Genomic DNA, 85,504 nt, shown 5'->3' on the forward strand with positions numbered 1-85,504 from the left:
ATGCGCTTTCGGGATCTCCACCGCCAGCACCGGAGGCGGGAAGTAGGACCCTGACGACATCCGGTTCCAGATCTTGTACAGATTGCCTTTCAGATCCTTCTCGAACTCCGCCAGCGTCTGCCCGTCCACCCCCGGCGCTCCTTTATTGGCCCTGACCTTCTCCCACGCCTCCTGCACTTCCCACTTCGAAATCTCAAACGACTTGCCCGGCAATTTCAGCTGGTCCACACAACTCCTCCCGGGCCGCGGCCCGGTTGATCGGACGAACAACAGCCACGAATGACCCGGCCCCTTCGCTCCACTCCCACCGCATCAAGCAGGAGCTTCCTCGCTACTACGAACCGGTCCGCCAGCGCGCCCCGCGACGGTACTCAACCCGAGCGGTTTCAGCCGCCCCAGGCGCTCCCTCTCGCTGCCTCAACCTGGGCAGCGGTGTCGGGGCACGCTTTCTCACGTTCCACGCAGAAGCCGCAGATCAGGCTCGCGCCGCCTTCATGCCGGACACCACCTGGCCAATAAACGGGCACCCGCCAGGCTCATCCCGGGTTATCCTCAACGCCCCGGTTCTGATGTCAACCACGATTGTTTCGACACTTCGCAGGCTATGACACAACGCCTTCCTGATCCCCACCTGACACCTCCAACGGATGCCTTTTCCCACACGCTCACCACGACAGTCTTCAGCTAACGCAGCAGTGGGCGGTTTGAAGCCACCCCCCGTAGGGCGACTCCGAAGGGCCAACAACCTTCATCTTCTACGCAGCACCGCCTCAAAGAGTTCTCCTACCTGTCAAACCCCTTTCAGCGTTCGTGACACACTGAGGAACAATCGCGAACGATGGTGGCGGATCTCGCCAGTCGATCGCGGGAGGACCCCAATGGCCGGAGACTGCACCTGGCGTAAGAGCAGCTACAGCGGCGGCAACGCGGGCCAGGAGTGCGTCGAGGTGGCGTTCACCCAGGTCGTGCGCGTCCGTGACTCCAAGAACACCACCGGCCCCGAGCTGAAGTTCAGCGTCGAGGCGTGGCAGGGGTTCATCGGAGCTCGGTAGGCAGCGGCAGGCCCAGCGCCTCCAGGAACCGCGCCGTCTTGATCTCGACGAACACGTCGACGTCCTCGACGTCCTGTTCGTCCTCCACCGAAAAGTCATCCGGGTCCTCGTCCTCGGCGAGGTACCCGAGGATCTCGGACTGCTTGGCCGTGACATCGCCCGAGTTGCTCAGCGCCCACCACGCGGCCAGCCCCGCCGCCTCGCGAAGCACGTCCGTGGGGTCGGAGGCGTTCGGGTTCTCGAAGTAGGTGCGCGGCGTCAGGCCCAGGTAGGCGACGCCCGTGCCAGGTCCGGCCGGCGCGTAGACGACCGAGGTGATGTCGCTGTCGTGGATGTCGATCCACAGGAACGGCTCCTCCAAAGGCGGCAGCTCACCCTCGGACAGCGTCTTCCACTGGCCGTTCTCAAACGCATAGGTGCCGAAGAATCCCACGGCGAACATGAAACAGGGGCCTCCCGCGACGTGCGCGGGAGGCCCCTGTCAACGAGAACTCAGTAGCGGTAGTGGTCCGCCTTGAACGGGCCCTCGACGTCCACGTCGATGTACTCGGCCTGGTCCTTGGTCAGCTTGGTGAGCTGGCCGCCGAGCGCCTCCAGGTGGATGCGGGCGACCTTCTCGTCCAGCACCTTGGGCAGGCGGTAGACCTCGTTGTCGTACTCCTCGTGCTTGGTGAACAGCTCGATCTGCGCGATCACCTGGTTCGAGAAGGAGTTCGACATCACGAACGACGGGTGGCCCGTCGCGTTGCCGAGGTTGAGCAGGCGGCCCTCGGACAGCACGATGATCGTGCGGCCGTTCGGGAAGACCCACTCGTCGACCTGCGGCTTGATGTTGTTGCGGCGGATGCCGGGGTAGCGGGCGAGGCCGGCCATGTCGATCTCGTTGTCGAAGTGGCCGATGTTGCCGACGATCGCCTGGTGCTTCATGTTCGCCATGTGCTCGACCATCACGACGTCCTTGTTGCCCGTCGTCGTGATGATGATGTCGGCGCGGTCCAGGACGTCCTCGAGGCGCTGGACGTCGTAGCCGTCCATGGCGGCCTGGAGGGCGCAGATCGGGTCGATCTCGGTGACGATCACGCGGGCGCCCTGGCCGCGCAGGGACTCCGCGGCGCCCTTGCCGACGTCGCCGTAGCCGCAGACGACCGCGACCTTGCCGCCGATCAGGACGTCGGTGCCGCGGTTGATGCCGTCGATCAGCGAGTGACGGATGCCGTAGCGGTTGTCGAACTTCGACTTCGTCACGGCGTCGTTGACGTTGATCGCCGGGAAGAGCAGCTCACCGGCGGCGGCCAGCTGGTACAGGCGCATGACGCCCGTCGTGGTCTCCTCGGTGACGCCGCGGATGCCAGCGGCGATGTTCGTCCACTTCTTGCCGTCCTGGGCCAGCGAGTTGCGGAGCGTCTCGAGGATGATCTTCCACTCTTCCGGGTCGTTGTCCTCAGCCGAAGGGACGACACCGGCAGCTTCGTACTGGACGCCCTTGTGGACCAGGAGCGTGGCGTCGCCGCCGTCGTCCAGGATCATGTTCGGGCCCTTGCCGTCCGGCCACGTGAGCATCTGCTCGGCCGTCCACCAGTACTCCTCGAGCGTCTCGCCCTTCCACGCGAAGCACGGGATGCCCTTGGGCTCCTCCTCCGTGCCGTACGGGCCGACGACGACGGCCGCGGCCGCGTGGTCCTGGGTGGAGAAGATGTTGCAGGAGGCCCAGCGGACCTCGGCGCCCAGGTCAACCAGGGTCTCGATGAGCACAGCGGTCTGGATCGTCATGTGCAGCGAGCCCGAAACACGCGCACCCTTGAGCGGGTACACCCCGGAGTACTCGCGGCGGAACGCCATCAGGCCGGGCATCTCGTGCTCCGCCAGACGGATCTCCTTGCGACCGAACTCGTGGAGCGACAGGTCGGCCACTGCGAAGTCGATGCCGTTGCGGGTCTGCAAGCGGTCCGCGGTCATTGCGAAGTCCTCCAGGGCACTTCAGTGAAGGGTGTCTTCTGACCATACCGCCCGTTGATGCACCACTATGACCCCTACTTCGGGTGAGGGAGGTCTCGGGTGTTGATCGCGGGCCCGGACACACGTGTCGTCGAGCTGAGGGTGCACGGCGTGCAAGGAACGACGCCGCAGACGCTCGTCGACGCCGTCGCGGCCGTGGACGTTGCGGGAGACGGACTCGGGCGCATCGTGCGTCCGGCGGACAGACTCCGCAGGCCCGCACCCGGTCCCGTGCTGCAGACGGAGGGGCGGCCCATCCCCCGAGTGGTGGAGGGGTATCTGTGGGGCGGTATGACGTCCGGAGGTGTGGCCAAGGCCACGTGGGCGCTGCTCTTCCCGTTCAGCATCGCGAACGTCGCGCACTGGATGCTGCCTCCGGTCCCCGAGCGCAACCTGCCCGCTCACCTGCTCGGCATCGGCCTGCGGTCGTTGCTGCGGGTGTTCGCGCTGCTGCTCACGGCGTTGCTGGTCGCGCAGATCTCGGTGGTGAGCCTCGACCTGCTGGCCGCCCAGTGTCTGCGGCCGGGTAATCCTTGCCTAACCAGCATTCCGGCCGATGTGCGTGCTCTTCCTTGGTTTCGGACTTTCCTGGGCCTGCTGCCGATCGTCGCAGTCATCTGGGTGATGCGGCGGGTGTCGCGCGTCGACTGGCGGATCGAACGCAAGGAGATCGCCGACGCGGAGGACAAGGACCAGCAGCCCGCGTCCGGCCTGCCCGGCGCGCACGTCGCGACCGACCCCGACACGCCGGCGCTGCGGTCGCTGCACGTCGTGGCGGCACTCGCGGTGGCCTCGCTGATCGCGCTCGGCGGACCGTTGAAGCAGCTCACGGCCACCGGAGGGATGGGCGTGGCGATCACGGTCGCGTGGGTCGTCGCGCTCGTGTTCATCGGTGTGTCCGTGCTCGGCGTACTGCTGCTGGACGACCCCACGGGCGGTGCGCCCCATCGCGGCGGACGGTGGCTGCGGGCCGCTCTCGGCAAGAAGCCTCGCCGTGTGTTGTTGGCGTTGGCGGTGTTGCTGATGCTCACGACGCTCGGGTTGCAGGAGCAGCTGCCGTTGCGGGTGCCGGGCGCGGACGTGACCGTGCAGGTCGTGGCGCTGCTGATGGCGTTCGTGCTGGTCCTGTTCGGACTGATGCTGCTGCCCGCCGCACTGCTGGCGCGCAAGACGTGGGCCGCGTTGCCCCGCGAGCTGCGGCCGTGGGCCGGCGGCTGGTTCGCCGCGCCGGTGCTGGCCATCGCCGGACTGCTCGGCGGCGGGTTCGGCGCCGGGGTCGCGCTGCCCGTCCGCAAGGCGTTGGGCAGCGACCTCCACCTGCCCGTCGGCTACGACTACATCACTCTGTTGTGGGGCGTGGCGGGCGCGTTGGGACTGCTGAGCACGTTCGCCGTGGCGTCGTTCACCGGCGCGGTGCGGTGGCGGGCGTTCCGCAAGGGCAAGGTGTGGGCGCGCGAGGCGTCGTTGCTGCACTCCGGCCGGATGCGCGACCTACGCACCGCGACGCGCGCGTGGTGGTGGGCGCGCTGGGAACGCAACCACGGTCACCACATGATCCTGATCATCGCGTCCGTGCTGGTGGTCGGCGCTGGGGTGGCCACGGTCCTGAGGATCCGCAACGTGCCGCCTGCCACGTGGATCGCGCCGTTCTCGGCGTTGGGCGTCGGCGTGCTGGGTCTGCTGGCGGTCTCGTTGCTGCGGGCCGTTTACCTGGCGGCGCGACAGCCGGAGTCCGGACGGCGGCTCGGCATCATCGCGGACATCGCACAGTTCTGGCCGCGCGAGGCACACCCGATCGTGCCGCCCTGCTACGCGCTGAAGGTCGTGCCGGAGCTCGTCGCCCGCGTACAGGACCACCTGCGCGACCCCGGCACACGCGTGGTCCTGTGTGGACACTCACAGGGCTCGCTGCTCGTCGCCGTCGCGGCGGCGCGTTTGCTGGAGGAACTGCCGCCGCACGACCGTGAACGGATCGGCCTGGTGACAGCGGGCTCGCAGCTGCAGTGGGCCTACCCGCGGGCGTTCCCGGCGGTCGTGCCGCACGCGTCCCTGGCCCGGTTGTCCGGCGGTCTCGACGGACGGTGGCGCGCACTGTGCCGTGGCACGGACCCGTTGGGCGGCGCGGTGATGACGTGGCGCCGACAGGTGTTCGACGGGATGCTGCTCGGCGTCGGCTACCGGGCCGACGGCTCGGAAGGCGCGCTGGCACCGGCGTTGCGCGGGCCGACGGGGGCGTTGGTGCTGGGCGGCGACCACTGGCTGCCGGACCCGCAGCGAGGCCCGTTCCCCGGACGGCGGTGGCGGTCCGGCGTGTCGGCGCACTCGGACTACACGTCGGATCCGGAGTGGGACCGGGCGGTGGCGATCGCGGCCGGGCTGCTGGAGGTCGACGCGCCGGAGTCGCCGCCGTTGCCGTTCGCGCGGTCGCCGAAGCTGCCCAGCCAGCATGATCACCGGTAGCCGACGGTGGATACGAGCATCCGCGGCAACGACCTCGGCACCGAACTCGACCGCAACGCCACGCCGATCACTTGGTCTTGCTGGAGTTCCTGAGATCCTCGAGAAGCTGGTGCACGGCACCCTTCACCTCGTCGTTCACCGGAATCTCGTAGACCTTGATCCGCACCTCCCACCGCCCGGCCACGCCGTGCACGGCAAATGCTCCACTGTCAGCCTCGCTGGCCGTGCACGACTTGTCCGGCTCGTCCAGAACTCCGCTGGGACACAGTCCTCCTGTCAGCCGCTCCGCCACTTCCTGACTGGGGTGGCCGACGAGCGAGACGAGGAGGACTTCACGGCCATCCCGTACTGAGACCTTGCAGCTGTCAGCAATCCCACCGTCGACCTGGGACACCTCAAGCCCCCGAGTGATGATCGCGACCGGCTCAGGCTTGACAAGACCAGGACAACCCGAGTTCACCTTGTCTTCAAGCCCCGCGGGCACATCGACGCCGCACCCGGCAACGGCCATGAGCGCGAGCGCCGCGACAGCACTTGCCAATGTGATTTTCATTTACCGTGACACTCCCTCAACAGCTTCGCCGCCCCTTCGCCCCTCAACATCGGCAGGATCTTGCGGAGTGCCACGACCTGAGAATCCAGAGCCTTCATCAAGGCGTGCATCGTGCCGGCCGACCAAACCACGTGCTGCGCGGGACCGAGGCCCGCGTGCACGTACAGGCACGTCAGCTCCGTGCGGGCCGCAAAACCGTCGGCCCCTCCGTCGACCAGAGTCCTCGCGTACCGACTTCTTTGATCAAGCACCATCGTGATGGCGAGGTTCGGCGCGTGGTACGCGAGGAAGCCGTTGCCATCCTCCTCTGGCCCCAGAAACCCTTCCTCGTCGACAAGGAACCGGAACCGTTGCTTGACTTCATCTCCAAACGCCCGAGCAACAGTCCCTGACCGCTTCGCGCCCACCTGGCACCACCACCACCCAATAGTCGTCCAGCGCTTCAGAAGTGAAGCCGCGCAGCCGCAGTCTGAGCAACCCGTCGTAGAACACGCGACATGACGTACTCGGCGTTGCCCTCACACCGCCTGGATCACTCGAGAAGAGCAATGGCGATGATCTTGCCCGAGTCGTCGAGTTCGATGTCGACGAGGTGTTGAGGTCTGCCGTCACAAACGGATCTTGAACACCCCTTCTCCCGTCTCCTGGCACCACAAGGACATACGCGTCTAGACCGTGACGACGATCTTCCTGCCCTCGTGGAGCCCCTTCTCGAGGTGACGGTGTGCCTCGACGACGTCGTCGAACGCGAACACCTCGTCGATGGCGGGCCGCAGTGCACCGAGGCGCACACCGGCGTTCATGAACGCCGCCATGCGCTTCACGACAACGGGATCGAGGGTGTGCTCGAAGCTGCGGTAGCTGACGATCGTGAGCGGCGTGCCTGCCGGGAACGGTGTGGGCCGAGGGTCCAGGAAGCCCGCGACGATCAGCGTTCCGCCGGGGCGGGCCGCCTGCACGAGGTCCTGCTGGCCGGGGCCCATGACGACGTCGAGGACGATGTCGGCCCCGGTTCCGCCGGTGTGGTGGCGGACGGCTTCGACGAGGTTCTCGTGGTCGGTGGCGATCACCGCGGCGGCGCCGGCGGCGAGCAGCTGGTCCTTCTTCGCGCTGTCGCGGGTGACGGCGATGGGCACGGCGCCGATCTGGTTGGCGATCTGCATCGCCGCCCTGCCGACGCCGCCGGACGCGGCGGTGACGAGGACGTGGTCGCCCGGCCGCATGCCCGCCTTCTCGACGAGTGCGCCGTAGGCGGTGGAGAACGCGACCCAGATCGCCGCCGCTTCCTCGGCCTCGAGACCGGCAGGCCGGGGCACGACCCGGCTCGCGGGGATCGTGGTGAAGTCGGCGTAGGTGCCTCTGACGCTCGCGTCCGGGACGGCCGTGATGATCACCGGATCGCCGATCGCCATCCCGGTGACCCCGTGGCCCAGCGCGTCGACGACGCCGGTTCCCTCGACGCCGATCCGGGCGTGCGGCAGGGAGATGGTCGCGGACGAGGTGCCGGACCGCATCATCCGGTCGAGCGGGTTGACCGCGAACGCCTCGATCCTGACCCGCACCTCGCCGGCGGCGGGCTCGACGGCCGGCTCCTCGACGACGCGCAGGACCTCCGGGCCGCCGAACTCGTCGAACAGAACAACTCTGGACATGGTGGCTCCTCCGCCTGGTTTTCGTTGCTGCGGAAGACGTTACGAAGCGCTGAGGTACCTCCTGGTACCTTCGGTTCACATGCAGAACGCGGCCGGACCGGCCTTCCTCGCCGACTGCCCCACGCGGCTCGCGGTCGAGATCATCTCCGACAAGTGGGCCGTGCTCGTGCTCTTCGGCCTCAGTCAGCAGCCTCGCCGGCACGGTGAGCTCGTCGACCTCATCGGCGGTGTCTCGCGCAAGGTCCTCACCGAGACGTTGCGCCGGCTCCAGCAGTACGGCCTGGTTGAACGCCGTGCCGAGGCGCCGCGGCGGGTCGAGTACCGCCTCACCGAGCTCGGCCTGACCCTCGTCGAACCCATCGAGGTCCTGACGGACTGGGCCAGGGACCACGGTGCCGCGATCGCCGATTTCCAGGAGACGACTTCCGCGGAAGATGTCTAGTCTGCGGGTCATGCTGACTGGGGACCTCGTCCGACTGCGACCGATCGAGCCCGAGGACGCCGAGGCGTTCTACCGCTGGCACAACGACGAAGAAGTCATGCGCTGGTTGCAGAGCTACTTCCACGAGTCGCTGGCTGCCTTGCGCAAGCGCTTCGCGGACCGCCAGGAGAACTCGTTCGAGAAGTCGACCTTCTGCATCGAGACGCTGGAGGAGCGCAAGCTCATCGGCGTGGTGGCGTTGCGGGACGCGGACCCGATCAACCGGCGCGCCAGCGTCGACATCTACATCGGCGAACCCGAGTTCTGGGGCGGCGGCTACGGCACGGACGCGCTGCGCCGGGTGTGCCGGTACGGGTTCGACACGCTGCGGCTGCACTCGATCGCGCTCACCGTCGTCGAGGCGAACGAGCGGGCGGTCAAGTCCTACAAGAAGATCGGCTTCCAGGTCGACGGACGGCTGCGGCAGGCGTTCTTCCGCGACGGCGAGTGGCACGACGAGCTGCTGATGTGCGTGCTGCCCGACGAGCTCACCTGAGCGCGGGTGCGAGGTGGCCGATCGCCTCGCGCAGGTGGTCCTCGACGGACGCGCTCGGGACCACGACGAGACCTGACGGGCGCACGTCCACCCACCGCTGCACGGCGATGCGGGCGGCGGCGGACACCGCTGCGGCGAGCACTGTGGCGCCGAGCTCGCCGCAGCCCAGTCGTGTCGCGATCGCCTCGGCGATCGGCGGTTCCATGGACGACGTGGAGTCCAGGTAGGCCTCGCGCAACGACGGCGTCGAGGTGATCAGCGCGAGGGCCTCCGACGGTGGTTCGCGGTACTGCTCGGCGAACGCGGCGATGATCGAGTCGACCAGCGGCTCGTCGGCGGGCCGGGAGCGCAGCGCTTCGGACACCTGGAGCGCGCGCGTGGCCGTGATGCCCGCGACGATCGCCTGCTCGCGGCTCGCGAAGTAGTTGTTGTACGTGCGCGGCGAGACGTTCGCCGCCTCCGCGATCTCGTCGACCCGCACGTTGTCGACGCCCTTCGCCAAGGCCAGTCGCAGCGCGGCCGCTGACAGCGCCGCACGGGTCTCGGTCTTCTTGCGCTCACGCAGTCCCACGCGATCACTGTAGAGACCTGTTGCAACACGATCACTACCGATTGACTTTCGATAGATCGCTGCCGATACTCGATCGCATGATTGCTGAACGTTGGGCGGTGACCGCCCTCCGGGTCTTTCTGGTGGTCCTGTTCGGGATCCTCGTCGTGTTCGAGACGCTGTCCCTGCCGGGGAAGTTCATGTACCTGGCGGAGCAGAACCCGAACGACCCCCTGATCTGGCCCGGCGCGATCATCTCGATCTTCTGGGTGATCTGCGTCCAGGTGGTGATCGTCGCGACGTGGAAGCTGCTCACGCTGGTGCGCAAAGACCTGATCTTCACCGATGCCGCGATCAAGTGGGTCAACGTGATGGTCTGGGCCGTTGCGGCAGGATGGGTCGTGTTGGTGGGCGTGTTCCTCTGGGTCGGCTTCAACGCGGACGACCCCGGCGCGCCGATGGTGCTGTTCCTGCTGACGACGGGGGCCACCGTGTTCGGGCTCGTGCTGGTCGTGATGCGGGCGTTGCTCCAGCGCGCCACGACGTTGCGTTCCGACATGGAAGCGGTGATCTGATGGCCATCGTCGTGCGCATCGACGTCGAACTGGCCAAGCGCAAGATGAGCGTCGGAGAGTTCGCGGAGAAGGTCGGGCTGACACCGGCCAACGTCGCGGTGCTGAAGAACGGCCGGGCGAAGGCCGTGCGGTTCAGCACGCTGGAGGCCATGTGCCGGGTGCTGGAGTGCCAGCCCGGCGATCTCCTCGAGTTCGTGGAGGACGACGAAGAGGCGTCCTGATCAGATGTCGTACAGCCACCACCGCTGGTTGGCGGGGGCGGACGCGACGTGCTCGCAGTGGTACCGCGTGGCGAGGTGTTCCCGGACCAGCTCGGCGCCCTCAGCCTGGCAGGTACCCAGGTTCGGGTACTTGCCCCACGGTGCCACGGCAGCCGCCGTGCCTGCGCCGCCCAGCAAGACTCCCGCGGAAACCGCGATCACCGCGGCCGATGCCATCGTTCTCTTCATGCTTTGTCCAAACGATGAGCACCGCCACGAGGTTGCACGCCTCACGCCAGCCGCTTCGCCAGCCGGTCGGCGGCTTCGAGCCGCCCCGACTCGGCGAGCAGGCCCACCGGCGCCAGCACGTAGTCGCGGTCGACCGTGATCTCCGCGGTCCGCAGCACGGGCCGCAGCACCGGATCGGCCCGCAGCGCCTCGACGATCGGAGTGATGTCGGGCGTGTGCCGGAAAACTCCGCCGGAGAGCACCAGCAACCCCGCGCCGTGCGGGCCGAGCTGGCCGTCGACCTGCCTCAGGTGCCTGCGCACGGCCAGGATCGCGGCGAACGACGCCAGTTTCAGGTCGACTGCGGGGTCGTCCGCGATCCAGCCGACGTTCTCTGCGCGGTGTTGTGCTTCGGTACTGAGGTCCTCGGTCGTCAGGCGTTCCGCGAGAGCCTCCTTGACCACGCCCGGAGCGGACCAGCGCATGCCGAGGTCGCCCTCGACCGTGCGGCGGTCCGGTGGCAGCGCGACCGTCCTTTCCAGACCTTCGCTGTCCGCTGTGGACACCGCCGAGTAGACGTCCGTCGTCGCGCCGCCGACGTCCACCACCAGCACGGCACCCTCGCGGTCCTGCGCGGCGAGCCGGGAAACCCCGGCCAGCACGGCGTCGGGTGTCACGGCCCGCACGAGCTGCCGGAACCTCGGCCCGCGCGACAGGCCCTTGCCGCCGATGACGTGCTGGAGGAACGCCTCGCGGATCGCCCTGCGGGCCGGTTCCGGGGCGAGCTGACCGACGTCCGGCAGCACGTTCGGGCACGCCACCACGGTCCGTTTCGCCAGCAGGCGCAACGCTTCCGGCTGCGCCTCGACGTTGCCGGCCAGCACGATCGGCACGGCCACGCGGGCGAGCTTCGCGGCGTTGTGCAGCAGAACGGACTGGTCGCCGCCATCCGTGCCGCCGACGAGCAGCACGAGGTCCGGTGTCGACGCCCGCAACGCCTTCACGTCGACCGGACCGGCGCTGACGTGCACGATCTTGGCGCCGGCGCTGAGCGCGACCCGGTACCCGGCCTCGGCGCTCACCACGCGTTCCTGGCCGACGACCGCGAGCCGCAGCCCGCCGCCGGCCGACGAGCACGCCAGGATCTCGCCGTCACCCACCTCGGCACGCAACGCGTCGATGCCGCGCAGCACCTCGGGAGGTGTGGTCGGGTGCTGCCCGGTGCGGACCAGCTCGCCCTCGGGGGTGACGAGAGCGGCCTTGGTCCAGGTGGAACCGACGTCGAGACAGAGGATCACAAGGCAAGCTAACAACTATGAAGCTCACGCCCAAGGTGATCCTCGAAGGCACCCGCCTGACCGGCAAGACGGACCTCGCCTACGCGCTCAACGAACACCCCCGCCTCGTCGGTCACCGCAAGTACCGCTACCACTCGCCGTTGATCTCGGGTGAGTGGAGCGGGTTCACGAACGAACCGTGGGGCCGTGGGCTGATCGACTTCGCAGCTGATGAGACCGCACACGCCATGGAGACCTACGAGACGTGGGTGCGCATGTTCGAGTTGCAGCGCTACTACTCGTGGATCGTCGATCGGTTCCACCTGTCCACCATGGCCTACCAGGCACGACAGGGGCGTGACTTCGACTTCGGCTGGCTGGAGGAACGGCTGAAGCCCCTCAACTTCGCGATCGTGTTGTGCACACGGCCAGAGGACACGTTCGAAGAAGCGCGCGAGGAACGGCTGAAGATCAGTGCGAACCCGAAGCAGTACGTCTCGCTGAAGCCGTTCATCGAGGAGCAACAACAACTGCGGGAGCTCGCGGCGAAGTCGATCCTGCCCGTGTTCGAGTTCGACGTGACGCGGCAAGGGCCTGACGACGTGGCCGACTGGCTGGAGGAACGCGACCTGTTGACGCTCTAGCCCCGGACGAAGTTCAGCAGCCGGTCGGCTTCCTGCTCCAGTGCCGCCCAGTCGGTGGGGCTGACCGGCCGGAACGGGTTGAGGCGCAGCGTCGCGCCGTCGAGCGACCACGTCCCGTGCACCCGGCCGTCCACCAGGAAGGTGGGCAGCACCCGCGCCTGGCCGGGCATCACCCGCCTGCGGTCCTCGTCGCTGATGATCCGGGTCCGGTCGGCGTGGCCGAGCAGGGCGTTGTCGAAGGCGGGCAGCAGCCGGACCGGTGCGGGTGTCTCGGGGTCGGGCAGTTCGGCGTGGGCGAGGTCGAACAGCTCCTCGCCGCCGGGGCCGGTGTGGCTGCGCAGTTCGGGGCGCATCTCCACGACGACCTCGGCCAGGCGGGTCAGTCCGGACCAGGCCTGGACGTCCTTCACCCCGGCCGGGCCGAACGCGGCCAGGTAGCGGCGGATCAGCTCCTTGGCCGACCCCGCGGTCGCCATCGGCTGCCCCAGCCAGGCCTCGGCGGGCGTGACCGAGACCGCCGACCGGTTGCCCCACGAACCCCACGCGCCGGTGGCCGCGCCGTGCACGAGAGGGAGCCTCAGTTCCACCTCACCGGCCAGGATCCGGCCGTCGCGGCCGGGGTGGCGTTCGGCCAGACGGCGAGCGAGTTCCTTGCGGGACAACGTTCCTCCCGCGAGCAGGTCGAGTCCTTCCGCCGCCAGGTCGAGTCCGGTGTTGTTCCTGGTGAAGTGCGGCGTGCCGGCCGTGCGGTCGAGCACGGGCTGCAAGACCGGCCGCAGCCGGCGGAAGTCGTCGGCCGCGACGAGGTGCTGGGTGCTGCGCAGCAGGCCGGACCGCACGACCCGCCGGTGCTCCAGCAGCGCGGTGAGCCGGGCGTGCGTGAAGTCGTGGATCCGGCTCCACAGCCCAACATGGGCCCAGTTGGGCTCCTGCGCCTGCACCGCGACCAGCCGCTCGATCACCTCTAGCGGCGTGTGATCGGTGCGCCCCAACAGGAACTGCCGGTCGAGCAGTGCCCGGTTCAGCTCTTGAAGAGACAGCGTGGTCACGACAGCCGCACCGACACGTTGCCGCGGTAGGAACCCCGCAGCAAGGAGAGGAACGCCTGCGGGACGTCCTCGATCCCGCCTTCGACCACGGTCTGCGGGAAGACGAACCGGCCCTGCGCCAGCCAGGTGCCGAAGTGCTCGCGCCAGGCCGCGACCTGCTCCGGTGTGTGGTGGCAGGAGAACGGCAGCAGCTCGACGCCCCTGGCCTCGGCCGCCGCGTGATCGGGCTGCGGGAACCGTTGTGCCGCACCACCGAGCTGGCTGGACAACGAGCCACACAGCGCGAAACGTGCTCCCGGCCGCGCCACCTCCAGCGCGCCTTCGTACTGCTCGCCGCCCACGACGTCGAAGAACACCGAGATGCCGTCGGGTGCCAGCTCCCGCAACCGGTCGGTCACCGGGCCGTCGTGGTAGTCGAAGGCGGCGTCGAAGCCGAGCTCGTCGACCAGGTAGTCGGCCTTGGCCCGGCTGCCGGCGCTGCCGATCACCCTTGCCGCGCCGAGGTTCTTGGCGATCTGCCCCGCCAGCGAGCCGACCCCGCCCGCCGCGCCGGACACGAAGACCACATCACCCTCGCCGACGGCCGCCACGTCGGCCATCCCGTAGAAGGCGGTCGGTCCCTGGCCGAGGTGGTAGCCGGGGTCGAGCTCGCGGTCGAGCTTCACGTACGAACCGGCAGGGCCGGCCGAGTGCTCGCTCCAGCCGGTCATCCCCTGGACCAGGTCACCGGCCTGGAGCTCGGGGCTGTCGGACCGGATCACGGTGCCGATCGCGGTCACGCCCACCCGTTGGCCCGGCTGCCACGGCGGAACGGGAATGGTGCAGTCGGCGCGCATCAGCTCCAGGTAGGTCGCGGCGAGCCCGATCCGTTCGGTGCGCACCAGGACCTCACCGTCCACTTCGGTCTCGGCGACGGTGAAGTGGCCGAGCGCGGGGGCGCCGGTGACGTGGGCGGTCAGCTGAATCTCGCGGGTGATCATGTTCTGTCCTCACTCCGGTGTCGGCCGTCGAGATCGACCCTATGGAGGCTTCCGGCCACTTTCTGACCGGAAGTCGCGGCAAGATGTCCTTCATGGCGAACACCAGCTCACGGACGCTGAGACTGCTTTCGCTGCTGCAGACCCACCGGCACTGGTCCGGCCTCGAACTGGCCGACCGGCTCGGGGTCTCCGAGCGGACGCTGCGCCGCGACGTCGAGCGGTTGCGCGAACTGGGCTACCCGGTCGGCGCGTCCCGCGGCACCGACGGCGGCTACCAGCTCGCGCCCGGTGCCGTGCTGCCTCCGTTGCTGCTGGACGACGACGAGGCGGTGGCGCTCGCGGTCGGCATCGGTGACGCGACGCAGAGCGGGATCGCGGGGATGGAGGAGGCGTCGTTGCGCGCCCTCACCAAGGTCGTGCGGGTCCTGCCGCCCCGGCTGCGGGCCCGAGTGGACGCCTTGCGGGCGATGACGGTCTCGGCCGGCACGTCCGGACCGGCCGTTCCGGCAGGAGTGCTCACGACGGTCGCCCAGGCGTGCCGGGACCAGGAAAGGCTGCGGTTCAGCTACACGGCAAGGGGTTCAGCCCCCACCGAGCGGGAGGTCGAGCCGCACCGCGTGGTCGCACTCGGCGGACGCTGGTACCTGGTGGCGTACGACCTCGGCCGGCACGACTGGCGCAGCTTCCGCCTCGACCGCCTGACCGGCCCGGCGGCGACCCGTGCGCACTTCCGGCCACGTGCGCTGCCCGCCGAGGACGCCGTGGCCTTCGTCCGGGAGGTGAGCGGCGCCCCGGCTCCGCTCACGGTCGAGGTCCTCGTGCACGCGCCGGCCTCGCGGGTGCACCAGGCCGTCGGCCGCTGGGGCGCGGTCGAACCCGTTGATCAGGAGAGCTGCCGGCTCACCATGACTTCGACCTCGTTCGACTGGCCGACGCAGGCGCTGGGCAACGTGGGCGCAGAGTTCGAGATCCTCGGACCGCCGGAGTTCGCCGCGCACGTCCGGGAATGGGGCGCCCGCTTCATTCGCGGTGCGTCCTAGTCGTCGGCCTTCTCGTGCACGACCTGCATGAACGAGCCGAGCTGTGCGAGCTGTTCCGGCGTGAAGAGGTCGATCAGGTACTCGCGCACGGTGGTGACGTGGCCAGGAGCCGTGGCCCGCAACAGTTCCTTGCCGGCGTCCGTGAGCACGGCGAGGATGCCGCGCTCGTCGGACTCGTGCCGCTCGCGCCGCACGAGTCCCGCCTTCTCGAGCTTGCCGATCTGGTAGGTCAGCGAACTCTTCGAGACCACGATGCGGCGCGCCAGCTCGGTCATCCGCAGGCGGTTGCCCGGCTGTTCGGACAGCACGACCAGCACGTTGTACTGCGCGTGCGAGAGGCCCGCATCGCGCTGCAACTGCTGTTCGATCTGCCTCTCGAGGAGGTGGTACGCCTGGACGAAGTGGTGCCAGGCGTTCCCCTCCTCCTCGGAGAGCCACCGCGCGTTTTCCATGGTGCGCAGGTTAGACGCTAGATGCCCGGCTCTTCCCCGTGCTTGACGACCGGTTCGGGCTCGACCTTCGCCTGACCTGTCTTGGCGAGCACCGAGTTGCGCCGGCTGTAGACGAAGTAGACGACGACACCGAGCGCCATCCAGACGAGGAACCGGACCCACGTGAGCGCGGTCAGGTTCAGCATCAGCCACAGGCAGGCGAGGATCGCGAGGATCGGCACCAGCGGCACGAGCGGCACGCGGAAGCCGCGCGACAGGTCCGGACGAGTCTTGCGCAGCACCCACACGCCCGCGGAGACGAGGATGAACGCGAACAACGTGCCGACGTTCACCATCTCTTCGAGCTTGCCCGCCGGGAAGAAGCCCGCGGCGATCGCGACCAGCACACCGATGATGATCGTGATGCGGGTCGGCGTGCCGTGGCTGCCGGTCTTCGCGAGACCGCGCGGCAGCAGGCCGTCGCGCGACATCGCGAACAGCACGCGGCTCTGGCCGAGCATCAGCACCATGACGACGGTCGTGAGACCGGCGAGCGCGCCGACCGAGATCACCGTCGCCGCCCAGTCGACCCCGTTGTCGCGGAACGCACTGGCGAGCGTGGCGCGCGTGCCGTCCGGCTGCGTCGCGAGCTTCGTGTACGGCACCATGCCGGTGATCACCAGCGTCACGGCCACGTAGAGCACGGTGACGATCGCGAGTGAGCCGAGAATGCCGCGCGGCACGGCCTTCTGCGGGTTCTTGGTCTCCTCCGCCGTGGTCGCCACGACGTCGAAACCGATGAACGCGAAGAACACGATGCTCGCCGCCGCCAGCATGCCGAGCACGCCGTAGGTGCTGCCCGAGTAGCCGGTGATCAACGAGAACAACGACTGCTCGATGCCCGTGTGCGCGGCGGGACCGCTCTCCGCGGCCGGCGGGATGAACGGGGTGTAGTTCTCGGCCTTGATGTAACCGATGCCGAGCACGATCACGAGCAGCACCACCGCGACCTTGATGGCCGTGATGACCGCGCTGACCCGCGAGCTGAGCTTCGTGCCGACGATCAGCAGCACCGTGAGCACCGCGACCAGCAGCACCGCGCCCCAGTCGAACTTGAAGCCGTCGCCCACCTCGGTCTTCACGTCGAGCCCGAGGAGCCCCAACGTGGTCTGCAGGTAGGCCGACCAGCCCTTCGCCACCGCGGCCGAACCGACGGCGAACTCCAGCACCAGGTCCCAGCCGATGATCCACGCGGCGAACTCGCCGAACGTCGCGTAGGAGAACGTGTACGCGCTACCCGCGACCGGCACCGTCGAGGCGAACTCGGCGTAGCACAACGCGGCCAGCGCACAGGCGATCGCCGCGAGCACGAAGCTCAGCGAGACCGACGGTCCCGCGATGTTGCCCGCCGTGCTCGCGGTGAGCGTGAAGATGCCCGCACCGATGACCACCGCGACACCGAAGACCGTGAGGTCCCACGCCGTCAGATCCTTGCGGAGCTTGGTGTCCGGCTCGTCCGTGTCCGCGATCGACTGCTCGATCGACTTGGTGCGCCACAACCCGTTCCCCGGCACGGTGCATCCCTCCTCAATGGAAACCCGTTCGGCCCACCCTAGAGGTATCCAGCATGTGGAACGCCTATAGCTGCGCGACGGGCCTTGCTCCAGGTGGAGCAAGGCCCGTTCGGGGAGAAAGATCAGGAACTGGTGACCGTCGACCGGTCCAGGTCCGGCTCCAAGTAGATCAACCGGGCGTGCGGAACCTTGTTGCGGACGCGCATCTCCGCGTCGTTGATCGCCTGCGCCACCTCGTCCAGCGGCAGCTGCGGCTCCAGCGCGATCTTCGCCGCGACCAGGAGCTCCTCCGGGCCGAGGTACTGGGTCTTGATGTGGATGACCCGCTGCACCTTGCCCGCGGCCAGCTCGTCGCAGATCAGGTCGAGGTCCTTGTCGGAGGCGCCCTCACCGATCAGCAGCGACTTCATCTCGATGATCAGGATGATCGCGATGATGCCGAGCAGCGCACCGATGGCGATGGTGCCGAGCGCGTCGAAGACCGGGTTGCCGGTGATCATCGAGAGGCCGACGCCGAGCAGCGCCAGCACCAGGCCGACGAGCGCGCCGAGGTCCTCCAGCAGCACGACCGGCAGCTCCGGCACGCGGGACGTGCGGATGAAGCCCCACCAGCTCACGTCGCCCTTGATCTTCTTCGACTCGCTGATCGCGGTGACGAAGCTGTAGGTCTCCAGGCCGATCGCGATCACCAGGATGATGATGGCGATGATCGGGTCGGTGAGGGGCTCCGGGTGCTGGATCTTGTGGATGCCCTCGTACAGCGCGAAGACCGAACCGAGGCTGAACAGCATCAGCGCGACCACGAACGACCAGAAGTAGCGGTCGCGGCCGTAGCCGAACGGGTGCAGCCTGGTCGCCTGGCGCTGGGCCGTCTTCTGACCGAGCAGCAGCAGGCCCTGGTTCGACGTGTCGGCGAGCGAGTGCACGGACTCGGCCAGCATCGACGACGAGCCGGTGAACAAGAATCCGACGAACTTGGCCACCGCGATACCCGCGTTCGCCGCCAACGCCGCGACGATGGCTTTGGTCCCGCCCCCTGCTGACACGCCTGTCTCCTCGCTGAACCCAGTCCGCTTTGTCCGGTCGGGAACTTTAGTCGTTTCCGGCCGTGGCGCGGAAAAGTTGGGCGGATTCAACACCATCCGGCCTGATGAGCACGGCCGGGTCCGACGCGGGCAGCCACACGGACTCGCCGCGGGCCAGCCGCAGCTCGTCCCCGCGGGCGTTCGTCAGCACGGCGGCGCCCGAGGTGCAGAGGATGATCTGCGGGCCGTCGTGGTTGATCCGCGTCTCGGCGGTCAGGTCCAACCTGGACAGTTCGAACTCCGGCGCGGGCGTGCGGTAGACGCGCACACCCTGCGAGATCTCCTCGCCGGTGAGCACCTCCATGTCCCCGCACGTGAAGTCGAGCACGCGCAACAGCTCTGGCACGTCGACGTGCTTGGGCGTGAGGCCGCAGCGCAGGACGTTGTCCGAGTTCGCGAGGATCTCGATGCCGGTGCCGCGCAGGTACGCGTGCAGGTTGCCGGCGGGCAGGTGGATGGCCTCGCCGGGCTGCAGCACGATCCGGTTCAGCAGCAGTGCCGCGAGCACGCCCGCGTCGCCGGGGTAGGACTCGCCCAGCTCCAGGATCGTGCGGCACTCCAGGTCGAACTCGCCGTGCTCCTTCACGTGCAGCACGCACGCGTCGAGGACCTGCGGCAGCAGCGAGGAGAGCGACGTCTGCGGCAACGTGATCAGCATCGTGAACAACGCCCGCAGGCCGGACGGGTCCGGCTGCGCGACCAGCATCTCGGTGTAGGGCGCGAGAGCCGGGGCGTCCAGCGTGCGCAGCAACGAGACCGTGCGCGCCGGGTCGCGGAAACCGGCGAGGGCGTGGAACTCGGTCAGCGCGCAGATGAGCTCCGGCTTGGCGGCCGGGTCCTTGTAGTTGCGCACGGCGGCGTCGAGCGGCACACCGCGGTGCTCCTCGGCCGCGAAACCCTCGGCAGCCTGAGCAGCCGACGGGTGCGCCTGCAGGCTCAGCGCCTCCTCGGCGGCGAGGACTTTGAGCAGGAACGGAAGCCTGCTGCCCCACCGCTCGGCCACGCGAGGGCCGAGCTGGCCGTCGGGGTCCGCGCTCAGCAGGTCGAGCAACGAGCGCTCGACGCCGTCCGCGCCCGTGACGCGGGACGGGTCGCCGGGGTGAGCGCCCATCCACAGCTCTGCCTCGGGATGGGGTGCGGGCACCTCCCTCCCGAGCAGCTCGGCGATGGCCGTGCGTGAGCCCCACGCGTACGGCCTGACCGCGTTGTGCAGCAGGTCCACTTCTAGTTCAGCTCCCAATCAGTACGGGTTGCCGCCGAGAGTTCCGGCGGCGAGCCCGAGGTACAGCGCGGCGAGTTCGAAGCGGAGGGCGAGGAGCGCGGCACTGACCGCGTCGCCTCCCGCCACCTCGACGGCCGGCTCCAGCACGTCTGCTCCAGGCAGGGCGTCCTCGGCGGCGTGCCGTGCGGCATCGGCCACCGGGCCCTGGCGCACGGCCAGCAGCAGCACGCGCACAAGTCCACTTCCCGGTTCGTCGTCCGGGTCCGCGAAGAGGTCCGCCCCAGAGGTCCCCTGCACCGCACGGCGATGCAGCACCGGGCGGGTCAACGCCTGCGGATACCCGGCGACGTCGCAGGCAACCCCGGCGAACGCGGCCAGCGCGCCTGCGCCGTGCACGCCGACCGACGTGGCGACCTCGTCGAGGCCCCACAGCAGCGGCGTGCGGTCGGCGACGCGCAACGCGAGCGACTTCGCCGGGTTCACGAACGACTCGTGCATCGGGTGGTCGCGCTCGGCCTCGCGGTCGAGCTCGTCCGCGACCAGCCCGACGTCCACCTTGAGCAGGTTCAACGAGTTCAGCACCACGAGCCAGGCGGCGAACGCCTGGTGGAAGCTGAAGCCCGGCGGCACCTCGATCCGAGGCGCGAGCAGCACGGCCTGACCGGCGGCGGCAGCGGCGACCGGACCGGAGTCCGGTGCGGTCACCAACGTCCGCGCGCCGCGCCGGGAAGCGCGGTCGATCGACTCGGCCAGCACCCGGTCGCCGGGGTCCTCGGTGTGCGCGAGCACCACGTCGAGGGCACCGACCCACGGCGGCACCTCGTCGGAGACCACCACGGGCACCGCGCAGCCGGGGCCGAGCAACGCCATGATCACGCCCGCGACGGCGACCGCGTGGCCGGGCCGGGTGACCAGCACGACCGCACGCGGGCGTTCGGAGAAGATCCGCTCCACGCCCGCCTCGGCCGCGGCCTCGGCGGTGGAACGGACCTGGGCGCCCGCCCGTGCGGCGGCGCGCAACCAGCCACCGGTGTCGGCGTCGGCGAGGCGGCTCGGGTCGTCGAGCAGCGTGTCGTCGAGCACCGGATCACCCAGCAGACGGCGGCTCGACCGCCTCGTCCAGCAGCAGTACCGGGATGCCGTCGCGAACCGGGAACGAACGCCCGCACGCGGTGCACGTGAGGAAGTCCGCCTCCGGGTCGGCAGGCGTGCCGATGCGCAGCGGCGCGTGCTCGGGGCACGGGCAGGCGAGGATTTCGAGCAACTGCTCTTCGAGCTTGACGGCCACGGTTCTCTCCTCAGGCCCGCACGATCGCGAGGACCTCGTCGCTCAACGCGGCGACGGCCTCGGGAGTGGCGGCTTCGACGTTCAGGCGCAGCAGCGGCTCGGTGTTCGAGGCGCGGAGGTTGAACCACGACCCGTCCGGCAGCTGCACGGTGAGACCGTCCAGCTCGTCGATCGTGACGCCGTCCTTCGAGCCGTACGCGTCCTTGATCGCGGCGATCCGGCCCGCCTGGTCGGAGACGGTGGAGTTGATCTCGCCGGAGGCGGCGTAGCGGTTGAAGGCGGCGGTCAGGTCGGACAGCGGTCCGTCCTGCTCACCCAGCGCGGCCAGCACGTGCAGCGCGGCCAGCATGCCGGTGTCCGCACGCCAGAAGTCGCGGAAGTAGTAGTGCGCCGAGTGCTCACCACCGAAGATGGCGCCGGTCTTGGCCATCTCCTCCTTGATGAACGAGTGCCCGACGCGCGTGCGCACCGGCTTGCCGCCGTGCTCCTGCACGATCTCCGGCACGGCGTGCGAGGTGATCAGGTTGTGGATGATCGTGCCGCCGGGGTCCTTCGCCAGCTCGCGCACGGCCACCAGCGCCGTGATGGCGGAGGGGCTGACCGGGTCGCCGTTCTCGTCCACGACGAAGCAGCGGTCCGCGTCGCCGTCGAACGCGACACCGGCGTCCGCTCCTTCGGCCTTGGTGCGGGCCTGGAGGTCGACGATGTTCTTGGGGTCGAGCGGGTTCGCCTCGTGGTTCGGGAAGCTGCCGTCGAGCTCGAAGTACATGGGGATGACCTCGATGGGCAGGCCCTCGAAGACCTGCGGCACGGTGTAGCCGCCCATGCCGTTGCCCGCGTCCACAACGATCTTCAGCGGACGGATCTCACGCAGGTTGACCAGCTCGTTCAGGTACTGGGCGTACTCCGCGAGCATGTTCCGCTCTTCGAACGTGCCCGGCGTCACGCCCTCGGCGTCCGGCACCTGGTTCTCGGCGTCCTGACGGATCTGCGCGAGACCGGAGTCCTGGCCGACCGGCGACGCGCCCGCACGGCAGAGCTTGATGCCGTTGTACTGCGCCGGGTTGTGGCTGGCGGTGAACATGGCACCCGGCAGGTCGAGCTTGCCGGACGCGAAGTAGAGCATGTCGGTGCTGGCCAGGCCGATGCTGATCACGTTGACGCCCTGCGCCTGCGCACCCTCGGCGAAGGCCCTGGAGAGCCCTGGCGACGAGTCGCGCATGTCGTGACCGATCACGATCGCGGGTCCACCGACCAGGCGCGCGAAGGCCGCGCCGAAGTCGCGCACTACGCCGGCGTCGAGCTGCTCACCGACCACCCCGCGGATGTCGTACGCCTTGACGATGCCGGACAGGTCACGCACGCCGCACACTCCCGAAACTCGCTCTTGACGGCCACTGCCCCGGCAGCCTACCGGCGAGAGGATCTGGGATGCGTGTGGTCAGTCAGTCCTCGTGCGGATCAGGCAATACCCGCAGGTGACCACGCCTCTGCGTGCCGATGGGCACGTCAGGCACCTTCGGGGTCACATCAGCCCGCCCAGCCTCACGAACGGCCTCGGCCAACGCCGTCAGGTCGTCCACACTCGGCTCGGGCGCCGCGAACTCACCCTGGTGCCTCACGACCTCCCAGCCGCGCGGCGCCGTGAGCCGCAGGGCGTGCTCCTCGCACAGGTCGTAGCTGTGCGGTTCGGAGTACGTGGCGAGCGGTCCGACGACTGCGGTGGAGTCCGCATAGGCGTAGGTGAGCGTGGCGACAGCCGGGTTAGCACACCCGGTTCGCGAGCACCGTCTCACGCTCCGCACGATCGGGGACGATAGCGCGTCCACGCGACCCTGTGTGTGAGGCACGCTGTGTTTGCTCCCCGGCAGCAGCAACTAGGCTGCTCGGTTGTGGTGATGGCAAGGGGTTCACGTCGACAGGACGAACCGCGTCGGCGCAACCGTGACCGACACGGCCGAGGCCTGCGCGGCCCTCTGTACCCGGCCACCCTCCCAGCCGCCCGCTCCAGGGCCGAACGCTTCGACGCCCTGGTCATCGAGGCACTGGAACCCCTGGAAGCCCGCTGGCGAACCGAGCTCACGCAACTCGACGTGGCCGTGGACGACGTCCCAGACGTGCAGGTCGAGGGCGAAGACGGCGTGGTGGAGGACGGCAGCGTCCCCTTGGCCCGCCTGCTCCCCGCCGCCACGGACAGCCGTGCCCGAATCGTGCTGTACCGCCGCCCACTGGAGGCACGGGCGAAGGACGGCGCCGATCTGGCCGACCTGGTGCACGACGTCCTGGTGGAGCAGATCGCGAACTACCTGGGCCTGGACCCTGACGTGATCGACGAGGGCTAGCTGAGACACCTCTCACACCGCAGGCTCACGCAAGGGTCCCCTCTGGCGGAGGCTCCCCCGCGACCCAACGTACCGAGCGGGTCTGACACTCAGCCGAGGCCGAGGCGAGGCCGAGGCGAGGCGGCGACAGCGCCGATGCCGCAGGCGAGGCGAACTCAAGCCCGAGGCCGAAGGCGAGGCGACGCGATGGCGCAGCCGAGCAGTCCTGGCTTGAAACGAAGGTTCCGGCGGTGTGGTCCCGTCACGAGTCGTGCCACAGCTCTTGTCGCGCCCGAGGGGAGAGGTCAAGTCGCACGCTTTTCGCGACTTGACCTCTCCCCTCGGGTGTGACTCGCTCCTGGCTCGACTTGGGACGGGACCACACCGCCCGAACCGCACCACCAACGCAACGCGCAGCCGCCGAAAGCAACAGGCGTGCCATCAACCCGCCCACGGCGCTGGCCGGTCTTTGATCAGATTGGCGGGGTAAGGGCAGAGCCCCCAGCTTGAAACAGGCACGGCCCCACCCAACAAGACCACCTACGGAACCCGCTCCCGAACGCAACCCCGCCACCCCAAAGCGACCACCTACGAAACCGCGCGAAACCCAACGAAACCCTACGAAACCCGCCGCCTCCCAGGCACAGCAGTCAAAACCGTGAACAACCCAGCCGCAGCCTGCCCCAACAACAAAAAGTCCCTCAACGTCGAAGACATAGAAACCCGAACCTCAGCATCAGCAGACGGCAACGGCACCCCCACCAAATGCCCCCAAGCCCGCACAACAGGCACCCGAACCCCATCCACAGACACCACCCACCCAGGCTCGTCCTCAGCGGCCAGCACGAGAACCCGCCCCTCCCCACCAGGCGAAACCCGAACAGCCACCTCCGGCAACGACACGTTCACCGGCGCCACTCCAGCAGCAGCCAACTCAGCCGGAGGCTCCCCACCAGTCCGAGCCCGCCGAGCCAACTCAGGCGCCAGCAACACCCCGGTGTCCGCAGCAAACCGCAACCGCAAAACCGGCCGCCCATCAGAGGCAGAAGGCGCAACAGACACCAACTCGCCGGCAGCCGAACGCACCCGTGACGAAGCCTCCTCAGAAGGCAGCACCACAAACGCGACCCCAGACGAAGCCGCCTGAGCCAACGCAACCTTCACCGCGGGCGCAGCCCCGTCCAGCAACGACGAGTTCCACCGCCTCAACCGAGCAGGCGACGACACGGTCGGCACCAGATCGTCGTCCCCAAAGGCAGGCATCCGCCCAGCAACCTGCCGAACCGGCCCACCAAGGATCAACACCGACCGCCCAGTCCGCTCCAACTCGGCAGTCAACGACGACGACAACCGAACCCCGCCATCAGCCTTCAACGGCCCGGACCGGAGATCCAGGAACCCGGCCACCCCGAGGCTGACCAACGTCACCACACCCACCACGTACACGGCCCGGCGCACCCGAACCTGTCCCGCGACGCCAGGCGGAACCCCGCGCTGACACCCCGCGAGCACCACACACACGAGCCCCCACGCCACGAGGACCAACGGCGTCCCAGGCCAAGCCTTCACAGCAGCAACCGCCGCCAACGCCCCGATGGCGAGCACGATCACCAACAGCCCGGGAAGCATCCCCGCGTTGGGACGCAGCACAGCAGCAGCGAACGCGGCGGCCACGAAGACCGAGCACACGATCAGGTTCGGCGGCGGCGACTCGAAGGCCGCGCCAAGGCCGTTGAGGACCATCTCCGGGTGTTGCAGCAGCACGGCTGGCCACGGCAGAAGCAACGCCATCGGCAGAAGCACGATCACGAACAGAGCCGCGATCCGCCGAGCGCCGCCGGACACCGCGATGAACCCGACGAGGGACCCGACGATCGTGACGGCGTGGGTCAGCGGCGAGAACGCGCCCAGCACGGCGACGCCGATGGCCGTTCCCGATGCCATGGGCAACCAGGCGTGCGTGGACGACGCGCGCAAGACCGCGTACACGCCGGCGAACACAACTGGCACCACGACGTGGACGACGACGACGTCGAGGCGTCCCTCGGACACGGCCGTTGTCGCCACGGGCAGCAAGCCGTAGAAAGCAGCGACCACCGCGCGCACGGAACGTCGTACGCGCATGCCGCGTGACGCGATGTAGGCCGACAACGCGGCGAGGGGGATGTCGCCGAGCAACAGCATCGCCACGGCGAACGACGGGCCGCCTGGGATCAGGCCCAGCACGGCCAGGGCGGCGGGAGCGGGAGCCGCGGTGCCGCCGGAGACCGGGTGCCACGACGACAGGTAGGTCGACCAGACCTCCCCCAGCGAGCCGACCGGGAGCAGGCGGCCGCCCGCGAGGTCGAGGCCCAGGCGCGACCAGTTCGCGATCACCGCCACCAGCGTGAGGCTCAGCACCAGCAGCACCGGGGGCGCGAGCAACAGCGACCGCAGCACGCGCGACTGGTCGACCTCGACGAAGACCATCTCGCCACCGGCGCGCGGGCCCGGTGACGGACGGGGGCGCGGCGAAGGGCGAAGTGCACCCGGAAGAGCAGCCTCCACCTGGACGACGACCGGCGGGCGGCGCAGACCGGCGACGCGCGGGCGGCCGCGGGACGCACCGGCGGGCAGCGCGGACGGGCCGACCGGGCGGGAGTCCACTTCGGACGGTTCGAGCCACGTCGAACTGGCATCGGTTGCGGGCAAACGACCCAGCGCGGCGTCGGCCTCGACGCGACGGCGGACCATGAACGTCGCGCCGGCCCGGACCGCGTTGCGAAATCTGGTGAGTCTGCTGGTGAAGAGGCCGCGCACGACGGCGGAACCCCGGCGCGCGCGGCGTCCTTCGCGCAGACGGCCGCGCGTCAGCAGATAACGGGCGGCGCCGACTTCGGCGTGTGCGTCGGCGAAACGCCGGAGAAAAAGGAAGCCCAGAGCGCGCAGCAGCGACAACAACAGCAGCCGCGGAAGTCCGATGAGGAACGAGATAGTTGAACAATTGACCAGAAAAGTCCGCATGCCGTGCGCGCGGTCGACACCGCGAAATGACGGACCCGGCCGAGCCATGGCCGCGTCCAAACGGCGTGCGCCTTTGGTCGCCGCGCGCGCGTGACGCATCCGCGCAACAGGAACGCACAGGACCAAATGACCGGCACGATTGGTCCGCCAGCCGAAGTCGAGATCGTCGCGCAGCAGCGGCATCGCCTCGTCGTAGCCGCCGAGGGCGTGCCAGACCTCGCGCCTGATCAGCGATCCTGCCGACGACACCGCGAGAACCTCGGTGCTCTGCTGGAACGACGCGGAGTGCTCGGCCGACGACAGACCCGTCTGCCGATGTCCCGAGGCATCCGTCGACAAACCCGCTTCGACGACCAGACGAGAATCCACCCAATCGAGGCACAGCGGGCCCAGCACGGCAGCCGACGGCGACACCTCGGCCGCGGTCAGCAAGGCGGCCAGGCAGTCGGGTTCGGGCGCGCTGTCGTCGTGCAGCAACCACAGCCACTTGCCGGGATCGCCCCACCGTTCGACGGCGTGCTCGACCGCGATGCGCACAGCGGTGGCGAAACCGGTGCCGCGCGGCACGGTCAGCACTCCGTCCAGCAGATCTTCTGCCTCCGCCAGCACCTTCGGCGTGCGGTCGTGGGATCCGGTGTCGACCGCGATCACGTGCCGAGGGCGAATTCGCTGACGCCGCAACGCGGACAGCGCCGTGCTGAGCCACTGGTCGCCGTCGTGGCAGACCAGGACGCACAGCACCGGCGCAGTCCGGAGCCTCGGGTGAGGACTTGTCACGTCCTCAAGTTAAGGCAGAAAGATCACGCTTCTGACCGATCAGACGGCTCGCTTCTTCAGTTTGCGGCGCTCCCGTTCGCTGAGACCGCCCCAGATGCCGAAGCGTTCATCGTGCTGGAGCGCGTACTCCAGGCACTCCGACCGAACCTCGCAGCCCAGGCAGATGCGCTTGGCCTCCCGCGTCGAACCACCCTTTTCGGGGAAGAACGCCTCGGGATCCGTCTGTGCGCAAAGCGCGCGCTCCTGCCAGTCCTGCTCGTCGGCAGGGTCGAACAGGTACGACAGCTCGCCCTGTACGACCGGCTGCGTGACGTGATCTTCTTCGAGCTCTTCGAATTCCTGCATTTCGTCCGCCTCCTCGCCTTCCGCTCTCCCCGGTTGGCGGACGCCAGACGCCGCTCCCACAACGACGAATGACACCGATGTGATTACACCTGCGTCACAGCGGGCGGTCAAGCGGAGTCCACACGTCGGGGGATATTCGCGCGGATGGTCGCTCAAACCTTGACTGGAGGCACGGACAGTGATTCACGCGTCGCAACCGGTCCCCGAACGGCCCACCACGCCAGCCGACACGCCACACTGGTGGGGTGAAGCGATCAGCGGTGCGCCCCAGTCCACTGTTCCTCGGCCTGCTCGCGGCGACCGTCGCCGGAGGGGCCCTCACCCTGCTCGAAGGCGACGTCGCCGTCATCTCGGGCACCATCCTCTTCGTACTCGCCGGGTGGGCGGTGACGCTGTGCCTGCACGAGTTCGGGCACGCCGCCGTGGCGTACAAGGGCGGCGATTTTTCCGTACGTGACAAGGGTTATCTGACCCTCGACATCCGCCGTTACACCGACCCCGTGCTGAGCATCGTGCTGCCGCTGGTGCTCCTCGTGATCGGCGGACTGCCGCTGCCAGGTGGAGCCGTGTGGATCAACCACTACGCGCTGCGCTCGAAGAAGGTCGAGTCGTTCGTCTCACTCGCCGGGCCACTCGCCAACCTCCTCGCCGGCATCGTGCTCATCTGGATCGTCGCGCTGACGTCCCCGCCCTTCGCGCTCGGCCCGGCGATCTCCTACCTCGCGCTGCTCCAGGTGCTGGCGTTCGTGCTGAACATCCTGCCCGTGCCGGGCCTCGACGGCTGGGGCGTCTGGGAACCGTTCATGCCGCCAAAGGCACAGCAGTTCGGCGCGAAGGTCCGGCCGTGGGCGCCGCTGGTGCTGTTCGCCGTCCTGATCAGCTTCCCTGTCGCCAGCGGAATGCTCTGGTCAGCGGCGACGTCGCTCTTCGAGCTCCTGGGCGGCGATCAGTTCTCCGCAGGCTACGGCTTGAGCAACTTCCTGTTCTGGCGCTGACGGCCGTGTGGAAGCATGGGACGGCGTGAAGGTCGTAGCACTGGTCGGCGGGGTCGGCGGCGCGAGGTTCCTCCAGGGACTCAAGACACTCGGAGCGGACGTCACCGCGGTGGTGAACACCGGCGATGACGTGTGGATGCACGGGTTGCGCATCACGCCGGACCTCGACACCTGCATGTACACGCTGGGCGGCGGGATCGACGTCGAACGCGGCTGGGGCCGTGAGAACGAGTCCTGGACCGTCAAGGAGGAGCTCGCGGCGTACGGCGCCGAGCCGACGTGGTTCGGGCTCGGCGACCGCGACATCGCCACGCACCTCGTCCGCACGCGGATGCTGCGCGCCGGCTACCCCCTGTCGGCCGTGACGGAGGCGCTGTGCGACCGGTGGAAGCCGGGCGTGAAGCTGCTGCCGATGTCGGACGACAGGGTGGAGACGCACGTCGTCGTCGAGCTGGACGGCGAACCGAAGGCGATCCACTTCCAGGAGTGGTGGGTCAAGCACCGGGCGGGCGTCCCGGCGCAGTCGTTCGCGTTCGTCGGTGCCGAGGCGGCGACCGCCGGACCGGGCGTGCTGGACGCGATCGCCGAGGCCGACGCGGTGATCCTCGCCCCGTCCAACCCGGTGGTGAGCATCGGCACGATCTTGAACGTGCCCGGTGTGCGGGACGCGCTGCGCAAGACCGAGGCCGGTGTCGTGGGCCTGTCGCCGATCATCGGCGGGAAACCGTTGCGGGGCATGGCCGACGCTTGTTTGGACGCGATCGGTGTGGAGACCACCGCCGAGGCGGTCGGGCGGCTCTACGGCTCCCGCAAGTGCTCGGAGGACGGCATCCTGGACGCGTGGCTGGTGCACACCGGCGACCGCGCCGACGTGCCCGGTGTCGCGGTCCGTGCGGTTCCGCTCCTGATGTCCGATGTGGACGCCACGGCGCAGATGGCCCGTGACGCGCTGGAACTGGCCGGAGTCGACGTTGACTGATCACGCCGCGGCGGCGCTGGAGCTGCTGCCGGTCGCGGGCCTGCCGGAGTTCCGCCCCGGCGACGACCTCGCGGGAGCGATCGCGAAGGCCGCGCCCTGGCTGCGCGACTCCGACGTGGTGATCGTCACGTCCAAGATCGTGTCCAAAGTGGAGGGACGGCTCGTCCGCGTGCCGGACGACCCGGAGGAACGCGACAGGATCCGGCGCGAGCACGTCGACGCGGAGTCGGTGCGGGTGCTCGCCCGCAAGATGCGCACGCTGATCACCGAGAACAAGCTCGGCATCGTGCAGGCCGCGTCCGGGGTGGACGCCTCGAACGTGGCGGGCGACGAGATCGCGCTGCTGCCCGTCGATCCCGATGGCTCCGCCGCCGCGCTGCGCGGCGCGCTGAAGAGCCTGCTCGGCGTCGAGGTCGCCGTGGTCGTCACGGACACGATGGGCCGCGCGTGGCGGATCGGCCAGACCGACGCCGCCATCGGCTCGTCCGGCCTCCGCGTGCTGCACGACTACGCGGGCGCGGTCGACCAGCACGGCAACGAGCTCGCCGTGACGATGGTCGCGATCGCCGACGAGATCGCCGCGGCCGCCGACCTGGTGAAGGGCAAGCTCGGCGCGGTGCCGGTGGCGGTGCTGCGCGGGTTCGAGGTGGTCGACGACGGCTCCACGGCCCGCGACCTCACCCGGCCGACCGAGGAGGACCTGTTCCGCCTCGGCACCGAGGAGGCGCTGGCCCAGGGCCGCGCCGAGGCCGTGCTGATGCGCAGGTCCGTGCGGTTCTACGCGCCCGAACCCGTTGATCTCGGCGCCGTGAAGCGTGCTGTCGGGGCGGCGTTGACCGCGCCCGCGCCGCACCACACGAAGCCGTTGCGGTTCGTGCTGGTGCGGGAGAAGCGCTCGGAGCTGCTCCAAGCGATGCGCGAGCAGTGGGAGAACGACCTGCGCGGCGACGGGTTCACCGACGAGCAGATCGCCCGCCGGGTGCGCCGCGGCGACCTGCTGGTGGAGGCGCCGGAGATCGTGGTGCCGTTCCTGGTCCGCGACGGCGCGCACACCTACCCCGACGCCCGCCGCGCCGACGCCGAGAAGACGATGTTCACCGTCGCCGGCGGCGCCGCCGTGCAGGGCCTGCTGGTGGCGCTGGCCGCCGAGGGCCTCGGCTCGTGCTGGGTGTCGTCGACGATCTTCTGCGCGGACGTGGTGCGTTCCGTGCTGGGTGTTCCCGACGACTGGGAACCGTTGGGCGCGGTAGCGGTCGGCCACCCGGTCGAGCCGCTCGTTCCGCGCGAGCCGCTGGAAGGGCTGATCGAACTGTGACGCTGCACGCCGACGCCGTCTCGACGCTGAGCCGGTTCACCGGTCAGGACGCGCTGAAGGAGGCCTACCTGGGCTTCCTGGCGGCCCGCGAGGACGCCTGCCGGCGCTCGTGCGAGCCAGGCCACCTCACGGCCTCCGCGCTCGTCCTGGACGCCACGGCGGAGCACGCGCTGCTGACGCTGCACCCGCGCGTGGGCCGGTGGCTGCAGCTCGGCGGCCACTGCGAGCCGGAGGACGTCTCCCTGGCCGCGGCCGCCCTGCGCGAGGCCACGGAGGAGTCGGGCATGCGCGGCCTGCGCATCGAGCCGACGCCGATCCACCTCGACGTGCACCCGATCACGTGCTCGCTGGGCAAGCCGACGCGGCACTTCGACGTGCGGTTCCTGGTGCGCGCACCCGTCGGCGCGCAGCCGGTGCGGTCGGCGGAGTCGGTGGACCTGCAGTGGTGGCCGCTGGACTCGTTGCCGGACAACGTCGACGACCTGCACCCGTTGATCGAGTCGGCGCTGGCCAGGCTGCGTTAGCGGCGGAGGGCCCGGTAGTACCTGAGCAGGGCGGTGATCCGCGCCGGATCGTTGGCGCCGTTCAGCTCGGCGACGAGGTCGTCGGGGCACAGCTCGTAGTGGTCGCCCCACCACCGCCGCGTCTTGCTGTTCCAGATGCGGTAGCCGCCGGGCACTCCTCTCGCCACGTACCGCCGCTTCGCCAACCGGTCCCCCTCAGAGCTTGCGGTAGTCGCGCGGCGAGAACCTCGGTGCTCGCCGCGGCCGCTGCATGCCCGCGGCCTCCAGGTACCGGACGGCGCGGTGGCGTTGAGGCTTGTAGGGCTCCAGCAGTTCCATCATGGCGTCGTCGTCGCTCGGTGTGCCCGTGAGCGCCCACGTGACGTTCTTGGCCACGTGGTAGTCGCCCACGCTCACGGCGTCCGGATCGCCCCAGGACCGTTGCGCCACCTCGGCGGAGGTCCACACGCCGATCCCGGGCACCTTCTCCAGCAGCTCGCGGCTGCGCATCTCCGCGGCCTTCTCCAGCCGGTGCGCGACCTGCGCGGCGTTGACCAACGTCCGGCGGCGCGCGCCGTCGAGGCCGCACTGGTGCCACTCCCAGTCCCGCAGGCCCAGCAACCGCTGCGGCGTCGGCGGAACCTTCAACGGCAGCGGCCCCGGCGCCGGCTCACCGAACCGCCGCCCGAGCTCGCGCCACGTCCGGAACGCCTCCTTGCCGGTGACCTTCTGCTCCAGGATCGAGGCGAACAACAGGTCCCAGACCCTGCCCGTGGCCCCGAGCCGCAGCCCGGGCCGTCGTCTGGCGGCCTCCGCGACGATCGGGTGGTGCGCGACGAACTCGTCCAGCGGGTCGTCCGCGCCGAGCAGCGCGGGCAGGCCGTCCAGCAGCCACTGCCCGCCCTCGCCCCACGCCTCGGCCTCGATCACGTCCGTCCGCCGGACGCGCAACGTGCCGGGCCCGCACGGCGTGTTCGCCGCGAACCAGATGCCGCCCTCCACCGAGAACGACGGGTCACCGGGCCCGCGGCGCAGCGGACCGAGCACCGCGCCCAGATCGAGGGGGAACGGCGGTGTCCAGCTCCTGCTAGGCATCCGTCGAGAAGCGCACGCCTGCCTCGGGCAGCACCACACCCGGCCAGACCCGCGCTCCACCGATCAGCTCACACCGCGCCCCGATCACGGCGGAGTCACCGACGACCGCGTCCCGCAGCACCGCACCGGCCTGAACCAGCGCACCCGCACCGACGATCGACCGCTCCACCACAGCACCCTCACCGACGACGGCCCCGTCGAACAGGATCGCACCGTCCAGCACGGCCCCGTCCGCGACCGTGCAGTTCGACCCGACGGTGCTGCCGCCCTTGACCGTCGCACCCTCGTGCACGGCCGACCCTTCGAGCACCAGGAAGTCGCCGGGCTGCGCGACGGCCGCGGAAGGCGCGACCCCGCGCACGAGATCCGCCGAGCCCTGCACGAACGCCTCGGGCTTGCCGAGGTCCAGCCAGTACGTGGCGTCGACGTGTCCCTGCAACCTCTTCCCGTCGGCCAGCAGCCCGGGGAACGTCTCGCGCTCCACCGACACCGGCCGCCCAGCGGGAATGGCGTCGATCACCTCGCGCTTGAACACATAACAACCAGCGTTGATCTGGTCCGTGGGCGGGTTCTCGGTCTTCTCCAGGAACGCCTGCACGCGCCCCTCGTCGTCCGTCGGCACGCACCCGAAGGCCCGAGGATCGGCAACCTTGACCAGGTGCAGCGTGACGTCCGCCTCGTGCTTGCGGTGCGTGTCCACGATCCCCGTCAGATCGACCCCCGACAGGATGTCGCCGTTGAAGACCATCACGTCGGGCTCACGCAGCTTGTCCGCCACGTTGCGAATCGCACCGGCCGTGTCCAACGGCACTTCCTCGACCACGTACTCGAGCTCCAGCCCGAGCCGCGACCCGTCCCCGAAGTACTCCTCGAACACCTCGGCCTTGTAGCTGGTACCCAGCACCACGTGAGTGATGCCGACCTCCTTGATCCGCGACAGCAGGTGCGTCAGAAACGGCACCCCCGCAGTCGGGAGCATGGGCTTGGGAGCGGACAGGGTCAGCGGGCGAAGACGGGTGCCCTTGCCCCCGACCAGCACCACAGCTTCGACGCCGTGCACCTTTTTCCTCCTCCGCGTTACAGCAAGCCGTTCGACGGAATACTCTGACACGAAGCAGATCGTCATACGGGATCTGGTCCCGGCAAGGAGCTAAATCCGACATGGACCCCCGCGACCGGGCCGACGCCATGCTCGCCCGCGCCCGCGCACGTGGGCGGAACATCGTGACGCCGGACAACATGACGTCCCCGATGGACTCCTCGGACACGCAACAGATCCCTCGCACGCTGGTCAACGCCATGGACCCGCGCCGAGACCCGGACTCGACGATGATCCTGCCCCCGGCCCAGATGGGCCACCAGCACCACCAGCCGCAGCGCCCACCGCAGCAGCACCAGCCCATGCCGCCGCAACCGATGCCGCAGTCGGCGGCGCCCGGAGAAGACGCGGAAGTCACACAGGTCGTGCAGCCGGGCATGATCCCGACGGTCTCGAACCACCAGCAGACGCGCGCGTCGCTCACACAGCGGCTCAACGGCAACATGTGAGGCCTGCCGCACCCGACAGGCCCCGCACCGTCACCGAGTGAGAATCTTCACCCGCAAAGCCAACCCGGCCTTCAGAACCGCCCGGAACGGCGCCCACAAGGCACCGGGATGCCGATCCGCCAGGTACTGGTACGCGCTCTTGTGGTGCTCACGAAGCATCCGCTCCGAGGCCCGAGCCGTGGAGTGGCCCCCGATGTGAGTCACCTCTGCCGAGGGCACGTACACGTTCTGCCACCCGGCCTTGACGACACGATCGCCGAGATCGACGTCCTCGAAGTACATGAAGTACTGCTCGTCGAAGCCCTTGACCGAGTCGAAGGCCTCCCGCCGCATCAGGAAGCAGGACCCGGACAACCACCCGGCAGTCCGCTCCACAGGCTCCTTCTCCTGCCGGTACGCCCGAGTCCAGGGGTTCGACTTCCACACCGCACCGAAGGCCGCGTGCCCGACTCCCCGCCCGATCGACGGCAGCAACCGGGCGGACGGGTAGACCTCACCGGAAGGCTCCCGGATCAGCGGCCCGAACATGCCCCCGCGAGGCCACCGCGACGCTGCCTCGATCAACGCGTCCACGCTTCCGGGCGCGAACTCGATGTCGGGGTTGGAGATCAACACCCACCCGACGTCGTCGCCCAGAGCCGCGACCCCGCGGTTCGCCCCACCGCCGTACCCGAGGTTCCCCCCGGTCGGCAGAAACGTGACGTGATCACGAGTGGCGGCCACCGCTTCGGGCACGCCGTCGGTGGACCCGTTGTCGGCGAGGATCACCTGCACCGGCCGGGTGGTCGCCTTCGCGAGGGTGTCCACGAACGGTGCCAGCGTCTCGCCCGGCGAGTACGTGACCGTCACGACACCAAGTCCGTCGCCGTAGTTCACGCGCGACACCCTAGCCGTGCGCGGACACCGGGCCTCAAGTCACCGCCGCCGGCGCACCAGCGCCGCGCGCTCGTAGGCCAGCCGGTGCCGGTCCGCGCTGACGGACCACGAGAAGTCCTTGGCCCGCCGCTGCCCGGAAGCCGCCAACGCCGCACGCCGCGCCGGGTCGTCCAGCAGGTCGGCGATGGCCGCCGCGATGTCTCCCGCACCGACCCCGCAGTACGCGACGGCTTCCCCGCCGACCTCGGGCAGCGACAGGCGCCGGGTCGTGAGCACGCACGCGCCGCACGCCATGGCCTCCAGCACCGGCAGGCCGAAGCCCTCGCCGAGTGACGGGTACGCCACGAGCTCGGCGCCGCCCAGGAAGCCCGCGAGTTGTTCGAACGGCAGGTAGCCCGCGCGGATCACCCGGATGCGGTGCGGCACCGAGTCCAGCGCGCGCTCCACCTGGCTGTCCCAGCCCGGCTGGCCCGCCAGGACGAGGGCGGGAGGGTCGGTGCGGCCGACCATCGCCTGGGCGAAGCCGCGGATCAGGGCCGGGACGTTCTTGCGCGGCTCCAGAGCGCCCAGGAACGCCACGTAAGGCATGTCCCCCAACGACAACGTCCGTCGCACCGCCAGCATCTCGTCCGGCGACGGCGGGTGGAACCGCTCCGTGTCGACACCGTGCTGCGCGATGTGCAGGACGCGGGGATCGGCTCCGGCGACGCGCACCAGCTCGTCGGCGGTCGCCTGGGACGGCACCACGCACAGTTCCGCGCGTCTCAGCGAGGCTCTGGTCCACGCGCGGAAGAAGCGCGCTTTCACCGACGAGTGCAGCACGGGGTCGGTGAAGAAGGTGGCGTCGTGCAGCGTCACGACCGACGCGGCCTTGCTGGCCAACGACAGCGTGTAGTGCGGTGAGTGGACGACGTCGATGCCCAGCGACCGCACGAGGCGCGGCAACGTCGTCTGCTCCCAGGCCAGCCGGGCCGTCCTGGTGGCGACCGCGTCGGCGGCGCGGACGACGCGGGCGTTGGGAGCGATCTTGGTGAAGAGGTCCTCGTCGCGGGGCTGACACACGACGGAAAGCCTGGCGCCGTCCGCATCCAGTGCGGCAACGAGCGAGTCAACGTATCGGCCGACGCCACCTCGGTCCGCGGGGATCGCGGTGGCGTCGATCAGGACGCTGGGTTCTGCGGTCGGCACGATCAGCTAGCGTAATGTCGTTTGCGAAAGTGTTTAACGGGAATGCACTAATCCGGTCGTCTAGCGTGCACGGCCCAGACACCGAGAGCGGTCTTTTCCCAGGTGAAGTCACTCGCGCGGGTGACACCCGCCTCTGCGGTGTGATGAGGATCCGCTATCGCGGCCCTCAGTCCTTCGGTCAGCGAGGCGAGATCACCCCTCCGCACCACGGTTCCCGCGCCGCCCGCGACCTCCACCAGAGCCGGGTCGTCCGAGTGCACGACGGCGACTCCGGCGGCCATCGCCTCCAACACCGGCAGCCCGAAGCCCTCCGCCAGGCTGGGCGCCGCGAGCACCGTGGCGCCGGCGAGCACCGACGCCAGCCGCTCATCCGAAACCTTGCCCAGCAACGTCACGTGCGGGGCGCGCAGATCGACTCCACCCCAGCCCTGAGGGCCGATCACGACCAGCGGGACGCCGAGCCGTTCGGTCGCCCGCACCAACAGGTCGAAGCCCTTGCGCGGCTCGATGGTGCCGATGGCGAGCACGTAGCGATCGGGAAGATCGGCAGGCCTGGAACCGACGAGCCTGGTCACACCGTTCGGCACGACGTGCACCGGCACCTCGACCCGGACGTGCTCCTCCAGCTGAGACGCGACAGCGCGTGTGGGCACCACCAACGCCCGTGCCTGCACAGCGGCCTTCGCGATCACCTTGCGGTGCCACGCGACTCCGCGCGGCGTCAGCGTTTCCGGGTGGGTCCACGGCACCACGTCGTGCACCGTGACGACCGCGCCCGGCAGCGGGGCGAGCGGCGTCGGGGCGTGCACGTGCGGCCCGAGCCGCGGCGGCAGTCCCCGCTCCCACAACGCCACCAGCGCCCGGCGCGGCACCCTGATCACGCGGTCGGCGTGTGCCGTCGCGGCCGTCGTGACGGACCAGCCGTCCGGGGCGGTCGCGACCAGCGCCTTGAGCAGCTCGGCGGTGTAGCGGCCGGTGCCGCCGGGGACCGGTGCGTTGAGTTGCTCGGTCAGCAGTACTAGCTCGGGCACGTCGCGTACCGTCTCACGCCGTGTCGGCCCTCAGCACCGTGGTGGTCGTGACGTGGCGCGGCCGTGACCACATCACGGCGTGCCTGGACGCGCTCGCAGTCCAGAAGAGTCCACACAGGACGATCGTCGTCGACAACGCCTCCGACGACGGCACGGCCGCGCTGATCAGCGGACACGAGGTCGTGCGGCTGCCGCGCAACCGCGGTTACGCGGGCGGGCTGGCGGCCGTGCTCGACATGGTCGACACCCCGTACGTCGCGTGGCTCAACGACGACGCGGTGCCGGACCCGTCGTGGCTGACCGAGCTCGAGAACGCCCTCGAAGCCGAACCGGACGCGGCCGCCGCCACCTCGTCGATCCTGCTCACGGACGGCTCGACCCAGTCCGTCGGCGTGGCGCTGACCGCGGACGGGCACGGCAAGGACGTCGTGCTCGCCGGGCGCGAGGTGTTCGGGTTCTGCGGTGGCGCCGCCCTCCTCCGAACCGACGCGCTACGCGCCGTGGGAGGCGTACCGGCGAGCTTCTTCTGCTACTACGAGGACACCGACACGGCGTGGCGGCTGCGGCTGGCCGGGCACCGGGTGATCTCCGTCGGACCGGCGCGCGTCCGGCACCGGCACGGCGCCAGCACCCGGCCCGGTTCGAAGCTCTTCCACCGCTGGAACGAGCGCAACCGCCTGCTGATGTTGCTCAGGTGCGCTCCTGCGGCGGTGGCCACGACCCAGCTCGCCCGGTTCCTGGTGATCACGGCCCTGCTGCCGTTCCGCGGGAACGTGCCGGACGCGGCCAACTTCCGGCTCGGGCTGCGCGCTCAGGTGCTGGGCGAGGTCCTGCTCAGGCTCCCCGCCACGCTCTGGCAGCGGCTGACGATCAGGACCGAGGTCCCGCGCAGACGCGTCTGGCAGGACTGGGCAGGCCGGTGAGGACGGCCTGGCTGTTGATCGCCGGCGGCCTGGTCGTGCTGGCGTTCGGCATCGGCGTGAGCATCACGCTGACCTACGGGCTGGTGTTCGTCGCGTTCCTCGGCGGCCTCGCCTACGCGCTCGGCGTCAGCGGGCTCTCCCAGCGCAAGTGGATCGCGCTGCCCGCGTTCGTGCTGGGGCTCGTGGCGCCGTTCGTGCTGACGTTCGGCGTGCACAGCGTGCTGATGCAGCGAACAGGGCACGTCGAGCACTGCACGGTCACGGCGAAGGAGGAGCACCCCTTCGCCAAGTACCCGTCCGTCGACTACGTGCTGGCCTGCCCGAGCGGTGAGGTCGAGCTGGACCGCGACTGGAACGACCGGCTGAAAACGGCGGAAGCGGACGTACTGGCCGGGCCGCCGCTGCTGCCGGACTGGGCGGACAGCACCCGATGGAACCTCCTGCTGGTCACAAGCGTCTCCGGAGCGATGATTCTCCTCGTTCCGGTCGCCTGGCTGCTCAGGAAGCAGCCGTGAGGCGGCCAGTACCACTCGTCGTGATCGGGCTCGCCGCGATCGCCGCCGTGGTCGTGCTCGGAGCGGTCGTGCCGGTCAGGTACGACCTCGCGGTCCTGGTGCCGTGCTCCGTGCTGGCGCTGGCGTTCGTCTGGGGTCTCGGCAAGCTCGGGCCGGCGTGGCTGATGCTGCCCGCGTTCATGGTCGTGATTCCCGGCACAGCGGTGCTGGTCAGCGACGGCCACCGGGCGTTGATGGACGTCCTCGGCACGCCTGAGACGTGCGTGATCACCAGCGTCGACGACCTCCCCAGGCCGGACAACCCGGCGTTCGCGCACCACATCACCTGCCCCGACGGCACCCGGCTGCGCATCGTCGTGCTGGGTGAGCAGGAGAAGAAGATGCAGCCGGGTCCCGCGACCGTGCTGCGCCACCCGTTGATGCGGCCGTTGCTCGCCGACCGCAACGACTGGTCGGCCGAGTGGGTGTTCGGGGTACCAATCGCGATCTTGCTGCTGCTGATCTGTGCGACCACGCTGCGGGCGCGCAGAGTGATGAGGCAGGCTTAGCGCGTGGATCGAGCATCACTGCCCGTCGTCTCCGTCGTCGTCGTCAACTACCGCGGCGCCGAGGACACCATCACCTGCGTGCGCGGCCTGACCGAGGTGGACTACCCCGCCGAACTGCTCCAGGTGATCGTCGTCGACAACGAGGCGCACGACACCGCACGCCTGAAGGCCGAACTTCCCGGGGTCGAGATCGTCACCTCGGCGCAGAACCTCGGGTTCGCGGGCGGGTGCAACCTGGGTGTCGAGAAGGCGACCGGTGGGGTGCTCGCGTTCCTCAACAACGACGCGCGCGCGGACCGGAACTGGATCAAGGCCGCGATCAGGGTGTTCCACGCGGAGCCCGCGGTCGGCGCGGTCGCGAGCAAGGTGCTCGACTGGGACGGCGAGAAGATCGACTTCGTCGACGGCGGCCTGACCTGGTTCGGCATGGGCTACAAGCGGCACGCCGGGCAGGACGACGACGGCAGCCACGACGGCCCGAAGGACGTGCTGTTCGGCACCGGTTCGGCGATGTTCGTGCGGGCCGAGGTCTACCGCGAGCTCGGCGGTTTCGACGAGCGGTTCTTCATGTTCTACGAGGACGTCGACCTCGGCTGGCGGCTGAACCTGCGCGGCTGGCGGGTGCGGTACGAGCCGGCGTCGCTCACGTTCCACCGCCACCACGCGTCGATGAGCTCGATCGACCTCAGCCGCGAGCTGTACCTGCTGGAGCGCAACGCCCTCGCGGCGCTGTACAAGAACTTCTCCGACGAGACGCTGGCCAAGGTGCTGCCGGCCGCGCTCGCGCTGTGCGTGCGCAGGGCGACCGCGCGCGGTGAGATCGACCCGACGCAGCTGGAGATCACCCGCCGCCCGTCGGACCCCGCGCTGGACCGCGAGCCCGTCGGGGTGTCCCGCCAGGCGCTGGCCGGGTTCCTCGCGATCGACCAGTTCGTCGAGCTGATGCCGTCGCTCGCCGAGTCGCGCAAGATCGAGCAGGCCGCGCGCCGGCTGTCGGACACGGACCTGGTTCCGTTGATGCGCAAGGCTTTGGAGCCCGCCTACCCCCTGCCGCGGTACCTCGCAGCGCACGACATCCTCGTCGACGTGCTCGGCCTCGACGACGTGTTCGGCAAGCCGCGCAAGATCCTGGTGATCACCGGTGACGCGATCTCCGACCGGATGGCCGGTCCCGCGATCCGGGCCTGGCACATGGCCGACGTGCTGTCCGGCGAGCACCAGGTGCGGCTGGTCACGACGAACCCGCTGTGCGCGCCGCCGGACGCGCCGTTCGCCGTCGAGCGGGCCCGGCCGAAGGAGCTGCCGCCGCACGTCGCGTGGGCGGACGTGGTGGTGTTGCAGGGCCACGCGCTGGAGATGATCGGCGAGCTGAAGAAGCAGTCGTCGACCAAGATCGTGGTCTGCGACATGTACGACCCGATGCACCTGGAACTGCTGGAACAGGGCAAGGACGACACGGACGAGAAGCGCGCGCTGGACCTGGAAACGGTCACACGGGTGCTGAACACCCAGCTGGAACGCGGCGACTTCTTCCTGTGCGCGTCGGAACGGCAGCGGCACTTCTGGCTCGGCCACCTGACGTCACTCGGCCGTCTGACACCGACGTTGTACGACAACGACCCCACCACGGAGTCGCTGCTCGGCATCGTCCCCTTCGGACTGTCGGGCAAGCCGCCGCAGCGGACCGGCCCGGCGATCAAGGACGTCGTGCCGGGGGTGACCGACGCCGACAAGGTCGTGATCTGGGCCGGTGGCGTCTACAGCTGGTTCGACCCGCTGTCGCTGATCCAGGCGATGGACCACCTGCGGGAGCGGCAGCCGTCCGCGAAGCTGTACTTCCTCGGCATGAAGCACCCGAACCCCGAGGTCCCGGACATGGACATCGCCGGCCAGACGCGGGCGCTGTCCGCGCAGTTGGGGCTGACCGGCAAGAACGTGTTCTTCAACGACGGCTGGGTGCCGTACAACGAGCGGCAGAACTGGCTGCTCGACGCGGACTGCGGGGTCACCACGCACTACGAGCACGTGGAGACCACGTTCGCGTTCCGCACGCGGGTGCTCGACTACCTGTGGGCGGGCCTGCCGATCGTCACCACGTCCGGCGACTCGTTCGCGGATCTGGTGCTGCGGGAGGGTTTGGGCGTCGTCGTGCCGCCGGAGGACTCGGAGGCGCTGGCCGACGCACTGGAGAAGGTGCTCTACGACGAAGAGTTCGCGGCCGCGTGCCGTGAGCGCATCGCCGTCGTCCGCGAACGGTTCACCTGGGAGACGGCACTCGCGCCGCTGGCGGAGTTCTGCCGCAACCCCAGGCCCGCGGCGGACCGTCTGCCTGGCTCCGCACCGATGGTGCGCACACCGGGGTTGAGCAAGGCGGACAAGGTGAAGCGGGACCTGCGGCTGGTGCGCGAGTACCTCGACGCGGGTGGCCCGACCGAGTTGGCCAAGCGGGCGACGGGGCGTCTGCGCAAGATCGCACGTGGTGGCAGCTGAATGGCGAGATCCCCGAAACCCCTCAAGGTGCTGCTCGACGGCACCCCCCTGCTCGGTCATCGCACCGGGATCGGCCGCTACACGGCGGCACTGGCCGAAGAACTGGCGTCCATGCCGGAGGACGCCGACGTCCGGGCGGTGGCTTTCACGTTGCGCGGCTGGCGCGCGTTGCGGACGGTGCTGCCGCACGACGTCACCGCCCGCGGCCTGCCCGTGGCGGCACGGGCGCTGCGCCAGCTGTGGCTGCGCGCGCCGTTCCCGCCGGTCGAGATGCTGGCAGGGTTCTCCGACGTCATGCACGGCACGAACTTCGTGCTGCCGCCGACGATCAGTGCGGGGAAGGTCGTCACGATCCACGACCTGGCCTTCCTGGACGCGCCGGGTGACCTGCCGCCGTCCGATCGCCGACTGCCGGAGCTGGTCAAGCTCTCCGCTCAGCGCGCGGACGTGATCTGCACGCCGACCGCCGCCGTGGCTTCCGTGGTGGCCGACCGGTTCTCGGTGCCGCTGGAGAAGATCGTCGTGACACCGCTCGGGGTCGACCCGGCGTGGTTCGCGTCACGGCCGCCCTCACCGACGTTGCGCGGCAGGCTCGGACTGCCGTCGGAGTACCTGCTGTTCGTCGGCGCCGACGGCCCGCGCAAGGGGTTGCAGTACCTGATCAAGGCGCACGCCGCCGACCCGTCGTTGCCGCCGTTGGTGATCGTGGGGCCCGGCCGGTCCGGTGTGGACGGTCGGGTGCTGCGGACCGGGTACCTGTCGGACGTGCACCTGCGGTCCGTGGTGGCCGGGGCGACGGCCCTGGTGCTGCCCTCGCGCGACGAGGGGTTCGGGCTGCCGGTGCTGGAGGCGTTGGCCTGCAACGTTCCGGTGGTGTGCTCGGACGTGCCCGCACTGCGCGAGGTAGCCGGCGGGCACGCGGTGCACGTGCCCGTCGGAGACGTCGAGGCGCTGGCCGAAGGGCTGGCCCAGGCCGTCGCGGCGCCGGCCACTCCCGAAGCGCAGTCCGAGCGGCGGGCGCACGCGGCCGGGTTCACCTGGCGGCGGTGCGCCGAGAAGACGGTCGAGGCGTACCGGAGGAGCAGAGCCTGACGTGGTGCTCGCTGTGAGGCGTCAGGAGTCCTGACGCCTCAACGACTTCACCGAGAACGCGGCCTCGGCGAGCGCCTTTCGAGCTGGCTCATCGACACCTGTCGCGAGCCCGTGAGAACGGCAACGCACCTCAGGAAGCGCTGCCGATCGGAATCCGCTGTCGCGGGACGCTGAGGACTGCGCCCGGATTCGAACATGCCGAACAGGTTCTCGTACTTGAAACAGCCGTACCAGACCAGTCACTCCAATGGCGCAGCACCGGTACGCGGAGCTACCACCCCGGCCTTGAATGCCTCCGCAAGGGCGCTTCGCCAGTGCGGCAAAGGGCGTAGTCCCGCTGCTTCCCACACCGCACCCGACAGCACCGAGTAGGCGGGTCGCGGCGCCCGTCGCGAGAAGTCGGCTGTCGTGCACGGGTGCACGCGCGACGGGTCGGCGCCCAGCTCCTCGAAAATCGCCTGCGCGAAACGGAACCACGTCGTCTCGCCACCGCCGGTCGCGTGCAGCAGCCGCGTCGAGGGCAGCACCGAGGCCAGCTCGAGCAGCCCCGCGGCCAGGTCGTGCGACCACGTCGGCGAGCCGACCTGATCGTCCACAACGGACAGAGAAGGTCGCGTGGACTCCAACGCCGCCATGGTTTTCACGAAGTTCGAGCCCTGCACGCCGTAAACCCACGCCGTGCGCACGACGTACCCGCCGGCCTCCAGCACGCGGCGTTCGCCTTCGAGCTTCGTGCGGCCGTACGCGGACTTCGGGCCGACGGGGTCGGACGGCTCGTACGGCCGCGTCCCGTCGCCGGAGAACACGTAGTCCGTCGACACGTGGATCAGTGGAATGCCAAGGGAAGCGCACGCCTCGGCGAGCAGACCGGGACCGACGGCGTTGACCGCGAACGCGCGGTCCTCGTCGGTCTCGGCCGCGTCGACCGCGGTGTAGGCGGCACAGTTGATCACCGCGGAGGCACCGGCGAGGTCGGCGGCACTCACCGCGGTGACGTCGAGATCACTGGACGAGAGCGCGCGGACGTCGGAGGACAGGGCTGCGAGGTCGTGGCCGAGCTGGCCACGACCACCGGGAACGAGGATCAACGCTCAGCCCTTCACCAGCTGGGCGCGCTCCTTGAGCGGCTCCCACCACGCGCGGTTCTCGCGGTACCACTCGACGGTGTCCGCGAGGCCCACCGCGAAGTCCACCTGCGGCTGGTACCCCAGCTCGGCGGAGATCTTGAAGATGTCGACCGAGTAGCGGCGGTCGTGGCCCTTGCGGTCGGCCACCGGCTCGACGAACGACCAGTCACGGCCCGTCGCGGCGAGCAGCCTCTCGGTGAGCTCGCGGTTGGTGAGCTCGGTGCCGCCGCCGATGTTGTAGATCTCACCCGGCCGGCCCGCCTCGGCGACGAGCTGGATGCCGCGGCAGTGGTCGGCCACGTGCAGCCAGTCGCGCACGTTCAGGCCGTCGCCGTAGAGGGGCACCTTCCTGCCGTCGATCAAATTGGTGACGAAGAGCGGGATCACCTTTTCGGGGAACTGGTACGGCCCGTAGTTGTTCGAGCACCGGGTGATGCTCACCGGCAGTCCGTGGGTGCGGTGGAACGCGCGCGCCAGCAGGTCCGAAGACGCCTTGGACGCGGAGTAGGGGGAGTTCGGCTCCAGGACGTGGTCCTCCGACCACGATCCGTCCTCGATGGACCCGTAGACCTCGTCGGTCGAGACGTGCACGAACCGGCCGACACCCGCGTTGAGGGCACCTTGCAACAAGGTCTGCGTGCCGAGGACGTTGGTCAGCACGAAGTCGGCGGATCCGGTGATGGAACGGTCGACGTGCGACTCGGCGGCGAAGTGCACCACGACGTCCACGCCGCGCATCTGCTCCGCGACGACCTCGGCGTCGCAGATGTCGCCGCGCACGAACTCGAACTTGCCCGCGACCGGCGCGAGGTTGGTCTCGCTGCCCGCGTAGGTGAGCTTGTCCAGCACCACCACCTCGGCACCCGCGAAGGCAGGGTACGAGCCGCTCACCAACTCCCGCACGTAGTGCGAGCCGATGAAACCGGCCCCACCTGTCACCAGTACGCGCATGCCATTTCCTCCCGTGGTGTTCCCCGCTCGCAGTCTGTCACGTACCTAATCGCTGCAACCCACAGCAACGTCACGTCGTGTGTCTTATAAACGACTAAACTCGAGGTGTGGGGGAGGAAACGGCTGTGGAAGGCAAGAGCCTGCCGGTCCGGGTGGTCGGCACCCGACCGTCGGCGGCTTTCCGCGCATTCCTCACGACCGGGAAGATCTTCGTCGCCCTCGTTTCGGCGGCTGTGCTCCTCGTCACGTCGTACGGCTGGGGCAAGCTGCGGGCGGCCGACAAAGGCATCGTCAAGACCGAGGTCATCTCCGAGGAGCTCACCAAGCAGGGGCCCAAGCCGCTCGACGGCGCCGTCGACATCCTCCTCGTCGGCATGGACAGCCGCACCGACGCGCAGGGCAAGCCGCTGTCGGAGGAAGTCCTCGCGCTGCTCAACGGCGGGTACGCCGACGGCGAGCAGAACACCGACACGATGATCCTCGTGCACATCCCGGTCGACGGCACGCGCGCGGTCGCGATCTCGTTCCCGCGCGACTCCTACGTCGAGATCGCGGACGGGTTCGGCAAGCACAAGCTCAACTCGGCGTTCGCCCGCCAGCGCAACACCGTCGACCAGGAGATGCGGTCGAAGGGCGAGACGGACGAGCAGAAGATCCGGACCGAGTCGATGGCGGCCGGCCGCAAGACGCTGATCAAGACGATCGAGAACATGTCCGGCGGGGCCGTGCGCATCGACCGGTACGCCGAGGTCAACCTCGCGAGCTTCTACGAGGTGACCAAGGCCATCGGCGGTGTGGAGGTGTGCCTGCGGGAGGCCACCTCGGACTCCGACTCCGGTGCCGACTTCAAGGCCGGTCAGCAGACGATCGAGGGCAGGGCGGCGCTGTCGTTCGTGCGGCAGCGCAAGAACCTGCCCGGCGGCGACCTCGACCGGATCGTGCGGCAGCAGGTGTTCATCGGGGCGCTGGCGAAGAAGGTGCTGTCGAGCGGCACCCTGACGGACCCGGCGAAGCTCAACGGACTCGTCGAGGCCGTGCAGAAGTCGGTGATCCTCAGCTCCGGCTGGGACATCACGACGTTCGCCGAGCAGATGCAGGGCCTGGTGGGCGGCAACTTCGAGTTCCGCACCATCCCGGTGGGTCCCCCGACCGACACTTACGGCGACGGCAACGTGCTGCCGGTGAACCCCGCCGAGGTGCGCAAGTTCCTCACGAGCCTCGCCGCGGACAAGCCGTCGACCAGCAACTCGTCCTCACCGACGGCCACCACGACGCTGCCCGCGCCGCCGAACTCGTCGATCACCGTGAACGTCATCAACGCCGCCGGGATCCAGGGCCTCGCGGGCCAGGTGCTGAACACGTTGGCCGCCAAGGGTTTCAAGCGCGGCACCGCGTCCTCGGCCCAGCAGCCCGCCGACACCGTCGTGTTCTACGCGGCCGGCGAGGAGGGGTCCGCGCGCAAGGTCGCCGCGGAGCTCGGGCCGAACGTGAACGTCGCCGAGGAGAAGTCAGTCCGAAAAGGACAGGTGACGGTCCAGGTCGGCACCGACTACCAGTCACTCGACGACTCCGAGAACGTCGACCCGCAGGGTGCGCCCGGCACGACGACACCGCCGAGCACGAGCAGCACGCCGCCGATCACGGCGGGCGGCCTGGTGTGCGTGAACTGAACCCCCGGCGTAACGCGCTCGCGATAGTTACGCTGAGGACACGAATTCCGCACCTGGAGGACCCACGTTGAGCGCCGCACGCGCGAAGAAGACCGCACTGGTCGCCGGCCGCACGGTCGTCGCGCTCGTCGCCGTGACAACGCTGGCCTTCTCCGGCTACTTCTGGACCGCGCTGCGGCTGGTGAAGCAGAACACCAACACCACGCAGATCCTCGAGGTGCTGGAGGACATCCCGAACTCGCCGCCCGTCGAGGACGGCGCGATCGACGTCCTGCTGGTGGGCAGCGACAGCCGGACCGACGCACAGGGCCGTCCGCTGCCCGCGGACGTGTTGCGCAAGCTGCGCACCGAAGGCACCGACACGGTGAACACGGACACGATCATCGTGATGCGCATCCCGCGCAACGGCGGCAAGGCGAGCGCGATCTCCATCCCGCGCGACACCTACGTGCCGATCCCCGGCTACCGCGAAGACAAGATCAACTCGGCGTACGGCGCGGTCAAGTTCCTCACGGCCGAACGGCTCCAGGCCGAGGGTGTCTCGGACCAGCAGGAACGTGAGCGCAAGTCCGACGAGGCCGGGCGCAAGGCCCTGGTGCAGGTGGTGCAGGACCTGACGGGGATGCGCGTCGACCACTACGCGGAGATCAACCTCTACGGGTTCTACCTGCTGACCGAGGTGATCGGCGGCGTGAAGGTGTGCCTGAAGGCGGGCACCTCGGACCCGAACTCCGGCGCGAACTTCCGCGCGGGCGAGCAGGTGATCTCGGGCGGCGACGCGCTGTCGTTCGTGCGGCAGCGGAACATGCCCGGCGGCGACCTCGGCCGCATCGCGCGGCAGCAGGTGTTCATGTCGCAGGCGATGAAGCAGCTGCTGTCCGCCGGCACGTTCACCGACACGACGAAGATGAAGGGCCTGCTGGACGCGGTGTCGAAGTCCGTGGTCGTGGACGAGAAGCTCGACCTCGCGACGCTGGCCGCCCAGGCGCAGGGCATCGCGTCGGGCAACGTGGAGTTCGCCACGATCCCCGTGACGAGCATCGACGCCCGCAACGACCGCGGCCAGAGCATCGTCACCGTGGACCGCGAGGCGGTGAAGGCGTGGGTGGCGCAGCTGATCGGCGAGACGCCGAAGCCCACCCCTTCCGTCACCCCCAGTACGCCGGCGCGGTTCGGTCCTGAGAAGCTGCTCTCGCTGGACGGCTTCCCCGCCGTGGCAGCTGCCCAACCGGATGTGCCCTGCATCGACTAGGAGTGCCGCGTGAGCGTGACCGAGATCCTCTTCACGCCGTTGCTGAAGGCCGATCCCGGTCGTCCGCTGATCACGCACTACGACGACGCGACGGGTTCGCGCGTCGAGCTGTCCCGCGCGACGATCGCGAACTGGGCCGCGAAGACGGCGAACTGGCTGCGTGACGAGCACGACGTCGAGCCGGGCGACTCCGTGGCGGTGCTGCTGCCCGCGCACTGGCAGACGGTTGGCCTGCTGCTCGGCGCGTGGTGGTGCGGCGCCCGTGTCGTCGGTGCGGGCGAGGACGCGAAGGTGGCCGTGGTGCCGCCCGGTGGCACGGCGGACGCGGACGTCGTGGCCGTGGCTTCGTTGCACCCCATGGGTTTGGGCGCGGGTGCCGCGGTCGACTACCTCGACGACGTTCGGGTGCACGGCGACGACTTCACGCCGTGGGAACCGGTTCCGGGCTCGACACCCGCACTGGGCGAGTCCACTGTGGACGAGGTGGTGGCGCAGGCGCGCGAACGCGGCGCGGAGCTGGGCTCCGAGCCGCGTGTGCTGTCCACTCTGGAGTGGAACGTTCCTTCCGGTGTGCTGGAAGGCTTTCTGGCCGTGCTCGCGGCCGGTGGCTCACTGGTTCAGGTGAGCAATCCCGACGCGGGCCTGCTGGCCGCGCGCCGGGAGAGCGAGAAGATCACACAGCTGCTGGGTTGAGCACCTTGTTGTTCTTGAACAGCACGCGGTCCAGCGAGTAGGCACCACCGTTGAAGCCGAGCGCGAGGGCGGCCGCACCGAGCACCACGACCAGCTCGGCACCACCCTCGCCGATCAGGCCGTTCGGCAGGTGCACGAGCATCCACGCGCCGAGCATGTTGGCAGCCAGCAGCACGCCGGCGATCGGCAACGCGAGGCCCGCGATCAGCGCGAGGCCGCCGACGAGCTCGACCGTCGCGGCGAACGCGGCGGACACCGAAGGCAGCGGCACACCCATCTTCTCGAACGACCCGGCGGTGCCGGCGAGGCCGTACTCGGTCCACTTCTGCCAGCCGTGCGCGACGAACACGATGCCGATGCCGATGCGTCCGATGAGTGCGGCGACGTCCTTGACCATGCTTGCTCCCCGATCCTGTCGTTCAGCTGTTCAACTTCGAACCAAACTAGTACAAGTTTGAACAACCTTATGGTTTCGACAGGAACCCGACAGCTACTTGCTAAGTCCTATGCCGTCACCCTTCGTGGTCGTCAGGGTCAGGTTGTTGCGGTCGATCTTGTACGTGACCTGGCCTTTCAGCGTCTCCAGCACGGCCTTCTCGACCGCCATCTTGTCCGGCTCGCACGCCTTGTCCGTGTGACCCAGCTCGCCGATGGTGATCGTCGACCCCTCCACCTCGTAAGACCCGAAAGCGTCGTTGCACCCGAGCTTCGCGTTGAGCTTGCCGTTCTCGAACCTGATCGAGGCCTCCACGCCGGCCGGAGTCGACGAGACCGCGTCGGCCTGGACGAGGCTCGCCAGCTTCCACGTGCCGCCTTCGAGCGTGGCGGGCGCCTCCGGCCCGAGCACGATCTCCGCGTTCGACCCGGTGACCACCAGGTTCGTGCCGTCCATCCGCCACGACGGTGACGCGCGCAGCAGCTTGGACAGCCACTCGTCCTGGGTGTGCAGGTCGGGACTGGGACAGCCCATCGCGGTCATGCCGAGGTCGGGGACGACGATCTTGCCGTCATCCAGCGAGACCGGCCCCTGCATCTGGTTGCAGCCGGCGCTGGCGAGCAGCCGCCCGTCGTCGGTGAATCTGAGCTCCACGTTCGTGCCCTCGACCAGGGGGCGCGGCTTGCCCTGCTCGGTGACGAAGGCCGAGCGGAACACCTTGCCCTTCACCTCACCACCCCCTCCTCCGGTGGACGTGCTGCCGCACCCCGTGGCGAGCAGGGCGGCGGCGAGTGCTGCGACGAGAACTCGGTAGCTCATGCGATGAGGACGGAACACCAGGCCTCCGGGGTTGCGCGAAGACGGGATTTCCGGGCCAGGCCAACGGAAATTCGACGTCACGGGGACTTCGTCAGGTACTTGACAGGACGACGAGCAAGGGCTCTACTTAACCCAGAGGTTAGATAACCAAGTGGTTAGGTACGAGATGGACCAGCTGAGCGCCACCTTCGCCGCACTAGCGGACCCGACCCGCCGGGCGATCCTCGCGAGGCTCACCGAGGGCCCGGCGACGGTGAAGGAGCTCTCCGAGCCGTTCGACATCAGCGGCCCGGCGATCTCCAAGCACCTGCGCGTGCTGGAAAAGGCAGGCCTGATCACCCGCGGCAGGGAAGCCCAGTGGCGCCCCTGCCAGCTCGACGCGACGCCGTTGAAGGAGGTCGCCGTGTGGGCAGAGAACTACCGCCGCTTCTGGGATGCGAGCTACACGCGCCTGGACGCACTCTTGACGGAGATGAAGGAGAAAGAGCGATGAACACCACCAAGTTCGGAACCACCGTCACCCTCCCGTCCGACACCGAGATCGCGATGACGCGCACGTTCGACGCGCCCGCCGCGCTGGTGTGGAAGGCGTTCACCGAGCCGGCGATGCTGCGGCGCTGGCTGCTCGGCCCCGACGGCTGGGAGATGCCGATCTGCGAGGTCGACCTGCGCGTGGGCGGCAAGTGGCGCTACGGCTGGGCCCAGCCGGACGGCTCGCAGGCGTTCGAGATGTACGGCGAGTACACCGAGGTCACGCCTTTCACCCGTCTGGTGAACACCGAGCACTTCGAGGACAACCCGCCGGCCGAGACGACGGTGGAGTTCGTCGAGTCCGACGGGCAGACGACGATGACCACGACGATGAAGCTGGTGTCGCAGGAGGCTCGGGACGCGGTGCTGGCGACCGGGATGGCGGACGGCGCCGGACGTTCCTACGAGCGGCTGGGCGAAGTCCTCGCGTCGCTGTGACGACGTTGGGTAGTCACCAGTCGTGACCCCGGTTCCCCCGGTAGAGGCCGTGGCGCGCGGCTACGTTCGTCCACATGGGACGTTTCCTCGTGGCTCTGGCCATCACGCTCGGTTTCGCCGTGCTCTCCGCGCCCCTCGCGCACGCGTCCGCTCCTGGTCGCTGGCAGGTGACGCCGTGCCCGTCGGGTGCGAAGGCGCTGTGGCTGCCGCGCGTCGACAAGTTCGGCACCGACATCAGCTGCACGACGGAAGAAGCCCGTGCGGCGGCGGTGAAGGAAGCGGTCGACAGCGGCAGCCCGACGCGGATGATGAACGTCGCGATCGCGTTCGCGCAGCAGCTCTCGGACAAGTCGCTGACCGCGGAGTCGTCGTGCGTGCTGGGCGCGAAGGGGGCGATCGGCGAGGCGATCGGCACGTGCGTGACCGCCTGGTTGTAATGCCCGCCGCGTGACTCCCGATCAAGAGCGTGCACCGCCACCTAGACCGGGAGCCACGCAGTGACGTCGCTGGACTGGAAGGCCGAGTACGTCAAAGCCCGTTCGACGTACGAGGACTGCGAGAAGGACGTGCGCAGGTTCGTCGACAAGATCCTCGAGAACGCCGGGATCGCCGTCTTCCAGGTCGAGGGCCGGGTGAAGACGCTGGACAGCATCGACGAGAAGATCCGGCGCAAGTCCGGCAAGTACGCCAACCCGCTGACCGACATGACGGACCTGGTCGGGGTGCGGATCATCGCGCACTACCTCGAAGACGTCGACCGGATCGTCGAGCTGCTGAGCAAAGAGTTCGAGGTGCGTGAAGAGCACTCGGTGAACAAGCGGGACGAGCTGGCGCCCGACCAGTTCGGTTATGCGTCGAACCACCTGGTCGTGCGCATCGGCAGCCGGAGTGAACGGTCGTGGGCGAGGTACGCCGGCATCTCCGCGGAGTTCCAGGTTCGCACGATGTCGCAGCACGCGTGGGCGGCGATGCACCACAAGCTCGGCTACAAACGTGAGGCCGACGTGCCGATCCCGTTGCAGCGCAAACTGTTCCTGCTGAGCGCGTTGTTCGAGATGGCGGACGAACAGTTCTCCACGATCAAGGGCGAGATCGACAAGCTGTCCGGCGAGTACTCCGACAGCGTCAAGCACGGTGCTCTCGACTTGCGGGTCAACGCGCAGTCCATGGAAGCCTACGTGCGCAACAGTCCCAAGGTGCTGGAGATCGCCGAGGTGGCGAAAGGCTTGAGAATCAGGTACTGGGAGGGCGATCTCAGCGTACTGGTGGCCCTCGCCAAGGCGCTCGGCGCGAAGACCATCGGGCAGTTCGACGAGAAGCTGCCGGACGGACCCTCGACACACCGCGTGCTCAGCGCGTTCTTGTCGGTCTTCGGCCCTCGATCAGAGGGCCGCGTGATCGAGATCAGCCTGGGAAGCATCATCGCGACCTTCCGCGGCCTGGAAGAGAAGCAGTTCAAGAGGATCTTTCCCGACAGCGGCAGCGCGGGCTGGAAGCTGTTCGAGGGAATGCACGAGAAGGTGCGGAGCCAGGAGTGAGGTCCTGGCTCCGCGACTCGAAGCCCTAGCCGTTGAGGACCGCGCGCGACATCACGACGCGCTGGATCTGGTTCGTGCCCTCGTAGATCTGCGTGATCTTCGCGTCCCGCATCATCCGCTCCACGGGGAAGTCACGCGTGTACCCCGCGCCACCGAACAGCTGCACCGCATCCGTCGTGACCTCCATGGCCACGTCGGACGCGAAGCACTTGGCGGCAGCGGTGATGAAGCCGATGTTCGGCTCGCCGCGCTCGGCCTTCGCGGCCGCCACGTACACCATGTGCCGGGCCGCCTCGATCTTCATCGCCATGTCGGCGAGCATGAACTGGACGCCCTGGAAGTCCGAAATGGACTTCCCGAACTGCTTGCGGTCCTTGACGTACGCGACCGCAGCGTCCAAGGCGCCCTGCGCGATGCCCACGGCCTGCGCGCCGATCGTCGGACGGGTGTGGTCCAGAGTCCGGAGAGCCGTCTTCAGGCCGGTGCCGGGCTCGCCGATGATCCGCGAGGCCGGGATCGTGCAGTTCTCGAAGTAGATCTCGCGGGTCGGCGAGCCCTTGATGCCGAGCTTGCGCTCCTTCGGGCCCACCGAGAAGCCGGGGTCGTCCTTGTGCACGACGAACGCCGAGATGCCGGCCGACTTCTTGGCGGCGTTGGGGTCCGTCACGGCCATGACCGTGTACCAGGTGGACTCGCCGGCGTTGGTGATCCAGCACTTGGTGCCGTTCAGCACCCAGTTGTCACCGTCGCGAACGGCCCGCGTGCGCATCGAGGCGGTGTCGGAGCCCGCCTCGCGCTCGGACAGGGCGTAGGAGGCCATGGCCTCGCCCGAGGCGATGGACGGCATGACGAGCTGCTTCAGCTCTTCCGAGGCCGAGAGCAGGATCGGCATGGTGCCGAGCTTGTTCACCGCGGGGATCAGGGACGACGAGCCGCAGACGCGGGCGATCTCCTCGATCACGATGCAGGTGGCCACGGAGTCCGCGCCCTGGCCGTCGTACTCCTCCGGCACGTGCACGGCCGCGAAGCCGGACTTGACCAGGGCGTTGTGCGCCTCGACCGGGAAGCGCTCGTTCTCGTCGACCTCGGCCGCGAACGGCTTGATCTCCTTCTCGGCGAGCGAGCGGACGGCCTCTCGCAGCGCCTCGTGCTCCTCGGCGAGCTGGTAGGTGCCGAAGCTCGGGTTCACCTTGTTACCTCCCGGTAGCGAGTACTCAGCACGATGTTAGCGCCCGTTTACCACGGGCGCCGCTGTGCTGTTGAGCACTCAGAGGGACTTCTGCAGCGCCGCGTCCTTGTCTAGTACGAGCTGCTCGAGTTCCGCCTGGAAACGGGCCATGCGCTCCTGCAGCGCCGGGTCGCCGGACGCCAGCATCCGGACGGCCAGGAGACCGGCGTTGCGGGCGCCACCCACTGAGACGGTCGCCACCGGGACGCCCGCGGGCATCTGCACGATCGAGAGCAACGAGTCCATGCCGTCGAGGTACTTCAGCGGCACCGGCACGCCGATGACCGGGAGCACGGTGGCGGAGGCGACCATGCCCGGCAGGTGAGCGGCGCCGCCCGCGCCCGCGATGATCACCCGCAGGCCGCGCGAGGCGGCGGACTCGGCGTAGTCGATCATGCGCTTCGGGGTGCGGTGCGCGGAGACGACGCTGACCTCGTACGCCACGTCGAACTCGGCGAGGGCTTCGGCCGCGGCCTTCATCACCGGCCAGTCCGAGTCGCTGCCCATGATCACGCCAACCTGCACAGTCACTCCGAGCTCCCGTGAATGTCGTATCCGTCTGACCAAACGCCGGTGGACAGGAAGTCCGCGGCCAAGCGAGCACGCTCACGCACCGACGTCATGTCGTTGCCGAGGAACGTCACGTGCCCGACCTTCCGGCCCGGCCGTTCCTCCTTGCCGTACAGGTGCACGTGCGCGTCCGGGAACCGGGCGAACAGGTGGTGCACGCGCTCGTCCGGGCCCATCGCCGGAGGCTCGGAGGCACCCAGCACGTTCGCCATCACCACGGCCGGCGCCATCAGGTCGGTGCGGCCCAGCGGGTAGTCGAGGACGGCCCGCAGGTGCTGCTCGAACTGGGACGTGCGCGCGCCCTCGATCGACCAGTGGCCCGAGTTGTGCGGACGCATCGCGAGCTCGTTCACGACCACGCCGTCCGCGGTCTCGAACAGCTCGACGGCCAGCACGCCCACCACGCCCAGCGCGTCGGCGACCTTCAGGGCCAGCTCCTGGGCCGCAGCACCGTCCAGCCCCGGAGCAGGCGCGAGGACCTCGACGCAGATGCCCTCGGACTGCACGGTCTCGACGACCGGCCACGCCGCGCCCTGGCCGAACGGCGAGCGCGCCACCACGGCCGCGAGCTCGCGGCGCATCGGCACGCACTGCTCGACCATCAGCGGCGTCCCGGCCTCCAGCAGCTCCGGCACGACCAGCTCGGCGCTGTGCGGCTGGTTCAGCATCCACACGCCGCGGCCGTCGTACCCGCCGCGGATCGCCTTCAGCACGCACGGCCAGCCGTGCTCGGCGCCGAAGCGGAGCACGTCGCGGACGTCGTGCACCTCGGCGAACGGCGGCACCGGCAGGCCCAGCTCGGCCAGGCGCACGCGCATCTTCAGCTTGTCCTGCGCGTACTGCAGCGCGTCCGGGCCGGGGTGCACCTTCACGCCCTCGGCCACCAGCGCGCGCAGGTGCTCGGACGGCACGTGCTCGTGGTCGAACGTGACGACCTCGCAGCCCTTCGCGAACGCGCGCAACGCGTCCAGGTCGGTGTGCGTGCCGAGCACCACGTCCCGCGCGACGAGGGCGGCGGGGTCGTTCTCGGAGACGGCGAGCACGCGCAGCGACTGACCGAGCGGGATCGCGGCCTGGTGCGTCATGCGGGCGAGCTGCCCGCCGCCGATCATTCCGACGACGGGGAGACGGGTACGGGAGTCCACGGTTCAGGCATCCTACCTGCGGCTTCTCCGGCACTCACGAGCAGAGCCAGCCGCCGCGCGGTGACGCTGCCCTCGGGTGCGACGTGGATCACGAGTCGCTGGTCGTGCTCGGGTGCGCCGAGCACCTCGCAGTCGAACTCCAGCAGCCCCGCCACCGGGTGCCGCACCTGCTGAACGGCCTCACCCCCAGGGAGACCGTTCAGCAGGCGTTCGACCCGTGGCACGGAATCGTGTCGACGACCCGCGCGCAACAGGTGCTCGGGTTCCGCCCGCACTACCCCTCGGCGTGGGCGGCGGCGGTGTCCGGCGTGCTCTGAACGGGTGCCGGAGCGGAATCAGGCGCGGGATCAGGCGCGGGTTCGGTCCTGATGCGACGGTGGGAGCGCGACGGCTTCCACCCTCCGCCGCGCCGGAGCAAGCGGAACGTCACGTAGAACAGCCCGGCGGCCATCAGCGCGAACAACCCGAACTCCATGAACTGGAAGAGTCCGAGCCGCCCGATCGGCTGGTAGTCGACGTACGTTCCGATGGCGGCCTTCGAGCTGCGCATGCAGGTACCGACGTTGGGCATCTTCGCGCACTGCTCGGTCACGTCCACCGGGTCGAGATCGGGCCCGATGAACCCGCCACCGAGATCCGTCGAGGCTCCCGGCACGTCCGGGGTGTTCTCCCAGCGGGCGATCTCGCGCCTCGCCGGCAGGTAGTGGTCGCGCACGAACGCGGCCACCACGGCGCGGACGACGACGTAGGCCACCAGCGTCGCCGCCATCGCCGTCACCACGTGCCGGGACAGCAGGCCGATGAGCAGGCCGAGCGCGAAACCAAAGATCGCGTAGCCGGCCTGCACGACCGGGCTCCCCTCGAACGCCGCCCACGACTGCTGCCTGCCGATGAACCCGCCGCCGAACCCGATCACCCCGCCCAGCACCACGGCCAGCGCGCCCAGCAGCAGAGCCTTGCCGCGCACCCACTGCACCGGGGTGACGTCCTGGCCCCACGCCACGAAGTAGGTGCGCTCCTCGAGTTCCCTGGCGATCAGCGGGGCACCCCAGAACACGCCGATCACACCGCCGAACGCGACCTGCACGGCGAGCCCGTAGAAGCCCGCCAGCAGCATCGAGCCCACCGGCCCGCCCTCCGTCGAGACGAGGACGAACGCCGCGACCAGCGCGAGGACCGAGGTACCGATGATCATCCACCGGTGCTGACGCCAGGTCAGCCACACGAACGCGCTCACGCCACACGCTCCAGGTGCGCCACGACCAGCTCCTCCAGCGTCACGTACCGCGCGGTCCACGGTTCGTCGACCTGCGTGCCGCCGGAACGCACCAGGAACTGCGACTGCGACTGACTGTGCTTCGCCAGCACCACGGGTCCTTCCACGGGCGGTTCCGGGTCACGCGGACCGGTGTAGAGAACGTGTTCTTCCAGCAGCTCGTCGGTGTCGCCGTCCACCAGGAGCCGTCCGCCGGAGAGCAGCAGCAACCGGTCCGCGACGCCGCCGATCTCCGCGACGACGTGCGTGGAGAAGATCAACGTCATCCCGTTGTCGCTGACCTCGGTCAGCAACTCCCGCATGACCTTCCTGCGCGCGAGCGGGTCCAGTTCGGACATCGGCTCGTCCAGCAGCAGCACGTCGGGACGGGATCCCAGGGCCAACGCGAGCGTCACGTGCGTGCGCTGGCCACCGGACAGGTCGCCGACCTGGAGCTTGCGCGGCACCTTGAACCTGGTGAGCCAGTCGTCGGCGCGCTTGTGGTCCCAGATGGTGTTCATGCGGCGGCCGAACTCCAGGACGTCCGGCACCTCGAAGTTCTTGTACATCGGCTTGTGCTGGGGCACGTACGCCACGCGACCGGCGATCGACGTGTGTCCCGACCGCGGTGGCAGGTGCCCGGCCAGCACGTTCAGCAGCGTCGACTTGCCGGAGCCGTTGGCGCCGACCAGGGCCGTGACGCTGCCCGGCGGCAGTTCGAAGGAGACGTCTCGCACCGCCCACTTCGACACTTCGGCCGCGACCACGCTCATTGCGCTCCCCCACTCAGCCCTTCGCGCAGCAGCGCGAAGATGTCCTCGTCCTCCAACCCGGCGGAGCGTGCTTCGGCGATCCACGCGGCGAGCTTGGCGCGCAGCGGGTCCAGGTCCTCGGGGACGGCGGACCCCAAGGAGGCCTTGACGAACGTGCCGGAGCCCTGGCGCGCCTCGACGAGCCCCGCGAGCTCGAGCTCGCGGTAGGCCTTCAGCACGGTGTTCGCGTTCACCCCGCTGGTCGCGACGACGTCGCGGACCGTCGGCAGCCGATCGCCCGGCTGCAACCAGCCGAGCCTCAGAGCCTCCCTGACCTGCTGACTGAGCTGCAGGTACGCCGGAAAACCACTGCCGCGGTCGACGTGGAACTCGACCACACACACTCCCCAGATTGTTCTAGTGAACTAAGACAATAGAACACTTGTCCACATCTGAAAAGTCACGCGGGAGCCCTACGTACCGTTCTGCGGTACGTAGGGCTCCCGCGTGCAGTGGGGGAACGGGGAGGGAGCGGGCGCGGGACAGGGGGAGTCAGCGCCCGAGCGAGGTGAGGAGGGCGCACGCCTCGGCGTGCGTGTCGGGGAGGCGTTCGGTCCAGACCTTCGCGGGGCCGGTCGGCCGGACGTTGGGGTCGTCCGCCAGGCGGTCTGCCGCCAGGACGCGCAGGTTGGAGACGCGGCGTGCGAGGGTTTCGTCGCGACGCACCAGGACAGCGGCCACACACGGACCCAGGCTCGCCAGCGTCTCGCCGCCGTCGAAGACCGTGCGCAACGCGTCGGACACGAGCGTCATCGCGACGACGCGCGACCAGCCGGACGCCCGGTGCACGTCGAGGCGCAGCAGCACGACGGCGTAGTCGAGCGGCGCGACGGGCGTCTCCCGGTACACCTCGCCCAGCCGTGTCCGCAGGTAAGCGGCTGTCGCCAGCCCGGTCAGAGGATCCTCGGCCGCGCAGTCGCCGGCCTGCTTCGTCACCACGTCCGCCCATCCCAGCGCTGTCATGCGCACCATCCGCGAAGGGAGCGCGTCGACGTTCGGCGACACGATGTGCGACGCGTCGGTCAGCACCGCGTGCAGCGCGGCCAGGTCCAGCAGCGTCTCGCTGAGGCCGGCACCAGCCTCGGCACGAGCGCGGCCCAGCCGGACCAGCGCGTCGCCGGGGTCGGTGTTCTCCAGCATCGCCGCGCACACCTCGTCGACCTCGGCGAGCGGCCAGTCTGCGGGGAACGCCCAGCCGGCAGCCATGGTGGCGGTCCGCCACCTCGACTTCAGCAGGCGTTCCGCTTGTGCGACACCCACCCGGTCTCCCTTCAGCTCTCCCGATTCCAGGTGGGAAACGCACTAGCCGAAGGTTCATGACGCAACCCGCGCGGGGGATTCAGATGACTGTTCGTGGCGCCGTAGGTCACACTGAGCGCCGCGAGGAGGGACACGAGACTTGGCGACCGTTCCTGCAGACGTCCAGGGGCCCAGCGACGCGGAACTGATCGAGTCCGTGCGCGAAGGGACCATCGACGCCTACGGCCAGTTGTACGAACGGCACGTCTCGGCGGCCTACAACCTCGCCCGCCAGTTGGCCCGCTCGCAGGCCGAGGCCGACGACCTCGTGTCGGAGGCGTTCGCGAAGGTCCTGGACACGCTGCGGGCCGGTCGCGGGCCCGACTCGGCGTTTCGCGCGTACCTGCTCACGGCGCTTCGGCACACCGCCTACGACAAGACCCGGCGGGACAAGAAGGTCGACCTCACCGAGGACATGACCGACGTCGCGCCGCCCGTGGCGTTCAGCGACACCGCGGTGGCCGGGCTGGAGCGGTCCATGGCCGCCCGCGCGTTCGCCGCGTTGCCGGAGCGCTGGCAGATGGTCCTCTGGCACACCGAGATCGAGGGTCAGTCGCCCGCCGAGGTCGCCCCGCTGCTCGGGCTGACGGCCAACGGCGTGTCCGCGCTCGCCTACCGCGCCCGCGAGGGCCTCAAGCAGCAGTACCTGCAGATGCACCTGGCCGACACCGACGCGGAACGGTGCCGGGCGACCGTCGACCGGCTCGGGGCCTGGACGCGCGCGGGTCTGTCCAAGCGCGAGGCGACCCAGGTCGAGACGCACCTCGACGAGTGCGGGCGGTGCCGGGCCCTGGCCGCGGAGCTCGCGGACGTCAACGGCGCGTTGCGGATCTTCGTCGCCCCGCTGGTGCTGGGTGTGGGCGCCACGACGTACCTGGTGGCGGCGGGTACGACCACGGCCGTCGTCGGCGCCGGAGCGGCTGCCGGTGGCGCGGGCGCGGTCGGTGCCTCGATTCCCCGGCAACTCGTCACCGTCGGTGGTTCCGCCGCCGCCGTGGCCGCGGCCGTGGTGATCGCGCTGACCGCGGGCGGCAGCGACCAGCAGACGCCGGCCGTGCAGGCCATCGAACCGCCTCCACCAGCGGTGACACAGGTCCAGCCGAAGCCGCCCTCGCCGCAGCCACCGCCTCCGCCGGCACCGGCGGTCCCCTCGCCGACTCCGAGTCCGAGCCCGAGTCCGAGCCCGTCGCCGCCTTCACCGGCACCCGCGCCACCTGCTCCCTCCCCGGCTCCGACACCGACGCCCGCGCCGCCGTCGCTCACGCCGACCACGCCGAGCGGGTTCACGCTCACGCCCGGCGAGGCGCCCAAGGACTTCCCGATCACCGTCCGGAACACCGGCGGCTCCGCGGCCCCGCCCGCGACCATGTCGCTGAACCTGCCACCGGGCGTGCTGTCGACCGGCGGGCCTGCGTCGTTCGCCGCGCGCCTGCTGCAACCCGACGGATCAGCCGACCAGACCGTGAACTGCCCGGCGGGCGGCGGCACGATCACCTGCTCGACACCGCAGGGCATCGCGCCCGGCGGGCAGGCGACGTTCCTGTTCCGGCTCCAGGCCACACCCGACGCCCAGCCGGGCACGATCACCGGCACGATCAGCGCGGGGGCGTCGATCTCGGTCAACGTCAGCGTCGCCGTCGACGTGCCTCCGATCAACGACGACATCGAGCTCACCGTCTCGACGTGGCACGAGATCTACTGGGACCCGCGCGTGGACGTGCAGGTCCGCAACAAGGGCCCGCGCGGCGGCACGCTGAAGCTGGACGTGTCGTCGTCGGAGAACATCGTGGTGTTCACGCCGTGCCGCGAGTGCTCGCGGACGGACAAGAACTCGATCCACTGCGTCACCGACCTGGACAAGGGCGGCCAGTTCCGGATGTCCGTGTGGGCGTTCGGACTGCCGCACCGGGGCGGGACGATCACCGTCACGGCGACGCTGGGCAACGCGACGAAGACCGTGACCGTGCCGGTGAAGCTGCACCCGGACCACCCGCCGGTCGTGGACCCGGTGAAACCGCCGGACCCCACCACGACGACCGTGCCGCCGACGACGACCACGACGCCGCCGCCGGTGAAGCCGATCGAGCCGACGAAGCCCGGCACGCCCGTGGTGCCGACCCCGACCGTGCCCACGCCGACGCTGCCGACGGTGCTCCCGCCGTCGACCACCGTGCCGACGCCGACGGTGCCGCCGTCGACGCCAGTGCCGACGGCTCCTCCGCCGACCTCCGAACCGTGCCAGCCGTGGCCCGGCTTGCGCCCGCCGTTGATCCCGGATCTGCTGGGGTGGCCCTGCGAGCCGGCGCGGAGTTGATCAAAAGTTGATCTTTCTTCGTCACTGAACGTGCAGGTCAGACACCTCTGAGTGGCGAAAGGTAACACCCGGAGGCAAGCACCGTTATCTTGATCCGTAAGCTGGCGCGGTGCTGCCAGTCGTACGCCGTGCCATGAGCCGGTTGCCAGAACCACTCCAGTTCCTGCTGCACAAGCACCGCGAGATGATCCGGTTCGCAGTGGTCGGCGGCACAACGTTCCTCGTCGACAACGGCGTCTGGTACGCGCTCAAGCTCACGGTGCTGACGGACAAGGTCGTCACGGCCAAGGTCATCGGCGTGCTGGTGGCGATCATCGCCTCGTACGTGCTGTCCCGCGAATGGTCCTTCCACACCCGCGGCGGCCGCGAGCGTCACCACGAGGCCGCACTGTTCTTCCTGGTCAGCGGCCTGGGCGTGGCGATCAACATCGTTCCGCTGTGGCTGTCGCGGCACCTGATCGGTCTCCAGGCCCCGTTCGTCTCGGCGATGACCGAGGAGATCGCGGACTTCGTGTCGGGCTCGATCATCGGCATGCTGCTCGCGACCGGCTTCAAGTTCTGGGCGATGCGACGCTGGGTGTTTCCCGACGCCGGCGCTCGTCCGGACCGCCGCGTTCACCCGATCTCCGTAGACTCGTCCCGTGTCTCTAGCCGAAACAGTGGTCTCCCGGTTTCCGGAGCCGATCCGGTCGATCGCGCTGAAGCATCGTGAACTGGTCAAGTTCGCCCTGGTAGGGGGCACCTGCTTCGTGATCGACACGGTCCTGTTCTTCGGGATCAAGACGGTCGTCCTGCCCAACAACCCGGTGACGGCGAAGATCATCGCGACCCTGGTCGCCACGATCGTGTCGTACGTCCTCAACCGGGAGTGGTCGTTCCGCACCCGCGGCGGCCGCGAGCGGCATCACGAAGCAGCACTGTTCTTCCTGGTCAACGGCATCGGCATCGTGCTGAACTCGGCACCGCTGTACGTCGCGCGGTACCTGTTCCACCTGCAGGAGCCGCACGTGTCACGGCTCACCGAGGAGATCTCGGACTTCCTGAGCGCGCAGATCATCGGCACGCTGATCGCGATGGCCTTCCGCTGGTACGGCTACAAGACGTGGGTGTTCCCCGAGGAGAACGTCCGCGGTCGTGACCGGTCCATCGAGGAGGAGAAGGAGCTCGGCCACTCCTGACTGTTCAGCGCGGCGTGCTCGGCGTCTTCCACGGAATGCCGACCACGTCCTGAGCCTTCGGCACCGGCAGGAACACCGCGAACGTCGCCGGGCGGGCCGTCGACAGCTCCAGCCGCCCGCCGTCCGCGTCGACCAGCGCCCGTGCGAGCGCCAGCCCCACCCCCGTCGAGCCGCCACCGGAGACACCGCGCTCGAAGATGTGCGCCGCGAGCTCGTCGGGCACGCCTGAACCGCCGTCGCTCACCTCTACGACGACCGTGCCCTCCTCGCTGCGCGCCGAGAGCACCACAGAGCCCTCGCCGTGGCGCAGGGCGTTGTCCAGCAGCACACCGATGGCCTCGCGCAGGCGCGCGGGCGTGACGCGGGCGAGCAGGCCGTCCGGGACGCGGACGCGCAGCGCCCTGCCCTGGCTCTTCACCTGCTCGCGCCACTCCTCGGCGATGGCGTTCAGCGCCGGCCGCAGCTCGACCGGTTCGGCACCGACAGCCCGGGCCGCGCGGGCGGCGGCGAGCAGCTCGTCCAGCACCGCGGCCAGGCGTTCGGCCTGTTCGAGGGCCGCGCGGGCTTCGGCCGCGGTGTCCGGTTCCGGGTGTTCGGCCAGGGCTTCGAGACGCAGTTGCAGCGCGGTCAGGCGGCTGCGCAGCTGGTGGGAGACGTCGCCGACGAGCTCCCGTTCGCGTTGGACGAGCCGGGCCAGCGCCGTCGCCGAGGTGTCGAGCGCCTCGGAGACCGCGTCCAGTTCCTCGATGTGGTAGCGCTGGTCGTCGGCGCGGAAGTCGCCTGCGCCCAGGCGGGACGCACGGGCCGCCACGTGGACCAGCGGACGGGCAAGCGTTTGCGCGGTCACCAGCGCCACGACCGTGCCGGTGCCCACGGACAGCGCGAGCAGGAGTAGGACGAGGCCCGCCACCTGGGCCTGGTTGGTGCGCATCGTGCCGGACGGGATCTCCAGCCGCACGGTGCCCTGCTGCGCGATCGGCAGTTCTGCGCTGAGCGGATCGTCTCCGGGTGAGGGACCGGTGACGGTGGTGGCGCCACCGAAGGTCACGGTGAGGCGGCCGTCGGTCGGAATGGCGAACTTGACGGCCTCGATGTCGATGCTCTGCCTGTTGGCGAGCTGGTCGTCGAGGGCCGTCGCGATGCGCTGCGCGCTTTCGGTGAGGGCGCCGCGGGCGTTGTCCTCGACGAGCGTCAGCGCGGAGTAGCCGAGCGGGAGCCCGAGGACGATGCCCGTGACGGCGACGGCGAGCAGGATCGCCCGCAGGATCCGGCGGCGCATCAGTCTGCGTTGAAGCGGAAACCGCGGCCGCGCACGGTCGCGATGCGGCGCTCGGCCGAGTTGGGCGTGCCGTCACAGAGCTTCCGGCGCAGCCACGACATGTGCATGTCGAGCGTCTTGCTGCCCTTGAGGTCCGGGTCGTTCCACACCTCGGAGAGGATCTCGTCGCGGCTCACGACCTGCCCCGCGCGCTGGATCAGCACCTTGAGCAGCTCGAACTCCTTGTTCGCGAGCTGGATCTCACCGCCGTCGACCGTGACGCGACGGGCGGCCAGGTCGACGCGCACACCGTTGACCTCCAGCGTTCCGGGTGCGCGGCGGCGCAGCAGGGCCCGGATGCGGGCCATCAGCTCGGCGAGGCGGAACGGCTTGGCGACGTAGTCGTCCGCGCCCGCGTCGAGCCCGACCACGAAGTCGACCTCGTCCGCACGGGCCGTGAGCATCAGCACGGGTATGCCCCTGCCGTTCTGACGGAGTCTGCGGCACACCTCCAGCCCGTCCATGCCGGGCAGTCCGAGATCCAGCACCAGCAGGTCGATGCCCCCGGCGATGGCGGCTTCGAACGCACTCGGCCCGTCCCCCACGACCTGCACTGAATAACCCTCCCGCGTCAACGCGCGGGAGAGAGGTTCCGCGATGGCCGGATCGTCCTCGGCCAACAAGACCACGCTCACGGCCACAGCGTATTCGTGGAACGATCGCCGCGTGTCACGCCACGATGCTGATCTCGAACTCGCCCTCCGCCTCGCCGACGCCGCCGACGCGATCACCGCGACCCGCTTCCGCGCCCACGACCTCGCCGTCGAGCGCAAGCCGGACCGCACGCCCGTCACCGATGCCGACGTCGCGGTCGAGGACGCGGTCCGGGCCGTGCTGGCGACCGAACGCCCCGACGACGTCGTGATGGGTGAGGAACGCGGCGGCACCCTCGAGGCCTCCCGCGTCTGGGTGCTCGACCCGATCGACGGCACCAAGAACTTCCTGCGCGGCGTGCCGATCTGGGCGTCGCTGATCGCCCTGGTCGTGGACGGCACGCCGGTCGTCGGCGTCGTGTCGGCACCCGCGCTGGGCCGCCGCTGGTGGGCCGCGGCGGGTGGCGGCGCGTTCATGTCGGACGCTTCCGGCGAGCGCGCGATCTCCGTCTCCGGCGTGCGCTCTCTCGAGGACGCGTACATGTCGACGACGGACATCAAGACGTGGGTGGAGTACCACTCACGTGAGGCATATCTGCGGCTGGTGGACGCGACCTGGGAAAGCCGCGCGTTCGGCGACTTCTACCAGCACTGCCTGGTCGCCGAGGGTGCGATCGACCTGGCACCCGAGTGCATCGTGAACCCGTGGGACGTCGCCCCGTTCCAAGTGCTCGTGACCGAGGCAGGTGGCCGTTTCACCTCACTGGACGGTGAGGAGCGCTACGACGGCGGCAACGTGCTGACGTCGAACGGCCACCTGCACGAGGCCGCGCTCAAGCTGTTGGCACGGTGAGGGATCCGCGCGCGACCTGAGCCCAGGCGAGACGGCCGAAGAGGTAGTGGCACGCCACGCTCTCGTCGTCGAACCGGGCCCAGTCGTAGCGGTTCCCCTGCTCCTGCCAGAACACCTCGTGACCCGTCTCGTCGGTGAGGAGGCACCAGCGCCCCTCCGCCTCCTCACCGATGCTGACGACGTCGTCCGGCACGCCGATCCTGGTCAGCCACTCGGGCAGCGACTCGACGTTCATGCGGTGATCTCCGTGAGGTAGCCGAGCGCGACGAGGTCCGCGACGGGGTAGGTGGTGCGGTAGCGGGCCCCGCCACCGGGCTGGCCGAACCAGGGCGCGCTGATCGTGCGGTGGACGGGCAGGTCCTTCGTGACGCGGTACCTGCGGTAGCCCTCCTCGGCCGCGCCCGGAGGCAGCGACCGTTCCTTGAAGGGCGTGCCCGCGGTGCTCAGCACGCGTCCCTCGGTCGTGCCGAACCTGTCGAGCTCGGCGCCGGCCTTCAGGACCTCCGGCTGGCTGTCCTCGTAGCCGCCCTCGCGTTCGACCGGCCAGCGCGGCGTGCCGTCCTCGTTCTGGAAGAGGCTCTCCCAGTCGCGTTCGTGCATGCCGGCGAGCGGGTCGTAGTCCTTCAACAGCTCCTGCACGACCGGGTGGTCCTTGCCGAGACCGTCGGTCTCCTCCGCCGCCTGCGGGGAGGAGACGTCGACCAGGTCCGCCTGCGGGTGGTCGTTCGGAGCGAAGGTCGGCACCTGCTGCTCCGGCTCCTGCGGGGGCGGGGGCAGCTGGCGTGCGGGCTTCGGGGCGAGGCGGGGTGCCTGGCCCGTGGACAGGAAGATGGCCATGAACCAACTCCCGGCCGCGACCGCCGTGTAGGCGTGCCGGGCGATGTCGCCGACGAGGCCGGGGTCGGCGAGGGCGTGGGCCTGGTCGCGGTTGCTGTCGAGGCGGTCGGTGAGGGAGCCGGAGGTGTGGTGGCCGCCGAGGTCGACGGACGCCAGCGGAGCGCCGAGGCCCCCACCAGGCTGTGGTGCACCGGGTGCGGTGCCGAGATCCGCGCCCGGCCGCGGTGCGGCGCCGAGGTCCACCCCGGCCGTCGGAGCAGCCGGAGCGGCGATGGTGTCGCCAACCTTCTGACCGCCGGGAGCGGCGGCCTCGATCGCGCCGTCGCCGAGTTCCGCGTCCTTGAGCAACGCGTCCTTCGCGGCGTCCTTGGCGAGCGCGTCCTTGCCACCAGCCGGGGCCTGCCCGGACGTCTGGCTTCCGGACTGTCCCTGGCTCGGCCCCTGGCTGCCGGGCTGGCTCTGGCCGGAGACCTGGCTACCGGCCTGAACGCCCGCGGCCTGACCCGCGCCGAGCCCTCCGGTCTTGGACGCCATCGCCTGCGCACCGGCCCTGGCCTCGCCGGCCTTGGCCTCCGCCGCCTTCGCGTCCACGGCCTTCGCGTCCACAGCCCTGGCCTCCGCGGCCTTGGCGTCACCGGCCTTGGCCGCCTGCTGTCCCTGCTGGGCAGCCTGAGCGGCCTGAGCGGACTGGGCCGCCGCCTGCGCACCACCCTGCTGGCCCACCACCGCACCGACCTGACCGGCCGCCGCGGGAGCCGCCGACGCGACACCACCCACGGCAGCGCCGACCGCGCCTCCCACCGGACCACCGACCGGGCCGCCGCCACCGAGCGGGCTGCCCATCGCCGGACCAGGCTGCGCCGCGGGTGCGGCGGGCGTCGCGCCCTGCGGAACGGCGGCTGCGGGCTGACCGTGCATCTCGCCGCCGCGGATCAACGGCTGGTCGAGCACCGCGGCCGAAGCCTGCGTCGTGCCCTCGGCGACCGGGCCGAGGGTGCCCTGAACGCTCGGGATCGCCTCCGGCACCGCCTGCGTCACGTGGCCGACGGCCTGACCGATGGCCTGGCCCGTGTCGGCCACCAGGCCGGGGAGCACGCCCTTGTTCTCGCCGCGACCGACGGGAGGACCTTCGCCGCGGCCGGCATCCCCCGTGTTGCCGTCCACCAGGCCGGGGAGCAGCCCGTTGCTCGGACCTTCCGCGCGGGAGGAACCGTTGCCGTCCACCAGGCCGGGAAGCAGTCCCTTGCCCTGGCCCTCGCCGCGACCACCGCCGTCGCCTGTCCCGTTGCCATCCACGACCTCGAGCGCCGGCTGCACCACGGCGGCGGCGGGCGCGGTCGCGGGAGCTGCGGCGTTCAGCACCGGCGCCGCGACGTCGTTCACCGCCCCGACGACAGGCGCCGTCACGGCACCCACCGGAGCGGTCACCGCACCGGTGACAGGAGCGGCGGTGTCGACGACACCCCCGACGACGTTCGTCACCGGGGACAACAGCCCTCCGCCACCGCCGGGACCGTGCGCGCCGGGCGCGGTGTTGACGGGCTGCGAGCCGTGGCTCATGTCCACGCCGCTGTCCAGCCGGATGGCCGAGGACAGCGTGTTGTGCAGGTTCGCGACGTTGGCCGCGGTGCCCTTCGTCAACGTGTCGAGCCCCAGCAACGCGTTGGGGTTGCCGGCCTGCGCCGAAGCGGTGGCGGCGTCGTTGTTCTTGGCGAGCGTCACGAGCTCGCGCACGATCTCGACCTTGGCGGCACCGACCTGCGCAGCCGCGTGATCGAGCCGGTCGGCGGCGGCGTGACAACCGCGCGCCGCCCGCTGCAGATCACCGTCGGGCGCCACGACCTTCGCCCACCGTCCGCGCGCGGCGTCACCGGCGGCCCCGCTCAGCCCTTCCAACGCCCGCCCGGCAGCCCCGTCGGACGAGGTGCCCAGCGTCTTGATCTTGTTCCCGGCCTCCCGCCACGCGGCGGCACTGGAACGCATGGCGTCCTCGTCGGCCTTGGGCCACGAAACCCCGGCCTTGGCAGCGACCTCGGTGAGTTCGACGGGAAGCTCGATGCCCATGTCAGCCGTCCAACCTTCTCATCGCGGTCGAGTTGCTCTCCTCGACGTGCCGGTACGTCTCAGCAGTGGCGGCGAGCTTGTCGCCCACGTCCCCCAACGTGGTCGCGAGCCCGGCCAACGCCCCAGCCGTGTCCCCGGAAGGCTTCTCGTGCGAAGCGGCGAAACTCCGCCCCACGGCGTCATCCCCCCAGCAGGCCCCGAACCCGGCCAACGCCCGATCGAGCGCCCCGGCGATCTCCGTGGCCTGCCCGGCGAACCCCTTCAACTCACGAGCCCCGGCGTCCAAGCGCTCGAGGTCGGCGTTGTACCCGGTCATCGCACCCTCCTGTTGATGAGCTCGGAGTCGAGCCAGCTCTCCCGTTGCTCGTTGTCCTCGTCATCATCAACACGACGACGAACAGGCTGCCGTCCCAGATCCACGGTCTCGGTGTCGTCCACCGCGTACTCGGCAGGCCGCAGGTCGGCAGTCCCGGCGACCAGCGCCGCGGGATCAGTCGCCGCGGGCAACACCGCGCTCAACGTCTGATACGTGCCCTCGGCGGCAGAAGCGGCGGCCGCCCCCACCGTCCGCACGATCAACTCGGCCAGCTGCTCAGGCCGATGCCGCCGATAAGCCAGCTCGGAGAGCTCCAACGACAGCAGCTTTCCTCCGGTCCCGACGGTCGCGGTGACCATCCCATCAGGACTGGAGGCCCGCCCGGAGACCGCAGCGAGCTCCCGCTGAACAGACGCCAGCTGCTCACGACTGCGCCGGTAGTCGGCCAGCAGCTCCTCGACCTGCGCACGGTGGTCGTCCACCGAGTCCCCCTCACACACGCATAGCCCTGGGCTCGGGCTCTTGGACGCCGTCGCCCTTAGATCGGTTCCCAGCGGTTTCAGTTACGTAGGATCGACGACGTGATCGCCTTCGAGGATCTACCCGCAGGCCGAATCATCCCGCTGGGCGACGTAATCGTCGACCGGGACGACATGATCGACTTTGCGAAGAAGTTCGACCCGCAGCCCTTCCACCTGGACGAGGAAGCGGCCAGAACCAGCATTTTCGGCAGTTTGTCCGCCTCGGGCTGGTACACGGCCTCCCTCTGGATGCGCCGCTGGGTGGACGAAGTCCTCTCCGACTCCACCTCCCAGGGCTCCCCTGGCGGCCGGGAACTGTCCTGGCTGGCCCCGGTGTACCCCGGCGACAAGCTGACCTTCGCGGCGGAGGTGCTGAGCGCCCGCCTGTCGAAGAGCCGCCCGGCCCTGGGCTTGGTGGAATTCGCAGGAACGGCCCACCGAGGCGACCAGCTGGTCTACAGGTTCATCGCGACGGGGATGTTCACAGCGCGCGGCTGACGAGCGCCCGTCGCGTTCCGCGTCGTTCGACCAGTTCGAAGCCCGCGTCGAGGAACATCGCCAGCCGCCCGTGGTAGAGCTCGCCGGCCTGCAGCTTCCTGCCCTCGGTGTCGATCGGATATCCCTCGACCGACTCCGCACCCGCCTTCGCCGCGTACTCGACCGCAGCATCGAGGAGCACCGAGGTCACTCCCTGCCGCCGCACGTCCCGCCGAACGTAGAAGCACGTCACGGACCACACACCCGAGATGTCACCGGAAACAGGTGCGGTGATCTTCGACCGCCCCAACCGCGAGTAGGACGCCCGAGGCGCGACGGCGACCCACCCGACGGCCTGCCCGGAGTCGTCCACCGCCAGCAACCCGATCGGCGTCCCCAGCCGAGCCCGCAGAACAGCCCGGTTGTCGCCGCGATCCATCTCGGCGTTGGTCTGCATGAACCAGGTGCAGAAACACCAGGAAACGGTCTTGCTCGTCGCGAAGAGCGACTCGGCCAACGGCCAGGTCGACTCCTCCAGCGCGACGACCTTCACTTCGACAACGCCCGGACCACACGAGAAGGACTGGGCCGCCCCAGCTGTTCAGCCATCCACACCGAACAAGCGACCAGCTCGTCCAGATCGACCCCGGTCTCGATCCCCAGCCCGTCCAGCATCCAGACGAGATCCTCGGTGGCCAGGTTCCCGGTGGCCGACTCCGCGTACGGACAGCCGCCGAGCCCGCCGGCCGAGGAGTCCACAGTCGTGACGCCACAACGCAAAGCGGCCAACGTGTTGGACAACGCCTGCCCGTAGGTGTCGTGGAAGTGCACAGCCAACCGGGAAACGTCCCGGAACCCTTCCAGCAACGACTCGACCTGACCGGGCGTGGCAACCCCGATCGTGTCCCCCAGGGACAACTGCGAGCAGCCCATCTCCAGCAGCCGCTCCCCCACGGCCACGACCTGCGACCGGGCGACCGGACCCTCCCACGGGTCCCCGAAACACATCGACACGTACCCGCGCACGTCCAGCCCGGCGTCCAACGCACGGGCGACGGTCGGCGCGAACATCTCGAACTGCGAGTCCAGCGTCCGGTTCAGGTTGCGCGAAGCGAAGGTCTCCGTGGCGGAAGCGAAGATCGCGATGTGCGTGACCCCGGCCTCCAGCGCACGATCCAGGCCACGCTCGTTGGGCACCAGCACGGGGTAGACGACACCAGGCCGAGCGTCCAAACCGGACAACAGCTCGGCGGCGTCGGCCAGCTGCGGCACCCACTTGGGGTGCACGAAGGACGTTGCCTCCAAAACGGACAGTCCGGCATCGGCCAGTCGCGCCAGGAACTCCAGCTTCACCGACACCGGCACGACGACCGACTCGTTCTGCAGCCCGTCCCGCGCGCCGACCTCCCAGATGGTCACCCTCGACGGGAGCGTTCCGGACGGGACGACGTCGGGCAGGCCGGCCTCACGCGCGCCCATCGAGCGTCCTCGGGTGGAAGTCGTCGTCGGGGTTGTCGTTGACCTCTCGGTACAACATCGTGTGCACCTTCTCCACGGACGGGATGTCGTCGAACTCGAGCGGCTCGTCCGAGGCCGACTCGATGATCAGCGTGCCGCAGCCGAGCACGCGGTCCATCAGACTGTGCTCGAAGCGGACGCTGTTCACACGAGCCAAAGGGATGTCGAGTCCTGTGCGCTTGAACACGCCCTCGCGGTACATCACGCGGTCCGAGGTGATGATGAAGTGCGTCGTGCGCCAGCGCACCACCGGTGCGATCGTCAGCCACAGGATCAGCACGACGCCGATCACGGCCAGGGCGATCCACGCGATGGAGGCCCACGACTGGTCCACGACGAGGCCGGCCAGGTAGGTGCCGAGCGCGACCACCACCAGCAGCCAGAACACCGGGAAGATCAGCATCTTCCAGTGGGGGTGCTTGTGGATCACGACGTGCTCGCCTGAGCTCAGCAGGTCGTCGGGATAGGCCATGGGCCAACCCTAATCACGCCGGGCGCAAATGCACCACGTCACCAGCGGACACGCCGTGGTTCTGGCCGTCGTCGCCGCGGACGACCAGCGTGCCGTCCGGTTCGACGCGCTGCGCCACGCCGAGGATCTCCAGGCCGCCGGACAGCTCGACCCGCACGCGCTGACCGATGGTCGACGAGTGCTCGACGTACTCCTCCAGCACACCCGACTCGACCGCGTCGCCACCGTTCTTGCGCCACACGCCCTCCAGCTGCGCCAGCTCGACGAGCAGCCGGAACGCGAGCTCGCCGCGATCCAGTTCGGCGGCGCCCAGGTCTTCGAGGGAGGTCGGCGCGAGGCCACCGGGCGCGGGTTCGACGTCCGCGGGCAGCTTGGCCACGTTCAGGCCGATGCCCACGACGACCGAGCCGTCGGCGGTGATCTCGGACAGGATCCCGGCGCCCTTCCCCGCGCCGGCACCGAGCAGCAGGTCGTTCGGCCACTTCAGCGAGGCCTCGACACCAACCGATCGGGCGACACGCACCAACGCGAGCCCGGCGATCAGGTTCAGCCACGGCAGCTGCGCGGCGGGCACTCCGGCGGGCCGGAACAGCACACTGCAGTACAGCCCGCCCTCGGGTGACGCCCAGGTGCGGCCGCGACGGCCCTGCCCCGCGGTCTGCTCCAGCGCGATCAGCACGGTGCGGTCCGCCCCGCCGGTGGAAGCGAGGTCGGCGTTCGTGGACGCGGTCTTCGCCACGACGTCGAGCGCGGCGTACGGGCCGTTGGGTGCGACGAGCCGCGAACGCAGCTCTTCAGCGTCGAGTGCGGAGGTCATCGCGCCAGGCTATTGGAACGGAAGAGAGTACGTGCGATCAGAGATGTCGAACAGGTTGCCGTGACCTGGACAACTGCACGGGGCAGTTCAGCAATGGTCTCGTTAGGCTGCGAGCCCATGAGCAGTGCGACCGAGCCGATTGGACACGTCCCCGGCGACGCCTCAGGCGCGCCCGACGGCCACACCACCGCGGGCAAGCTCGTTGACCTCTACCGGCGCAACGACGAGGCGGTTCACGCCGGGTCGGCGCGCGCGGTCGAAAAGCAGCACGCGAAGGGCAAGAAGACCGCCCGCGAGCGCATCGACCTCCTGCTCGACCCCGGTTCGTTCGTCGAGCTGGACGAGCTGGCGCGGCACCGCTCCACCAACTTCGGCCAGGAGCGCAACCGGCCTTACGGCGACGGCGTGGTGACCGGCTACGGCACCGTCGACGGCCGTCCGGTCTGCGTGTTCTCCCAGGACGTGACGGTCTTCGGCGGCTCGCTCGGCGAGGTCTACGGCGAGAAGATCGTCAAGATCATGGACCTGGCGATCAAGACCGGACGCCCGATCGTCGGCATCAACGAGGGCGGCGGCGCGCGCATCCAGGAGGGCGTCGTCTCGCTCGGCCTCTACGGCGAGATCTTCACCCGCAACGTCCGCGCGTCCGGCGTGATCCCGCAGATCTCGCTGATCATGGGCTCCAACGCCGGCGGGCACGTCTACTCGCCCGCACTGACGGACTTCGTGGTGATGGTCGACCAGACCTCGCACATGTTCATCACCGGCCCGGACGTCATCAAGACGGTCACCGGTGAGGACGTGACGTTCGAGGAGCTCGGCGGCGGTCGCACGCACAACACCAAGTCCGGCAACGCGCACTACCTCGGCAGCGACGAGGAAGACGCGATCGCATACGTCAAAGAGCTGCTCTCGTACCTGCCGTCGAACAACCTCTCCGACTCGCCCACGTTCGAGGGCACGCTGGCGGAGGGGTCGATCTCCGACTCGATCACCGACGAGGACCGAGAGCTCGACACGCTCATCCCGGACTCCGCGAACCAGCCGTACGACATGCACGAGGTCATCAACCGCGTGCTCGACGACGGCGACTTCCTGGAGGTCCAGCCGCTGTTCGCGCCGAACATCCTCGTCGGCTTCGGCCGCGTGGACGGCCACAGCGTCGGCGTCGTCGCGAACCAGCCCACGCAGTTCGCGGGCTGCCTCGACATCGACGCCTCCGAGAAGGCCGCGCGGTTCGTGCGCACCTGCGACGCGTTCAACATCCCGGTGCTGACGTTCGTCGACGTGCCCGGCTTCCTGCCCGGCACCGACCAGGAGTGGAACGGCATCATCCGCCGCGGCGCCAAGCTGATCTACGCCTACGCCGAGGCCACCGTCCCGCTGGTCACCGTCATCACGCGCAAGGCGTACGGCGGCGCGTACGACGTCATGGGCTCCAAGCACCTCGGCGCGGACATCAACCTGGCGTGGCCGACCGCGCAGATCGCCGTCATGGGCGCTTCGGGTGCCGCGAACATCGTGCACCGCAAGACTCTCGCGGCCGCCGCTTCGAACGGCGACGACGTCGACGCGTTGCGCGCGCAGTTGCAGCAGGAGTACGAGGACACGCTGTGCAACCCGTACGTCGCCGCTGAGCGCGGGTACGTGGACTCGGTGATCCCGCCGTCGTACACCCGCGGTTACGTGGCGCGGGCGCTGTCGATGCTGCGGGACAAGCGCGAGACGCTGCCGCCCAAGAAGCACGGGAACATCCCGCTGTGACCGCGCCTCAGGAAAGGCCACTGCTCCGGGTAGTCAAAGGCGACCCGGACGACCACCAACTGGCGGCACTGACCGCGGTCATCGCCGGGCTGGCCGCGGCCGTCCCGGTCGAGGACAAGCCCGCGCAACGCTCGGAATGGGCGAACCCGGCTCGCCGCGTTCGCCGCCCCTTGCAACACGGCCCCGGCGCCTGGCGCGCCTCCGGCCTCCCCGGCTGACTTCAGGTAACGCGGGGGCCTTTCGTTTCCTTCTGGGTTACGCGGGGCTCCCGCGTAACCCTCAGGAGCAGGGGACTCGGCGGCTGTTGACGTCGAGTCCCACCACGAGCTCCCGGCAGCGGGTCTCGCCGTCCACCTGGAGCTTCAAGGTGAAGAACTCGCTGCCGTACGCGTCGGTCCTCTTCAGCACCTGCACGCGGTCGTGGTTGACCGGCAGTTTGTCGCGCACCGCGGTGACGACCTGGGTCAGCAGCGCGTTCTCCGCGCGGTCGGCGGTGTCGGCGAACGGCCAGACGGGCACTCCGTAGCCGATCGGGTCGCTCGCGAGCACGGTTCCAACGCCCCACGATCCAATGAGGCCGCCGAGCACGACGAGCAGGGCCGCGATCCGTCTGCGCTTGCCTTCGCGATCGGAACCGCGTTCGGTGAGGACAAGCACCCAGCGCTTCACTCTGTCGAGAGTGCCGACGGAAGAGGTGGTCGCGCATCAGTAGTCCTACGCAATCGGCTGACCGGGCCAGCTGGCGCGCGGTCGCCGCCCTCTGCGTCGGCTTCTTCATGACGTTGCTCGACCTGACGATCGTGCACGTCGCGATGCCCTCGATGCAGAGGGGCCTGAACGCGTCGCTCAACGACGTGATGTGGGTCAACAGCGCCTATCTGCTCGCGTTCGCCGTGCCGTTGCTGCTGACCGGCAGGCTCGGCGACAGGTTCGGGCCGAAGCGCCTCTACCTGGCCGGGCTCGTGCTGTTCACGCTCGCGTCGCTGGCCTGCGGGCTCTCGGGCGACGCCGAGACGCTCATCGCCGCGCGGGTCGTGCAGGGCGTGGGCGCCGCGGCCATGACGCCGCAGACGATGGCGTTCATCACGCACCTGTTCCCCGCGGACCGGCGTGGTGCGCCGCTGGGCATCTGGGGCTCGGTGGCCGGGCTCGCGACGGTGTCCGGGCCGTTGCTCGGCGGCGTGCTGGTGACGCACCTGGGCTGGCAGTGGATCTTCTTCGTCAACATCCCGGTGGGCGTGGTGGCGTTGACGTTGCTGCTGCTGTGGGTGCCGGACCTGCAGACGGGCCGGGCACACCGGTTCGACTTCCTCGGGGTCGTGCTGTGCTGCGCCGGGCTCGGGCTGGTCGTGTTCGGCATCCAGAACGGCGAGCACTTCGGCTGGGGCCGGGTCGTGGGACCGATCCAGATCGGGCACGTCATCACGGCAGGGGTGCTGGTGCTCGCGCTGTTCGTGGTGTGGCAGGCGAGCAGGCGCAACCCGGAGCCGCTGCTGCCGTTGCGGATCTTCCGCAACCGCAACTTCTCGCTCGGCAACATCGCGAACGTCACCATCGGGTTCACGGTGACCGGGCTCTTCGTGCCGCTGGTGCTGTTCCTGCAGACGGTCCCGAAGCTGACGCCGCTGACGGCCGGCCTGATCACGGCACCGGCCTCGCTGATGTCCGGGCTGGTCGCGATCTTCGCGGGACGGCTCTCGAACCGGGCGAACGCCAAGTACCTGCCGATCACCGGATTCCTCCTCCTCGGGCTCGCCATCGGCGCGATGACGTTCCTCCTGCACGACGGGCCGCAGTGGACGTTGTTGCCGTGTCTGCTCGTGGCAGGTACCGGCATGGGGCTCGTGTACGCGCCGTTGACGAACATCTCGACGAAGACGCTGGACGGGTCGTTGATGGGCGCGGGCGCCGGCATCTACAACACCTCGCGTCAGTTCGGGAACGTGCTCGGCAGCGCGGCGACGGCGGCGGTGTTGCAGGTCGTGCTCGCGAGCTCCGGCGACTTCACCGCGGCCACGAGGGCCGCGATGATCACGCTGCTGGGCGCGCTGGTGATCGGACTGGTCGCGGCGTTCTCGTTCCGGCCGGGCGTGCAACACTCCGCTGGTGCGTCTGATCCTCGCCTCCCAGTCTCCCGCCCGTCTTAGCGTCCTGCGGTCCGCGGGCGTCGAGCCCGTCGTCCGGGTCTCCGGTGTCGACGAGGACGCGCTGGTCGCGTCGCTGCAGAACCCGACGCCAGAGGAGACCGTCGTCGCGCTGTCCGCGGCGAAGGCGGAGGCGATCGAGCACGACGACGAGTGCGTGGTCGTCGGCTGCGACTCGATGCTGCTGTTCGAGGGCGAGCTCGTGGGCAAGCCCGGCACGGCCGAGGTCGCGCGGGAGCGGTGGCGGCGGGTCGCGGGCAAGAGCGGCGTGCTGATCACCGGGCACACCGTGCTGCGGGTCTCCGGTGGCGAGGTGGTCGACCGCGCCTCCGCGGCCGAGTCGACGACCGTGCGGTTCGGCACGCCGTCGGACGAGGAGCTGGAGGCGTACATCGCGACGGGTGAGCCACTTCACGTCGCGGGCGGCTTCACGATCGACGGGCTCGGCGGCTGGTTCATCGACGGCATCGACGGCGACCACACGTCCGTCATCGGCATCAGCCTGCCGCTCACCCGAAGGCTGCTCGGCCAGGTGGGTGTTTCCGCGTCCACACTCTGGTAGCGCTGGTCACACTTGGCTTGATCAGGGAAGACTGCCCTCAGCACACGCGTTGGGGGCAGTGCGATGAACGAGTATTTGACGCGCCGCAGGCACATCGACCACGGCCGCAGGACGAGCACGGGCTGTCGGAGCTGACCGCTCCCGGCCCAGTTCACTCATCCCTGCAAACGGAGATGTCCCAGTGTCGTTCGTCCAGACTTACCGCAAGCCCAAGGTCTTCGGCCTGACCGTGCTCGGCGCGCTCGTCCTCGGCGCGCTCGCCGGCTGGCTCGGCAAGGGCACGTGGCTCGCGCCCGTCCTCGCCAAGATCGGCTCCACCTTCACGGCGCTGCTGCAGCTCACCGTGATCCCCCTCGTGTTCACCGCGATCGTCGTCGGCATCGCGTCGCTGCGGAACCTCGGCGGCGGCCGCACCGCCGCCCGGCTCGGCGGCAAGACGTTCCTGTGGTTCGCCATCACGTCGTTCATCGCGGTGCTGATCGGCCTCGCCGTCGCCGCGATCGTCAAGCCCGGCGCCGGTCTGCAGATCGAGCCCGCCGCGGGCGCGGTCGACAAGCTGGCCAAGCGCGCGTCCGGTTCGTGGCAGGCGTTGCTCGACAACCTGGTGCCCACCAACATCTTCAGCGCCTTCACCGAGGGCGAGGTGCTGCAGGTCGTGTTCATCGCGGTGCTCGTCGGCTTCGCGGCCTACGCGCTCGGCGAGAAGGCCGCGCCGTTCACGAACCTGGTCCGCTCGTTCTTCGACATCGTGCAGAAGGTCGTCGGCTGGATCATCCTGCTGGCGCCGATCGGCATCTTCGGCCTCATCGGCAACGCCGTGGCGTCCTACGGCAACTCGTTCGTGCGGCCGCTGTTCTCGTTGATCCTCGCGGTGTACGTCGGCACGCTGCTGGTGCTGTTCGTCGTGTACCCGATCCTGCTGAAGTTCGTCGGCAAGACCTCGCCGCTCGAGTTCTTCCGCAAGGCGGGCACGGCCATCCAGTTCGCCTTCGTGTCGCGTTCGTCGGGCGCCACGCTTCCGTTGTCCCGCAAGGCCGCGACGGACCTCGGCGTCTCGCAGGAGTACGCGAACTTCGCCGTGCCGCTGGGCACCACGACCAAGATGGACGGCTGCGCCGCGGTCTACCCGGCCGTCGCGACGATCTTCATCGCGAACCTCTTCGGCATCCAGCTGTCGGTGTGGCAGTACGTCGGCATCGTGGTCGTCGCCGTGTTCGGTGCGCTGGCCACCGCCGGAACCACCGGCTGGTACACGATGCTCACGCTGACCCTGAGCGTCGTCGGCCTGCCGCCGCAGGTGATCGCGACCGGTGTGGCCGTGGTCTACGCGATCGACCCGATCCTGGACATGATCCGCACCGCGACCAACGTGGCCGGCCAGATCACCGTGCCGGTGCTGGTGGCACGCAGCGAGAACCTGATCGAGGAGCCGGTTCCGGCCGAGAAGGATCTCGTCAACGCCTAGTTCGTCGCGCAGGGGCGCAGCTGGGACATCTTCGGCACAGGGGCGGGCCAGCCAGGGAGCTGGTTCCGCTCCTGTGCCGCCGCCGTACAACCCAGATCCGGCCCGATCGCCGAGAACACCTGCACGAACGCGTTCCTGCACTTGCCGTCGCACGCGAGCTGCGCGGCGACGATGTCCGCCGTGCCGTCCTCGTTGACGTCGTGCAGCCCGATGTACCCCGCGCTCGCCAGGTAGGCCGCCTGCACGCGCGACCACGTGCCGTCCTTGCGGACCAGCACCTCGCCGAGCACCTCGCCGTCGCGGTCCCCGCGCACCAGGCACACGCTGACCGGCGCCTCGGTGCACTCCAGCGAGTCGCCGGTCACCGTCGCGCCGGACTCGGCGATGGTCATCTCGAAGATGAACGGACCGGACGCGCCGGTCACCCTGATCCGCCCGCCGCCGGTTCCGGCGAGCAGCTCGACGAGGTCCTTGCCGACCGATTTGCCGATGACGACCTGGCAGACGGTGGTACCGCAGCGCATTCCACCGTCGGCTCCCGATTGCCCTGAATCGGTGTTGTTCGTGCGCTTGAAATACGCGAACACCAGCCCCGCGACGACGACCACGGCAGCGATGACGGCGACCACCTGCACAGACCTGGACCCACCCACGTCGCCGATTGTGGCGGATGGCCTCAGGACGGGGTGTGAAGTGAGCCGTCTCTCCCTCTCGGAGTTCACCGATTTCCGTAGACTGCGGCACCAGCCAGAGCCGTAATTACCGGTCCAGCAGGAGGTACGACGCCGTGTCGCTGCGCAAGGTCCTCATCGCCAACCGCGGTGAGATCGCCGTCCGGGTCATCCGCGCCTGCCGTGACGCCGGTCTGACGAGCGTCGCCGTCTACGCCGATCCCGACCGCGACGCGCCCTTCGTCCGGCTCGCCGACGAGGCGTTCGCCCTGGGCGGCAACACGCCCGGCGAGAGCTACCTGTCGTTCGAGAAGGTGCTGAACGCCGCCGCGCAGTCCGGTGCGGACTCCGTGCACCCCGGCTACGGCTTCCTGTCGGAGAACGCCGACTTCGCGCAGGCCGTGATCGACGCGGGCCTGATCTGGATCGGCCCGACCCCGCAGGCGATCCGCGACCTCGGTGACAAGGTGACCGCGCGGCACATCGCGATGCGCGCGGGCGCGCCGCTGGTGCCCGGTACCAAAGACCCGGTCTCCGGTCCCGACGAGATCATCGCGTTCGCCACCGAGCACGGGCTGCCCGTCGCGATCAAGGCCGCGTTCGGTGGCGGTGGCCGTGGCCTGAAGGTCGCGCGGACTCTGGAAGAGATCCCCGAACTGTTCGACTCCGCAGTGCGCGAGGCTGTCACGGCGTTCGGCCGCGGCGAGTGCTTCGTCGAGCGCTACCTGGACAAGCCGCGGCACGTCGAGGCGCAGGTCCTCGCCGACCAGCACGGCAACGTGATCGTCGTCGGCACGCGCGACTGCTCGTTGCAGCGCCGCCACCAGAAGCTGGTCGAGGAGGCCCCCGCCCCGTTCCTCACCGACGAGCAGCGCGCCACGATCCACTCGTCCGCCAAGGCCATCTGCCTGGAGGCGGGCTACCACGGCGCCGGCACCGTCGAGTACCTCGTCGGCCTGGACGGGTCGATCTCGTTCCTGGAGGTCAACACCCGTCTGCAGGTCGAACACCCGGTGTCGGAGGAGACCACGGGCATCGACCTGGTGCGCGAGCAGTTCCGCATCGCGGCCGGCGAGAAGCTCAAGCACCTCGAAGACCCGACGCCGCGCGCGCACTCCATCGAGTTCCGCATCAACGGCGAAGACGCCGGCCGCGGCTTCCTGCCCGCACCGGGCACGGTGACGTCGTTCGTGGCGCCGTCCGGTCCGGGCGTGCGCGTCGACGCCGGTGTCGAGTCGGGTTCGGTGATCGGCGGGCAGTTCGACTCGTTGCTGGCCAAGCTGATCGTGACCGGCGAGAACCGCGAGGAGGCCCTCGCCCGCGCCCGTCGCGCGCTGGACGAGATGGTCGTGGAGGGCATGGCGACCGTCCTGCCGTTCCACCGCGTGATCGTGCGGGACGCGGCGTTCACGGCCGAGAAGCCCGAGGGCTTCACCGTCCACACGCGGTGGATCGAGACCGAGTTCGACAACCAGATCGCGCCGTTCTCCGGAACGGCTGAGGCCTCCGAGGACGAGACGCCGCGCCAGACCGTGGTGGTCGAGGTGGGCGGACGTCGTCTCGAGGTGTCGCTGCCGGGTGATCTGGCTGTTGGTGGCGGACGTCCCGCCGCAGCTGTGAAGAAGCCCAAGGCGAAGCGCGCGGGTGGTGGTTCCGCCGCCGTCTCGGGTGACGCGGTGGCGGCGCCGATGCAGGGCACGATCGTGAAGGTGGCCGTCGAGGACGGGCAGACCGTCGAGGCGGGCGACCTGATCGTGGTGCTGGAGGCCATGAAGATGGAGAACCCGGTGACCGCGCACAAGGCGGGCACGGTGACGGGTCTGGCGGCGGCTCCCGGTGACCCGATCACGCAGGGCACCGTGATCTGCGAGCTGAAGGACTGACAGCGGCGAATCCTCGGGCCGGGTCGCTCACCTACGATTGAGTGCGTGAGCGACCCGTCCAGGGACATCCGCGTCGGTGACACCGAGCGCCAGCAGGCGTTGCAGGTGCTCGGCGAGCACATGAGCGCGGGCCGCATCGACATCGACGAGTACGGCGAGCGGTCCGCGAAGATCACCACTGCCAAGACCCGCGGCGACCTGATGGCGTTGTTCTACGACCTGCCTGATCCCCGGCCGCAGTTCGCCACGCCCGTCGCGATGTACCCCGAGCCGTCGAACGCGCCCGCGCGGCGGTGGGAGGGTGCGGTCGTGCCGGCCGTGGGTGTGGCCGTGGTGATCGCGTTCTTCGTGCTGGTGAGGAACCCGTTGATCTTCCTGCTCATCCCCGCCGTGGCGATCCTGTGGGGACAGTGGAACGGACGCCGGCGCTGAAACCGTTGCTGTTGCTGGATCTCGACGGTGTCGTGCGGTCCTTCCCGCCGATTCCGCCAGAGGTCGCCGAGGCCGCCTTCGAACCCTCGCTGCTGCGCCGTGCCGTCACGGGTGAGATCACCGACGAGCAGTGGCGGGAGCAGGTGGGGCTCGCGGCCACGTCCGGTGAGGTGATTCCCGAGGCGCTGGCGCTGGTGCGGGCGGCGAAGGAACAGTGCTTCGTCGCCCTGCTGACCAACGCCACCACCCGGCTCGAAGCCGACCTGGCGCTGCTCGGGCTCGACGTGGAGTTCGACGCGGTCTTCAGCTCGGCGCGGCTCGGTGTGGCCAAGCCCGACCACGCGATCTTCCAGCGGGTGCTCGACGAACTCGGGTACGAGACCGCGGTGTTCTGCGACGACACCGAAGAGAACGCCGAAGCCGCGTGTGAGGTGGGACTCGACGGCGTGCACGTGCCCGACACGGCGGCGCTGCGGACGGCATTGGCGGTGCGCGGGCTGATCTCCCCGACCGTGCTGCTGATCCTGCCCGACCGCGACGAGGCCGAGGAGCTGGCGGCGGAGTTGCTGGAGGCCGGCTGGGGGCCGTGCGCGGTGCACCGGGACATGCTGGCGGGTGAGGACGACGCCGAGGACGTGGACTGGGTGATCGAGCTGACCACGGCGCCGGACGGGCTGCCGGCGTCGGCGCACCGGTCGCGGCTCGACGACCTCGCCGAACAGCACGACGGCTTCACCGGAGACCACTGAACCGCGGCAACGGCCGGACCTCGTTCACCCCGGCCGGTTAGCCTCTGGCCCGTGGAGCCAGTCGAGATCAACGCGGGCGAGTACTACCTGCGCGCCTTCCGCAACGACGACCGCGTCAACGACGTCCCCGCGATCGTCGAGGCGTACGCCGACGCGGACACCCGTCGCGACCTCGAGCTGATGGGGATCGACGGGCCGGAGCTGTTCGTCCCGTTCATGATCGACGGCTGGGCGCACGACGACCGCTGGTCGTGGGCGGTGTGCGACGCCACGACGGCCGAGATGCTGGCCGGGATCGTCATCCGCGACGTCGACCACGAGCTCAGGACGGCCGAGGTGACCTGCTGGGCCCAGCCGGGGCACCGCGACGGGGACGTGCTGCCTGCCGCGCTGAACTCCGTGCTGGGCTGGGTGTACGGCGCGATGGAGATGCACCGGATCACCTACCGGCACGCCGTGTCGGACAAGGCCTCGCAGCGGGTCGCGGAGAAGTGCGGGTTCACCCTGGAGGGTCGTCTTCGCGAGGAGACGATCGTCGACGACCAGCGCGAGGACGTGCTGCTGTGGTCGCGGCCGGCGACGGACCCCCAGCCCGAACAGCTACGGTGACCTTCCATGCGGACCACGGCTCTCCTCGTCGTCGCGGTGACGCTGGCCGGATGCACGGCCGCGCCTGAGACGAGTTCGTTGACCACCCCGCCGCCACCGCCGCCGACGACACCGTCGGTCTCCCGGATGGACTTCCCTCCCCGGCCGCGCGCCCTGCCGCTCGACGACGTGGACCCGTGCGCGGTGCTGACCGCCGACCAGCGCACGTCGCTGAGCCTGGACAACCCGCCCAGCGCGTACCTCGAACCGAGCTTCGGCAACGCGAAGGCGTGCACGATCCGCGGCACGAAGAGCGGCAACGTGGCGAGGCTCGCCCTGGTGCTGGTCTCCGGCGCCGACGTGTGGCTCTCGGAGAACGCCCAGGTGGATTACACGGTGAGCACGATCGAGGGCTTCCCGGCGATTACCGTCCGCACACCCGACGTGCACGACGTCTGCAACGTGGAGATCGACGTGGCCGAGGGTCAGTTCCTCGACGTCATGTTCCGCGACGGAGGGAATTCCACTGCGGTGCAACAAGATCATCTTTGCCTCGGGGCCCAGCGGGTGGCAGAGGCGGCGATGGCCAGTTTGCTCCAGAAGCGCTGACCCACACGGGCGGATGTCACTGATCCCACTCCCCAGCGTTACGTTCGGTGGTTAGAGTGGCCAAGCGCTTGTACGCACAACCGCCGGAGGTTTCACCATGCCGCCAGGGGGACGCAGCGGGGCAGACTCCTCGCCGCCCGTCCAGCATGAGCTGAACGTGGAGCCAGAGGCGATTCCGGCGTTGCGCAACACCTTCTCCGCCGCGCTGACCAAGCTCGACAAGCAGATCGAGATGGCGGTCACCGAGTTCCGCGTCCGGCCGTGGGCGGGTGACCCGGTCAGCCAGGAAGCCGCCGAGAAGTTCAACGACCGGTCGATCGCGGACGGCGACTCGGCGCTCCAGGCGCTGCTGAACTACCAGCGCCAGCTCAAGACCGCGATGGACAACCTCAACCAGATCGAGCGCCAGTACAACGTGGTCGAGGGCGACAACACCGGCATGATGAACAAGAGCGGGTGCTGACCATGGTCGATCACCGCTGGCAGGGCTACAGCCACAAGGAGCTCTACGACCGCATCCACGCAGGTCCGGGTGCCTCCGCGTCGTTCGCGTCGATGGAGCGCTGGGCGGGCGTGTCGGCCGCGTTGACCGAGATCAACGACGACCTGCACCAGGGCATCACGCTGTCCGGCGCGAAGTGGAGCGGCAGGGCCGCCGACATGGCGCAGGCAGGCCTGAACCCGATCGCCGCCTGGGCGGACAGCGCGCGCGTCGGCTCGGACGTCATGCGCTACTCGGCCGAACTGCAGGCGAACCACATCTCGAAGGCCCGCGCGGACATGCCGGCCCCGGTCGTGGTGAGCGCGGAGCAGCCGGGCGCCCTGGTCACGGGCATCACGCACCTCTTCGGCGGCCAGACCGACCACGAGAAGCAGGAGGCGGCCCAGGACGCGGCCGAGCGCCGCGCCCGTGAGGTCATGTCCACCTACGCGTCGTCCACGACCGCGAACACCTCGACCCTCGGCCAGTTCAGCCAGCCGCCGCAGCTGCAGATCAGCGGCACCGGCGTCACGCACGGCGGCGGTGCCAACATCGGCACGGCCGGCGTCTGGGCGTACGGCCCCCACGGCACGACGGGCGGCGTCACGGGCGGCCGCACCGGCACCGGAACCCGCACCACGGCCGTCACCCCGCCTCGCGGCACGACGGCGCCTCCCGGTTCGTCCACGCGCCCCTCCGGCACGTCGCCCGCGCCCGCCGCCTCGTCGAAGGGCACCTCGACCCACCTGTCGACGGCGGGCACCGCAGGTCCCGGCGGCACCGGCACCGCGGGTGTCGGCGGCGTCCCCGGTCAGCGCTCCGGCCGTTCGGGCTCCTCCTCCGAGAAGAAGCAGATGGAGGAAGGCGCGACCGCGGCGTCCGGCGCGGCCATGGGCACGGTGATGAACAACGGCCACGCCGCGGGTGTGGCGAACGCCGCGAACAGCGCCATGGGCCCGATGGGCACGCTCGGTGCGTCGAACAGCAACGACCAGGTGCACCGCAGGGCCGTGCCGATGCCGCAGTCGTTCGACCCCTTCGGCGGCATGGGTCCGCGCAAGGGCGAGGACGAGGAGGACCTGGAGCACAAGGCCGCCGACTACCTGCGCGAACGCGACGACATCTACGGGGTCGGCAGCTACACGTTGCCCGTGATCGGGGAGAGCACGACCGACTGATGACTCTGTTCGGCTTGGACGTCGGGATGAGCGACACGCGCGACCCGGTGATCATCTCCACGCTGGAGTTCGACGTTCTCTGGGAGCACCTGGGCCTGGAGACGATGCCGCTGGTGCTGAAGGTGCCGTCGCCGGGAAAGACCCGCGAGGAGCGCCGGAGCATCGAGGACCAGGTCTGGCGCCAGCTGGGCGCGCGCGGACTCGGTGGCCCGCGTGCCCTGGACCCGACGCTGGAAGACCTGCTGCACGTGCTGAACCGCCCGCAGCAGGAGATCGACGCCCGCATGTGGCTCAACGATCGCAGCGTGCGCGTGCTCGCCGCAGGCAAGGGCCAGGCGGGCGTCCTGGCCGTCCTGGACGGCGGTCAGCTGATCCTGCGCCCCGCCGAAGCCGACGGCCTGCCGCGCGAGGCCCTGACCACGCTTCCCGCGGCTCCGGCGGGTGAGGGCCACTCGATCACCCTGCCGTCGGCGGACCTGGACGCAGCGGCCACCTCAGCGTCCACTCCGGAGGAGCTGGAGGAAGCCCTGCGCGGCCGGGTGCGCGCCGACGACGCCCACACGCTCGCCGAGATGGTCCGCGACGCGTCGAACCGCGGCCAGTTCGGCGCTGCGGCCCGCGACAAGTGGGGCAAGCGGGTGCGGCCGGACCGGGTGGTCGCGTTCTACGACACGCCGAAGGGCCGCTACCTGCAGATGCGGCGCGCGGTGGACGGACAGCCGCCGTGGTCGACGATCACGCCGGTGGACTACCGGCGCCTGCACCACCACCTGGTGGAGCTGCTGGCCGAGGCCGCCGGCTCCTAGCACTTTTGGCGCGAAAAGCACGTTCGGGCCGATAGATGGGGCGGTTTCCAGGGATCGTTGCAACGCGACTGGTCAACTGGCTTGTGTGAGCAGTGTAGTGACGCGCTCGGCTGGGGTGTCCCAGCCGAGCGTTTTGCGTGGGCGGCGGTTGAGTTGTGCGGCGACGGCGTTGAGGTGTTCGGCGGTGTGGACGGACAGGTCGGTGCCTTTGGGGAAGTACTGGCGCAGCAGGCCGTTGGTGTTTTCGTTGCTGCCGCGTTGCCAGGGGCTGCGGGGGTCGCAGAAGTAGACGGGCATGCCGGTGGCGATGGTGAACTCGTGGTGCTGGGCCATCTCGGAGCCTTGATCCCAGGTCAGTGATTCACGCAGGCGTTCGGGCAGGGCTGTGATGGCGGTGATCAGCGCGTCGCGGACGTGTTCGGCGGTGCGGCCGTCGGGCAGGTGCAGCAGGACCACGAAGCGGGTGGCCCGTTCGACCAGGGTGCCGATGGCGGAGGCGTTGTCCTTGCCGATGATCAGGTCGCCTTCCCAGTGGCCGGGCACGGCCCGGTCCTCTGCCTCGGCGGGCCGGTCGCTGATCATCAGCATCGGCTCGTGGAAGCGGGGCTGGCGCTGGGCGGGGTCGCGCCGGGGTGTGCGGACCGTGCGGCCGGTGCGCAACGCGGACGCGACCTCGCGGCGGAGTTCGCCGCGGGCTTGCAGGTAGATGGCCTGGTAGATGGTTTCGTGGGTCACGTGCAGCTCCGGCTGATCG

97 protein-coding genes are annotated in these 85,504 nt (G+C 69.5%); 45 read left to right on the forward strand and 52 right to left on the reverse strand.

The features are described from left to right. Nucleotides 1-228: reverse transcriptase (locus tag AOM45_RS50300; RefSeq protein ID WP_201780187.1), on the reverse strand; the 228-nt coding region annotated here is incomplete at its 3' end. Between the two features lie 650 nt (nt 229-878). On the opposite strand from AOM45_RS50300, the gene AOM45_RS50305 reads away from it, so the two are divergent. Next, on the forward strand, nt 879-1,052 hold the full coding sequence (locus AOM45_RS50305; RefSeq protein ID WP_081902759.1) for a DUF397 domain-containing protein: 174 nt from the start codon (nt 879-881) through the stop codon (nt 1,050-1,052). Here AOM45_RS50305 and AOM45_RS45375 read toward each other — a convergent pair. Beyond that, nucleotides 1,036-1,494, reverse strand: coding sequence for a hypothetical protein (locus tag AOM45_RS45375; RefSeq protein ID WP_030473290.1), 459 nt, complete (start codon nt 1,492-1,494; stop codon nt 1,036-1,038). The genes AOM45_RS50305 and AOM45_RS45375 overlap by 17 nt on opposite strands. A gap of 50 nt (nt 1,495-1,544) precedes the next feature. After that, entirely contained in the window at nt 1,545-3,008 is a 1,464-nt protein-coding gene (gene ahcY / locus AOM45_RS45380; protein WP_030473291.1) for an adenosylhomocysteinase, read from the reverse strand. 99 nt (nt 3,009-3,107) lie between these two features. Between ahcY and AOM45_RS45385 the strand changes: the two genes are divergently transcribed. Continuing rightward, a complete protein-coding gene (locus AOM45_RS45385) occupies nt 3,108-5,507 on the forward strand; it encodes a hypothetical protein (RefSeq protein WP_063757194.1) in 2,400 nt (799 codons plus the stop codon). Nucleotides 5,508-5,574: 67 nt separating this feature from the next. Here AOM45_RS45385 and AOM45_RS51570 read toward each other — a convergent pair whose 3' ends face one another. The 3 genes from AOM45_RS51570 to AOM45_RS45395 form a co-directional block, all read right to left on the reverse strand. Then, nucleotides 5,575-6,060 carry a hypothetical protein gene (locus AOM45_RS51570; protein WP_156094422.1) on the reverse strand — a complete coding sequence of 162 codons (486 nt, stop codon included), beginning with the start codon at nt 6,058-6,060 and terminating at the stop codon, nt 5,575-5,577. After that, the gene (locus AOM45_RS45390) at nt 6,057-6,467 is read right to left on the reverse strand and encodes a hypothetical protein (RefSeq protein WP_051784710.1); all 411 of its coding nucleotides are present in this window, start codon (nt 6,465-6,467) and stop codon (nt 6,057-6,059) included. Before AOM45_RS45390 ends, AOM45_RS51570 begins: the two co-directional genes overlap by 4 nt. A 261-nt stretch (nt 6,468-6,728) precedes the next feature. After that, nucleotides 6,729-7,712, reverse strand: a complete 984-nt coding sequence (locus AOM45_RS45395) for a zinc-dependent alcohol dehydrogenase family protein (protein ID WP_030473294.1) — start codon at nt 7,710-7,712, stop codon at nt 6,729-6,731. A gap of 79 nt (nt 7,713-7,791) precedes the next feature. Here AOM45_RS45395 and AOM45_RS45400 point away from each other — a divergent pair, with 79 nt between their 5' ends. Together AOM45_RS45400 and AOM45_RS45405 are read left to right on the forward strand one after the other, a co-directional pair. Then, nucleotides 7,792-8,154, forward strand: coding sequence for a winged helix-turn-helix transcriptional regulator (locus AOM45_RS45400; RefSeq protein WP_030473295.1), 363 nt, complete (start codon nt 7,792-7,794; stop codon nt 8,152-8,154). Nucleotides 8,155-8,164: 10 nt separating this feature from the next. Continuing rightward, on the forward strand, nt 8,165-8,689 hold the full coding sequence (locus AOM45_RS45405; protein ID WP_030473296.1) for a GNAT family N-acetyltransferase: 525 nt from the start codon (nt 8,165-8,167) through the stop codon (nt 8,687-8,689). Here AOM45_RS45405 and AOM45_RS45410 read toward each other — a convergent pair. Continuing rightward, on the reverse strand, nt 8,682-9,260 hold the full coding sequence (locus AOM45_RS45410; protein ID WP_030473297.1) for a TetR/AcrR family transcriptional regulator: 579 nt from the start codon (nt 9,258-9,260) through the stop codon (nt 8,682-8,684). The two genes, AOM45_RS45405 and AOM45_RS45410, sit on opposite strands and share 8 nt — an antisense overlap. A 77-nt stretch (nt 9,261-9,337) precedes the next feature. Between AOM45_RS45410 and AOM45_RS45415 the strand changes: the two genes are divergently transcribed. Together AOM45_RS45415 and AOM45_RS45420 are read left to right on the forward strand one after the other, a co-directional pair. Beyond that, nucleotides 9,338-9,814, forward strand: a complete 477-nt coding sequence (locus AOM45_RS45415; protein WP_030473298.1) for a DUF2975 domain-containing protein — start codon at nt 9,338-9,340, stop codon at nt 9,812-9,814. Beyond that, nucleotides 9,814-10,035, forward strand: coding sequence for a helix-turn-helix domain-containing protein (locus AOM45_RS45420; RefSeq protein WP_030473299.1), 222 nt, complete (start codon nt 9,814-9,816; stop codon nt 10,033-10,035). The genes AOM45_RS45415 and AOM45_RS45420 overlap by 1 nt, the downstream gene beginning before the upstream one ends. Here AOM45_RS45420 and AOM45_RS45425 read toward each other — a convergent pair whose 3' ends face one another. Together AOM45_RS45425 and AOM45_RS45430 are read right to left on the reverse strand one after the other, a co-directional pair. Beyond that, nucleotides 10,036-10,263 carry a hypothetical protein gene (locus tag AOM45_RS45425; RefSeq protein WP_156094423.1) on the reverse strand — a complete coding sequence of 76 codons (228 nt, stop codon included), beginning with the start codon at nt 10,261-10,263 and terminating at the stop codon, nt 10,036-10,038. A 41-nt stretch (nt 10,264-10,304) separates the two neighbouring features. Next, the gene (locus tag AOM45_RS45430; RefSeq protein WP_030473301.1) at nt 10,305-11,540 is read right to left on the reverse strand and encodes a glutamate mutase L; all 1,236 of its coding nucleotides are present in this window, start codon (nt 11,538-11,540) and stop codon (nt 10,305-10,307) included. Nucleotides 11,541-11,557: 17 nt separating this feature from the next. On the opposite strand from AOM45_RS45430, the gene AOM45_RS45435 reads away from it, so the two are divergent. Continuing rightward, nucleotides 11,558-12,163: a nucleoside/nucleotide kinase family protein gene (locus AOM45_RS45435; protein WP_030473302.1), complete on the forward strand. Its 606-nt coding sequence runs from the start codon at nt 11,558-11,560 to the stop codon at nt 12,161-12,163. Here AOM45_RS45435 and AOM45_RS45440 read toward each other — a convergent pair. Both AOM45_RS45440 and AOM45_RS45445 read right to left on the reverse strand, forming a co-directional pair. Further along, nucleotides 12,160-13,212, reverse strand: coding sequence for a winged helix DNA-binding domain-containing protein (locus AOM45_RS45440; protein ID WP_030473303.1), 1,053 nt, complete (start codon nt 13,210-13,212; stop codon nt 12,160-12,162). The two genes, AOM45_RS45435 and AOM45_RS45440, sit on opposite strands and share 4 nt — an antisense overlap. Then, a complete protein-coding gene (locus tag AOM45_RS45445) occupies nt 13,209-14,192 on the reverse strand; it encodes an MDR family NADP-dependent oxidoreductase (RefSeq protein WP_030473304.1) in 984 nt (327 codons plus the stop codon). Before AOM45_RS45445 ends, AOM45_RS45440 begins: the two co-directional genes overlap by 4 nt. 92 nt (nt 14,193-14,284) lie before the next feature. Here AOM45_RS45445 and AOM45_RS45450 point away from each other — a divergent pair, with 92 nt between their 5' ends. Beyond that, nucleotides 14,285-15,232, forward strand: coding sequence for a helix-turn-helix transcriptional regulator (locus AOM45_RS45450; RefSeq protein ID WP_030473305.1), 948 nt, complete (start codon nt 14,285-14,287; stop codon nt 15,230-15,232). Here AOM45_RS45450 and AOM45_RS45455 read toward each other — a convergent pair. The 8 genes from AOM45_RS45455 to AOM45_RS45490 form a co-directional block, all read right to left on the reverse strand. Beyond that, the gene (locus AOM45_RS45455) at nt 15,229-15,684 is read right to left on the reverse strand and encodes a MarR family winged helix-turn-helix transcriptional regulator (protein WP_030473306.1); all 456 of its coding nucleotides are present in this window, start codon (nt 15,682-15,684) and stop codon (nt 15,229-15,231) included. The two genes, AOM45_RS45450 and AOM45_RS45455, sit on opposite strands and share 4 nt — an antisense overlap. 17 nt (nt 15,685-15,701) lie before the next feature. Further along, nucleotides 15,702-17,237 carry an amino acid permease gene (locus tag AOM45_RS45460; RefSeq protein ID WP_030473307.1) on the reverse strand — a complete coding sequence of 512 codons (1,536 nt, stop codon included), beginning with the start codon at nt 17,235-17,237 and terminating at the stop codon, nt 15,702-15,704. A gap of 122 nt (nt 17,238-17,359) precedes the next feature. Continuing rightward, on the reverse strand, nt 17,360-18,283 hold the full coding sequence (locus tag AOM45_RS45465) for a cation diffusion facilitator family transporter (RefSeq protein ID WP_030473308.1): 924 nt from the start codon (nt 18,281-18,283) through the stop codon (nt 17,360-17,362). A gap of 46 nt (nt 18,284-18,329) precedes the next feature. Continuing rightward, entirely contained in the window at nt 18,330-19,544 is a 1,215-nt protein-coding gene (gene manA, locus AOM45_RS45470; protein ID WP_030473309.1) for a mannose-6-phosphate isomerase, class I, read from the reverse strand. Between the two features lie 18 nt (nt 19,545-19,562). Beyond that, nucleotides 19,563-20,627: an SIS domain-containing protein gene (locus AOM45_RS45475; RefSeq protein ID WP_030473310.1), complete on the reverse strand. Its 1,065-nt coding sequence runs from the start codon at nt 20,625-20,627 to the stop codon at nt 19,563-19,565. 4 nt (nt 20,628-20,631) lie between these two features. Further along, entirely contained in the window at nt 20,632-20,832 is a 201-nt protein-coding gene (locus AOM45_RS45480; protein WP_030473311.1) for a Trm112 family protein, read from the reverse strand. 10 nt (nt 20,833-20,842) lie between these two features. Continuing rightward, nucleotides 20,843-22,195: a phosphomannomutase/phosphoglucomutase gene (locus AOM45_RS45485; protein ID WP_030473312.1), complete on the reverse strand. Its 1,353-nt coding sequence runs from the start codon at nt 22,193-22,195 to the stop codon at nt 20,843-20,845. Between the two features lie 82 nt (nt 22,196-22,277). Then, nucleotides 22,278-22,637 (reverse strand): DUF3499 domain-containing protein, encoded by a 360-nt coding sequence (locus tag AOM45_RS45490; RefSeq protein ID WP_201780188.1) that lies wholly within the window; start codon nt 22,635-22,637, stop codon nt 22,278-22,280. 93 nt (nt 22,638-22,730) lie between these two features. Between AOM45_RS45490 and AOM45_RS45495 the strand changes: the two genes are divergently transcribed. Further along, the gene (locus tag AOM45_RS45495; protein WP_030473314.1) at nt 22,731-23,174 is read left to right on the forward strand and encodes a metallopeptidase family protein; all 444 of its coding nucleotides are present in this window, start codon (nt 22,731-22,733) and stop codon (nt 23,172-23,174) included. A 597-nt stretch (nt 23,175-23,771) separates the two neighbouring features. On the opposite strand, the gene AOM45_RS45500 is transcribed toward AOM45_RS45495, so the two are convergent. Together AOM45_RS45500 and AOM45_RS52065 are read right to left on the reverse strand one after the other, a co-directional pair. Beyond that, nucleotides 23,772-26,933, reverse strand: coding sequence for a glycosyltransferase family 2 protein (locus AOM45_RS45500; RefSeq protein ID WP_030473315.1), 3,162 nt, complete (start codon nt 26,931-26,933; stop codon nt 23,772-23,774). A 39-nt stretch (nt 26,934-26,972) separates the two neighbouring features. Beyond that, on the reverse strand, nt 26,973-27,278 hold the full coding sequence (locus AOM45_RS52065) for a WhiB family transcriptional regulator (RefSeq protein ID WP_051784712.1): 306 nt from the start codon (nt 27,276-27,278) through the stop codon (nt 26,973-26,975). A gap of 245 nt (nt 27,279-27,523) precedes the next feature. On the opposite strand from AOM45_RS52065, the gene AOM45_RS45510 reads away from it, so the two are divergent. The 4 genes from AOM45_RS45510 to AOM45_RS45525 are packed head-to-tail and all read left to right on the forward strand — an operon-like array spanning nt 27,524 to nt 31,091. Next, on the forward strand, nt 27,524-28,273 hold the full coding sequence (locus AOM45_RS45510) for a site-2 protease family protein (RefSeq protein WP_030473317.1): 750 nt from the start codon (nt 27,524-27,526) through the stop codon (nt 28,271-28,273). Nucleotides 28,274-28,298: 25 nt separating this feature from the next. Then, entirely contained in the window at nt 28,299-29,252 is a 954-nt protein-coding gene (cofD, locus tag AOM45_RS45515) for a 2-phospho-L-lactate transferase (protein WP_030473318.1), read from the forward strand. Next, complete coding sequence (locus AOM45_RS45520) at nt 29,245-30,567, forward strand: coenzyme F420-0:L-glutamate ligase (RefSeq protein WP_030473319.1); 1,323 nt, start codon at nt 29,245-29,247, stop codon at nt 30,565-30,567. Before cofD ends, AOM45_RS45520 begins: the two co-directional genes overlap by 8 nt. Next, entirely contained in the window at nt 30,564-31,091 is a 528-nt protein-coding gene (locus AOM45_RS45525; RefSeq protein WP_030473320.1) for an NUDIX hydrolase, read from the forward strand. Before AOM45_RS45520 ends, AOM45_RS45525 begins: the two co-directional genes overlap by 4 nt. On the opposite strand, the gene AOM45_RS45530 is transcribed toward AOM45_RS45525, so the two are convergent. Genes AOM45_RS45530 through manB form a run of 3 tightly spaced genes read right to left on the reverse strand, consistent with a single transcriptional unit; the run spans nt 31,088 to nt 33,225 of the window. Continuing rightward, nucleotides 31,088-31,276 carry a hypothetical protein gene (locus AOM45_RS45530; protein WP_030473321.1) on the reverse strand — a complete coding sequence of 63 codons (189 nt, stop codon included), beginning with the start codon at nt 31,274-31,276 and terminating at the stop codon, nt 31,088-31,090. The two genes, AOM45_RS45525 and AOM45_RS45530, sit on opposite strands and share 4 nt — an antisense overlap. A 10-nt stretch (nt 31,277-31,286) precedes the next feature. Next, nucleotides 31,287-32,165: a DNA-3-methyladenine glycosylase family protein gene (locus AOM45_RS45535; protein ID WP_030473322.1), complete on the reverse strand. Its 879-nt coding sequence runs from the start codon at nt 32,163-32,165 to the stop codon at nt 31,287-31,289. Further along, entirely contained in the window at nt 32,158-33,225 is a 1,068-nt protein-coding gene (gene manB, locus AOM45_RS45540; RefSeq protein ID WP_030473323.1) for a mannose-1-phosphate guanylyltransferase, read from the reverse strand. Before manB ends, AOM45_RS45535 begins: the two co-directional genes overlap by 8 nt. 101 nt (nt 33,226-33,326) lie before the next feature. Between manB and AOM45_RS45545 the strand changes: the two genes are divergently transcribed. Next, the gene (locus AOM45_RS45545; RefSeq protein ID WP_030473324.1) at nt 33,327-33,713 is read left to right on the forward strand and encodes a hypothetical protein; all 387 of its coding nucleotides are present in this window, start codon (nt 33,327-33,329) and stop codon (nt 33,711-33,713) included. A 30-nt stretch (nt 33,714-33,743) separates the two neighbouring features. Here the strand turns inward: AOM45_RS45545 and AOM45_RS45550 are convergent, their stop codons facing one another. From AOM45_RS45550 to AOM45_RS45560, 3 genes are read right to left on the reverse strand one after another with little or no spacing between them, the layout of a single operon-like run. After that, nucleotides 33,744-34,589, reverse strand: a complete 846-nt coding sequence (locus AOM45_RS45550) for a glycosyltransferase family 2 protein (RefSeq protein ID WP_174517971.1) — start codon at nt 34,587-34,589, stop codon at nt 33,744-33,746. Between the two features lie 39 nt (nt 34,590-34,628). Beyond that, nucleotides 34,629-35,777: a glycosyltransferase family 4 protein gene (locus AOM45_RS45555; RefSeq protein ID WP_030473326.1), complete on the reverse strand. Its 1,149-nt coding sequence runs from the start codon at nt 35,775-35,777 to the stop codon at nt 34,629-34,631. A 47-nt stretch (nt 35,778-35,824) separates the two neighbouring features. Then, a complete protein-coding gene (locus AOM45_RS45560; RefSeq protein WP_030473327.1) occupies nt 35,825-36,808 on the reverse strand; it encodes a glycosyltransferase family 4 protein in 984 nt (327 codons plus the stop codon). Between the two features lie 20 nt (nt 36,809-36,828). Here AOM45_RS45560 and AOM45_RS45565 point away from each other — a divergent pair, with 20 nt between their 5' ends. Genes AOM45_RS45565 through AOM45_RS45585 form a run of 5 tightly spaced genes read left to right on the forward strand, consistent with a single transcriptional unit; the run spans nt 36,829 to nt 42,376 of the window. Next, nucleotides 36,829-37,731, forward strand: coding sequence for a glycosyltransferase family 2 protein (locus AOM45_RS45565; protein WP_236704072.1), 903 nt, complete (start codon nt 36,829-36,831; stop codon nt 37,729-37,731). Next, on the forward strand, nt 37,728-38,246 hold the full coding sequence (locus tag AOM45_RS45570; RefSeq protein ID WP_030473329.1) for a hypothetical protein: 519 nt from the start codon (nt 37,728-37,730) through the stop codon (nt 38,244-38,246). The genes AOM45_RS45565 and AOM45_RS45570 overlap by 4 nt, the downstream gene beginning before the upstream one ends. Then, the gene (locus AOM45_RS45575; protein WP_156094425.1) at nt 38,243-38,794 is read left to right on the forward strand and encodes a hypothetical protein; all 552 of its coding nucleotides are present in this window, start codon (nt 38,243-38,245) and stop codon (nt 38,792-38,794) included. The genes AOM45_RS45570 and AOM45_RS45575 overlap by 4 nt, the downstream gene beginning before the upstream one ends. A gap of 3 nt (nt 38,795-38,797) precedes the next feature. Further along, nucleotides 38,798-41,284, forward strand: coding sequence for a glycosyltransferase (locus tag AOM45_RS45580; protein ID WP_030473331.1), 2,487 nt, complete (start codon nt 38,798-38,800; stop codon nt 41,282-41,284). Next, complete coding sequence (locus AOM45_RS45585) at nt 41,285-42,376, forward strand: glycosyltransferase family 4 protein (protein WP_030473332.1); 1,092 nt, start codon at nt 41,285-41,287, stop codon at nt 42,374-42,376. A 239-nt stretch (nt 42,377-42,615) separates the two neighbouring features. On the opposite strand, the gene rfbD is transcribed toward AOM45_RS45585, so the two are convergent. Both rfbD and rfbB read right to left on the reverse strand, forming a co-directional pair. Then, nucleotides 42,616-43,464 (reverse strand): dTDP-4-dehydrorhamnose reductase, encoded by an 849-nt coding sequence (gene rfbD, locus AOM45_RS45590; RefSeq protein ID WP_030473333.1) that lies wholly within the window; start codon nt 43,462-43,464, stop codon nt 42,616-42,618. Between the two features lie 3 nt (nt 43,465-43,467). Beyond that, complete coding sequence (rfbB, locus tag AOM45_RS45595) at nt 43,468-44,454, reverse strand: dTDP-glucose 4,6-dehydratase (protein ID WP_030473334.1); 987 nt, start codon at nt 44,452-44,454, stop codon at nt 43,468-43,470. A 107-nt stretch (nt 44,455-44,561) separates the two neighbouring features. On the opposite strand from rfbB, the gene AOM45_RS45600 reads away from it, so the two are divergent. The 3 genes from AOM45_RS45600 to AOM45_RS45610 all read left to right on the forward strand — a co-directional run bounded on the left by AOM45_RS45600 (nt 44,562) and on the right by AOM45_RS45610 (nt 48,069). Beyond that, nucleotides 44,562-46,124: an LCP family protein gene (locus AOM45_RS45600; protein WP_236704073.1), complete on the forward strand. Its 1,563-nt coding sequence runs from the start codon at nt 44,562-44,564 to the stop codon at nt 46,122-46,124. Nucleotides 46,125-46,191: 67 nt separating this feature from the next. Continuing rightward, complete coding sequence (locus AOM45_RS45605) at nt 46,192-47,376, forward strand: LCP family protein (protein ID WP_051784713.1); 1,185 nt, start codon at nt 46,192-46,194, stop codon at nt 47,374-47,376. A 9-nt stretch (nt 47,377-47,385) separates the two neighbouring features. Next, a complete protein-coding gene (locus tag AOM45_RS45610) occupies nt 47,386-48,069 on the forward strand; it encodes a TIGR03089 family protein (protein WP_030473337.1) in 684 nt (227 codons plus the stop codon). Here the strand turns inward: AOM45_RS45610 and AOM45_RS45615 are convergent. Both AOM45_RS45615 and AOM45_RS45620 read right to left on the reverse strand, forming a co-directional pair. Further along, on the reverse strand, nt 48,050-48,466 hold the full coding sequence (locus AOM45_RS45615; protein ID WP_030473338.1) for a DoxX family protein: 417 nt from the start codon (nt 48,464-48,466) through the stop codon (nt 48,050-48,052). The two genes, AOM45_RS45610 and AOM45_RS45615, sit on opposite strands and share 20 nt — an antisense overlap. Before the next feature lie 93 nt (nt 48,467-48,559). Next, entirely contained in the window at nt 48,560-49,324 is a 765-nt protein-coding gene (locus AOM45_RS45620; RefSeq protein WP_030473339.1) for an META domain-containing protein, read from the reverse strand. 166 nt (nt 49,325-49,490) lie between these two features. On the opposite strand from AOM45_RS45620, the gene AOM45_RS45625 reads away from it, so the two are divergent. From AOM45_RS45625 to AOM45_RS45640, 4 genes are all read left to right on the forward strand, one after another. Then, nucleotides 49,491-49,817 (forward strand): ArsR/SmtB family transcription factor, encoded by a 327-nt coding sequence (locus AOM45_RS45625; RefSeq protein ID WP_030473340.1) that lies wholly within the window; start codon nt 49,491-49,493, stop codon nt 49,815-49,817. After that, a complete protein-coding gene (locus AOM45_RS45630) occupies nt 49,814-50,293 on the forward strand; it encodes an SRPBCC family protein (protein ID WP_030473341.1) in 480 nt (159 codons plus the stop codon). The genes AOM45_RS45625 and AOM45_RS45630 overlap by 4 nt, the downstream gene beginning before the upstream one ends. A 74-nt stretch (nt 50,294-50,367) precedes the next feature. Continuing rightward, nucleotides 50,368-50,730: a hypothetical protein gene (locus tag AOM45_RS45635; RefSeq protein WP_030473342.1), complete on the forward strand. Its 363-nt coding sequence runs from the start codon at nt 50,368-50,370 to the stop codon at nt 50,728-50,730. A gap of 60 nt (nt 50,731-50,790) precedes the next feature. Continuing rightward, nucleotides 50,791-51,831 (forward strand): GTP pyrophosphokinase, encoded by a 1,041-nt coding sequence (locus AOM45_RS45640; protein ID WP_030473343.1) that lies wholly within the window; start codon nt 50,791-50,793, stop codon nt 51,829-51,831. Between the two features lie 25 nt (nt 51,832-51,856). Here the strand turns inward: AOM45_RS45640 and AOM45_RS45645 are convergent, their stop codons facing one another. The 4 genes from AOM45_RS45645 to AOM45_RS53955 form a co-directional block, all read right to left on the reverse strand. Next, on the reverse strand, nt 51,857-53,020 hold the full coding sequence (locus AOM45_RS45645) for an acyl-CoA dehydrogenase (protein WP_030473344.1): 1,164 nt from the start codon (nt 53,018-53,020) through the stop codon (nt 51,857-51,859). A 78-nt stretch (nt 53,021-53,098) separates the two neighbouring features. Then, nucleotides 53,099-53,590, reverse strand: a complete 492-nt coding sequence (gene purE / locus AOM45_RS45650) for a 5-(carboxyamino)imidazole ribonucleotide mutase (RefSeq protein ID WP_030473345.1) — start codon at nt 53,588-53,590, stop codon at nt 53,099-53,101. Beyond that, the gene (locus AOM45_RS45655; RefSeq protein ID WP_030473346.1) at nt 53,587-54,774 is read right to left on the reverse strand and encodes a 5-(carboxyamino)imidazole ribonucleotide synthase; all 1,188 of its coding nucleotides are present in this window, start codon (nt 54,772-54,774) and stop codon (nt 53,587-53,589) included. Before AOM45_RS45655 ends, purE begins: the two co-directional genes overlap by 4 nt. Then, the gene (locus AOM45_RS53955; RefSeq protein WP_369406712.1) at nt 54,738-54,941 is read right to left on the reverse strand and encodes an MmyB family transcriptional regulator; all 204 of its coding nucleotides are present in this window, start codon (nt 54,939-54,941) and stop codon (nt 54,738-54,740) included. Before AOM45_RS53955 ends, AOM45_RS45655 begins: the two co-directional genes overlap by 37 nt. On the opposite strand from AOM45_RS53955, the gene AOM45_RS52570 reads away from it, so the two are divergent. After that, nucleotides 54,858-55,091, forward strand: a complete 234-nt coding sequence (locus tag AOM45_RS52570) for a hypothetical protein (RefSeq protein WP_030473347.1) — start codon at nt 54,858-54,860, stop codon at nt 55,089-55,091. The two genes, AOM45_RS53955 and AOM45_RS52570, sit on opposite strands and share 84 nt — an antisense overlap. On the opposite strand, the gene AOM45_RS45665 is transcribed toward AOM45_RS52570, so the two are convergent. The 4 genes from AOM45_RS45665 to AOM45_RS45680 all read right to left on the reverse strand — a co-directional run bounded on the left by AOM45_RS45665 (nt 55,049) and on the right by AOM45_RS45680 (nt 58,101). Then, nucleotides 55,049-56,011: an ABC-2 membrane transporter-related protein gene (locus AOM45_RS45665; RefSeq protein ID WP_030473348.1), complete on the reverse strand. Its 963-nt coding sequence runs from the start codon at nt 56,009-56,011 to the stop codon at nt 55,049-55,051. The two genes, AOM45_RS52570 and AOM45_RS45665, sit on opposite strands and share 43 nt — an antisense overlap. Beyond that, nucleotides 56,008-56,802 carry an ATP-binding cassette domain-containing protein gene (locus AOM45_RS45670; RefSeq protein ID WP_030473349.1) on the reverse strand — a complete coding sequence of 265 codons (795 nt, stop codon included), beginning with the start codon at nt 56,800-56,802 and terminating at the stop codon, nt 56,008-56,010. Before AOM45_RS45670 ends, AOM45_RS45665 begins: the two co-directional genes overlap by 4 nt. Then, a complete protein-coding gene (locus AOM45_RS45675; RefSeq protein WP_030473350.1) occupies nt 56,799-57,179 on the reverse strand; it encodes a GntR family transcriptional regulator in 381 nt (126 codons plus the stop codon). The genes AOM45_RS45670 and AOM45_RS45675 overlap by 4 nt, the downstream gene beginning before the upstream one ends. Nucleotides 57,180-57,333: 154 nt before the next feature. Continuing rightward, nucleotides 57,334-58,101, reverse strand: coding sequence for a GGDEF domain-containing protein (locus tag AOM45_RS45680; protein ID WP_236704074.1), 768 nt, complete (start codon nt 58,099-58,101; stop codon nt 57,334-57,336). 139 nt (nt 58,102-58,240) lie between these two features. On the opposite strand from AOM45_RS45680, the gene AOM45_RS45685 reads away from it, so the two are divergent. From AOM45_RS45685 to AOM45_RS45695, 3 genes are all read left to right on the forward strand, one after another. Next, nucleotides 58,241-60,454, forward strand: a complete 2,214-nt coding sequence (locus AOM45_RS45685) for a sigma-70 family RNA polymerase sigma factor (protein ID WP_030473352.1) — start codon at nt 58,241-58,243, stop codon at nt 60,452-60,454. A 112-nt stretch (nt 60,455-60,566) separates the two neighbouring features. Further along, nucleotides 60,567-61,166, forward strand: a complete 600-nt coding sequence (locus tag AOM45_RS45690) for a GtrA family protein (RefSeq protein WP_372497501.1) — start codon at nt 60,567-60,569, stop codon at nt 61,164-61,166. Then, nucleotides 61,096-61,632, forward strand: coding sequence for a GtrA family protein (locus tag AOM45_RS45695; protein WP_030473353.1), 537 nt, complete (start codon nt 61,096-61,098; stop codon nt 61,630-61,632). The genes AOM45_RS45690 and AOM45_RS45695 overlap by 71 nt, the downstream gene beginning before the upstream one ends. Before the next feature lie 4 nt (nt 61,633-61,636). Here AOM45_RS45695 and AOM45_RS45700 read toward each other — a convergent pair whose 3' ends face one another. Further along, nucleotides 61,637-62,911, reverse strand: a complete 1,275-nt coding sequence (locus AOM45_RS45700) for an ATP-binding protein (RefSeq protein ID WP_030473354.1) — start codon at nt 62,909-62,911, stop codon at nt 61,637-61,639. Further along, the gene (locus tag AOM45_RS45705; protein ID WP_030473355.1) at nt 62,911-63,585 is read right to left on the reverse strand and encodes a response regulator transcription factor; all 675 of its coding nucleotides are present in this window, start codon (nt 63,583-63,585) and stop codon (nt 62,911-62,913) included. The genes AOM45_RS45700 and AOM45_RS45705 overlap by 1 nt, the downstream gene beginning before the upstream one ends. A 31-nt stretch (nt 63,586-63,616) precedes the next feature. Between AOM45_RS45705 and hisN the strand changes: the two genes are divergently transcribed. After that, nucleotides 63,617-64,396: a histidinol-phosphatase gene (hisN, locus tag AOM45_RS45710; RefSeq protein WP_030473356.1), complete on the forward strand. Its 780-nt coding sequence runs from the start codon at nt 63,617-63,619 to the stop codon at nt 64,394-64,396. Here the strand turns inward: hisN and AOM45_RS45715 are convergent. Genes AOM45_RS45715 through AOM45_RS45730 form a run of 4 tightly spaced genes read right to left on the reverse strand, consistent with a single transcriptional unit; the run spans nt 64,377 to nt 68,095 of the window. After that, on the reverse strand, nt 64,377-64,631 hold the full coding sequence (locus AOM45_RS45715) for a hypothetical protein (RefSeq protein ID WP_030473357.1): 255 nt from the start codon (nt 64,629-64,631) through the stop codon (nt 64,377-64,379). The genes hisN and AOM45_RS45715 overlap by 20 nt on opposite strands. Continuing rightward, nucleotides 64,628-67,297 carry a TNT domain-containing protein gene (locus AOM45_RS45720; protein ID WP_035913754.1) on the reverse strand — a complete coding sequence of 890 codons (2,670 nt, stop codon included), beginning with the start codon at nt 67,295-67,297 and terminating at the stop codon, nt 64,628-64,630. Before AOM45_RS45720 ends, AOM45_RS45715 begins: the two co-directional genes overlap by 4 nt. A gap of 1 nt (nt 67,298) precedes the next feature. Then, nucleotides 67,299-67,613 (reverse strand): DUF2563 family protein, encoded by a 315-nt coding sequence (locus tag AOM45_RS45725; RefSeq protein WP_030473359.1) that lies wholly within the window; start codon nt 67,611-67,613, stop codon nt 67,299-67,301. Next, nucleotides 67,610-68,095: a YbaB/EbfC family nucleoid-associated protein gene (locus AOM45_RS45730; RefSeq protein WP_030473360.1), complete on the reverse strand. Its 486-nt coding sequence runs from the start codon at nt 68,093-68,095 to the stop codon at nt 67,610-67,612. The genes AOM45_RS45725 and AOM45_RS45730 overlap by 4 nt, the downstream gene beginning before the upstream one ends. Nucleotides 68,096-68,194: 99 nt before the next feature. Between AOM45_RS45730 and AOM45_RS45735 the strand changes: the two genes are divergently transcribed. Continuing rightward, complete coding sequence (locus AOM45_RS45735) at nt 68,195-68,632, forward strand: MaoC family dehydratase (RefSeq protein WP_236704075.1); 438 nt, start codon at nt 68,195-68,197, stop codon at nt 68,630-68,632. Here the strand turns inward: AOM45_RS45735 and AOM45_RS45740 are convergent. The 4 genes from AOM45_RS45740 to AOM45_RS45755 are packed head-to-tail and all read right to left on the reverse strand — an operon-like array spanning nt 68,616 to nt 71,418. After that, nucleotides 68,616-69,164 (reverse strand): GNAT family N-acetyltransferase, encoded by a 549-nt coding sequence (locus AOM45_RS45740; RefSeq protein ID WP_030473362.1) that lies wholly within the window; start codon nt 69,162-69,164, stop codon nt 68,616-68,618. The two genes, AOM45_RS45735 and AOM45_RS45740, sit on opposite strands and share 17 nt — an antisense overlap. Next, on the reverse strand, nt 69,161-70,090 hold the full coding sequence (locus AOM45_RS45745) for a hydroxymethylglutaryl-CoA lyase (RefSeq protein ID WP_030473363.1): 930 nt from the start codon (nt 70,088-70,090) through the stop codon (nt 69,161-69,163). The genes AOM45_RS45740 and AOM45_RS45745 overlap by 4 nt, the downstream gene beginning before the upstream one ends. Beyond that, on the reverse strand, nt 70,077-70,601 hold the full coding sequence (locus AOM45_RS45750) for a PH domain-containing protein (protein WP_030473364.1): 525 nt from the start codon (nt 70,599-70,601) through the stop codon (nt 70,077-70,079). The genes AOM45_RS45745 and AOM45_RS45750 overlap by 14 nt, the downstream gene beginning before the upstream one ends. Nucleotides 70,602-70,614: 13 nt before the next feature. After that, a complete protein-coding gene (locus AOM45_RS45755; protein WP_030473365.1) occupies nt 70,615-71,418 on the reverse strand; it encodes a biotin--[acetyl-CoA-carboxylase] ligase in 804 nt (267 codons plus the stop codon). Between the two features lie 117 nt (nt 71,419-71,535). Here AOM45_RS45755 and AOM45_RS45760 point away from each other — a divergent pair, with 117 nt between their 5' ends. After that, entirely contained in the window at nt 71,536-73,182 is a 1,647-nt protein-coding gene (locus AOM45_RS45760) for an acyl-CoA carboxylase subunit beta (RefSeq protein WP_030473366.1), read from the forward strand. Then, nucleotides 73,179-73,400, forward strand: a complete 222-nt coding sequence (locus tag AOM45_RS50310) for an acyl-CoA carboxylase subunit epsilon (RefSeq protein ID WP_081902763.1) — start codon at nt 73,179-73,181, stop codon at nt 73,398-73,400. The genes AOM45_RS45760 and AOM45_RS50310 overlap by 4 nt, the downstream gene beginning before the upstream one ends. Before the next feature lie 61 nt (nt 73,401-73,461). On the opposite strand, the gene AOM45_RS45765 is transcribed toward AOM45_RS50310, so the two are convergent. Then, nucleotides 73,462-73,851, reverse strand: a complete 390-nt coding sequence (locus tag AOM45_RS45765) for a hypothetical protein (RefSeq protein WP_030473367.1) — start codon at nt 73,849-73,851, stop codon at nt 73,462-73,464. Between the two features lie 35 nt (nt 73,852-73,886). On the opposite strand from AOM45_RS45765, the gene AOM45_RS50315 reads away from it, so the two are divergent. From AOM45_RS50315 to AOM45_RS45780, 3 genes are all read left to right on the forward strand, one after another. Further along, a complete protein-coding gene (locus AOM45_RS50315; RefSeq protein ID WP_269083681.1) occupies nt 73,887-75,329 on the forward strand; it encodes a DHA2 family efflux MFS transporter permease subunit in 1,443 nt (480 codons plus the stop codon). After that, complete coding sequence (locus tag AOM45_RS45775; RefSeq protein ID WP_030473380.1) at nt 75,289-75,888, forward strand: Maf family protein; 600 nt, start codon at nt 75,289-75,291, stop codon at nt 75,886-75,888. Before AOM45_RS50315 ends, AOM45_RS45775 begins: the two co-directional genes overlap by 41 nt. Before the next feature lie 181 nt (nt 75,889-76,069). Next, nucleotides 76,070-77,353, forward strand: a complete 1,284-nt coding sequence (locus AOM45_RS45780; protein WP_030473369.1) for a dicarboxylate/amino acid:cation symporter — start codon at nt 76,070-76,072, stop codon at nt 77,351-77,353. Here AOM45_RS45780 and AOM45_RS45785 read toward each other — a convergent pair. After that, nucleotides 77,350-78,006 (reverse strand): hypothetical protein, encoded by a 657-nt coding sequence (locus tag AOM45_RS45785; protein ID WP_156094426.1) that lies wholly within the window; start codon nt 78,004-78,006, stop codon nt 77,350-77,352. The two genes, AOM45_RS45780 and AOM45_RS45785, sit on opposite strands and share 4 nt — an antisense overlap. A 134-nt stretch (nt 78,007-78,140) precedes the next feature. On the opposite strand from AOM45_RS45785, the gene AOM45_RS45790 reads away from it, so the two are divergent. The 8 genes from AOM45_RS45790 (at nt 78,141) to AOM45_RS45825 (ending at nt 84,750) form a co-directional block, all read left to right on the forward strand. Continuing rightward, nucleotides 78,141-79,907, forward strand: coding sequence for an acetyl/propionyl/methylcrotonyl-CoA carboxylase subunit alpha (locus AOM45_RS45790; RefSeq protein WP_030473371.1), 1,767 nt, complete (start codon nt 78,141-78,143; stop codon nt 79,905-79,907). A gap of 45 nt (nt 79,908-79,952) precedes the next feature. Beyond that, a complete protein-coding gene (locus AOM45_RS45795; RefSeq protein ID WP_035913758.1) occupies nt 79,953-80,339 on the forward strand; it encodes a DUF1707 SHOCT-like domain-containing protein in 387 nt (128 codons plus the stop codon). Then, a complete protein-coding gene (locus AOM45_RS50320; protein WP_162185770.1) occupies nt 80,318-81,088 on the forward strand; it encodes an HAD-IA family hydrolase in 771 nt (256 codons plus the stop codon). Before AOM45_RS45795 ends, AOM45_RS50320 begins: the two co-directional genes overlap by 22 nt. Nucleotides 81,089-81,139: 51 nt before the next feature. After that, complete coding sequence (locus AOM45_RS45805) at nt 81,140-81,697, forward strand: GNAT family N-acetyltransferase (protein WP_030473374.1); 558 nt, start codon at nt 81,140-81,142, stop codon at nt 81,695-81,697. Nucleotides 81,698-81,703: 6 nt separating this feature from the next. Further along, complete coding sequence (locus AOM45_RS45810; RefSeq protein ID WP_030473375.1) at nt 81,704-82,285, forward strand: DUF3558 domain-containing protein; 582 nt, start codon at nt 81,704-81,706, stop codon at nt 82,283-82,285. A gap of 97 nt (nt 82,286-82,382) precedes the next feature. Continuing rightward, nucleotides 82,383-82,748, forward strand: a complete 366-nt coding sequence (locus AOM45_RS45815; protein ID WP_030473376.1) for a hypothetical protein — start codon at nt 82,383-82,385, stop codon at nt 82,746-82,748. A gap of 2 nt (nt 82,749-82,750) precedes the next feature. After that, entirely contained in the window at nt 82,751-83,944 is a 1,194-nt protein-coding gene (locus AOM45_RS45820; protein ID WP_063757198.1) for a PPE domain-containing protein, read from the forward strand. Beyond that, on the forward strand, nt 83,944-84,750 hold the full coding sequence (locus AOM45_RS45825) for an ESX secretion-associated protein EspG (RefSeq protein ID WP_030473378.1): 807 nt from the start codon (nt 83,944-83,946) through the stop codon (nt 84,748-84,750). The genes AOM45_RS45820 and AOM45_RS45825 overlap by 1 nt, the downstream gene beginning before the upstream one ends. A gap of 72 nt (nt 84,751-84,822) precedes the next feature. Here the strand turns inward: AOM45_RS45825 and AOM45_RS45830 are convergent. Then, the coding region (locus tag AOM45_RS45830) for an IS30 family transposase (RefSeq protein ID WP_156249778.1) at nt 84,823-85,504 on the reverse strand (682 nt) is incomplete at its 5' end.

This window comes from Lentzea aerocolonigenes (assembly GCF_000974445.1).
GTDB classification, from domain to species: Bacteria; Actinomycetota; Actinomycetes; order Mycobacteriales; family Pseudonocardiaceae; genus Lentzea; species Lentzea aerocolonigenes.

Coding starts and splice junctions, on each gene's coding strand:
- AOM45_RS50305 (WP_081902759.1), top strand. CDS start 879: ATGGCCGGAGACTGCACCTGGCGTAAGAGCAGCTACAGCGGCGGCAAC.
- AOM45_RS45375 (WP_030473290.1), bottom strand. CDS start 1,494: ATGTTCGCCGTGGGATTCTTCGGCACCTATGCGTTTGAGAACGGCCAG.
- ahcY (WP_030473291.1), bottom strand. CDS start 3,008: ATGACCGCGGACCGCTTGCAGACCCGCAACGGCATCGACTTCGCAGTG.
- AOM45_RS51570 (WP_156094422.1), bottom strand. CDS start 6,060: ATGAAAATCACATTGGCAAGTGCTGTCGCGGCGCTCGCGCTCATGGCC.
- AOM45_RS45395 (WP_030473294.1), bottom strand. CDS start 7,712: ATGTCCAGAGTTGTTCTGTTCGACGAGTTCGGCGGCCCGGAGGTCCTG.
- AOM45_RS45400 (WP_030473295.1), top strand. CDS start 7,792: ATGCAGAACGCGGCCGGACCGGCCTTCCTCGCCGACTGCCCCACGCGG.
- AOM45_RS45405 (WP_030473296.1), top strand. CDS start 8,165: ATGCTGACTGGGGACCTCGTCCGACTGCGACCGATCGAGCCCGAGGAC.
- AOM45_RS45415 (WP_030473298.1), top strand. CDS start 9,338: ATGATTGCTGAACGTTGGGCGGTGACCGCCCTCCGGGTCTTTCTGGTG.
- AOM45_RS45420 (WP_030473299.1), top strand. CDS start 9,814: ATGGCCATCGTCGTGCGCATCGACGTCGAACTGGCCAAGCGCAAGATG.
- AOM45_RS45425 (WP_156094423.1), bottom strand. CDS start 10,263: ATGAAGAGAACGATGGCATCGGCCGCGGTGATCGCGGTTTCCGCGGGA.
- AOM45_RS45435 (WP_030473302.1), top strand. CDS start 11,558: ATGAAGCTCACGCCCAAGGTGATCCTCGAAGGCACCCGCCTGACCGGC.
- AOM45_RS45445 (WP_030473304.1), bottom strand. CDS start 14,192: ATGATCACCCGCGAGATTCAGCTGACCGCCCACGTCACCGGCGCCCCC.
- AOM45_RS45450 (WP_030473305.1), top strand. CDS start 14,285: ATGGCGAACACCAGCTCACGGACGCTGAGACTGCTTTCGCTGCTGCAG.
- AOM45_RS45455 (WP_030473306.1), bottom strand. CDS start 15,684: ATGGAAAACGCGCGGTGGCTCTCCGAGGAGGAGGGGAACGCCTGGCAC.
- AOM45_RS45495 (WP_030473314.1), top strand. CDS start 22,731: ATGGCAAGGGGTTCACGTCGACAGGACGAACCGCGTCGGCGCAACCGT.
- AOM45_RS52065 (WP_051784712.1), bottom strand. CDS start 27,278: ATGCAGGAATTCGAAGAGCTCGAAGAAGATCACGTCACGCAGCCGGTC.
- AOM45_RS45535 (WP_030473322.1), bottom strand. CDS start 32,165: ATGCCTAGCAGGAGCTGGACACCGCCGTTCCCCCTCGATCTGGGCGCG.
- AOM45_RS45545 (WP_030473324.1), top strand. CDS start 33,327: ATGGACCCCCGCGACCGGGCCGACGCCATGCTCGCCCGCGCCCGCGCA.
- AOM45_RS45585 (WP_030473332.1), top strand. CDS start 41,285: ATGGCGAGATCCCCGAAACCCCTCAAGGTGCTGCTCGACGGCACCCCC.
- rfbB (WP_030473334.1), bottom strand. CDS start 44,454: ATGCGCGTACTGGTGACAGGTGGGGCCGGTTTCATCGGCTCGCACTAC.
- AOM45_RS45615 (WP_030473338.1), bottom strand. CDS start 48,466: ATGGTCAAGGACGTCGCCGCACTCATCGGACGCATCGGCATCGGCATC.
- AOM45_RS45620 (WP_030473339.1), bottom strand. CDS start 49,324: ATGAGCTACCGAGTTCTCGTCGCAGCACTCGCCGCCGCCCTGCTCGCC.
- AOM45_RS45625 (WP_030473340.1), top strand. CDS start 49,491: ATGGACCAGCTGAGCGCCACCTTCGCCGCACTAGCGGACCCGACCCGC.
- AOM45_RS45630 (WP_030473341.1), top strand. CDS start 49,814: ATGAACACCACCAAGTTCGGAACCACCGTCACCCTCCCGTCCGACACC.
- AOM45_RS45635 (WP_030473342.1), top strand. CDS start 50,368: ATGGGACGTTTCCTCGTGGCTCTGGCCATCACGCTCGGTTTCGCCGTG.
- AOM45_RS45670 (WP_030473349.1), bottom strand. CDS start 56,802: ATGAGCGTGGTCGCGGCCGAAGTGTCGAAGTGGGCGGTGCGAGACGTC.
- AOM45_RS45700 (WP_030473354.1), bottom strand. CDS start 62,911: ATGCGCCGCCGGATCCTGCGGGCGATCCTGCTCGCCGTCGCCGTCACG.
- AOM45_RS45715 (WP_030473357.1), bottom strand. CDS start 64,631: ATGAACGTCGAGTCGCTGCCCGAGTGGCTGACCAGGATCGGCGTGCCG.
- AOM45_RS45720 (WP_035913754.1), bottom strand. CDS start 67,297: ATGGGCATCGAGCTTCCCGTCGAACTCACCGAGGTCGCTGCCAAGGCC.
- AOM45_RS45725 (WP_030473359.1), bottom strand. CDS start 67,613: ATGACCGGGTACAACGCCGACCTCGAGCGCTTGGACGCCGGGGCTCGT.
- AOM45_RS45745 (WP_030473363.1), bottom strand. CDS start 70,090: ATGGGCGCGCGTGAGGCCGGCCTGCCCGACGTCGTCCCGTCCGGAACG.
- AOM45_RS45750 (WP_030473364.1), bottom strand. CDS start 70,601: ATGGCCTATCCCGACGACCTGCTGAGCTCAGGCGAGCACGTCGTGATC.
- AOM45_RS45755 (WP_030473365.1), bottom strand. CDS start 71,418: ATGACCTCCGCACTCGACGCTGAAGAGCTGCGTTCGCGGCTCGTCGCA.
- AOM45_RS45760 (WP_030473366.1), top strand. CDS start 71,536: ATGAGCAGTGCGACCGAGCCGATTGGACACGTCCCCGGCGACGCCTCA.
- AOM45_RS45810 (WP_030473375.1), top strand. CDS start 81,704: ATGCGGACCACGGCTCTCCTCGTCGTCGCGGTGACGCTGGCCGGATGC.
- AOM45_RS45815 (WP_030473376.1), top strand. CDS start 82,383: ATGCCGCCAGGGGGACGCAGCGGGGCAGACTCCTCGCCGCCCGTCCAG.
- AOM45_RS45820 (WP_063757198.1), top strand. CDS start 82,751: ATGGTCGATCACCGCTGGCAGGGCTACAGCCACAAGGAGCTCTACGAC.
- AOM45_RS45825 (WP_030473378.1), top strand. CDS start 83,944: ATGACTCTGTTCGGCTTGGACGTCGGGATGAGCGACACGCGCGACCCG.